Origin of the sequence: Aeromonas veronii (genome assembly GCF_040215105.1) — a bacterium.
Taxonomy (GTDB): domain Bacteria; phylum Pseudomonadota; class Gammaproteobacteria; order Enterobacterales; family Aeromonadaceae; genus Aeromonas; species Aeromonas veronii_G.
This window is the reverse complement of the sequence record NZ_CP157875.1, coordinates 3745001-3856779: the sequence shown is the minus strand read 5'-3', so window position 1 is coordinate 3856779 and position 111779 is coordinate 3745001. Positions and strand designations below refer to the sequence as shown.

Here is a 111779-nt window from a genome sequence, read left to right as displayed (position 1 = left end):
TACCCGGGGGAATGGCGGTGTCATAGGAGTCATAGCTGCCCACCAGATAACCCAGTCGCTTGGCGGCGGCGATGGCCTGATCCTGCTGCAGGGCGGCGGTCCATTGGGGGGTACCCAGCCAGAGCTTGCGCAGCCCCGCCTGTTGCAGCGCCTCTATGACCGGCAGGGAGAGCCCCTGGCCCCAGCGTGCCTGGGGCACCAGCTGATCGCCAAACTGGCTCTTGGCCCACTGCTGACGCAAGGTCAGCACCTTGCCTTGCAGCAGAGGGCCTTGCTGGGCGGGGAGCGGCAACTGGCGGGCGATCAGCCGGTTGAGCCCTTCCATGATCTGGGTCTGTTGCCAGATCTGGGGGGCAGGCGTAGCCAGTGCGGCTTGCTCCTCACTGCCAAAGGCCTTGAGCCACTCCGGCTTGCTCAGGATCTTGGCCTGCAGGCCGGCCCAGTCTTTCACATCCTGCCTGTCCAGCAGGGCATCCCCCCACAGATAGAGATGGCTGGCACCGATGAGGCGCCGCCCGGCCGGGATGTGGCCGAACTTGTCGGCGAGGGATTGCCAGGCTCCCTCGGCCTGCAGCCATTCCCTATAGCGCCTCGCCCCCGCCAGCCAGTCGTCCCCGACGCTCAGGCGCACCACCAGGGGAGCCCGGTTGAAGTGGTTGAACTCGTGGTTGGCGGTGAGTTGCAACCTGCCCCCCTTGCGGCTGAAGGCGAGGTGATTGTCATAGGGGCTCTGCAGGATCCAGCTGTAGGTCTGCTTGCCCGCATCCTGGCTCCACATCGGCAGCTTGAGGTCATAATGGGTGTCGATCTCGCTCAGCTCGTCGCCGATATAGCCGAGCCAGTCGCTGTCACGCACCGAAAAGCGGCTGCCCTCACCAAAGGCCATGGATAGGTGGGTCTGGTTCTTCGGCAGGCTGTACCAAGCGAGCTGGCGGGGACCGTCACTGGTGAGGGTGAGCAGCAGATCCTGGCCGTCCAGTTCCACCTCGACCTGGGTCTCCTGGGCGGGCCAGCGCCAGCGTATGCCTTGCTCGTCCTGCTGCAGATGGCTGACCTGGCGAGCCACCTGTCCCGCGCTGACCGGCACGTCGCCCACCGAGATGGCGAGGGTGTCCGGATCGATGCGATAGCTCAGATGTTCCCCTTGCAGCAGTAGGGGAGCCGCACTCAGGGGGACGGCCAGCAAGAGGCCGAGCAGGCCGGTGCCGACGAAGGAAAGAGGGGGCATGGGGTCTCCTTGGAACACGATCGGCGTCAGGGTATATCCAGAAGAAAGGGAAGGAAAGTATCAATAAAGAAGTGGGATTATTTGAGTCTTCCTTTTGTGAGCCAATGCCTATCTCTCTGTTTTGGCTGTGCATTCATCCGGGGAAGCATGCTCACTGGCATGAGCCCGCCGGACTGGTCTCATATATGTTTCTCTGGATATATTGAGTATTGATGGCGATCCAATATCATGGCGCTCGCTTGCCACAGTGCCCCCGTCAGGGCGTGGCGACATTCAGATGATGTGCTAACAAAAAAGCCCCAGAGGCTTGTCGAGGGATGGAATGAGAGCCGTATTGCTGTGTTTGCTGGGGCTGTGGCCCGCATTGAGTTTTGCCAGCCTGTCTGCGGACATGGTGGTGGTCAAGAAGTCGAGCTATAGCCTGACCCTGATGAAGGATGGCAAAGAGGTCAAACGCTACTGGATCGCCCTGGGCCCGGCGCCCATCGGTCACAAGCAGAAGGAAGGGGATCAGCGTACGCCGGAAGGGCGCTACATCCTCGACTACAAGAAGACCAACTCCGGCTTCTACAAGGCCATCCACATCAACTACCCGAATCTGGACGACATCAAGGCGGCCAACGAGAAAGGGGTCAATCCGGGTGGCATGATCATGATCCATGGTCAGCGCAACGACATCGGCAACCGCCGCCTGCAGCCGTCCAACTGGACCAACGGCTGCATCGCCATGCTGAACCACGATCTGGACGAGGTGTGGGGCGCCATCGAGCCCGGCACCCCCATCGTCATCCAGCCCTGATCCCCATGGATCCTGCCCGTCTCGTCGCCGTATCGGCGAGGCGGGCTGTCTCCTGCTCTGCCCATTCACCCGCCTCGACGGTGGCATGGTATCTCCCCCCGCGCTGTGATAGGTTTTTCGGTTCTCGTTGACAGGACAAGGATGACCTCATGATCTCGCAAGCTCGCCCCCAGCCGTCCGGGGCCGAGAGCACGGGTGCGCTCTGGTGGCGCGCCTCCCTCGATATTCTCCCGTTGTCCGTTTCGGTCATTCCCTGGGGTATTCTGTGTGGCGCCCTGGCGCTGCAGGTGGGGCTGAGCCCCATCCAGGCCCAGCTGATGTCCCTGCTGGTCTACGCCGGGGCGGCCCAGCTTTCGGCCACCACGCTGTTTGGCGCCGGCACGCCGCTCTTGCCCATCGTGGGTTCCACCTTCGTCATCACCTCCCAGCACCTGCTGTATGGCTTCACCTTCCGCCGTGATGTGCTCTCGCTCCCCTTGCGTTGGCGTGCCAGCCTGGCCTTCTTTCTGACCGACGAGATGTTCGCGGTGGCGCTCAAGGACAGGGAGCGCAGCGGTGCCTTCAACCACGCCTATGCGCTGATCGCGGGCTTCGTGTTCTATCTGTTCTGGAATGTGGCGACCCTGCTCGGCATCGCCGCCGGTCAATACATCGAAGGGCTGGATCACATGGGGCTGGACTTTGCCATCGCGGCGACCTTCATCGCCATGACGATCCCGGCCATGAAGAACCTGCCCATGGTGGCGGCGACTCTGGTGAGCGGCGTGACGGCCCTCGTCACCAAGCCGCTGCTGGCGGAGATCCACATCATCGTCTCGGCCCTGGCCGGCATGGTGATGGGCTATGTGTTGCACCGGATGAGGAGGTAGTCATGGCCTGGCTGATGATAGGGCTGCTGACCCTGATCACCTTCTTCAACCGCTTCGCCTTCTTCTCCCGGCTGACCCGCTATCAGCCCGGTGCGGAGATGGGGGCTTTTCTGAGCTTCTCGGCCCAGTCGGTGCTGACCGCCATCTGGCTGCCCATCGTCTTCAGCTATGAGCCGGGCAAGGGGCTGGACTGGGATCCCGATTACCTCGCCGCCACCCTGCTGGTGACGGTGCTGACCCTGCTGCGGCTGCCGACCCTGGTAGTGGTGGTGGTCGGCATGGGGGGCTTCTTCCTGCTGCGCTGGCAAGGGGGCTTGCTGACCCTGCTGCCCTGGCTGGGTTGAGCCGTGATCCCGCACAGCGGATGTCGTTTATGGATATCCGCTCTGTTGTGAATGTCACTTCAAATAAGGCCCTGCAAGTGTGAGGATTTAGCCTCCACCGTCAAGGAGCCTTCCATGTCCCTCACCGCCACCTGTCAGCGCATCGTTTGCGATCCCTTGCTCTCTCCGTCCCAGAAGCGCCAGGCCCTGGCCCTGGCCGCCGAGAACGCCCTGCCTTACCCCGCACTGCCCACTACCGTCACGGCCGCCATGACCGAGGGGGCGCTGTGCGACATGTTCGAAGGCCATGCCCCTCACAAGCCACGCTACGTGCTGCCGGATTATCAGCGTTTCCTGAGCCGGGGCTCGGCCTGGCTGGAGCTGTCGCCCCCCCGGGATTTTGACGAGGCTCTCGATGCCCTGCGCATCCTCTACCACCATGTGCCTTCGGTCACCGGCATGCCGGTCTGGCTGGGACGGCTGGATCAGCTGCTGCTGCCGTTTGTCGGGGAACTGGACGACGAGGCCCTCTATGGCAAGTTGCGGCGCTTCTGGATCTATCTGGACAGGGTGCTGCCGGATGCCTTCATGCACGTCAATATCGGCCCGGATGACAACCGTCTCTGCCGCCTGATCCTGCGCATCGACGGCGAGCTCAAGCAGGTGGCACCGAACCTCAGTCTGTTCCGGGATCCCGATGCGACCCCGGACAGCCTGCTGATGCAGGCGGTAGAAAATATCGCCCTGTGCGGAAAACCCCATATCGTCAACTATCCCATGCACAAGTCAGTGTTCGATGAGCGCGGTTTTGGCATCGTCAGCTGTTACAACGCACTGCCGCTCGGGGGCGGCGCCAATACTCTGGTGCGTCTCTCCCTCAAGGCGTTGGCGGAGCGCAGCCCCGATATCGAAACGTTCATGCACCGCTGGCTGCCCCACTACTGCGAACAGGCTTCCCTGCTCATCGAGGCGCGTACCCGCTTCCTCCATGACGCGTCCGGCTTCTTCGACAGCTTCCTGGTGCAGGAGGGGCTGATCGACGAGGATCGCTTCGTGCCCATGTTCGGGATCTATGGCATGGCGGAGGCGGTGAACCTGCTGCTGGAAAAAGAGGGGTTGCCGGGGCGCTACGGCCACGACGAGGGGGCGAATCAGCTCGGCTACCGCATCTCGGCCCAGCTGTCGCTGCTTGTGACCGAGCGCCCCCAGCCCCGTGCCTGGAACGGGCGGGCCCTGCTCCATGCCCAGGGGGGGCTGAGCGTGGACCGGGGGGTGACCCCTGGGGTGCGGATCCCCTACGGCGAGGAGCCGGATCCCGCCAGTCACGTGCTGGCACTGGCCCCCCATCACGACTATTACGGCTCGGGGATCAGCGAGATCCTGACCCTGGATCCCACCATACGCCAGAACCCGCAGGCCCTGCTGCAGCTCTGCAAGGGGGCCTTCGCCCTCGGCATGCGCGAGTTCAGCGCCAACGTGGCCGACAGCGATCTGGTGCGGGTGACCGGTTACATGATCCGCCAGAGCGATGTGGCCCGCTTCGCGGACGAGGGCTCCCGCTTGCAGACCACCTGCCTCGGCGCCGAGGCGAGCGAGCTGACCGGCATCCGCAGACGGGCTCCCCGGGTGGTGGGGTTGGAGGCGAGCCTGGGTGGGGTCTGACCGGAGCCGCTTGCTGGCGAGAACCGCCATCGTCAGCAGGATTTTACCCTTCTCCTGCGTGGATGGGCCGGGTAATCGTCTGGTCATCTTCCTGCAGGGGTGCAACTTTCGCTGCCCCGGCTGTCACAATCCGCACACCATAGGGCGATGCGATCACTGCGGCGACTGTGTCCCCGCCTGCCCGAGCGGCGCTCTGCGGCTGGATGAGGGAAAGGTGAGCTGGCAGGCCGACCTCTGCAGCCAGTGTGACCGCTGCACCGATCTCTGCCCGCGCCAGGCTAGCCCCAAGACCCGCGTCATGTCGGTGGCCGAGGTGCTGACACAGCTGCGCCGTTATGCCTCGTTGCTGACCGGCGTCACCGTCTCCGGCGGTGAAGCCAGCACCCAGCTGCCGTTCGTGGTGGCTCTCTTCACCCTGATCAAGGCCGATCCCGAGCTGGCCCGGCTGGATTGTCTGCTGGACAGCAACGGCTCGCTGGCACCCGCGGGCTGGCAGCGGCTGTTGCCGGTGCTGGACGGCGCCATGCTGGATCTCAAGGGGTGGCGGGACGGGGTACACCGCGCCCTGACCGGGTACGACCGCGAGCGGGTGCTCGCCTCCCTGCAACTGCTGGCACGGTGCGGCAAGCTGGCCGAGCTGCGGCTGCTCCATGTGCCGGGCCGAAGCGACTTTCTCGACGGGGCGGGGGGGGTGGACGCGGGTCTGTGCGCCTTCTTGCAGAGTCTGGGACCAGTCTCCATCCGCCTCAACGGCTTTCGCCACCACGGCGTGCGCGGGGAGGCGCTCGACTGGCAGGAGGCCTCGAGAGAGGAGCTGGAGAGGCTGGCCAAAGCGCTGATTGACAAGGGCTTTGTAGCGGTTTCCCTACCCGCGCTCATATGACATCTGAGTGTTAGGGAGAGGTAAGGCAGGTTGAGACCCGATATGACGCAACTGTGAACTTCGTCTATAGGGCCCGGGCCCGGTGATCGCTAGAATGGGTCAATCGTCCACCATCAACAGACAGCCATGAGCGAAGCCAACGCCTTATACCGGGTGCAGTTTATTTGTCACAACGAGCGTTACGAGGTCTATGTCAGGGAGGTCAATCAGGGGCAGTTGTTCGGCTTCATCGAGATCGCGAATTTTGTCTGGGACAACCACACCGCGCTCATCGTGGATCCCAGCCATGAGAAGCTCAAGAGCGAGTTTGCCGACGTCAATCGCACCCTGATCCCCATGCACCACGTGCTGCGGGTGGATCAGGTGCGCAAGCAGGGGGCAGCCCGCATCACGGATCTTGGCAACAACGTCGCCTCCTTCCCGAGCCCCATCTACACCAAGAAGCCCTGAGCCAGCCGGCCGAGTGTCATGACTGGCCGAGCCCTCGCCCCAGTTGCAGGATCCGCTGGCGGAACCAGCGCAGGGCGGGATCCTCCCCGGTCGGGCCGTACCACACCAGGCTGTGGGTCAGAGCGCCAAAGTCAAACGGCACCGGACGGCTCACCAGACCCGGCAAGTCGGCCTGCCTCGCCCAGCCCTCCAGGGTGGTGAGGATGAGATCGCTCTGGCGCAACAGGGCCGCCGCACTGCCAAAGTCCGGCAGAGTGGCGCCAATCTGGCGCCGCACCTGCAACTGGGCCAGGCTCTGCTCGAAGAAGGGGCTGGCGAGCTCGGTGTCGCGGATGGCGATGTGACGCCAGCTCAGGTAAGCATCCAGATCCCACTCCCGGGAGAGCGCCGGGTGATCCGATCGCAGCAGACAGGTGAGCCTGTCTTCCCGCAGGGGCTCCCACACCAGCCCGGCCTGGCTCGGCAGAGGCTGGCTCTGATCATGGGGCAGGATCACGAAATCGAGTTTGCCTGCCGCCAGCGCCGTCAACGCCTGCTCCTCCTTGTTCCAGATGACCGGCACCAGCCCCGGCACCTCCTTCATCAGTCGACCCAGGATGGGCCCCATGGGCCAGGTCATGCCGCTCTCGCGCAGGGCGATGTGCAGCTGACCCTGCCAGTTGACAGGGTTGAAGCCCTCCTGGCTGGTGAGACCATTAAGCTCCCTGAGCAAGCGGTGCAGGCTGGGGCCGATCCGCTCGGCAAACGGGGTGAGCAGCAGCTGGTTGCCCTGGCGGTAGAGCAGTTGATCCCCCAGCAGCTCCCGCAACTGGTTGAGGGTCTTGCTGACGGAGGAGGGGGTCGTGCAGAGGCGCTCGGCAGTGCGGGTGACGCTCTGGCTGTCCAGCAGCAGGTGCAGGGTCACCAGATGACGGCCTCCCAAACGGGAGAGGGCGATCAGATCCATCGTGGCTCCAGAGGGGAAATGAGAATGAGCAGGTGGCGGCCCCCCAGTCGAGACAGTGCGATCAGATCCATGGCGGCTCCGGGGAAGGGGATGGAAACAAAAAGCCCCGCCGAGGCGGGGCTGGGGGCTTAGCCCTTGAGCACGGCGGCCATGGCGTCGGCCACGTAGTCCACGTTGCGGCTGTTGAGGCCGGCCACGCACATGCGGCCCGAGCGCACCAGGTAGACGGCGAACTCTTCCCGCAGGCGATCCACCTGCTCCGGCGTGAAGCCGGTGTAGCTGAACATGCCGCGCTGGTTGATGAAGTAGCTGAAATCGCGGCCCGGCACCTTGGCGCTCAGCACTTCGAACAGCTTCTGGCGCATGGCCTTGATGCGGGTACGCATCTCGGTCACTTCGCCAACCCAGAGGGCGTGCAGGCTGGCGTCGTTCATCACGGCCGCGGTGATTTGGCCACCGTGGGTGGGGGGGCTGGAGTAGTTGCGACGCACGGTCGCCTTCATCTGGCCCAGTACCCGACCCGCTTCTTCGGCATCCTTGCAGATGACGGACAGGCCGCCGCAGCGCTCGCCGTAGAAGGAGAGGTTCTTGGAGAAGGAGTTGCTGACGAAGAAGCTGACCCCGGCATCCACCATGGCGCGGATGGCGTAGGCGTCTTCTTCCAGGCCGTCACCGAAGCCCTGATAGGCGATGTCCATGAAGGGAATGAGGTTCTTCTCCACCACCAGGGTGATGAGTTGATCCCACTGGGCACGGGAGAGATCCACCCCGGTCGGGTTGTGGCAGCAGGGGTGCAGCAACACGATGCTCCTGGCCGGCAGCTGGCTCAGGTAGGCCAGCATGGCGTCGAACAGGACGCCGCCTGTGGTGGCATCGTAGTAGGGGTAGTCGTGCACCTTGATGCCAGCTCCCTCGAACATGGCCTTGTGGTTGTCCCAGGTCGGATTGCTGACCCAGACCTCGGAGGTCGGGAAGTAGCGCTTGAGCAGATCGGCGCCGATCTTCAGGGCGCCGGAGCCGCCTATGGTCTGGATGGTGGCGATGCGACCGGCCTTGACCGCGGCATGCTCGGCCCCGAACAGCAGGTGCTGGACGGCGGTGCGGTAGTTGGCGGCCCCTTCCATGGGCTGATAGGGACGCGGCGCCGGGGTGGCGGCACGTTGGGCCTCGGCCTGCTGGACCGACGCCAGCAGCGGAATGCGGCCCTGCTCGTCGTAATAGAGGCCGATCCCCAGGTTCACCTTCTGCTCGCGGGTATCTTTGTGGAAGGTCTCGACTAGCGTCAGTATGGGGTCGCCAGCATAGGCATCGACGTGTTCAAACATGGGGGGTCCTTGCGAATTGGAATCCAGAGTGTGGGATCAACGATCGGCGGTCATCATGGCGTAAAGTCGGAGATGGCTCAAGTCTGAACCCCCACTCTTGCCCCCTTTGCATGGAAGGCGGACCGAACCCGGTGTTCGTTTGCAAGCCTGGCTCACCGACCATGGATTATTTCAGGTAGGAACGCAGTACCTGCACCACCTGGTCCAGATCCTCCAGCCGCTCGGCCGGGGTCGCCTCGGCGGCGCCCAGGTGTTCGCGCATGTGCCCCTCCAGCACCTCCAGCATCAGGCCGTTGACGGCGCCACGGATGGCCGCGATCTGCTGCAGGATGGCGGCGCAGTCGCTTTCCTGCTCCAGCGCGCTCTCCAGCGCCCCTGTCTGTCCCTTGATGCGTCTGACCCGCGCCAGCAGTTTCTTCTTGTTATGTACCGTGTGTGACATGGGATCCTCTCGCACATTAAAACTATACTGGGGTATAGTATATTGCATTCCACCTTGCAGGAGAAATTCATGTCATCCGCCGCCCCCATGCATTGCTGCCAACCCGTGGTCTATCAGGGTAATCCGTTGGCCGAACAGAAGACCCGCTGGGCCGTGCTGCTCACCGTCGTCATGATGGTGGCGGAGATAGGCGGCGGCTGGATCTTCAACTCCATGGCCCTGCTGGCCGATGGCTGGCACATGAGCTCCCACGCCCTGGCGCTTGGCCTCTCCGTGCTGGCCTATCGCGCCGCCCGCCACTATGCCCGCGATCACAGATTCAGCTTTGGTACCTGGAAGATCGAGGTGCTGGGCGGTTTCACCAGTGCACTGCTGCTGGTGGGGGTAGCCGGGCTGATGTTGTTCGAGTCGGTGGCTCGTCTGCTGGATCCCAGCCCCATTCACTATCAGCAGGCCATCGGTATCGCCCTGCTGGGCCTGCTGGTGAACCTCGCCTGTGCCTGGTTGCTCAAGGACGATCACGGCCACCACCATGGCCACGACCACAGCCATCATCACGGCCACGATCATCATCATGGGGATCACCACGGCCATCAGGACTTGAACCTGCGCGCCGCTTATATCCACGTGCTGGCGGATGCCCTGACCTCGGTGCTGGCCATACTGGCGCTGGTGGGGGGCATGCTGTGGGGGGCCGACTGGCTGGATCCCCTGATGGGGATAGTGGGGGCCGTGCTGGTGGCGGTGTGGGCCAAGGGGCTGCTGCGTGATACCGGGCTGGTGTTGCTGGATGCGGAGATGGATGCCCCCGTGGTGGCGGAGATCCGGGAGGTGATTGCCGAGCTGCCCGGCGCCGAGATCCGTGACCTGCACGTATGGCGGGTCGGGCAGGGGGAGTATGCGGGGGTGCTATCCCTGGCGATGGCTGAGCCTGTGCCGGCGAGCGAGATCCGCGAGCGCCTCGCCATTCATGAGGAGCTGGTGCATCTCACCATCGAAGTTACCCCGCACTAGAACCGATCAGTGGGACTGGTGCTCCCCTTCCTGGGGGGCCTTATGCCAGACGGTGCCGAGCAGCAGCTTGAGCAACAGCGCCGGCGGGTTGTCCAGCAGGCGGCCTGACTCCAGCAGCAGCTGACCATCGGCGTGGTACCCCAGGCTGGCGTGTATTTCACCTTCCTCATCCAGGATCTGCAGAACCCCGTTGAGGGTTCCCCGCTCGCCAGGCTGGCAATGCAACTTCAGCTCCCGGGGTTCCCCCAGCAGGGTGAAGGCGCGCGTCAGGGGAGGGGTATCCTCGTAATCCGGCCAATTGAAGAAGTGATACTGCTCGGCGAGGCTGCCCGCCTGCTGACAAAACTGGTCGAACAACTGGCTGATGGCCAGATAATCCGCATCCAGCCGCTTCGCCTGTTCTTCTATGCGTGCCATCGTTTTTCCTTCCTGTTTCAAGTGTCAATGAAGGGTAATCTACCTACACCTGGGTAGATGGTCAGGCAATAGGATTAATTCATGCCGTCGGTCTGTGAGATCGATCCAACTTTCGTTATGAAAACGTTATCTTCTTGAAAGGGTAGTGGTTTTTTGCCCATCAGCTCACATTTGCCGCAATGCCCGCTGATTAATATGGCACCGCTCGGCCACAACCGGGTACTCGAATATCGAGACTAACTACAGCGGGAATTATAAAAAAATGGATATGAAAAAGACCAAAGTGGCGCTGGTAACAGCCTCACTGCTCGCGCTTTTGTCTGGCTGTAATGACAACGGCTCCTCGTCCCCTACTCCTCCCACACCTCAGGATGAGCCCGTCGCTCGTCTTCCCAATGTGCAACCACCGGCCGAGCTGCTGGTGGCGGGCCCCAACGAAGCGGTGATCGCCCTGGTGGATACCCAGACCAGCGCGGCGCGCGGCATCGACGGCCCCTTCGCCAGTCATAGTTTGCACCTGTGGAACAACGATGCCTGTAACGCCACCGCCGAAGGCGGCTTGAACGCGAGCTGGGACGATGCCAGCAAGACGGCGTCGGCCGCGGACAGTTTCGGCCCCGCCTGGGTGGTGCCCCTATCCAAGATGGAAGGCTGCATCAACTTCATCGCCCGTAACGGTGAGCTGGCGAACCTGACCGGTGCCGACATGAAGGTGGAGTTCAGCGATCACCCGGATCGCACCGTGGCCATTGTCGCGGGCAAGAACGAGATCTTCGGCAGCCGTGCCGAGGCCTTCACCGCCGCCTTCGGCGTGGCCGGGGCCAGTGCCCACCTGATCGATGGCAACACCCTGATCTGGCAAGGGGGCAAGGACAAACCCCATGTTCGTCTCTACTACACCGAGTCCGGTACCATCACCGCCAACAGCGAAGGGGTGTTCGACTTCCCCTACCTCAAGCTGACCCCCACCAGCCTGACTGCCGAGCAGCAGGCCAAGTACCCGCACCTCAAGGATGCCGCCGCCTTTGCTCTGCCGTCGGCTGCGGATCTCAAGCCCCTGCTCAAGGGGGAGCTGGTGGCCATCGGCACCGACACGAGCGGTGTGCTACAGGGGGCGACCCTGGTGCAGAGCGCCGGCGCCCTCGACGCCGTCTACGCCGAAGCCGCCGCCAAGCTCAGCTATGGCGCCATGGTCGAGGGGGGTAACGTCACCTTCCGGCTGTGGGCGCCGACCGCCAAGTCGGTCAAGCTGGCGCTGTTTGATGAGCACCACCAGCCCCTCGGCGAGCGGGCCATGACCCTGGATGAGGCGAGCGGCAGCTGGAGCCAGCAGGGGGGCAGCGATCTTGTCGGCAAGTATTACCGCTACGCCATCGAGGTTTATCACCCCCTCAACCGCAAGCTGGAATCCTATCAGGTGACCGACCCCTACTCCCTGAGCCTCGCCATGAACTCCGAGTTCAGCCAGGTGGTGGATCTCGACGATCCGGCCCTCAAGCCCGAGGGCTGGGATAGCCTGAAAGCCCCCCACAGCCAGGCCAATCCGGCCGACATCGTCATCTACGAGGCCCACGTCCGGGATCTGACCGGCAATGATGAATCCACCCCGGCCGAGCACAGGGGCAAGTTCCTCGGGCTGACCGATGGCGACAGCGTGCCGGTCAAGCACCTGAAATCCCTGGCCAAGAGCGGCGTCAGCCACCTGCACCTGCTGCCGGTGTTCGACATCGCCACCATCGACGAGGATCCGGCCAAGGTCGCCAACATCAGCGACGACTTCAGCAAGCTGTGCGAGGTCAATCCCGAGGTCAAGAACTCCAAGTTCGCCAGCCACTGTGGTGGCGGCCAGACCATAGCGTCCGTGCTGGAGGATCTGCAGACCACGGATAGCAAGGAAAACCCGGTGGTGCAGGAGCTGTATGGCTATCTGCGCGGGGTGGACTCCTTCAACTGGGGTTATGACCCCTACCACTACACCACCCCGGAAGGCTCCTATGCCACCGATGCGGAGGGGACAGTGCGGATCAAGGAGTTCCGCGAGATGGTGCAGGCCATCAAGCAGAACATCGGCATGAACGTGGTGATGGACGTGGTCTACAACCACACCAACGAGGCGGGGCTGAGTTCGAAGTCCGTGCTCGACAAGATAGTGCCCTGGTATTACCAGCGTCTGAACCCGGAGACCGGCTCGGTGGAAAACTCCACCTGCTGCTCCAACACGGCGCCGGAACACGCCATGTTTGCCAAGCTCATCGACGACTCCCTGGTGACCTGGGCACGGGACTACAAGATAGATGCCTTCCGCTTCGATCTGATGGGGCATCACCCGAGAGATCAAATCGTACAGGCCCTGGCAGAGGTGAAGAAGGTCAACCCGGAGATGTACTTCTACGGGGAGGGCTGGAACTTCGGCGAGGTGGAGAACGACAAGCGCTTCGTGCAGGCGACCCAGAAGCATCTCGGCGGCACCGGCATCGGTTCCTTCTCCGATCGGCTGCGGGATGCGGTGCGTGGCGGCAGCCCCTTTGATGGCGGCGAGGGGATCCGCAAGACCCAGGGCTTCGGCAATGGGGCCTTCATCGATCCCAACGAGGTGGACGGTGTCGATCTCGCCACCGCCCTGCACCAGTCCGATCTGGTGCGCCTCGGCATGGCGGGGAACCTCAAGGAGTTCGTTCTGACCGACAAGGACGGCATTCCGAAGAAGGGTTCTGACATCGACTACAACGGCCAGGCGGCGGGCTATGCCCAGGATCCGACCGAAATCCAGAACTATGTCTCCAAGCATGACAACCAGACCCTGTTCGACAATCTGGTCTACAAGGCGCCGGCCGGTGCCGATCTGGTGCGGATGCAGGGGGTATCGCTCGCGACCGCCATGCTGGGGCAGGGGATCCCCTTCACCCACGCTGGTAGCGAGTTGCTGCGCTCCAAGTCCATGGAGCGGGACAGCTACGATTCCGGTGACTGGTACAACCGGGTCGATTACACCCTTGGGGACAACAACTTCGACAAGGGTCTGCCACGCAAGGACAAGGATGAGGCCAACTATGGCCTGATCGAGCAGGTACTCGGCCAGCACAGCAAGCCGACGCCGGATCAGATTGCCGAGATGCAGGGCTTCTATCAGGAGCTGGCGGAACTGCGCCAATCTTCCCGTCTGCTGCGTCTTGGCAGCGGTGCCGAGGTGATCAAGCGGGTCGATTTTCGCAACACCGGTCCTGACCAGCTCCCGGGTCTTATCGTGATGAGCGTGGATGACGGCACCGGCGCCGGTGCGGATCTGGATCCGACCATCGACGGCCTGGTGGTGATGATCAACGCCAGCAACGCCTCCCAGAGCATCGGCGACTTCCGTGACGGCAACGATCAGCCCATCGATCTTTCCGGCATGGTGTTGAGCAGCGCCCATCGCGGCACTGACAGCATCGCCAGTGGAGCCTCGGTCAGTGGTGGTGAGCTGACCCTGGGTGCCTGGTCTGCCGCCGTCTTCGTCAAGCCGCAGAGCGGTGCCCAGGGCACAGGCCTGCCGGTGGGCAAGAAGACGGATCTGAGTACCATCCCCCCGTTTGGTGACACCGGAGTCTTCGTACGCGGCTTCCTGAACCAGTGGGATCCGGTCAACCAGATGAACTTCAGTGGCAACTTTACTTATGAGTTCACCACCGAAGTGACGGCCGATCAGCTGGGGTCGACTCAGGTGAAGATCGCCGGTAGCGACTGGGGCGGGCCAATCAACTACGGCAAATGCAGTGATTCCGATCAGCTGGCGGCAGGCCAGGTCAGCGTGCTCTGCGCCAATGGCGGAGATCTGCCGTTCAACGTCGACAAGGCCGGAACCTACAAGTTCGTGTTTACCGCCATGAACAAGGAAAAGCCCAGCCTGAGCGTCAGCTACACCGAGCCGGTGCAAGCCTGCAAGGTGCTGGACACGGTGTCAGGCAATCCGCTCGGCTTCCCGCTCTATGTGCGCGGCAGCCTGAGCAACTGGAATGCCCAGGCCGCCTACCAGCTGAACTATAAGGGGATGGATGGCAACCTGGCCATCTATCAGGCGGCGTTCAACTATGCAGGCAGTTTCGAGTTCAAGTTTGCCAACGACGATGGCAACTGGAGCAAGCAGTTCTACGTGCAGGATGCGGGCGGCAAGCTGCTCCCGCTGAGCGCTGAACAATCCTATCCGCTGCAACACGGGGATGGTGGCATGGGTAACAACAGTGTCACGCTGGACAGCGGTCTGTGGAGCTTCCTCATCAAGGTCGATCCCAGCAAGGCATCCGGTGAAGTAGGCACCGTCATTATTCAGGAGTGCAGCCCCAGGTAAGCCAACCCATCGAGCCCATGGCTGACTCGGCAGTCATGGGTTGAATTCCACCTCGCCAAGGGTGGGATAAGCCGAGAGCGTAAGCACAAGGCGCGGACTGCCATCATCAGCCGCGCCTTGATTTTTTTGACTACGTCTCACCGCCCGCAACAAAAAGCCGCAACCCAAGGTTGCGGCTTTTTGTTGCGGCTGACCTAGCCAGTGAGGGATCACTGGTTAGATCTAGCCGTCATGATCAGCGCTTGCGCAGCAGGCGCAGGGCGTTGGCGGTGACCAGAGCAGTGGCACCGGTATCGGCCAGCACGGCTATCCACAGACCGGTGATGCCCAGCAGACTGGTGACCAGGAAGATGGCCTTGAGGCCCAGCGCCAGCGCAATGTTTTGGTGGATATTGGCGAGCGCGGCCCGTGACAGCCGGATCATGGCGGCAAGGCCACCGAGCTGGTTGTGGGTCAGGGCCGCATCCGCGGTTTCCAGCGCCACGTCGGTGCCGCCCCCCATGGCGATGCCGATGCTGGCTCGCTTCATGGCGGGGGCATCGTTGACGCCATCCCCTATCATGGCGATCTTCTGCGATTGGGTCAGCTTGCCAATTTCCTCCACCTTGCCTTCCGGCAGCAGGCCAGCACGCCAGCCCATGCCGAGCTCGGTGGCGATGGCCTCGGCGGCTCTGGGATTGTCCCCGGTCAGCATGATGCTCTGCAGCCCCAGGCTGTGCAGTTCTTGCAGTGCCGCAGCGGCGTCTGGCCGGATCTGGTCGCGCAGGGCCAGCAGAGCGACTGGTGCGGCCCCCTCCTGGCAGAGCAGAACGACTGTCTTGCCCTGTTGTTCGAGCGTGGCAATTCTGGCGCCCGTCTCCTCGGTCAGTGCTGCAACCCGGCTTGGGGCCAGCAGTTGCCAGAGCAGGCCATCGATGCGCCCCTCCACCCCCATGCCGGGCAGGGCACGAAGGTCTGTGGCGGTAGACAGGGTTAGCCCCTGTTCGTTCGCGGCGGCCACCACGGCCCGTGCCAGCGGGTGGTGGGAGCCCTGCTCGATGGCGGCGGCCAGCGCCAGCCACTCGGACTCGGGTTTGCCATCCAGACTGATCAGCTCTGTGAGTTGTGGCTTGCCCAGGGTCAGGGTGCCAGTCTTGTCAAAGGCGACGGTATCGACGTGGGCGAGCCGCTCCAGCGCCGCGCCTCCCTTGATGAGGGCGCCCTGCCGGGTGGCGGCCGCCAGGGCGGAAGTGACCGCCGCCGGGGTGGAGATCACCAAGGCGCAGGGGCAGCCGATGAGCAAGAGCGCCAACCCGCGGTAGATCCACTCATCCCAGCTCTGGCCGAAGAAGAGGGGTGGCACCAGCACCACCAGCAGGGCGACCAGCATCATGGCCGGGGTATACCAGCGGCTGAAGCGATCGATGAAGCGCTCGATGGGCGCGCGCTGGCTCTCGGCTTCTTCAATCAGGTGCAGAATGCGGTCGATGGCGTTGTTGCCGGGTTCGGAGACGACTTCCAAGCGCAGTACCCTGTCCGCCGCCAGGCTGCCGGCGGGCACCTTGTCCCCTTGTTTGCGTTCCACCGGAATGGACTCGCCGGTCAGGGCGCTCTCGTCGAAGGCGCCGAGGGCGTCGAGCAGGCGGGCATCGGCAGGCAGCCGGGCACCGGGGGCTATCTCGATGAGGTCGCCGGGGCGCAATTCGTCGGCCGCCACCTCTTCACGCAGCTCGCCTTCGGGGGTCTTGCGGATGCGCAGCGCCTTGTCCGGTACCAGCGCCATCAGGGCGGTGACCCCGGCCCGGGCCCGACCGGCGGCATAGGCCTCCAGGTGTTCCCCCAGCATGAACAGCAGCAAGACCATGGCCGCCTCGGCGGTCTCACCGAGGAAGAGAGCGCCGACGGCGGCGACCGTCATCAGGGTCTCGATGGCGAAGGGCGAGCCGCTCCTGGTCAGGGCCCAAGACTTGCGGGTCACAGGCCAGAGCCCCCACAGGGTGGCCAGGACAAACAGCGGCTTGCCGACGCTATCCGGCAGCAGGGCGGCGACCAGCATCAGGGTCGCCAGCGAGAGGGGCTGCCAGTACTTGCCGAGCAGCGTCATCAGCGGGCTGGCAGAGGGTTGATCGGCCGTCTTGCCCTGGACTGTCCCCTTGAGCTGAAAGCCGGCTTGCCGCACGGCGGCGGTCACGGGATCGGGGGAGAGGCCGGGGGCGAGATCCACCACCAGCTTTTCGGTGGCGAACAGCACGCGGGCCTGCTGCACACCGGCCACCCGGCCGACGGCGGTCTCTATCTTGCGGGCGCAGCTCGGGCAATCCATTCCCAGTACCTGCCAGCTATGGCGGCTGGCATCTTGTGCCGGTTCGCCAAGGGGGGCGGGCTCTTCATCCTCTTCGGTGTGAGCCGTGTGATCATGGGCATGGGCCGATATCCCGGGTGAGGGGGGCGTGCAACAGTCCTGGTCGGCACAGCCACCTCTGGGGGGCTCTTCATCCCCGGGAGGGTCGCCGACGCCATGATCCTGATGCTCATGGGGCTGGCTGGCACTGCAGGTCGTCACAGGCGCCGCGTTGTCGCAGCAGTGGCTGTCGTGGTGGTGCTCTGTGGTGCTGGCCCTGATGGCCTTGATCGGGGCGGCAACCGGGTGAGTGCCGCAGCAGGATTTGCTCATATCGCGTTCCTCGTGGAAGGGGTCCCGCCGATGCGGGATCCTGGATGACTGAGGGGAGTGTAAACCTTGGTGTTTAGTCCAAGGTCAAGCCCCTGTCATCGCCGTTCATCGGGACGGTTCGGTGCGCATCCTGCGTGTGGATCCGAAGCCATGATATCCCTTATCTTGTCGGGTGTTTGTCTCTGCCCGCTGGGCCTATACTGGGAGCCCGGATCCTCAATCAATCATCAAGGACATAACATGAGCAATACCGTCACCCTGCAAGGCAACCCTGTCTCCGTCTCCGGTCACTTCCCCGTTGCCGGCGAGCAGGCCAAGCCCTTCTCCCTGGTTGCCAAGGATCTGTCCGATGTGACCCTGGAAAACTTCGCCGGTCAGCGCAAGATCCTGAACATCTTCCCGAGCGTGGACACCCCGACCTGCGCCACGTCAGTGCGCAAGTTCAACGAGCAGGCCAGCTCCCTGAACAACGCCGTGGTGCTGTGCATCTCCGCCGATCTGCCGTTCGCCCAGGCCCGTTTCTGTGGCGCCGAAGGTCTGGACAAGGTAGTAAACCTCTCCACCCTGCGCGGTGTCTCCTTCCTGCAGGACTACGGTGTGGCCTTCTCCTCCGGTCCGCTGGTAGGCCTGGCTGCCCGTGCCATCGTGGTGCTGGATGCCGACAACAAGGTTCTGCACAGCGAGCTGGTGGCCGAAGTGGCCGATGAGCCGAACTACGCCGCAGCCCTGGCCGCACTGGCCTGATCGGATGCGAAGAGCCTGTCACGACAGGTTTGAAAGAGAACGGCCCGCTTTGAGTGGGCCGTTTTGTTATCAGCTCTGCTGAAGGGCTGGATCGGTCTGGGCGAGCGCCCGGTGCAGGTGTTGGCCGAGCTGCTGATCCGGATCCTGCGGCAGGGTGAGGACGCCGAGCTGTTGCGCCTGCTCGACCGTTATCTGCCTGGAGAGCAGGGCATTGAGCCCGGCCTCGCTGATCATGACCACCCTATCCTGCGCTGTGGGGGCTGGACTGTGCAGTTGCAGCAGCAAGACCTCCTTGCCCCTCATCTTCGACCAGAGCCCCGAATCCACCAGCAGGATGAAAAAGCCCCCTGGCTGATCGGCCCGCTGCAGGTTGTCTTTGAGCTGCAGCAGCCACTGCTGGGCTCGCACGAAGCCTTCCCCTCCCGCCATCGCAGGAATGGGGGAGATCCGGTTGGAGGAGATGGCATTGGCGGTCGCGATGGCCACATCCAGTGAGCCAGGCCAGGCCATGGCGAAGGGGTCACCAACCAGCATGTCGTAGCCGCAGGCCTCGGTCTGGGAAGAGAAGGGGGCGGCCAGGCCAAGGGTCAACAGGGCGGCAACGAGAGTGCGGGGATAAGCTGTGTCCATCTAGCTGTACTCCTGAATGAGGGGGCCGATGGCCACCCGGACAGATTGATAAAAAGAACACCACAGGGAGCCGGCATTGTCCATGGTTGTTGCACTGGCGTGGGATCGCTGGCTAGACTTCGCCTCCCACTTCTTCATCCATGTAACGTCATGACCTTCTGCGAACTCGAACTGCATCCCGCCTTGCTGGCTAGCCTGCCTGCCACCCTGCAAAGACCGACGCCCATACAGCAACGGGCGATTCCGGCGGTATTGGCGGGAGAGGACCTGCTGGCACTGGCCCGTACCGGCAGTGGCAAGACCCTGGCGTTCGGACTCCCCCTGTTGCAGCGACTGGATGCCACCTCGTCCCGGGTGCAAGGGGTGGTGCTGGTGCCGACCCGGGAACTGGCGACCCAGGTGAGCGAGGCGCTGAAGACGGGGGCCGATGCCCTGGGGCTGCGAATCGTGACCCTGTGCGGCGGGGTGGCGCAGGAGCAGCAGATGAGTGAGCTGGCATTGGGGCCCCAGCTGCTGGTGGCGACACCGGGCCGATTGCGGGATCTGCTGAGCCAGCAGGTTCTGGTGCTGGATGCACTGCACATGCTGGTGCTGGATGAGGGAGATCGCCTGCTGGAGATGGGATTCTGGCCCGATATCCAGGTGATACTCAGCGCCATGCCCGATGCCCGCCAGACCCTGCTCTTCTCCGCCACTCTGCCGGCCGAGCTGGAGAGTCTGGTGAGCGGCTTGCTGCGGGCCCCCCGACGTATAGAAACGGATCCGCTCAACGGCGTGGCGGAGGATATCGAGGAGCGGCTCTATCTGGTGAACAAGAGCAGCAAAGTGCCCGCCCTTGTCGCTCTCTTGAAAGAGCATGCCTGGCCCCAGGTACTGGTGTTCATCAGTGCTCGCGACTCCGCAGACGGGGTGGCCCGCAAGCTCATCAAGGCGGGTGTCGCGGTGGCGGCGCTGCACGGGGATAAGGAACAAGGGGTCCGTGAGCAGGTGCTCGCCGATTTCAAGGCCGGCAGGGTGCGGGTGCTGGTGGCTACGGATCTGATGGCCCGCGGCATCCATGTGGAGGCCTTGCCCGTGGTGATCAACCTGGACTTGCCCGTCAGTGCCCCCGTCTATGTGCATCGTGTCGGCCGCACTGCACGGGCGGGGCACGCCGGGCTGGCTATCTCTCTGGTATGCCATGGCGAGACCGAACCGCTGGCCGCCATCCGCACCCTGACCGGGCGGGAGCTGGCGCTGCTGGCATTGCCCGGTTTCCCGGTGACGGATCAGCCCGGTAGCGGCGAGGGCAAGCGCCCACCCCGGGACAAGCAGGCCAACAGACGCACTCAGGTAAAGCGCAGCGTCAAGCAATTCAAGGGCAAGGCGTAATCTGTCGCAGCCAGGGGGCCCCCCTTGCCGTTTGCCCAACTGGTCAGTATCAAATAGCGCTCGCTTCGCTATGCTCCATGGGTTTCACCATGGAGGGATGACGAATGAGCAGTCTGGTAATGGGGCCCTTGCTGGGGCTCGAATCAGAGACCCAATACAGCATCTGTTTTCTGGCGCAGGCCAGCTGCAAGCGCGCGGCCGTGAGGATCAACGGCGAGGTGCTGGCCGCCAGCAAGCAGGCGGACACCCCGAAAGGGGGCTTCTGGCGATTCGTCTGGCAGGCGAGTCCCAAGAAGGCAGGCACTGTCATCGACTACGAGATATTGCTGGATGACCAGCCAGCACGAGGTCTCGGTGGATACGATAAATGGCAGTTTTATATGCCAGGAAAGAAGGAGAGTGTGCTGATAGGTTACGCCTCCTGCAACGGTTTTTCCGATTTCAAACTGCTCACCTCCACCCCGGCACCCTACGCCATGTGGGACAAGCTCGCCGCCGAACACAAGACACATCCCTTCTCCCTGCTGCTGATGGGGGGAGATCAGGTCTATGCGGACTCCCTCTGGACGAGCGTGCCGACCCTGAAAGCCTGGAACGAGCTGGACAGGGCGGAGAAGGTCAAACGCAAGGCGACCCAGACCATGGTGGATCAGCTGGATCGCTTCTATTGCGAGCTCTACTGCAAGCAGTGGGGGCGTCTCGAGGTGGCCTTCATGCTCTCCCGGGTGCCGAGCGCCATGATGTGGGACGATCACGACATCTTCGATGGCTGGGGCAGCTACCCGGAGGATCTGCAGCGCTGCGAGGTCTATCAGGCCATCTATGCTGCCGCCGCCAAATATTTCCGCTTGTTCCAACTGCGCACCGGCGCCAATGCGGCGTTGCTGGACAAGAGTCTGGGCCATCACTCCTGGCGGCTCGGCTTCCGAGGCTACCAGATCCTGGCGCTGGACAACCGGGCCACCCGCACCCTGACCCAGGTGATGAGCCGGGCCCAGTGGGATCAGATCAACGAGGCGCTGGCGGGCTGCACCAGCGGGGATCTGCTGGTGATGACGGGGGTGCCCGTGGTCTATCGGGATTTCTCCTTCAGTGAAGCGGCGCTGGACGCCACTCCCTGGGAGGAGGAGCTGACCGATGATCTCAAGGATCACTGGCGCGCCAAGGCCCATGAAGGGGAGCGGGCCCGCCTCATCATGCGGTTGCTGGACAATGCCCGGCTGCGGCGCAAGAACGCCAGGGCGGACAAAAATACCAGCCTGGAGCCCAAGACCCTGATCCTGTCCGGGGACGTGCACGTGGGGTGCCTCGGGGTCGTTCAGGACAAGCGGGAGGGGGTGCTGAACCTGCATCAGCTGGTCTCCTCCGGCATCGTCCACCCGTGCCCCACCCAGTTCCAGTGGATGGGGATCCTGGCCATGACCAACGACAACCCCGAGTACCTGGACGAGAGCCGGCTGATCCGCACCGAACTCCTCAAGCCGTTCGGGGCGCCCGTCTACCTGCGCACCCGCAACTTCGCCACCCTGCAGATGGGCACGGATGGCAAGCTGTGGGCCAACTGGCGCTGTGAAAATGGACTGGATGCCAGCTATCCCCTGGCCTGATAGCGTCGAGTGACAAGCAAAGGGCCCGAATGCGGGCCCTTTTTCTATGTGTAGGGGTCGAAGCCTCTGATATCAGGGGCGGGTCTGCTCCTGGGCGAAGAAGTCCCGTCGCCACTGACCGAGTACCGCCTCCCTGTGCTGCTGCCAGTGCGCTGAATCCATGCTTCCCTGGCTTGCCGCCAACTGCTGCTCCAATTCGGCCAGCTGCTGCTGATAGCGGCCGCGCTGATCCAGCTGCTGCTGGTGCGCCCTGGCAAAGTCGAGACTGGCCTCGACCCGCTCGGCGGGCAGGAAGTGACGGCTAACAGTCTCCAGCTCCTCATCCCCCCACAGTTGGCGCGCCTGCAGCAATCGGGCGTCCGGGTTGAACAGCTCGGAAGCCAAATCTGGGTACTGCGCCGCCCAGTCGTCCTGCAGTCGGGTCAGGGCGGCCAGGCGCTCGCTCAGGGTCATCTGCTCGCTCTCGCTGGCCAACTGCTCCAGCGCCTGGGCATAGCGGCCCTGCAATAAGGTCAGGCTCTCTCCCTCCTCCAGCCACTGCGCCTCCACGCTTTTCAGATTCTCCAGCCGCGCGTCCAGCGGCTGGTCGCTCTCCTGGATGTCACGGGCGAGCTGGTCCTCGGCCTCCTCTGGCAGGGCCCGCCAGCTGGGGGCTGGTGCCTGGGCGAGCGTCTGGTTGCTGGTGACCACAGACGATGGCGCATCTGTCGAGATGGGCCTGGAGGGCGCTGACAGCACCGGCTGCGGGCGGAGACTGCTCTGACTGGCCTCGGTACCCGCTGAGGCCGTCGGCGCCTCCTGCCAGACGAGATTGAGCACCACCATAGGTACTGTGGCCAGGGCCAGAACCCAGTAGCGCCGTTTCATCGGACAATTTCCCCCTTGACCGGGAAGTGATCCGAAAGGTTGCTGGCGGGCCAGAGGCTGCCGTCGCTGGTGCGCGGGATCCAGACGCTGTTGAGGTTATGACTCACGGCGCCGTACTCCCGGCTCACCACCAGATAGTCCAGGTACTCGACGTTGGCGCCACCGGAGAGGGGGCCACCGGCGTAAGGATTGAGTCTGGGGTCGAAAGTCGCCTCGGTATAGCCGCCGTAGGCGGGTTCATGGGCATTGAGATTGGCCAGCATATTGGCGTAGTCATCGGCGAACTTGCGCTTGTTGACGTTGAAGTCGCCGCCGTAGATGACGGTATCCGTGGCCGGGATCGCGAGGCTGGTGGCCAGGGCGCGAATTTGCCCGAACTGGATCTGGCGCAGCCTGCGCGCCTCGTCGGTGTCGAAGCTGGCGGTGTGGGTGGCGAACAGGTGCCAGGCCTTGCCCCCCTTGATCACCTCGGCGTACATCACCCCCTTGTCGGCGAAGCAGTCGGTACCGGTGCACTGGGGATAGACCAGCTGGGCTTCGCGCACTATGGGGTAGCGGCTGACGATCACCACGCCGCCGTCGTGGATGTTGACCCCCGGCTTGTCGAGCACCCTGGTCTGATAGGGGTATTCCCTGGCGAGCGCCTGCAGGAAGCCTTCGCGGCGGCCGTCAAATACCTCCTGCAGCAGCAGGGCGTCGTAACCCTTGAGATGGTCGGGTAGCAGGGCCAGCCGCTCGCCGATGCTGGAGGCGATGACCGGCAGGGCCCAGACGTTGTAGCTGGCGACCTTCAGCGCGTTTTCCGCCGGCTCGGGTTGTTCCACCTGCTTGGGCGGGGTCAGCATATAGTGCAGATCGTCGTAGCGGCCGGTGAACTTGGCGGCGAAGGCCAGCTCCTGCGGCCCCGCGAGGCGATGGATGGCGCGATCGCTCTGCCAGCCGGAGGCGCCGGTGGGAGTTTCGCCGCCGTGTTGCAGCGTGGTGTTCCACCAGGTGCCCTCCATTCGCTGGTTGAGGCGATAGGTGTCACCGCTGGCGGTGGTGACGCGGGTCTCGAACAAGTAGTCCTTGCCCGCTTTCACTCCCTCGTAGCGATTGAAGCTGAGCACCATGGCGCTCTCCCAGGGGCCGAGCTCGGTTCGATGCTGCGTCCACTGGCTGCCTTGCTGCAACTGGCCGCTGCCGCTCTGGCGGATCTCCAGTTGCAGGGGCTCGGGGCCGTTGTTGGTGAGGTAGACATCGGTATCGGCCAAGGCCTGCAATGGCAGGGAAGCGGCGAAGATCAGGGCGGTGTATCGGGGGAGCAGGTGCATTATCTAAGTCCTTTTTGGTCGCGGCACGGTGGAACGTGACTGTTATGGCGGGCACAGGGGTCATTTTATTTACATTTTTGTTACAAATAAATGAAAGGCCCCATATGGGGAGCGTCAGCCAAAAAGGATTGATCTCGGGAGAGAGGGGGCGCGGCGGGTGCGCGCCCCGGGCAGGGCTAGTCGTGGAACTGGTTGATCAGGCGAGAGAGGTTTTGCAGCCGCTCTACCAGGAGGGTGATGCCGTCCAGCGCCTGTCGGCCGTTGTCGGCGGTGAGGTTGGCGAGCTGGTGGATCTGCTGGATCCCCTGATCCAGGGTGCTGGTGACGTCCGCCTGCTGACTGACGGCCTGGGCTATCTCGTCACTGGTGTGGGTGACCTGGGTCAGCATCCGGTTGATCTGGTTGAGCACCTCGGCGGTATCCCCCATCTGTTGCTGGCACAGGGCCGAGGTCCTGGCCCCCTGGCTCATGCCGTCTGACAACTGCTGTGTGCTCTGCTGCAGCGCCCCTATCATGTCGCTGATCTCGCCGGTGGAGCTGCGGGTCTTCTGGGCCAGGGCCCGGATCTCGTCGGCCACCACCGCAAAGCCGCGCCCCTGTTCGCCGGCACGGGCCGCCTCGATGGCGGCGTTGAGGGAGAGCAGGTTGGTCTGATCCGCGATTTGGCCTATCACTTCCAGGATCCCGCTGATCTTCTGACTGTCCTGGGTCAGGCGGGCCAGCACGCTCTGGCTGGTATCCAGCTCCTGATGCAGCCGGTTGACTGAGGAAGTGGTGGTGGTGATGGCTTGCTGGCCACTGACGGAGACCTGCTGCACCTCGCTCACCAGGGCATTGGCCTGATGGGCGTTGCCGGCCACATCGCGGATCGACTGGCTCATCTGGGTAATGGCGGCGGCCAGCTGCTCGCTCTGGGCCCGCTGTTGTTGCAAATGGGTGTCTATGGTCTGGATATGACCCCTGTCATCCTCGGCGGCCTGCAGGATCTGCTGGTTGGTGTCGACGCTGCGCCCCACCACGGCCCGAAGCTCCGCCTTCTTCATGCGCAGCAGCAGCTCGAGGGCTCCCAGGCTGTCTCGTCGCCGGCTGTAGAGCACCTGGCAGAGCGGGGTGCCGAGCTCTTGCCCTGCGCTGGCGAGAAGTCGCTGCAGCCGCTGTTGCCAATGCCAGCCGTGGATCATCTGGCCGAGCAGGCAGAGCAGGGCTATCACCCCCCAGGCGGGCTGGTTCGTGGTGAGCGCGAGGCCGAGCGCCAGCAGGGCAATGCCCGACAGGCAGAGGGTGAGGGGGCCGGGTTCCAGCCTGAGGCGGCTCGACCAGGGCAGGGGCTTGCCCGTCCGGACGCGGGCGTAGAGGCGCTCCGCCCAGTCGATATCCTGCTCATTGGGGCGAGTGCGCACCGACTGGTATTCGATGATCTGACGCTGGTCGTCGAGTATGGGGGTGACATAGGCGTTGACCCAGTAGAACTGGCCGCTCTTGGCGCGGTTCTTGACCAGTCCCATCCAGCTCTTGCCCTGCTGCAGTCTGCGCCACATGTCGGCGAAGGCGGCCTTGGGCATGTCGGGGTGGCGCACCAGGTTGTGGGGCACCCCTTCCATCTCGCTGGCGCTGTAGCCCGCCACATCGCAAAAATGCTGGTTGGTATAGGTGATGTGACTGGCGGGGTCTGTCGTGGAGATCAGGGATATCTGATCGGGAAAGCGGATCTCGCCCTTCCGTTGGGTTGTGGTCATGTGCGCGTCCTGATTTGAGCCAAGTAACTGATAAAATTGTTTTTATTCTTGTTTCTTATACAGGCTTCATTGTAGGGACGGCCCAAGGGGTCATCTTGGCTTAGGTCAATAATTCAACACTATGACGCATAAAAAAGAGCAGTTGAAAGGTGCATTCAAGGGCCTATCGACCGGCTCTGAAATCGTGGATCTCCCCGCTTCTCGGTTTGAAGCTGGGATCCCGCGTCTTGTCCGCCTCGACCCAGGCCATGGCCTGGCAGAAGCTCCCCTGCTTGGCGTATTCAGTGCGAACCTGATCGATGGCCCGTTCGGCGTTGCGCCGCACCATCTTGCTGGCCTTGCGATCGCTGAACGCCTGCTGCTGGCTCAACATCCAGTCGGTGAAGGCCTGTTGGCATTCGGTTTCGGTGGCGGCTTGGACGGGCAGGGTCGAGAACAGCAGGATCAGGAGCAAAGGGCGCATATACAGAGAGATTCAACGGCTAGGGGCGGCAGAAAGGCAGCATTCTATGTCGATAAAGGCCATAGGAACAGGGTATGCGTGAGGCCAGCCAGGCTGGCCCCGCGCATTCAGCATGGTCTAGTGCTTGATCAGATAGAGCTGGCGACTGTAGGCCACGTCTTCCGGGTTGTTGATGGGATAACCCTTGAGCCAGGGCTTGATGAGACGGGCGTTGGTGTACTGGTAGATGGGGGCAATCGGCGCCTCATCCTGCAGTATGGTTTCGGCCTCATCGAACAGGCGAGCCCGCTCATTGGCATTCTGGCTTTTGGCCGCCTGCGCCAGCAGGGCATCGTAGCGGGCGTTGGCGAAGCGGGCCATGTTGCCGCTGTGCTGGCTGCCCCAGAGGCCGAGGAAGGCGGAAGGATCGTTGTAATCCGCGACCCAGGAGGAGCGGATCACCTCGAACTGGCCGCTCTGGCGACTGTCGAGATAGGTTTTCCACTCCTGATTGGTGAGCTCGACGCGGGCACCGAGTTTCTGCTTCCACAGGTTGGCAATGGCCAGCGCCATCTTCTTGTGGATCTCGGCGGTGTTGTAGAGCAGGGTCAGCTTGAGGGGGTTGTCCGGGCCATAACCCGCCTCCTTGAGCAGGGTTCTCGCCCGCTCATCCAGCGCCTGCTGGCTGCTGGTAGAGAGCAGGTTCGGCTTGGGTTCAAAATCGGCGGTCACGTCCGGGGTGAAGTGATAGGCGGGCTTTTCCCCCGTGCCCAGCACCTTGTCGGCGATGAGGCCGCGGTCGATGGTGTAGGAGAGCGCCTTGCGCACCCGCACATCGTCCAGCGGCGCGCGCCGGGTGTTGAAGGCGTAGTAGTAGGTGCCGAGCTGCTCCGGGGTATAGACCTCCCCGGGGATCTGCTTCATCAGCTTCTGGTACTGCTCCTTGGGGAAGGACTCCGTGATGTGCAGATCCCCTGCCAGGTAGCGGCTGGTAGCGGCGCTCTCCTGATTGATGGGGACGAAGGTGACCCGGGTCAGCACAGTGTGTGCCCTGTCCCAGTAGTAGGGGTTGGGGGTCAGTTCCAGCCGCTCGTTCACCACCCGGTGGCTCAGCACGAAGGCGCCGTTGCCCACCAGCTTGCCGGGCTGGGTCCACTGGTTGCCGTATTGCTCCATGCTGGCCTGATGCAGGGGGGAGAGGCTGGGGTGGGTCAGCAGGCTCAGGAAATAGGGCACCGGCTGGGAGAGGCTCACCTGCAGGGTGTGATCGTCCAGGGCCCTGACCCCGAGCTCGCTCGGCGCGGCCTTGCCCGCGACTATCTCGTCCACCTTCTCAAAGTGGGCGAGCTGGGCGAACCAGGCGAAGGTGGCCGCCTCCTTGGGATCCACCAGCTTGCGCCAGCCGTAGACGAAGTCGGCGGCGCGCACGGGATCGCCGTTTGACCAGCGGGCATCCGGCCGCAGGTGGAACGTAAACTTTTGATTGCCTTCGTTATCCCAGCGCAATGCCACCCCGGGTTGTACCTTGCCATCCGGCCCCTGGGTCAACAATCCCTCGTAGAGATCCCGCAGCACCTGCAGCTCAGGCAGGCCGACCAGTTTGAGGGGGCTCAGGCTGGTGGGCTCGTCTTTCAGGTGACGGACGACCGCCTGTTCGGCGGCAAGTTGGGTTCCGGGTGGCACATCAGCAGCCTGCACGCAGGCGCAACCCAGCAGGGCCAGCAGGGGGCTCCATCCTTTCATGACGAATCCTTCAAATAGTGTGAAGCGGGGAGAAACTCGGCGAGAAAAATTCGCCGGCAGATGGGGAATCATGATATCCCCTTTGCTGGTCAGACCGCCAGCGTGAGTCCCGGGATTGCCGGACCGTGCTACCTTGTTTAGCCCGAGCCTTTCGCCCGACAGAGGAGTGTGCGATGAGAATATGGATGTTGTTGGCCTGTGCCCTGAGTCAGAGTGCCTGGGCGCTGGCCCCCTGCGAGCGCACCAGCGCGGTGGGGAGCTGGTGTGAGCTGAGCATTGCCCAGTTGCACCCGACCCAGGGCGGAGTGGGGCAGCTGCAGGTCGATGCGACGGCGCGGGAGCTGGCGGACAAGAGCCCGGAACAGCTCGACAAGTTGATGAAAAAGAAAGAGATCCCCGTGGTCATCGCCCCCGATGGCGGCTACTGGCTGGTGGACAGGCACCACCTGACCAAGGCGCTGTGGCAGCAGGGGGTGAAGCAGGCCAGGGTCAAGGTGATCGCCAGGCTCAAGGACAAGAGCAGCTTCTGGAGCCAGATGCAGAACAACCACTGGGCCTGGCTGAAGGATGAAAAGGGCCAGCCCCTGACCCCCCAGCAGTTGCCCGAGCACATCGGCGATCTGCCGGATTATCCCTATCGCACCCTCGCGGGTCAGCTGCAGGATGCGGGCTACTTCAGCAAGAAGGGGCGGGTCTACTTCGTCGAGTTTGCCTGGGCCAGCTGGCTCGGCCAGCAGATGGACTGGTTGCCGGTCAACGACGCCAATCTGGCGGATCGTCTCTCCCAGGCCAAGCGACTCGCCTGCAGCAGCAAGGCGAGGGAGTTGCCCGGCTATCCCGGCAAACAGTGTCGCGTCAATCAATCCAAAAGTGCGGGCTGAACCTGGTGTGGGCCCCGCAGATAGCGGAATAGGGTGGATCCTGCACAAACGCTCTGGTTGATATTTATTCTCAATTAGCCATGATACAGCTTCCACTCATGTCGGCAGAGGAGAGGAAGATGATGATGAATGACAACTGGCAACGCTACATGCTGGAGGCGGAAAACGCCCTGGACATGGGGGCGCTCGGCACGGCGATCTGTCTCTACCAGCAGGCGCTGGGAGAGGTGTATGAACTGGATGAGGACTCTCTCAGCGCCGATGCGCTGGATGAACTCGCCAGCATGCGGGTCGCCACCTGCCATCGCCTCGCCGACTTCTGGCGCGCCATGGAGGAGCCGGCCTACGAGCTGCGCTACCTCAAGCTCGCCTCGGAACTGGTCACCGCCCTGGTGCCCCAGTGTCCGAACCGGGAGTGCGAATCCCTCATCAGCGAGCTGGGTTGCTGCCGCGCCGCCCTGCTCTCCTTCCTGAAGCGCCACCCCAACCCCGAGATAGCCAAACTGATCCAGGTGCAGGACAGGGTACAGGGCTGCGAGCTGATCGGCCGCTTCCGCCTTAACTGACCGTCAGTCCCGTCGCCCCAGCTTGCGGGCGATGCGGCTCTGGGCCTCTTCTCCCTGCAGGGCCTGGGAGAAGGCGCGCGCCTCCATGTCGATGACGAAATGCACCGCTTGCCTGAGCTCCTGCTTGAGCAGGGCCTTGCTCTTTTGCAGCGCCTTCGGCGGCTTGGCCGCGAGCCTCAATCCGGTTTCCCGCGCAAGGCCGAGCAACTCATCGGCCGCCACCACCCGGTTGGCGAGTCCGAGCCGCAGCGCCTCACCCGCATCCATGACCTCTGCCAGCAGCAACAGCTCTGCCGCCTTCAGGTGGCCGACGGCACGGGGCAGCAGCAGACTTGAGGCAAACTCCGGTACCAGCCCCAGCTCGACGAAGGGCAGTTGCAAGCGCGCGTTGTCGGCCAGATAGACCAGATCGCAGTGCAGCAGCAGAGTGGTGCCGATACCGACGGCCGGGCCCGCGGCGGCAGCGATGACCGGCTTGGGAAAATCGGCGAAGGCGTGGAGGAACTGCAGGATGGGATCGTCTGCTTCCAGCGTGGTTTTACCCATGAAGTCGGCGAGATCGTTGCCGGCGGTGAAACAGGTCGCCTGACCCTGCAGCAGCACCACATGCACAGACTCATCCTGGCTTGCCTGTTGCAGCGCGGCGGTGAGGGCCTGGTACATCCCGGTGTCGAGGGCATTGCGTTTGTCGGGTCGGTTGAGGGTCAGGGTGAGCAAGCCATCCTGCTGCTCGACCAGAATTGTGGGGGCCATGTCTGAATCCTTGTCATCTGAGGCTGTCAAAAGCGTGCCACGGGGGTAAGCTTTGCGTCGTTTGACAACATCATAAAAGGATTCAAACCATGTTTAAACGTGCGTTTTACTCCATGCTGACCCTGCTGTTGGCGAGCCCGGCCCTGGCCAAGGTCGAGGCCATCGATGGTTATGTGCGTCTGCTGCCCCCGGGATCCCCCAATACGGCTGCGTTCATGGTGCTCAAGAATGACGGCGACAAGCCGGTGACCCTGACCACCGTCAGCTCCCCCGGCGCGGCGAGGGCCGAGCTGCACACCCATCTGCACGAGAACGGGGTGATGAGGATGCGCCGGGTGGATGGCATCCAGATCCCCGCGAGGGGAGAGGTGGCGCTCAAACCCGGCAGCTTCCACGTCATGTTGTTCGAGGTGCGAGAACTCGCCCGGGACACCCCCTTCCCGCTGACCCTGAGCTTGGACGATGGTCAGACCCTCAGCCTGAGCCTGCCGGTGAAGCCGGTCGAGCCGATGAAAGGCATGCAGCACTGACATTAATGGACGCTGGTTCAGCTTTTTGCTCTAGGTATTCCTTGCGCGCTGGGTAAAATGATGGCCTTTCCAGTCCATAAGGGAGTTATACGATGAAGAAGACCTTGATTGCCGGCAGCCTGCTTGCCCTGTTCAGCCACGCCGCCATGGCCGCCGATGACTGGCGTTTCGCAGCCGGTGCCGATGTGTGGAACGCACAAGGCAGCGGTCAGATCGATGGCGTCGGGGCCGATGGCAGCTATGACGATGACTACAACTGGAACGGCTACCTGCAGCTGGAGCACGGGATCTGGTTCTTGCCCAATGCCAAGTTCGAGATGTCCGACCTCAGCAGCAGCGGTGGTGCCTTCGACAACGAGCTGCAGGCCTATGATCTGACCCTCTACTATCGCCTGATGAACAACGATCTGTTCCAGCTCGATCTGGGTCTGACCGGTCGTCGCTACGACGGTGACTTCAATACCCAGCACTACTCCTATGACAAGGATGTGCTGATGGCCTACACCGGCGGCGAGATCCGCATTCCGGGGACCGGCTTTGCGGCCTTCGGCGATCTGCGTGTGCAGGATGCGGACAACTATGACTACCGTCTGGGCGGCTCCTACAAGTTCGCCTCCGTGCCGCTCAAGCTGCGCGCCGGCTGGCGTGAAGTGGACATGGACTTCGACCGTGTCGACCAGAAAGTCGATGGCTGGTTCATCGGCGGCGAATTCACGTTCTAATCCGAATATCCAGGTCTGATCCGGGAGGAATGATGGGCCACATCATAGTGACTGGCGCGGGCTCCGGCCTTGGACGCGCACTGACAATCGGACTGGTAGCGCGCGGCCACCGGGTTGCCATGATGGGGCGCCGTTATCACAAGCTGCAGGAGCAGGAACAGCTGCTCGGCAAGGCCGTGGTCGGCATCGCCGCCGATCTCGCTCACCACGAGGAGGTGGAGATGGCCTTCTCCGCCGCCGTGGCCTGGGGGGGATTGCCGGAGCTGGTGATCCACTGCGCCGGGGTGGGGGAGTTCGGCCCGGTCGGGGTCTACACCGCAGAGCAGGTGCGCCGGGTGGTGGAGAGCAATCTCGTCTCCACTATCTTGGTGGCCCAGCAGACGGTGCGCCTCATCGGCGAGAAGGGGGGCGTGCTGGCCAATGTGCTCTCCTCCGCGGCCCAGAGCGGCAAGGCCAACGAGAGCCTCTACTGCGCCTCCAAGTGGGGCATGCGGGGCTTTCTGGAATCCCTGCGGGCCGAGCTCAAGGGCTCACCCCTGCGACTGGTGAACCTCTACCCGAGCGGGATCAGGAGCGAGTTCTGGGACAACTCGGAACACGTGGATCCGAGCCGTTTCATGACGCCGGAGGATGCTGCCGCCTACATGCTGGATGCCCTCGAGGCGCGCAGCAGCTGCCATGTGACGGATCTCTTCATCGGACGAAACGACTGAGCATAAGAGTGCTGGCGGTATCAACCACTGCCAAAATGACAAAAAGCGCGCCAACAGGCGCGCTTTTTCATTCGCAGGCAGTGTTAGCTCCCTCTGGCCGTCTGTGCGCCGGGTCTCGGTGGACATCAAAGGCGGGTAAATCGGATGTCGGCATGGATGATGGGGGCGGCATGTCGGCACAGATCATGTCCGGGTCGCATATTCCCGCAGGAAGGATGCCATCGCCTGTTTTGGCTTCTTGCCCAGGGTCAGCAGCAATGCAAAATCCGGGTCGATAATGCCATGTCGACATTCCAGCTCTTCCAACAAGGCAAGCCAGAGGTGGGCCGTTACCTCGGCATCCGCCAGGGCGCGGTGAAATATCCCGTCATTGGGCAGGCGCTTGTATTGCACCAGGGTACCCAGCTTGTGATCCGGGGCATCGGGAAACAGCCGCCTCGACAGCAGCAGGGAGCAGGCAAACTGCCCGCGATATCGCGCCGGCAGCCGCTCGACTTCCGCATCCAGGAAGCGCTTGTCGAAGGAGGCGTTGTGGGCGACCAGATTGTCATCACCGATAAAGTCGACGAAATCCGCCATCACCTCGTGGCAGGGGGGAGCCTGTTTCAGCATGGCGTTGCTGATCCCGGTGTATTGCTCGATGAAGCTGCTGACGTTGAAGCCCGGGTTCATCAGCGCCGAGAAACGCTCGCTGATATGGCCATCCTTGATCCTGACGGCGCCGATCTCGATGGCTCTGTCCCCCTGTCCGGGTGAGAGGCCGGTGGTCTCGAAGTCGAGCACGACAACGGTATTGGCTGAGGCGATGGGCATAGCTTCTCGGGCACGCTGGGTAAAGAGCGCCAGTCTAGGAAATCAGCCGCGCCCTGTACAGCGCGATATCCCTTCGCAGCAGCGCGGCATTGCGGTGGGTCATGAAGGATAAATGCCACATGTAAAAAGCCCCAAGTGCCGTGGCACTCGGGGCTTTCTTATGAATGGTGGAAGGCTGAGTCGGTGCTATCAGCGACCCAGCTTGCCCTTGAGCTGGGCGATGATGTCGCCAATGGCCACTTCCTGTTTCTCGCCGGTGCGGCGGCACTTGTACTCCACCACGCCGTTGTCCAGACCGCGATCGCCGATGACGATGGCGTGGGGAACCCCCAGCAGCTCCATGTCGGCGAACATTACGCCCGGGCGCTCCTTGCGGTCATCGAACAGCACGTCAACACCGGCGGCTTTGAGCTCGGCGTAGAACTGTTCGGCCTGCTCGGCGACGCGCTCGGACTTGTGCATGTTCATCGGCACGATGGCCACTTCGAACGGGGCGATGGCTTCCGGCCAGATGATGCCGTACTGGTCATTGTTCTGCTCGATGGCGGCGGCCACCAGGCGGGAGACCCCGATGCCGTAGCAACCCATTTCCATGGTGACGGACTTGCCGCCCTCGTTCAGCACGCTGGCCTTCATGGCTTCGGAGTACTTGGTACCGAGCTGGAAGATGTGACCCACTTCGATGCCGCGCTTGAGCAGCAGCTTGCCCTGGCCGCAGGGGCTGGGGTCGCCTTCCACCACGTTGCGCAGGTCGGCGACTTCGTAAGAGGCGATGTCGCGATCCCAGTTGGCGCCGGTCAGGTGGAAGCCGGTGTCGTTGGCACCGCAGACGAAGTCCGCCAGGTGGGCGGCGCTGCGATCGGCGATGATGCGACCGGCGAAGCCGACCGGGCCGATGGAGCCGGCATCACAACCGGCGGCAGCCTTGATTTGCTCATCATTGGCAAAGGTCAGCGGGTTGGCGACACCCGGCAGCTTCTCGGCCTTGATCTCGTTCAGTTCGTGATCGCCGCGCAGCACCAGGGCGATGACCGCCTGCTTGCCGTGCTCGTCCGCTTCACCCAGTACCAGCAGGGTCTTGGCGATGGTGGCCGGAGCCACATTCAGGAAGGCGGCAACATCAATGATGGTGTGCACGCCCGGGGTGGCGACCTTGGTCAGGGCTGCGGTGGCAGCGGCACGCTCACCGGCCGGGGCCAGGGCTTCGGCCATCTCGATGTTGGCGGCGTAGTCTGAGGTATCGGAGAAGGCGATCAGGTCTTCACCGCTCTCGGCCAGCACCTGGAATTCGTGGGAGCCGGTGCCACCGATGGAGCCGGTATCGGCCTGTACCGGACGGAAGTTCAGACCCATGCGGGTGAAAGCGGCGCAGTAGGCAGCGTGCATCTTCTCGTAGGTGTCGATCAGGGATTCCTTGCTGATGTGGAAGGAGTAGGCATCCTTCATCAGGAATTCCCGGCCGCGCATCACGCCGAAACGGGGACGCACTTCGTCGCGGAACTTGGTCTGGATCTGGTAGAGGTTGAGCGGCAGCTGCTTGTAGCTGTTCACCTCGTAGCGGATCAGGGCGGTGATCACCTCTTCGTGGGTCGGGCCCAGCACGAAGGGACGGTTGTGACGGTCGGTCAGGCGGCACAGCTCGGGGCCGTAGTCATCCCAGCGGCCGGACTCCTGCCACAGCTCGGCGGGTTGGACCACCGGCATGGAGACCTCGATGGCACCCGCTCTGTTCATCTCCTCGCGAACGATGTTCTCGATCTTCTTCAGGACCCGCAGGCCGGATGGCAGCCAGGCGTACATGCCGGAGGCCAGTTTGCGGATCATGCCGGCGCGCAGCATCAGCTGATGGCTGACGACTTCCGCATCGGAGGGAGTTTCCTTGAGAGTGGAGAGCAGATATTGGCTGGTACGCATCGCGGTAGACCTTAGCTAGTTCGGGCCCGGAGCCCTGGAAAATTTCAAGTGCGGAATTTTAACAGGCCGAGGCGCGCGGCCCAAGGGCTAAATTCAGTGCGCCGAGGAATGGGGAAGGGGCATGTCGGGCACGGAGGGAGGCCGGTTGGCAGGCGCTTTGCCCAGCGATGGGATCGGTGCTTCACCACAGGCCTATGCTGGATACTTATCCAGTTATTCTTTATGCTATGGCCCAATTCATACAGTGTCTGCGTGGCGAGGAAGAGAACATGATCGGTCGCTTGAGAGGCGTCATCATCGAGAAGCAGCCCCCCGAGGTGTTGCTGGAAGTTGGCGGTGTGGGCTATGAGGTGCACATGCCCATGAGCTGCTTCTATGATCTGCCGGATCTTGGCAAGGAAGCGGTCATTCACACCCACTTCGTGGTGCGGGAAGACGCCCAGCTGCTCTATGGCTTCAACCACAAGCAGGAGCGGGCGCTGTTTCGCGAGCTGATCAAGACCAACGGGGTCGGCCCCAAGCTGGCGCTAGCCATTCTTTCCGGCATGACCGCCACCCAGTTCGTGATGAGCGTCGAGCGTGAAGAGGTAAGCTCCCTGGTCAAGTTGCCGGGGGTGGGCAAGAAGACCGCCGAGCGTCTGGTGGTGGAGATGAAGGATCGCCTCAAGGGCTGGGTCAGCCACGATCTCTTCTCTCCCGCCGCCATCAGCCTGCCCGAGAAAGAGAGTGTTCTGCGGGCGCCGGATGCCAGCGAAGAGGCCGCCAGCGCCCTGGTGGCTCTCGGCTACAAGCCCCAGCAGGCGAGCCAGATCGTTGCCAAGGTGGCGGCCGATGGCATGTCGGTCGAGGCGATCATCCGTGAATCCCTGCGCAGTCTGGTGTAGGGATGGCAATGTCTAAGGCAGAGCCTGTGGCCATGGCGGTACAGCCAGGTGAGGTAGCACATGATTGAAGCGGATCGTCTGATATCGGCGGGGGAATCCCGCGAGGATGCGGTCATCGACCGGGCCATCCGTCCCAAGAAGCTGGCGGATTATACCGGTCAGGATCACGTCTGCGGCCAGATGGAGATCTTCATCGAGGCAGCCCGCCAGCGGGGAGAAGCCCTGGATCACCTGCTGATCTTCGGCCCCCCCGGCCTTGGCAAGACCACCCTCGCGAACATCGTGGCCAACGAGATGGAGGTCAACATCAAGACCACCTCGGGCCCGGTGCTGGAGAAGGCTGGCGATCTGGCGGCCCTGCTCACCAACCTCGAGCCCCACGACGTGCTCTTCATCGACGAGATCCACCGTCTCAGCCCCGTGGTGGAGGAAGTGCTCTATCCGGCCATGGAGGATTATCAGCTCGATATCATGATCGGGGAGGGGCCTGCCGCCCGTTCCATCAAGCTGGATCTCCCCCCCTTCACCCTGATCGGCGCCACCACCCGGGCCGGTTCCCTGACCAGCCCGCTGCGGGATCGTTTCGGCATCGTGCAGCGTCTCGAGTTCTACAACGTCAAGGATCTCACCGACATCGTCGCCCGCAGCGCCCGCTGCCTCGGACTGGAGATGTCGGACGACGGGGCGCTGGAGGTGGCGAGACGCTCCCGCGGCACCCCGCGTATTGCTAACCGTTTGTTAAGACGGGTGCGGGATTTCGCCCAGGTGAAATCCGATGGCCGGATTGATGGACCCATTGCGGCCCGCGCCATGGACATGCTGGACGTGGATAACGAAGGTTTCGACTTCATGGACCGCAAGCTATTGTTGGCCGTCATCGACAAGTTTATGGGAGGGCCGGTGGGCCTCGACAACCTGGCGGCCGCCATCGGGGAAGAGAAGGACACCATCGAGGATGTGCTGGAACCCTATCTCATTCAGCAGGGGTATCTGCAGCGGACCCCAAGGGGGAGGCTGGCGACGGCAAGAGCGTATGCTCACTTCGGCCTGCAGCGGCCGCCGGAAGCATAGAAATATCTGATTGAACGAAAAACCGCCTCCAGGGGCGGTTTTTTACTATTCTGACAAAATTCCCGAGGCCAAAAAAAAAGCCCACGGCAGATGCGGTGGGCAAAGACAATTCAGGATGGATGTTCACAGACAGTGAGAGCGTCTGCAGACCGGTCAGGAAAACACTGAGGAGCCGTCGCGAGGCCTCAGAGTCGGTTCATTTGATAGAGCTGAACGAACGAAAGCTTGTAGTAACGAATGGTCTTGGCAACAAACTTTTTCATCATTAATCCCAACAAACAGGTTCGAAATGTTCATCGAATACGTACCGGGAACCCAGTATGACCGGCCTGTATCCAGAGGTATGCCCTCACTGCGAGGCGCATTGTAGGAGCACTCGACAAGCCGGACAAACAAGAAAATTTGCCACATTAGGATTAGATTAACTAATCAAATGTGCGAGCGGTAAAATAAGCATAAACATGTGTTTTTACTGGTTTTAAATTGCAATCGAGATCACCTATTCAGTATGGAGAATACAAGCTTCACCATAGTGGTTTTATTATTTATTTAACAGAATTGAAACTATTTCCTGATGTATTAAAATTGATTTAAATCAAAGATTTACGAACTTCATCTTTTTGTGATGCAGCTCCCATAATTAAGGGTTTCGCACCGATAAGTTGCCTTGAAAAGGCATGTATAGGTGATGGTTTTACATTGATTTCAATCAAATAAAGGTGATATAAAACAGCGGTCATTATAGGCGGGAATAGAATCGCTGTTATTGTTTACCAGATGTTAAACATTAGCTTTTTTTGTTCTTGTATATTGCCTTGTTGTTAATGTGGTTGCAGTCGAATCCGGTCATCGTTCTTGGTATGGCCGATCATTCGGGGCCTTCCAATGGAAGCTTTGTCCTTAAAACTTAAAATAGCCGTGCCAATAATCGGTGAGGAAACATCATGATTGCTGAGCATGTGGTAGACCTATCGCGGTTCCAATTTGCTGCGACGGCCCTTTATCACTTCCTGTTTGTACCCTTGACGCTGGGGATGGCCTTCATCCTGGCGATCATGGAGTCTGTCTATGTGATGACCAACAACACTGTCTACCGGGACATGACCAAGTTCTGGGGCAAGTTGTTCGGGATCAACTTCGCCCTCGGGGTGACCACAGGGCTGACCATGGAGTTCCAATTCGGAACCAACTGGGCCTACTACTCTCACTATGTCGGCGATATCTTCGGGGCTCCCCTGGCCATCGAAGGGCTGATGGCCTTCTTCCTGGAGTCCACCTTCGTCGGTATGTTCTTCTTCGGTTGGGATCGCCTCAGCAAGCGCCAGCACCTGGCCGCGACCTGGCTGATGGCCCTCGGGACCAACCTCTCCGCCCTCTGGATCCTGGTCGCCAACGGCTGGATGCAGAACCCGGTCGGTGCCGAGTTCAACTTCGAATCCATGCGCATGGAGATGGTGAGCTTCGCCGAGCTGGTGTTCAACCCGGTTGCCCAGGTCAAGTTCGTCCACACGGTAGCGGCGGGCTATACCACGGGCGCCATGTTCGTGCTGGGTATCTCCTCCTATTACCTGCTCAAGAATCGTGATGTGGCTTTCGCCCGTCGCTCCTTCGCCATCGCGGCCGCGTTCGGCATGGCCTCCATCGTTTCCGTGCTGATCCTGGGTGATGAGTCCGGCTACGAGACCGGTGAAGTGCAGAAGGTCAAACTGGCGGCCATCGAAGCCGAGTGGAACACCGAGCCGGCGCCAGCCTCCTTTACCCTGTTCGGCATTCCGAACCAGGAAGAGATGCGTACCGACTACGCCATCAAGATCCCCTATGCCCTTGGCATCATCGCGACCCGTTCCCTGGACGGTCAGGTAACCGGCCTCAAGGATCTGAAGAGCGAGCACGAACTGCGCGTGCGTAACGGCATGGTCGCCTATGACCTGCTGACCAAGCTGCAATCCGGTGACAAGTCCGACGATACCCGCGCCCGTTTCGACGAGGTGAAGCAGGATCTGGGCTACGGCCTGCTGCTCAAGCGTTACACCGCCAACGTGACCGACGCGACCGACGAACAGATCAAATCCGCCGTGGATGACTCCATCCCGCAGGTGGCCCCGCTGTTCTTCGCCTTCCGCATCATGGTGGCCTGCGGCATCGTCATGCTGCTGCTGATCGGCGTCGCCTTCTATGACAGCACCCGCCACAAGATCGGCGAGCGCAAGTGGCTGCTCAAGGCGCTGCTGTACGGTATCCCGCTGCCCTGGATCGCCATCGAGTGTGGCTGGTTCGTCGCGGAATATGGTCGCCAGCCCTGGACCATCGCCGAGATGCTGCCAACCTCCGTCTCCGCCTCCAATCTCCCGGCATCGGAGATCTGGTTCTCCCTCATCGGGATCTGCCTGTTCTACACCGTGCTGCTCGTCATCGAGATGTACCTGATGTTCAAGTACGCACGTCTGGGCCCGAGCAGTCTGAAAACGGGCAAGTACCACTTCGAACAGAGCAAGGCTTAAGGAGAGGATCCCATGTTTGATTACGAAGTATTGCGTCTGGTCTGGTGGGTTCTGGTCGGCGTGCTGCTGATTGGTTTCGCCGTCACCGACGGTTTCGATATGGGGGTCGGTGCCCTGCTGCCCTTCGTTGGCAAGAAGGATGTTGAGCGTCGGGTGATGCTCAACACCATGGGCCCGCATTGGGAAGGCAACCAGGTATGGCTGGTGACCGCCGGTGGTGCCCTGTTTGCGGCCTGGCCCATGGTCTATGCGGCAGCCTTCTCCGGCTTCTACATCGCCATGATCCTGACCCTGATGGCCCTCTTCCTGCGCCCGGTCGGCTTCAAGTACCGCTCCCTGCGGGAAGATGCCAAGTGGCGCAACAACTGGGACTGGGGACTGTTCGTCGGTAGCGCCGTGCCGCCTGTCATCTTCGGGGTCGCCTTCGGCAACCTGCTGCAGGGTGTACCGTTCAGCTTCAACCAGTTCCTGATGTTGACCTATCACGGCAACTTCTTCGGCCTGCTCAACCCGTTCGGCCTGCTGGCCGGTCTGGTGAGCCTGTGTATGATCATTACCCAGGGTGCCACCTGGCTGATGATGAAGACCGAAGGGGAAGTGCTGGCCCGTTCCAGTACCGCCGCCATGATCTTCTCCCTGCTGACCCTGGTGCTGTTCGCGCTGGCCGGTGTCTGGGTGAGCGGGATGGACGGTTATGTGGTCGTTGGCACCATGGCGACCGATGCCGTCACCAACCCGCTTCACAAGGAAGTGGTGGTGCAGGCCGGTGCCTGGATGAACAACTACAACCTCTATCCCTGGATGATCGCGGCGCCCGTGCTGGGTCTGGCGATGAGCCTGCTGACCGCGGGCGCGGCCAAGCTGGGTAAAGGTTGGCTGGCGTTCCTGTGCTCTTCCCTGGCTATCGCAGGCATCATTCTGACGGCGGGCTTCTCCATGTTCCCGTTCCTGATGCCGTCCAGCCTTGAGCCTTCCCAGAGTCTGACCATGTGGGATGCCACCGCTTCCTTCAACACCCTCAAGGTGATGACGGTCGTGGCAGTCATCTTCGTCCCGACTGTGCTGGCGTATACCCTCTGGACCTACATCAAGATGTTTGGCCGGGTGAGCAACAAGCACATCGAAGACAACCAACAATCGCTCTACTAAGAAGGTGCCCTGATATGTGGTATTTCACCTGGATCCTGGGTCTGTTGCTGGCCTGTGCCTTTGGCGTCATCAACGCGCTCTGGCTGGAGCACACCGAGAACATGGATCGCAAGATCGATGAAAACAAGTGATCGCCTCGCCCGGTTGGCGGCTCCCCTGGAGCGCCAACCCTGGCAAGGGGTGATGTTGGTGGCGGCGACCCTGCTCGCCGTCGCCATCTTGCAGGCTCCCAACCTGATTGCGGCCAACACCAGCGAGCACGGGCTCCTGCTCGCCCCCTGGCTGATGTGGGCGGCCAGTTGTGGCGTGATGCATGGCCTAGGGTTCCATCCCCGCAGCCTTATCGGCCGGGTACTGTTCTGCCCCTGGCTCGCACTGCCCACGCTGTTATATGGGCTCTGGTTGACCCAAAGCTATTTCCTGTCCTGATAAAGGAGGGAGGCAGATATTCATCTGCCTCCCTTCTGCTTTTACCGCGCCTGTCGGCGACGCTCTGTAGCTTCACACTATCTTGCGGTTCATCTGGGCACGACAATCCCTTGGTCGTTGGCAAGACAAGCAGACCTTCCCCGGCACTTCAAACTGGTTATCTCGTATTCGAAGGCGACTTCATTCCGTTGTGTTTTCCAATGCCAGTGACTTCTCTTGGCATGGATCTAGCCTGAAATATTTCCTGCCATAAAAAATAGTGGAGGATGGGATTTCCCTGTCTCCCCCTGCTTCTTTCCTATTCAGCCCTGCGCTATGATAGCCCCCCATCTGACTGTCGAATGGATCACAGATTTTTATGGGGGAAGTCTCTGAGTTTCCGGTGCGTGTCTACTACGAGGACACGGACGCTGGAGGCATCGTCTACAACGCCAATTATCTCAAGTTCATGGAGCGGGCACGTACCGAATTCCTGCGTGCCGGCGGCATCGAGCAGGACGTCCTGCTGCAGGCCGGGCTTGCCTTCGTGGTGAGTCGGACCGAGATCGATTTTCGCGCCGCAGCCCGCTTCAATGAACTACTGACCGTATTGACGCAAGTGACTGAAGTGAAACGCGCATCCATGCGTTTTTCACAACGGATCCTGGCGGCTGATGGACGACTGATCACCCAGGCCATGGTACAGATAGCCTGTGTCAGTCATCCGCAAATGAAACCTGTCGCAATACCTGAAAATATCAAGGGAGTGCTGTTAAGTGCACGCTGAAATTTCGTTTATTGGCCTGTTCTGGCAAGCCAGTCTGTTGGTCAAACTGGTCATGATGACCCTGATGGGCATGTCGGTCGTCTCCTGGGCGCTGATCATCCAGCGTTCCAAGGCCATCAAGGCGGCCAATCAGGCCTCCGAGCAGTTTGAGGACAGATTCTGGTCCGGGGTCGATCTCAACCGTCTCTATCAGGAGTCCTCCTCCCGCCGCGATGACATCGAAGGCATGGAAGACATCTTCTACTCCGGCTTCAAGGAGTATGCCCGTCTGCTCAAGGCCGGTGCCCGTGGCCAGGATGCGGTGATGGACGGTACCTATCGTGCCATGCGCGTCTCTTTGTCCCGCGCGGTGGACGATCTGGAGTCCAACTTGCCGGTTCTGGCGACCATCGGCTCCATCAGCCCCTACATCGGTCTGTTCGGTACCGTCTGGGGGATCATGAACGCCTTTATCGCCCTGGGTCAGGTTCAGCAGGCCACCCTGCAGATGGTGGCACCGGGCATCGCGGAGGCATTGATCGCCACCGCCATGGGTCTGTTTGCGGCCATCCCGGCGGTCATCTTCTACAACCGCTTCACCAACAAGGTGGAACGACTGGAAAACGCCTACGCCAACTTCATGGACGAGTTCACGACTATCCTGAACCGCCAAATTGCACAGCAGGGTGAGAAGTAAATGCAAACCTATCAGCGGATCCGACGCAAGAAGGTCGCCGAGATCAACGTGGTGCCCTACATCGACGTCATGCTGGTGTTGCTCATCATCTTCATGGCGGTGACGCCGGTGATCACCCAGGGGGTCAAGGTCGACTTGCCCCAGGCGGAATCCGAGCAGTTGCCCGAGGATGCCAAGCCCCCCTTCATCGTCAGCGTGAACACCGAAGGGGAGTACGTCATCAAGGCGGGTGAAGCGGACGACGAGCCGGTGCCGAGCGGCACGCCCGAGGCGATGCAGCAATACATCACCGAGAAGGCCATGGGGTATCTCGCCATCAACCAGAACGCCCCCGTGGTGGTGGCCGGTGACAAGTCCGTGCGCTACGAAGAGGTGATCCTGTTGATGGTCGCCCTCAAGAAAGCCGGTGTGCCTCAGGTTGGCCTGATGACGGATCCGGTGAACTGACGGAGATGGATGTGAAGCGTGGTATTTCCGGTTATCTCGTCGCGTCGCTGCTGCTGCATCTGATCATCGGCATCATACTGCTGGTCGGTATCGACTTCAGCAAGCCCAAGCGTCCCGAGTCAAAGGGACAGATCGTCAACGCGGTGATGCTGGACAGCGACTTCCTGGAACAACAGGCACAGCAGATCCAGCAGCAGAAGCAGGCACAGCCCAAAGCGGTCCAGCAGCAAAAGGAAAAGGACAAGGAAGACGCCGATCAGGCCAAACGCGAGTTGGCGCAGGAGCAAGAGCGTCTGCGCATCGCCGAGACCAAGCGCAAGGAAGCCGAAGAGGCGACCCGCAAGGCCGAGACCGAGAAGCAGAAGAAGGTCGCCGAGCAGAAGCAGGCGGAAGAGAAGGCTCAAAAGGCCGAGGAAGCCCGCAAGCAGGCAGCCGACAAGGCCAAGGCGGAAGCCAAGCGTCAGGAAGAAGAGCTGGCCAAGGCGCTGGCGTTGAAGAAAAAGAAAGAAGAACTGGAGAAGAAGCAGGCCGACGAGAAAGCCAAGGCTGATGCGGCCAAGAAGGCGGAGGCCGACAAGAAGGCCAAGGCCGAGGCTGAGAAGAAAGCCAAGGCAGAAGCCGAGAAGAAAGCCAAGGCGGAGGCCGACAAGAAAGCCGCAGATGAAGCTGCCAAGAAGGCAAAAGCTGACGCAGAGAAGAAGGCGAAGGCAGAAGCCGACAAGAAGGCCAAGATAGAGGCTGAGCGCAAGCGCAAGGCGGCGGAAGAAGCCAAGTTGCAAAAAGAGATGGAAGCCATGATGGAGCAGCAACTGGCCGCTGAGGCCAATGCCCGCAGTCAGGCTGCATCTGCTGCCGCCAAGGGGGAAGTGGACAAGTACGCCGCGCTCATCAAGGCCACGGTGGAGCGCTACATGATCCTGGACCCCACCATGCGGGGCAAAACCTGTACTATCGGTGTCAAATTGGCCAGTACCGGTTTCGTCATCTCGGTGGACAATGGTCAGGGTGACCCTGCAGTTTGCCGCTCCGGCAAGGCGGCGGTACTGAAGGCGAATCAACTGCCGGTGCCGAAGGATCCTGCGGCGTTCGAGATGTTGAAGGAGTTTAACCTCAAGTTAGAACCAAGCATCTAAGCGTGATACAACTGAGTAACAGATTGTGATTGGCAGCTTCTGCTGATAAAGGATTTTCACCTCTCATTTTTTTGGAACAGAGTATTTAAGCCATGATAAGAAAAGTGTTTTTTGCTTTGGTTGGCTGCCTTCTGCTGGGCCAGAGCGCTCAGGCGGCCCTGGACATCGTCATCACCGGCGGCATCGACAGCGCACGTCCCATCGCCATTGCTCCCTTCAAGTGGGAAGGTAATGGTCAACTGCCCCAGGACATCGCCGAGGTGGTGTCCAACGACCTGATGCGCAGCGGCAAGTTCAAGCCCCTGGCCCGTGGCCAGATGCCGCAGACCCCGAGCACCAGCGGCGAGATCAACTTCGCACCCTGGGCCTCCCAAGGGGTGGAAGCCGTGGTGGTGGGTACCGTCTCTGCGGTAGGGGATGGCTCCTACAAGATCAACTTCGAGCTGGTCGACGTGCTGAAGGGCCAGCTGGCCAAGACCCAGGGCGGGGAGGCCAACGGCTATATCCTGGATAGCCGCATGGCGACCATCCCGGGTGCCCAGATGCGTCAGTTCGCCCACCGCATCTCCGACATCGTCTATGAGCGCCTGACCGGTGAACGTGGCGCCTTCCTGACCCGTCTGGCCTATGTGTCGGTGGAGCAGGGCACCCAGTTCCCGTACCAGTTGCGGATCTCCGATTACGACGGCTACAACGAGAAGACTCTGCTGCGCTCCCGCGAGCCGCTGATGTCTCCGGCCTGGTCACCGGATGGCAGCAAGCTGGCCTATGTCAGCTTCGAGAACCAGAAGTCCGAGATCTATGTGCAGGATATCTACAGCCAGCAGCGCAGCCTGATCACCAGTTTCCGCGGCATCAACGGGGCTCCTGAGTGGTCACCGGATGGTCGTCGATTGGCTATTGTTTTGTCCAAAGATGGTCAGCCGGATATCTATGTTGTTGATGTTGCTAGCAAGCAACTCACTCGAGTCACAAATAACCGTACCATCGACACCGAACCCTCCTGGATGCCGGATGGTCAAACTTTGCTGTTCACCTCTGAACGTGGTGGCAAACCCCAGATTTATAGCGTAAATTTGGCGACTGGTGTCACTCGCCGGATGACCTGGGAAGGAGATTCCAACCAAGGTGCATCCATCACTCCGGACGGCAAGTCCATGGTGATGGTGACCCGGGTTCAGGGACAATATCGCATCGCTCGCCAGGATATGGAAAATGGAGCCATGTTGGTGTTGACCCAGAGTGCTCTGGATGAGTCGCCAAGTGTGGCTCCCAATGGCAGCATGATCATTTATGCCACCATCTATCAAGGTCGCAAGAGTCTGGCTTTGGTGTCGACCGACGGTCGCTTCAAGGCAGTGCTCCCGACCAATAGCGGTGAAATTCGTGCACCAGCTTGGTCGCCCTTCTTGAATTGATAAAAAAATCGATTGTTTTTTGTTTTGTTATAAAGGTTTAAGGAAATAGCATGCAACTCAATAAACTGCTCAAGGGTCTGGCCATCGCACTGCCACTGTTCACCCTGGCTGCCTGTAGTTCTTCCTCTGACTCCGACGCCGCTGGTGCCGAGTCTGGCATGACCGACGGCATGGGCGGTGTACAAACCGGTGGCGCCAACGGCATGTTGTCCCCGGAAGAACAGATGCGTCAAAAGTTTGAAGCGCTGCAGCGCGACAACGTGATCTACTTCCCGTATGACGGTTACGACATTCAGGGTCAGTACGCCGACCTGCTGGATGCCCACGCCAGCTACCTGCGTGAGCGTCCGAGCGTCAAGGTTCTGATCGAAGGCCACGCCGATGAGCGCGGCACGCCGGAATACAACATCGCCCTGGGCGAGCGTCGTGCCAAGGCTGTTGCCAAGTACATGCAAACCCTGGGTGTTCAGGCCGAGCAGCTCTCCATCGTCAGCTATGGCGAAGAGAAGCCGCTGGATCTGTCTCACACCGAAGAAGCCTTTGCCAAAAACCGCCGCGCGGTCCTGGTTTACTAAGGTTTGAAGTGAACAAAATTCGTGTATAAGCTAACGGCCATCTTGATGGCCGTTTTATTTACATCGAATGTGCCGATTTGATCCGAATGAAATTTATGTATCAGCAAGCGACTGCCGTGATGGCCGCTCTGCTTGCACCCAACGCTAAGGTTTGATCCGAATGAAATCTGTGTACAAGCTAACGCCGATCGTGCTGACCATGCTGGTCGCATTGAACGCCCAGGCGGCCGCGCCGGTGAGCGATCTCAGCGGTGACAGTGGCAGCAGTGTCGCGCTCAGCGGCAACAATGGTGCCATCGTGCCAACAGGCAGTCTGGAAGACAGGGTTGCCTTGCTGGAGCGCACCCTCAACGCCCGCCTGCGTCTGCAGGCCGATCTGCAGCAACAGGTGGATTCCCTGCAAGGGGAGGTCTCCGAGCTGCGTGGTCAGCTGGAACAGCAAACCTACCAGATGGAGCAGTCCCAGGAGCGCCAGCGTCAGCTCTATCAGGAGCTCGACAAGGTAGCAAACAGCCAGCCAGCCGCCACGCCAGCGACACCGGCAGCCGCTGCCACACCCGCCGCTGCGGCCAACTACTCGACCAATCAGAGCGAGAACCAGGCCTATGACGCCGCGGTGAACATGGTGCTCAAGGAGAAGAACTACGACAAGGCCATTCCCGCCTTCGAGGGCTTCATCAAGCAGTTCCCGAACTCCAGCTATGTGCCCAATGCCCATTACTGGCTTGGCCAGCTGATGTTCAACAAGGGGGACAGAACCGGTGCCGCCGCCCAGTTCACCACGGTCGCGACCAAGTACAGCAAGTCACCCAAGCGGGCCGATGCCTTGCTCAAGCTCGGCATGCTGGCGCAGCTCGATGGCAAGAAGGCGGAAGCCAAAAACTTCTATGAGCAGGTGATAAAGGGGTATCCGAACACCTCGCCGGCCCAGCTTGCCAAGCAGAGTCTGAGCAAGCTGTAACATTGCCGTAGGTCACTGTTTTCGTAACACTCTTGTAAACAGTGCCCGGCTTTGTATGCACAGTGAGCAAACAGATTTAATTTGAGAATTTTCTATTGCGCAAGGATGATAAATCCGTAATATAGGCCGCCGTCAGAGCCGGTGCAGCAGTGCACTCGAATCTGGTCGTGGTGAGGGTCGTTAGCTCAGTCGGTAGAGCAGTTGACTTTTAATCAATTGGTCGCTGGTTCGAATCCAGCACGACCCACCATTTCTTCACTTCAAGGTGAAGACCGTATTCCCAGGTCGTTTAGCTCAGCTGGGAGAGCACCTCCCTTACAAGGAGGGGGTCACTGGTTCGAGCCCAGTAACGACCACCATGTTTTGCACTGCCCGCCACATGCGGTTGGTGACAGGTTCAAGATGGGTCGTTAGCTCAGTCGGTAGAGCAGTTGACTCTTAATCAATTGGTCGTAGGTTCGATCCCTACACGACCCACCATCTTGACCACCGAGTTCCCAGGTCGTTTAGCTCAGCTGGGAGAGCACCTCCCTTACAAGGAGGGGGTCACTGGTTCGAGCCCAGTAACGACCACCATGCTTTAAAAATGATTACGATGGGTCGTTAGCTCAGTCGGTAGAGCAGTTGACTTTTAATCAATTGGTCGCTGGTTCGAATCCAGCACGACCCACCATCATTTCACTGTTTCCCAGGTCGTTTAGCTCAGCTGGGAGAGCACCTCCCTTACAAGGAGGGGGTCACTGGTTCGAGCCCAGTAACGACCACCATGCTTTAAAAATGATTACGATGGGTCGTTAGCTCAGTCGGTAGAGCAGTTGACTTTTAATCAATTGGTCGCTGGTTCGAATCCAGCACGACCCACCATCATTTCACTGTTTCCCAGGTCGTTTAGCTCAGCTGGGAGAGCACCTCCCTTACAAGGAGGGGGTCACTGGTTCGAGCCCAGTAACGACCACCATGCTTTAAAAATGATTACGATGGGTCGTTAGCTCAGTCGGTAGAGCAGTTGACTTTTAATCAATTGGTCGCTGGTTCGAATCCAGCACGACCCACCATCATTTCACTGTTTCCCAGGTCGTTTAGCTCAGCTGGGAGAGCACCTCCCTTACAAGGAGGGGGTCACTGGTTCGAGCCCAGTAACGACCACCATGCTTTAAAAATGATTACGATGGGTCGTTAGCTCAGTCGGTAGAGCAGTTGACTTTTAATCAATTGGTCGCTGGTTCGAATCCAGCACGACCCACCATCATTTCACTGTTTCCCAGGTCGTTTAGCTCAGCTGGGAGAGCACCTCCCTTACAAGGAGGGGGTCACTGGTTCGAGCCCAGTAACGACCACCATGCTTTAAAAATGATTACGATGGGTCGTTAGCTCAGTCGGTAGAGCAGTTGACTTTTAATCAATTGGTCGCTGGTTCGAATCCAGCACGACCCACCATCATTTCACTGAATTCCCAGGTCGTTTAGCTCAGCTGGGAGAGCACCTCCCTTACAAGGAGGGGGTCACTGGTTCGAGCCCAGTAACGACCACCACTTTCTTGTCAAAGAAAGCCAGAAGCCCGCTGCATAGCGGGCTTTTTCGTTTCTGCGCTCCGGCGGGCTGGCAGGGAGCATAATTTCCAGTGGCGAAGCAGACTTAGCCCGAGCCCCGGATTTGCTGATGGGTTTGTGGCCGGCTTCTGGGTATAATTTTCGCCTTTCCAAGCGTTGATGGAACAGTCGCAATGAGCAATGCACTGAGCAGTGTCCCTCCTGCCGTCGAGATGGACTACCCCTTCCCGGTCAAGCCGGCTCCCCTGACTGCCGAACAGAAGGCGGCCCTGATCACCGAGATCAAGGCGCTGCTCGAGACGCGGCAGGCGGTGCTGGTCGCCCACTATTACACGGATCCCGAGATCCAGGCGCTGGCGGAAGCCACCGGCGGCTTCGTCGGTGACTCCCTGGAGATGGCCCGCTTCGGCCGGGATCACGCCGCCCAGACCCTGATCGTGGCGGGGGTGCGCTTCATGGGGGAAACCTCCAAGATCCTGAGCCCCCACAAGCGGGTGCTGATGCCGACTCTGGAGGCCGAATGCTCCCTCGATCTGGGTTGCCCCATCGAGCAGTTCTCCGCCTTCTGCGATGCTCACCCAGACCATATCGTGGTGGTCTACGCCAATACCTCGGCGGCGGTGAAGGCCCGTGCCGACTGGGTGGTGACCTCCAGCATCGCGCTGGAGATCGTGGAGCACCTGGACAGCCAGGGTCACAAGATCATCTGGGGCCCGGATCGCCACCTCGGCGCCTACATCGAGAAGAAGACCGGCGCCGAGATGCTGCGCTGGCAGGGTCACTGCATCGTCCACGACGAGTTCAAGGCGCGGGCTCTGCGGGATCTGAAGGCTCAGAACCCGGATGCCGCCGTGCTGGTCCACCCGGAGTCCCCCGCCTCCGTCATCGAGTTGGCCGATGCGGTGGGTTCCACCAGCCAGCTCATCAAGGCAGCCAAAGAGCTGCCACAGCGCAAACTCATCGTGGCGACCGATCGTGGCATCTTCTACAAGATGCAGCAGGCCTGCCCGGACAAGGAGATGGTCGAAGCGCCCACGGGTGGGGATGGGGCCACCTGCCGCAGTTGTGCCCATTGCCCCTGGATGGCGATGAACGGCCTGGTGGCGATCAAGGAGGCGTTGACCGACGGCGCCGAGCGCCACGAGATCCTGGTGGATGAGGCGCTGCGGGTGAAGGCGTTGATCCCGCTGGATCGCATGCTGAACTTTGCCGCCGAACTCAAGTTGAAGACGCAAGGCAACGCCTGATCCGTCGCTGGAAATACAAAAAAGGGGCACCCAGTGGGTGCCCCTTCTGCATGAGACAAGCCGTGGATCAGAGGATCACGGTAGAGACGCTGTGCTCTTCGTCCGGCGCTATGGTCATGCCGGCATCGGCGGTGATGGCCGCCTCAATGCAGAGCATGGTGCGATAGCCATCGTCGCTCATGTCTGCCATGGCGCTGGCGCCTTCCAGCCAGGGGGTCCAGACCACGACGCTGTCGTGATTGCCACTGATCACCTGGGTCGTGCGTGCACCATCCTTGAGCCGCACCACGGACTCGGGCTGGCGGTAGATGCGATCCATGGCCCCTGAGAGGGTCAGAATGCCTTGTTGCCGCTCATCCTGGCCGCTCAGCTTGTCGAGGTAGGGCTCACCCAGCCCGCTGACGCTGACGGCCTCTGGCGCGCTTATCTGCAGATAGGTGTGCAGGGCCGCGTTGTAGACGATGGGGCTGCTGCCCGTGTTGCGGGTGGTCAGCACCAGGGAGAGCTCCTTACCCACCAGCACGTCCAGCTCCAGTTCGAAGGCGTGGGGCCAGAGGGCGCGCGTCGCCTCGTTGTCACGCAACGAGAGATGGACGAGCGTGCCATCCTCGTGATCGGAGACGCCATCCAGGGTCCACAGGGTGGTGCGGGCGAAGCCGTGGGCCGGCTTGCCCTGACCCACCCGGGCGGGGGAGGGGCCAAACCAGGGCCAGCACAGGGGGATGCCGCCACGAATGGGTTTGCTGCCATCGAGCACGGCCTTGTCGCTCAGCCAGAGGGAGGCGGGCTCGCCATGGCGCTGGTAACTCAGCACATGGGCACCAAACAGGCTGATTTCGGCCTGGGCGCTGTCATTGTTGATGGTGAGCACGGGCAGACCCGTGGCGTTGTTGGCGAGCTTGCAGTGGGCTGTCAGGGGACGAATGGATTGCATGTGGGCTCCTGCCATGATGAAAACTGAAAACAACAAAAAGGCGGCCAATGGCCGCCTTTTTCATGCTACTTGATTGCGCATCCCAAATTACTTGGAGATGTGAGCGATCAGATCCAGAACCTTGCTGGAGTAGCCCATTTCGTTGTCGTACCAGGATACAACTTTAACGAACTTGTCGTTCAGCTGGATACCAGCCTTGGCGTCGAATACAGAAGTCTGACGCTCACCCAGGAAGTCGGTGGAAACCACTTCGTCTTCGGTGTAACCCAGAACACCCTTCATGGCGCCTTGGGAGGCAGCCTTCATGGCTTCACAGATTTCAGCGTAGGTAGCGGCTTTCTTCAGGTTGACGGTCAGGTCAACAACAGACACGTCCGGAGTCGGAACGCGGAAGGCCATACCGGTCAGCAGACCCTTCAGCTCGGGGATAACCACGCCAACGGCCTTGGCAGCACCGGTAGAGGACGGGATGATGTTCTGAGCCGCACCGCGGCCACCGCGCCAGTCTTTGGCAGACGGACCATCAACGGTCTTCTGGGTAGCAGTGGTAGCGTGAACGGTGGTCATCAGGCCGGATTCGATACCGAAGGTATCGTTCAGAACCTTGGCGATGGGGGCCAGGCAGTTGGTGGTGCAGGAAGCGTTGGAAACGATGTCCTGGCCAGCGTAGGTGGCGTCGTTAACGCCCATGACGAACATCGGGGTCGCGTCTTTGGACGGACCGGTCAGTACGACTTTCTTGGCGCCGGCAGCGATGTGCTTGCGAGCGGTCTCGTCGGTCAGGAACAGACCGGTAGCTTCGGCAACAACATCAACACCGATGTCGCCCCATTTCAGGTTTGCCGGGTCACGTTCAGCGGTAACACGTACGGTTTTGCCGTTGACAACCAGGTTGCCGTCTTTGACTTCAACGGTGCCATTGAAACGACCGTGAGTGGAGTCGTACTTCAGCATGTAAGCCATGTAGTCAACGTCGATCAGGTCGTTGATACCAACAACTTCGATGTCGTTGCGCTCAGCGGCCAGACGGAATACGAAACGGCCGATGCGGCCAAAACCGTTAATACCTACTTTGATAGTCATAATTGGTTACCTAACTGTTCAGTAGTCAAAGAAAATTCCGTTTGTAAATTTACTAGAACTCCCCCGTGAGTCAACCAACAATCTGCGCGAAATTGCGCTATATCATGAAAAACTGTGAAATTTATTTTCGGTTTATGTAACTGGCTACCAACTTTTGTTGAATCCGTCATCAGCCGATTGCCGCCACAGCGATCAACAATAGTGCCTGTCCGGTCACACATCCAGCCGGGGAGATATGTAAAAATGTGCGCGGTTTAGCATGGCCCATAGAGCCACTGTTCAAGTACCACCCATAAAAATTAATCATATAGATAGAATCCACAGCGGGAATTCTCAAACTATGACCACCCTGATTGAACAGCTGGCTGCCGCCAAAGGTATTGCCAGTGAGTATGTTGATGCCTGGGGCAATCCGGCCCAGGTATCGGAAGAGAGCAAGGCCGCCATGCTGGGCGCCATGGGTTATCGCGTCGATGACGAGGATGCCCTGACCGAGCAGCTGGAAGAGGAGCACCGCCAGCACTGGCTGCGGGCTCTGGATCCCGTGATGGTGGTGCGCAGCGGCGAACCCATCAGCCTGGAAGTGCGCCTGCCCCTGGAGTTCGTGAACGACGCCCTCAGCTGGCAACTGGTGCAGGAACATGGCGCCATTTTGTCCGGTCAGATCACCCCCATTGACGGGGAGCTGGTCGGGGTCGCCGAATTCGAGGAGATGGAGTGCCAGGCCTATCGCGTGGCACTGGCTGCGCAACCCGAGCTCGGCTATCACCAGCTGGTGCTGCTGGAGGAGGGCAACGACGAGCCGCTCGCCACCATGCGCCTCATCGTTGCCCCCAAGTCCTGCTACAAGCAGGCGCCCATCGCCAATGGCCAGAAGGTGTGGGGGCCGAGCGTGCAGCTCTATTGCCTGCGCAGCCGCCACAACTGGGGCATTGGCGATTTCAGCGATCTCGGCCAGCTGGTCGAGAAAGCCGCCGCCTGGGGCGCTCACTTCGTCGGTCTGAACCCCATTCACGCCCTCTACCCGGCCAACCCGGAGAGCGCCAGTCCTTACAGTCCCTCCTCCCGCCGCTGGCTCAACGTGGCCTACATCAACGTGGAGACGGTGCCGGAGTTTCTGGCCAACGAGCGGCTCAAGGCCGAGGTTGCCTCTCCTGCGTTCCAGCAGTTGCTGGCCTCCCTGCGGGCCAAGGATAACGTCGATTACACCGGTGTCATCCAGACCAAGATCGGCATGCTGCGCCAGGTGTTCGATCAGGGGAAACTGACCGCCGAGCGCCAGGCCCGCTTCGATGCCTTCGTGGCGGCCGGTGGCGACAGCCTGCAACAGCAGGCGGTGTTCGATGCCCTGCAGGCCCACTTCTACGACCAGGGTGACAATGCCTGGGGGTGGCCGGTCTGGCCGGATGCCTTCCGCGACTATCACAATCCCGAGGTGGCGAGCTGGACCGCCGAGCATCAGGCCGATGTCAGCTTCTACCTCTATCTGCAGTTCCTGGCAGACGAACAGCTTGCGCAAGCAGACGCCCGTGCCAAGGCGGCCGGCATGGTGATGGGGATCTACCGGGATCTGGCGGTGGGTGTCTCCGAAGGCTCCACCGAGATCTGGGCGAACCGGGATCTCTACTGCCCGAAAGCCTCGGTCGGTGCGCCGCCCGACATCCTGGGCCCGCTCGGTCAGAACTGGGGCCTGCCCCCCATGAACCCGAACCAGCTGTTCGAGGCGGCCTATCAGCCCATGGTGGATCTGTTCCGCGCCAACATGCGCTCCTGCGGCGCGTTGCGTATCGATCACGTGATGGCCTTGCTGCGCCTGTGGTGGGTGCCGCCCGGAGAATCCGCCGCCAAGGGCGCCTACATCTATTACCCGGTCAACGACCTGCTGGGGATCCTGGCGCTCGAATCCCACCGCAATCAGTGCTTGCTGATCGGCGAGGATCTCGGCACCGTGCCGGAAGGCATCGATGTGACCCTCAAGGAGAACGGCGTCCACTCCTACAAGGTGTTCTTCTTCGAGCGCTCCAAGGCGGATGGCGGCTTCATCTCCCCGGCTCACTACACCGAGCAGGCGATGTCGGCCCTGACCACCCACGACATGCCGACCCTCAAGGGCTTCTGGCATTGCGACGATCTGGCGCTGGGTCGCGAGCTGGGTCTGTACCCGGATGAAGCAGTACTCAAGACCCTGTATGCTGATCGCCACCAGGCCAAGCAGCGGATCCTCGACAGCCTGCATGCCCACGGGGTCATCTCGGGCAACATCAGTCACGACGTGAACTGGGTCGGCATGAACACCGAACTCAACCACGGCCTGCAGTTGCACATGTCCCGCGGCAGTTGCGCCCTGTTCAGCACCCAGCTGGAAGACTGGCTGGAGATGGACAAGCCGGTGAACGTGCCGGGTACCAGCTATGAGTACCCCAACTGGCGTCGCAAGCTCTCCCGGGATCTGGAAGATATCTTTGCCGACGAGGCGCTCAAGGCACTGGCAAGCAAGATGAGCCTGGCTCGTCATGAGGCCGGTCGTTGAGCCAGCGTCGCCAACTGACTCATATTTATCCGCTCCGGCTTCGGCCGGCGCGGATGTTCAGCCATGAAAGGAAATGCCGATGCCCGTTGAACGTTTGGTTGCCGCCCGCTGTGCCGATCCCTTCTCGTCCCTAGGCCTGCTGGCCAATCCGGGTGGGCCAGGCCTCAAGCTGACAGCCTGGCTGCCCGATGCCCTGGAGGTCCGCGTCAGGGATCTCAAGTCAGGCAAAATCGTTGCCACCCTGACCCCCACCGATGAATCGGGCCTTTTTGAAACTGTTTTCACTCGCCGCAAGTATCCCTTCCCCTATCAGCTGACAGCCAGCTACCCCGATGCCAGTACCGAATTCATCGATCCCTATCAGTTCCAGGCCGCCGCCTGGGAAGGACTGGCGGAGCTGACCCACCAGCCGGAAAACCTCTACCACACCCTCGGCGCTCAACTGCGCACCGTCGAACACCTCGGCCAGCGGGTGGAGGGGGTGCGCTTCGCCGTCTATGCCCCGAGCGCCAGCGCGGTGAGCCTCATCGGTGACTTCAACTTCTGGGATGGCCGCCGCCACCCCATGCAGCGCAGCCAGTGCGGTCACTGGGTGCTGTTCGTGCCCGGTCTCAAGGCCGGAGAGCGCTACAAGTTCGAGCTGAAGGATCCGGCGGGCAACCGTCTGCCCCACAAGAGCGACCCGGTGGGTTTCTACTGCGAGCAGTACCCGTCGTTCGCCTCCGTCATCCATGACCACGACCAGTATCAGTGGCAGGATGCCGCCTGGCGCGAGAGCCAGCGCAATGACAAGCGGGAGCAGCCCATCTCCATCTACGAGCTGCACGCAGGCTCCTGGAAGCGCCACCCGAACGGTGACAGCCTGAGCTGGCGCGAGCTGGCGGTGGATCTGGTCGATTATGTCAAGGAGATGGCCTACACCCACATCGAGCTGATGCCGGTCTCCGAGCACCCCTTCAGCGGATCCTGGGGCTACCAGCCGGTGGGCATGTTCTCCCCCACCAGCCGCTTCGGCGGTGTCGACGACTTCAAGTACTTCGTGGACTGCTGCCACCAGGCGGGGATAGGGGTCATCCTGGACTGGGTGCCCGCCCACTTCCCGTCCGATGCCCACGGCCTGGCCCGTTTCGACGGCACCCCGCTCTATGAGTACGAGGATCCACGCCGGGGCTGGCACCCGGACTGGAACTCCTACATCTATGACTTCGGTCGCAACAACGTGCGCCAGTTCCTGGTGGCGAGCGCCCTGTTCTGGCTGGACAAGTTCCATGTGGACGGGCTGCGGGTGGATGCGGTCGCCTCCATGCTCTATCTGGACTATTCCCGCAACGCCGGCGAGTGGGTGCCAAACGTCGACGGGGGCAACCACAACTACGAGGCCATCAGCCTCTTGAAGTGGACCAACGAGGAGGTGTACGGCAAGTACCCTCACGCCATGACCATCGCCGAGGAGTCCACCGCCTTCGCCGGGGTCTCCAGACCCACCTTCCTGGGGGGGCTGGGCTTTGGCTTCAAGTGGAATATGGGCTGGATGCACGACACCTTGAGCTACATGCAGAAGGAGCCCATCCACCGCCGCTACCACCACAACGAGATGACCTTCTCCATGGTGTATCACTATGACGAGAACTTCATCCTGGCCCTGTCCCACGACGAAGTGGTGCACGGCAAGCACTCCCTGCTCTACAAGATGCCGGGGGACGAGTGGCAGCAGGCCGCCAACCTGCGGGCCTACATGGGCTTCATGTACGGCCACCCCGGCAAGAAGCTCAACTTCATGGGCACCGAGATCGCCCAGAGCAACGAGTGGAATCACGACGCCCAGCTGCCCTGGCACCTGCTGCAATACCCCAAGCACGGTGGCCAGCAGCGCTTGATCCGCGACCTCAACCAGCTCTATCGTCATGATGCCGCCCTGTTCGAGGCGGATTATGAGCGCAGCGGCTTCCGCTGGCTGGATCATCAGGACGCGGACAACAGCATCTTCGCCTGGTTGAGGGCGAACAAACAGGGTGAAAATCCCGTCATGGTGGCCAGCAACTTCACGCCCGTGCCGCGTATCGGTTACCGGCTAGGAGTTCCGGCGTCCGGTGGTTATCGGGTGGTGCTCAACACCGACAGCGAGCATTACTGGGGCAGCAACTATGATGTGGGCCTGGCCTTCGTCGCCGAGCCGACCCCCTGGCAGGGGATGACGCACAGCATAGTGCTGGACCTGCCGCCGCTCGCGACCTTGTTCATCAAACAGGAGTCTTGATGTTTGTAATGGAAACCGGGGTGGATTACCCGCTGGGCGCCCGTCTGGACGAGACGGGTTGCCACTTCTGTGTCTGGGCGCCTCAGTCGGACAAGGTGGAACTCTGTCTGTTCGACGAGCAGGAGCAGGAGCTGGTCCGGCTGACCCTGCCCGGCCAGCGCGGCCAGTATCGCTTCGGCCATGTGCGCGGGGTGAAAGCCGGCCAGCGCTATGGCTATCGGGTCCATGGCACCCCGGACGAGGGCATGCTGTTCGATCCGGACAAGCTCCTGATCGACCCCTATGCCCGGGCCCTCAGTCGATCGACCCACTGGGACGATGGCCTCTACGAGGGGGACAGCGCGGCCATGGTGGCCAAATCGGTGGTGGTGGATGACGCTTTCGACTGGCAGGGGGTCGGCAAGCCGGCCTTGCCGCCGGAGCGGGTCGTGCTCTACGAGACGCACGTCAAGGGGCTCACCCGCCAGCATCCGGGCATCCCGGAAGGGCTGCGCGGCACCTACCTCGGGGTCAGCCATCCGCTGATGATCGAACACATGCAGTCGCTCGGCATCACGGCGGTGCAGCTGATGCCGGTGGCGGCCTACATGTCCGAGCCGAGGCTTGCCCAGATCGGGCTCACCAATTACTGGGGCTACAACCCCATCGCCTTCTTCGCTCCCGAACCGCGCTACGGCTCGGGAGAGGCGGTGACCGAGTTCAAGACCATGGTGCGCGAGCTGCACCGGGCCGGGATCGAGGTGATCCTGGATGTGGTCTACAACCACACCGCCGAGTCGGGCTTTGACGGCCCCATGCTGTCGCTGAAGGGGTTCGACAACGCGGGCTACTATGCCTTCGAGAGCGGGGCCCATGGCCCGGACTACAGCCGTCACGCCAATGTCACCGGCTGTGGCAACAGCGTCAATCTGGATCACCCCAACAGCCTGCGGCTGGTGCTGGATGCCCTGCGCTACTGGGTAACCGAGATGCAGGTTGATGGTTTCCGCTTCGATCTGGCCGTGACCCTGGCCCGGGAAGCGGGGGAGTTCGACCCCATGAGCGCCTTCTTCAAGGCCATGATGGCGGATCCCGTGCTGGCGCGGGTCAGGCTCATCGCCGAGCCCTGGGACATCGGTCCCTTCGGCTATCGTCTCGGTCAGTTCCCGAGCCGGTGGCTGGAGGTCAACGACCGCTATCGCGATACCGTGCGCGCCTTCTGGCGCGGGGACGGGGGCAAGATGGGGGATCTGGCCACCCGGCTGGTGGGGTCGCGGGATCTCTTCCCCAAGAACTGGCGCGCCCCCCACTCCAGTGTCAACTACCTTTGCTACCACGACGGCTTCACCCTGGAGGATCTGGTCTCCTACAACCAGCGTCACAACCAGGCCAATGGTGAAGACAACCGGGATGGTCATGGCAACAACCTCTCCTACAACCACGGGGTGGAGGGGCCGACGCTGGATCCGCGGGTCAACAACCTGCGTCAGCAGCAGAAGCGCAACCTGATAGCGACCCTGCTACTCTCCCAGGGGACGCCGCACTTCCTGGCCGGGGACGAGATGGGCCGCAGCCAGCTCGGCAACAACAACGCCTACTGTCAGGACAACAGGATCAGCTGGGTCAACTGGCAGTGGCGGCCGGAGGATGAGCGGCTGCTCGCCTTCACCCGCCAGATGATGGCCCTGCGCGCAGAATCCAACGTCTTCTCCAACCTGCAACTGGTCGATGACAGCTGGAATGGCAAGGCGACCAGTTGCCACAAGGTCAACTGGTATCATCCAGACGGCCACCAGCTGACCGAGCAGGAGTGGCATGCGCCCATGGGACAGGCGTTTGCCATGGACATCGGCATGCTCGACTGCGGTGGGGAGCGCTGGTACGTATTGTTCAACGCCAGCGACTACGACATCCAGTTCCACCTGCCGACGGCGGGAGAGGGGATGGAGTGGGTCCAGCTCATCGATACCGCCACCAACGATGGCATGCCCTTCCTGCCCGATGACGTCAAGCGCCAGGTGGCGGTGGGTCATGCCCGCTCCCTCAAGCTGCTGGAGCGGGTCGCTCTGTCGGCGGTGGCGCTGGCGGCAGACGGGGTCACGACGACGACGGATGTTGCCGCCGTGTTGCCAACGGGATCACAGTTCCCGCTGGCGGGCTAGAGTCAGGGCCCCCGAGTGGGTATGCTGGGCATCGGTTTGAGAGGCAAGGAGTCAGTATGAGCGGCAACAATCCCGAGCAATGGCGCACCAGGTTGAGCCCTGAGCAGTTCCACGTCTGCTGGGAGAAGGGCACAGAGCGCCCCTACAGTGGCGCCCTGCTCCACAATCGCAAGAGTGGGGACTACCAGTGTGTCTGCTGCAAGAGCGTGCTGTTTCACTCAGATGCCAAGTTTGACTCGGGCTGCGGCTGGCCCTCGTTCGATCGGGCCATCGAGGGGCGGGTGAACTACACGGAAGACCGCAGTCACGGCATGACCCGGGTGGAGATCACCTGCAGCCAGTGCGGCTCCCACCTGGGGCACGTCTTCCCGGACGGGCCGACCGAGACCGGCCAGCGCTACTGTGTCAACAGCCTGAGTCTGGATTTCGATCCCGACGCGTGAAGCCTTGCGTGCAACGAGATGACAAGCGGCGTCCCTTCACAGGGGCGCCGTTTTTTTATGGGCGTCAGGCCGTGGGCGTCAGTGCAGCAGCAGGCTGGCCGTCACCAGCAGGGCGGCCAGAGGCAGGATGGGCAGCGTCAGGACTCGCAGCAGATAGAAGCCCAGAGCGGCCAGCGCCAGATCGGTGGGGGCCTGCACGGCGCTCTGCCACACCGGCTGATAGAGGGCCGCCAGCAGCAACCCGACCACGGCGGCGTTGATGCCCCCCACGGCGCCTGCGAGGGCGGGGTGGGCGAGCCAGCGCTGCCAGCAGGGGCCGACGGCCCACAGCAGCAGAAAGCCCGGCAAAAATAGCGCGAGCGTTGCCAGCAGGGCTCCCGCCAGGGGGGCGGCCGGCAGCAGCAGGGCGCCGAGATAACTCGCCAGGGTGAACAGCGGGCCGGGTACCAGTTGGGCCAGGCCATAACCTGTCATGAGCTGCGGTTGGCTCAGGGTCTGCCCTAGCCCCTCGCTCAACAGAGGCAGCACCACGTGACCGCCGCCAAACACCAGGCTGCCTGCCCGATAGAAGTCCGCAAACAGCTGGCTGGCGGGCCCCTGAGCCAGCAGGGGCAGGCCGATCAGCAAGAGGACGAACAACAGCAGGGTCGGCCAATGAGGCTGGTGAGCCCGGATGCCTGGGGCCAGAGAGGCGGGCGGTTCCGTGTCGTCACCCCGGCCAAGGCGGGCACAGAGCAGGGCGGCCCCGCCCAGCAACAGGATCTGGGTCAGGAGTCCGGGTTGCCACCAGAGTGCGGCGGCGCTCACCACCATGATCCCCTGGTGCAACCGGCTCTGGCAGAACTGGCGGCTCATGGTGAACACCGCATCGGCCACCACGATGAGCGCCAGCAGCTTGAGGCCGTGCAGGACGGCATCCAGCCAGAGGTTTTCCCCCAGTTGCGCGAGGCCGATGGCGGCGGCAAACAGCAGCAGGAAGGAGGGAAGGGTGAAGCCAATGAAGGCGGCCAGGGCGCCATAGAGCCCCGCATGCTGGCGCCCGATGGCGAAACCGAGCTGGCTGGAGGCCGGCCCCGGCAGCAACTGGCACAGGGCCAGCTGGCGGGCAAATTCGGCCTGGTTGAGCCACCCCAGGCGCTGGACGAAGGTGCGCTGGAAATAGCCGATATGGGCGGCCGGGCCACCAAAACTGATGCACCCCAGCCACAGAAATTGCAGGAAAACCGCCGTTACCCTCGTCACCCTCACCTCACACTCCGAATTCGCCCCTGGAGCATATGACAGTTTTGTGATGATTTGATGACGGGTGGCCAGCCCCGGCGACGCGGGCCTGGATTGGCTGGCCTGAGCGGGAAAAACCGTCATCTCCGGCCAGCGGGCAAAGCATGATCACAGAGTTATCGCGCTATCGCGTGATCAGGCTGGCTGGTCGGCCTGAGGCAGATAGCAACGACCTGCCAGCCAGCAGGCGATGGACTGACGGCTGGCATCGAAGTGGGGCTCGGGCAGGGCGCGGGGATCGCACCAGACCCAGCCTTCGCATTTTTCGGGCTCCAGCAGTTGGGGCTCCCCTTCCACCTCTGCCAGCAGGGTGACGGAGACATAGTGCAGCCCGCTCTCGCGCCAGGTCTCCAGATTGTTGGTGACGGCGATGACGCGGGGAGTCGTGATGACGAAGCCCGTCTCCTCGGCCACCTCGCGGATGGCGGCGGATTCGAAACTCTCCCCCAACTCCAGATGACCGCCGGCGATGGACCAGTAGGGGGCGTGACTGCCCTTGCGTTTGCCAAGCAGTACCTGGCCTGCCGCATTGGTCAGGATGACGCCGACACCGACGCGGGGATAGGGAGTGGACATGGGCGCTCCTTGCTGGGATTGAGACATCGGGCACGCTGCCCATCCGTCGGTGTGCGGGGAGAGACGACACCTCACCCGCTGGGCGGACAGCATAAAAAAACGGGCCCACCTTAGGACGGATGGGCCCGTTTCGCAAGCACCCAGGACGGCAGTGCCGACGCTTCTATCTCAAAATCGGATGGATGTGGATACAATGCATCTGTTTAAGCGATAGCTGTCATCCCGGTTTGGCCCGGTTTGGCGATGGGCTACGTCCTCCGTCCGCCATCTGGCGCCGATCCCGGAGCTTCCCGGTTCAGCGGCCAGCACCGATCATCAGCCCAGCTTGACCAGCATCTTGCCGGTGTTGCGGCCCTCGAACAATCCGATGAAGGCTTGCGGCATGCTGGCCAGCCCCTCATAGACGGTCTCCTCGCTCTGCAGGGCTCCGGCTTCGAAGGCGGGAATGGCCTCGGCCAGGAAGTCGCCGTAGTGCTGCCAGTGATCGGACACCAGCAGCCCCTGCAGCAGGATGCGCTTGCGGATGATTTGAGAGAGGTTGCGCGGGCCGCTGGCGCCCCCCTGGCTGTTGTACTGCTCGATGAGGCCGCACAATACGATACGTCCGTGCAGCGCCATGTGGTTGAGGGCCGCTTCCAGCAGGGCGCCGCCGACATTCTCGAAGTAGACCTGAATGCCGTCCGGCGCGAGGCGGGCCAGCTCGGCATCGAGATCCGGCGTCTCCTTGTAGTTGATCACCGCATCGGCCCCCAGGGTCTTGAGATAGGCCACCTTGTCGGCGGAACCGGTGGAGCCGATGACCCGGGCCCCGGCTCGCTTGGCGAGCTGGACCACCATGGTGCCGACCGCGCCGGAGGCGGCCGAGACCAGCACAGTCTCACCCGCCTGCAACTGGGCGACCTTGTGCAGCCCCGCCCAGGCGGTCATGCCCGGCATGCCGAGAGCGCCGAGGAAGCGCTGGGGGGGCAGGTCGGTGGCGGGCAGCCGGGTCAGCTGCGCCGGTTTGGCGATGAAGGCATCGCGCCAGCCTTGCATGCTGCTGACCCTGTCCCCCACCGCGAAGTCCGGGTGACGGGAGGCCTGCACCGTGCCGATGGCACCGCCCTCCAGGGGGGCGTTGAGGGCGAAGGGGGGCACATAGCTCTTGACCTCGCTCATGCGGCCGCGCATGTAGGGATCCACCGATAGCCACTGGTTGGCGACCAGCACTTCTCCCTCCTGCAAGGGGGGCAGGGGAACGGCCTGCAGGCTGAAGTCATCCTGGGTCGGCAGGCCGCTTGGGCGGCGCAGCAGCTGGATCTGGTGGCTGAGCTGATTCATGGTGTCTCTCCAAAGGGGTGGGGGTGGCATGGCTCGTTTAGCCTGCGCCTGCCCGGACCTGGCGTCCAGTCATTGAGTGGGCCCGGGGTGATTTATCTTGCGTGCAAGTTAAAAGCAGCCTAAACCTGAATACACGGCCTGGCAACTGCTTTGTGTGCAAATTATTCAGCCCTCCCTCTTCCTGGGGTATACTGGCCCCCAATGTCTGCGAGGTGTCCCATGAGTGAACTGAAAAAACAGGTCTGTTTCGCCCTCTACAGCGCCTCCAATGCGGTGATGCGCGCCTATCGACCACTGCTGGACAAGCTGGATCTCACCTACACCCAATATCTGGTGATGCTGTCGCTCTGGGCGCGGGACGAGGTCAGCCTCAAGGAGATAGGTCAGGAGACCGGGCTGGATGCCGGCACCCTGACCCCCATCGTCAAGCGGCTGGAGAGCAAGGGCTGGCTGACTCGGACCATCTCCAGCGAAGACGAGCGGCAGAAGTGCATCCGGCTCACCGAGGCAGGGCGCCAGTTGCAACAAGGGGTCAAGGAGTGCTGCCTGGTGGACAACTTGCGCAGCCAGCTGGATCTGGACGATGCTGAGCTGTCCCAGTTGAAGCAGCTTTGCGATCGCCTGGCCGCCCAGCTGGGGCGCTGAGTCAGACCACCTTGTTGGGGAGCCATCCGATGAAAGCCATGTTACCCCTGTTTGCCTTGCTGCTCGGTGCCTGCACCGGCGGCACCCCCCCCGCGTCTGAGCTGCAGATCGATGATGCTGACGCCTGGCAGGCCATCTGCAAGGACGGGGTGCGGGTGCGGGCCATCAGTGATGAGAAGATCTGCGACGCCCATCGCGGCGTGGCCATGTGGACGAATAAGCCAAGGTCTGTGCGGATGGCAGAGGAAGCCACCAAATAGTGTGATCAAGACGCCATAAAATGACACAACCGGCCCCTTGGCCGGTTTTTTTTCGCGATCCCGTCTGCACTTTGCCATCTTGTTCATGGTGCACTCATTTTTCTCTTCCCATACTGGCTCCACAGTGCCAAAGGAGGAGAGAAGAGATGCAATCATCCATCGTCGGGCTCTCCATTCTGTGGGGGCTGGCCAGTTTTGGGGTTCAGGGGGATTTCATCGAGAGCCGTGATTCCGTTGCGCCGTCCTGGCAGGCCGAGTCCAGAGTGGAGATGGAAGGGTATTTGATAGAGTCATTGGGTGAGGATCGCTGGCTGTTCGACAACGGCAGCGAGAGCCTGCTGGTCTCCTTGCCGCAAGGGCAGTGGGTGCCGGAGGGGGAGCGTCTGCGACTGAGCGGCGAGCCCCAGCATGAGCAGGCCGGCTGGCTGCTGCAGGTGCAGGCGGTGAGTCCGGTGAGCGTCTGAATGCCAGTCCGTCAATGACACCTTGAATGACGAAGAGGAGGCCTTGGCCTCCTCTCTTGTTTTTCTCCCCGCAGAGACGTTCACCCCAGGTGATTGAGGGGCAGCGCCGTCTTGTGCTTGATCCGGCGCAGCACGAAGCTGGATCGCACCCCGGTCACGCCGGGGATATGGGTCAGCTTGTCCAGCAGGAAGTGCTGGTAGTGCTCCATGTCCCGCACCACGACCTTGAGCTGATAGTCGGCATCATTGCCGGTGATGAGGTCACACTCCAGCACCTCGGGCAGATCCTGAATGGCCTTGTCGAAGCTCTCGAACCGCTCCGGCGTGTGCCTGTCCATGGAGATGTGGATGTAGGCGGTGAGGGTCAGCCCCAGCTGGCGGGCGTTGAGCAGGGTGACATGGGTATCGATGAGACCGGCATCCTCCAGCGCCTTGACCCGGCGGGAGCAGGGGGAGGGAGAGAGGCCAACCAGTTCGGCCAGCTCCAGATTGCTGATGCGACCATTTTCCTGCATCAGCTCCAGAATATGCCTGTCTATACGATCAAGTTTCAGCATTCTCCGTACCTCGTTGCAATTACTAATTCACTTTTTCTAGATTAAGGGTGAACTATTGCAAAAACAACCGAAAAAGCCTGCTACTTCACAACCACTCACCGCCACAGCAGGGATATGATAATTCCATCTTCCGGTGGCAAAGCAGATACCCGACCAGGTCTCTGCGGTGAAGGACCTTACCGGGTCATCAACCCCATCAGCCGTCCAACCTTATCGGGAACAGGCGGGCTGGACCGAGAGCATCCCCTCCCCGAAGGCAACAAAGCAGGCATCCCGGCGCCTGCTTTGTTGTTTTTGGGCGTCGGCCTCAGGGCCGGATGCGATAGAGGCAGCGCGCATCCCCCTCCAGCAGGTATTGCTCCCGCTCCACCTCGGCCGGGGCCAGCAACTGGCGAAACATCGCAAGCTCGCTTCGGCAAAATCCCCGGCAGGCCCGCGCCGCGGCGCAGATGGGGCAGTGATTCTCCCACCACAACCAGCTGCCATCCTCCTCCTGGCGCATGTCCGCCATGTAACCTTCCCGGCTGCGCAGGGTCTTGAGGCTCGCCAGCTTGTCCGCCAGCGCGGGCTGGGTCAGCGCCGCCTGATAGCGACCCATCATCTGCTGCTCCCGCCGGACGATGAGTTGATCCATCCCTTCCTCACCAAAGAGCTGCCGCACGTCGTCGATGAGCTGCAGGGTCAGCTCGCTGTGGGTATCGGGGAAGCGCTGCCAGGCCTGATCGGTCAGCTGCCACAGCCGCACCGGCCGACCCCGGCCACGGGCCTCGTCGCGAAAGTCCACCAGTCCCTCGGCCTCCAGGGAGAGCAGATGCTGGCGGGCTCCCATGGAGGTCATCTGCAACTGCTCGCCGAGGGCGGCGGCACTCTGCGGGCCCTGGCTCTTCAGCAGGTAGAGGATCTTGTCGGTGCTGGCGTTCATGGAGGGTCCTCGTCAGGGGCGGGCCGGTGCCAGAAGCGGGGAGCGGCGCGGTCGGGCACTGGCTTGATGGGGCCATTATGGGGAGGGGGCTCATTTAAATCAATTATTCGCTTTACTTAATGGATCAACTCACCCCAGTATAAATAAATAAATAACTTTATTTAATGAGGCGGACATGGAAGGAATCAAGACGCAGGCCACCCTCTGGGTACTGGTGATGACGGTGACCCTGGCGGTGGCGGGCTTCAGTCTACCCTCCCCGGTGCTGGCGCCCCTGATGCTGGATCCGGCCCAGGGCATGCTGGATCCGGAGGCGTCGGACTGGAGTCGCAAGGTGTGGCTCGGCGTCATCATGGGGCTCTACCCCCTGTTCCAGCTGCTGGGCGCCCCCTGGCTCGGCAAGCTGTCAGACCGTTATGGCCGCAAGCCGGTGCTGACCCTCTGCCTCATCGGGGTGCTGGCGGGCTATGCCCTGATGGCGCTTGGCATCGCCTGGCGCTCCCTGCCGCTGCTCCTGCTGAGCCGGGTGCTCGAAGGCTTCTTCAACGGCGACATCGCCATCGTCCAGGCCATGGCGGCGGATCTGAGCACCCCCAAGACCAAGGCGCGCAACTTCGCCAGGATCAACATCGGCATGAACCTCGGCTGGGTGCTGGGTCCCATGATCGGGGGCTATGCCGCGGTGATCTCCGGGGATTACAGCCTGGCGGCCTGGCTGGCGGTAGCCATGACGGCGGTCAACCTGCTGCTGATCCTCTGGCTCATCCCCAACCGGCCACCAGTAGCGACCACGGAGACGCTGGTGCCGCTCTCGACCCGCCAGCTGCTGTTGCAACCCCGGCTGCTGCCCTACTTCGTACTGACCCTGTTGAGCTATGGTGCGGTGCAGCTCTACTTCACCTACTTCAACGTCTGGTTGGTGGAGCGGCTGGCCTGGGATCCGGTGCAACTGGCCCAGGCGGCCGTGCTGGTGAGCGTACCCATGATGCTGGGCTCCTGGCTCGGGGAGTTGCTGGCCCGTCACTGGCGCGGCAGCACGCTGGGGATCGTCGGTCATCTGGTGATGGCGGCGGGTATGTTGATGTTCGTGTTGCCGAGCCAGTGGTGGGGGCTGGCGCTCACCTTCATCCCGGCCGGCATCGGCATGAGTCTGGGGGAGCTGGCGACCTCGGTCGCCGTCTCCAACCGCAGCCATGCCAGCCAGCAGGGGCAGGCGATGGGGCTCTATCGCGGGCTGGCGGTGGGCAGCGAGATCCTGGCGGTGGTGGTGGGCAGCGTCGTGCTGCTGGCGGGGACCCAGTGGCCCTTCTATCTGGCGACCCTGTGCGGGGTGATCTGTGCTCTCGGTTTCTACGGGTTGCGCCGGGCGGCTGACCGGGGAGCGCAGGTAGACACGGCGGTCGAGTCTGGTTGATCCCGGGCCCGGGTGGATCACAAATTGGCGCAGACGGGGCAGGGGAGGCTTGCATCGGGGCGCCGACTCTGGGACGGTATGGCTCTTTGACCCCTTACCCCTGTCGCCCGGCCACTCTGCTCTCACCTTGCGCCTCGCGATACTCAGACTCTGGAGGTGATATGAGCGAGTTTAAAGCGATTGCGTTGGACATGGACGGTACTTTGTTGACCCGGGATCATCAGGTCTCGCCCGCGACCCGGGCCGCCCTGAGCGAGGCCCGTGCGAGGGGCATCAAGGTGCTGCTGGTGACGGGGCGCCACTTCATGACGGCGCGCCCCTTCCACCACGAGCTGGCCCTCGACACCCCCATCATCTGCAGCAACGGCGCCTACCTCTATGATCCGGTGCAAGACCGCATCCTGGCGGGGGATCCTCTGGCGGTCGGGCCGCTGCGGGCCCTGCTGGCCGAGGTCGAGAGTCAGCAGATGGAGGCGCAGTTTCACCTGAGCGATGGCATCGGCTACATCGGCTGCGAGGATTATGTGGCCAGGATCCAGCGCAGATCCGACAACCTACCCGATCACCTCAAGATCTCCCTGCTGCCGGCGGACGATCTCGAACCCTGGCTGCAGGCCCCCATCTGGAAGCTGGAGTTGTTCAACCAGGATCCGGGCCGCCTGCACCGCTTCGTGGGGGAAGTGGTGCAGGGCATGCCCTTTACCCAGGACTGGGCGGCCCCCTACGCGGTGGAGCTGGTGCAACCCGGTTGCAGCAAGGGCAACCGGTTGGCCCAGTGGGCGGCGAGCGAGGGCATCGCCATGGAAAACGTGGTGGCCTTTGGGGACAACAACAACGACATCAGCATGTTCGAGCAGGTGGGGCTGGCGGTGGCCATGGGCAATGCGGCGCCCCAGATCCAGGCCCACGCCCACAAGGTCACTGCGGATCACAACGAAGACGGCATCGCCCTGGCGCTGCAGCGCTGGGTTCTGGCCTGAGCGGGATTTTGCCCTGAACAGGGGGTGAGTCCCGCCGGATGGCGGGGCTCCGAGGGGATCAACTGCCGAAGGAGAACTGGATCACCCGATCCGGGAAGCGGATACGGTTGTACTCCCGTCGCACTCCCTCGTAGTGGCGGATGGCCCGCTCGCGCTGGGCACGATAGTAGTCCCGCTGCTTGGCGTCGTTCTCGGCGCGGATCTGCTGATCCAGCTGGTAGATATTTCGCTCGGTGCGCTCCAGCTCCTGCTGCAGATCGCCGAGGCGCTCGGCCAGCAGGAACTCCTTGCGACCCCGTTCGAACTGGGTGAGGAAGGTCGTATCGTTGGGGCAGACGCCCAGGTACTCGTTCCCCTCCTTGCCCTTGCTGTAGGCAAGTTCGGGGATGCAGTAGAGCTCCAGCCCCTTGGTGTAGCCCCGCAGCCATTCCGCCTCGTCCACCTTGAGGCCATACTCCCCGCAGGTCTTGCTGTAGCCGGCGCTGGCCGCCCGGGTCTTGCCCTCGGTGCCATCCTGATAGCCCTGGTTGTACCAGCTCATGGCACGGCACTCCTCTTCTGAGAACGAACTGCAACCGGCGAGCAGCAGGGTCAGGATTGGCAACAACATCCTTGGGGACATGGCAGGGCTCCGAATGTAAAAGTGCAGGCATTCTAGAGAGGAAGCCTGAGCGGGACAAGGGGCCGTCATCATCCCGGGCAAGCCTGGATGTCATGATATTTTTGTCAGTATTTTCAGTCTGTTATCAACCCATGTCGGGCAACCTTTCCTTGCCGGGGGAGGCAGGGTAAACTGCGCCTACTTTTAACTGGCGCGTAACAAAAATAATGAAAGTCCTGACCGTTGATTACCGTTCCCCCGATGCGGCCGAGCGTTTCACCGAATCCCTGCGTACCACCGGCTTCGGGGTGCTGACCAACCACCCCATCCCCAAGGAGCTGGTGCAGTCCATCTATGACAACTGGTATCGCTTCTTCATGAGCGAGCAGAAGCACGACTTCCTGTTCAACCGCGAGACCCAGGACGGCTACTTCCCGCCCTCCGTCTCCGAGGTGGCCAAGGGCAACAGCCAGAAGGACATCAAAGAGTACTTCCACCTCTATCCCTGGGGCCAGATGCCGGCAGAGTTGAAGGATCAGGCGATGGAGTACTACGCCCTCGCCAACAACCTGGCCGCCGAGCTGCTGGGCTGGGTGGAGCAGTACACCCCGGCGGATATCGCCGCCCACTACAGCGCCCCCCTCTCCTCCATGATCGAAGAGAGCCACAAGACCCTGCTGCGGGTGCTGCACTATCCGCCGTTCGACGGCACCGAGGCGCCGGGGGCCATCCGCGCCGCCGCCCACGAGGACATCAACCTGCTCACCATACTGCCCGCGTCCAACGAGCCGGGCCTGCAGGTGAAGGGCTCCGATGGGGAGTGGATGGACGTGCCCTGCGACTTTGGCACCCTGATCATCAACATCGGTGACATGCTGCAGGAGGCCTCCCACGGCTACTACCCCTCCACCACCCATCGGGTGATCAACCCGACCGGTGGCAGCGTCAGCAAATCCCGCATCTCCTTGCCGCTGTTCCTGCACCCGCGCCCGGACGTGGTGCTCTCCGAACGCCACACCGCCCACAGTTACCTGATGGAGCGGCTGCGGGAGCTGGGGGTCATCTAGTCCCGCGCCGTTCCCAGAGAATGCAAAACCGGAGCAAACAGGCTCCGGTTTTTGTTTTATGGCACGAATGGATGCTAAACCGAAGATTATTAGTCATTGCTGCTAATAAGTCGGTTTTAAGCCAGAGATACGACGAGTGATTGCGAGGGGGGCGGCGTAATCTGTGCGCCATGAGGGGTCCAACTGGCGGGCCCTTAGATTGGAGTTCTTATGAAGCAGTCCCAATGGTCATCCCGGCTCGGTTATATTCTGGCCGCCGCGGGTTCCGCGGTCGGTCTCGGCGCCATCTGGAAGTTCCCCTATGTCACCGCCGCCAACGGCGGTGGCGCCTTCCTGCTGGTGTTTCTCGTGTTCAGTTTCACCCTGGGGGTGGCGGTGCTGATGGGGGAGACCCTGCTCGGCAGCCTGACCCGGCGCGGCGCCGTGGGGGCTTTCGGTACGCTTCTGGGCAAGCGCTGGCGCTGGGTCGGCGCCATGGGGCTCTTGTGCAGCCTGCTCATCTACTGCTTCTACAGCGTGGTGGGGGGCTGGACCCTGGGTTACACCGGCATGGCCCTGGCGGGGGATCTGCAACAGGGTGATGGCGCTGCCCTCACCGCCCGTTTCAACGACTACGTCGGCGATCCCCTCTGGCCCGTGCTGACCCACCTGCTGTTCGCGGGCCTCACCTGGTGGTTCGTGCAGGGGGGCGTGCAAAAAGGGGTGGAGCGCACCCTGCGCTGGATGATGCCGGCCCTCTTCATCATGATGCTGCTGTTGGTGTCCTTCGGCCTGAGCCTGCCCAACGCCATGGCAGGGGTGCGCCACTTCCTGATGCCGGACTTCAGCAAGCTCGGCATGTCCGGGGTGCTGGACGCCCTGGGACTGGCCTTCTTCTCCCTCTCCATCGGCCTTGGTATCCATACGACCTATGGCGCCTACCTGCCGAGCAGCGAGGGGGTGGGACGCTCCAGCCTCTGGGTGGTGCTCTTGGCGAGCCTCATCGCCGTGCTGGCGGGGTTGATGATCTTCCCGGTGCTGGCGGCGACCGGCATCGATCCCGCCTCGGGTCCCGGCCTCACCTTCATGACCATGCCGGCGGTGTTCCAGCAGCTGCCGTTCGGCCAGGGGCTGGCGGTGATCTTCTTCGCCCTGCTGGTGGTGGCGGCGCTCTCCTCGTCCATCTCCTTGCTGGAGCACCTGCAGTGCTTCCTGGTGGAGAGCTTCGGCTGGTCGCGCCGCGCGTCCTGCAACCTCATCACTGGGGTGGTGATGGCGGGGGGGATCCCGGTCAGCCTGTCGTTCGGCCCCTGGGCGAGCATCACCCTGTTTGGCAAGAACATCTTCGAGCTGCTGGACTTCGTCACCTCCAACCTGCTGATGCCCCTGTTCGGGCTGGCCCTCACCCTGCTGCTCGGCTGGAAGCTGGGCCGTCGTGCCTTGCCCGAGGGGCTGGCTCCCCACTGGCGTCGGCTGGTGATGGGTTGCTGGCGCTGGGTCGCCCCCCTGCTCATCGGCGGCATTCTGGTACGCGGCTTGATCTGAAGACGCAGGCCGGGGAGCAGGAGATCGTGCTCCTCGGCCAGCCGTCATTCCCCGGTGACCACTCGGTGCCGGGGTCTCTTTATCGACAGAATTGACTGTATATAAAGCACCATGAAGCTTTGATTTTGTGACTTTTTATTCTGATATTTTTTGTTTTGATTGTCTGATTGGCTGTATTGTGAGCTCGGATGGAGGATTAACTGTCAACATCTCTTGCCATGGTTTAGGCTGTGGCTCCGTTTCGTCGTGCAGGCCCTGTCCTTGATGTCACCCTCCAATCTTCCCTTTGGTCGATTTTTCCACTCTTCGGAGAGGTGACCTTGCACGCGCAGTTTGTCTGAATGTTCATTGCAAAGGTCGCCAGAGGCGGCCTTTTTGTTGTCCCGCATCGTGCGGCTACCCATGGAGTATCGAATGTTGTCTTGCCAGGAGGTTGTATGAGCCAGGTTCAATGGTCTTCCCGTCTTGGGCACGTGCTGGCGGCGGCCGGCACCGCCATCGGCCTTGGTGCCATCTGGAAGTTTCCCTATGTGACCGCCACCAACGGCGGTGGTGCCTTCCTGCTGGTGTTCCTGCTGTTCAGCTTCACCCTGGGGGTGGCGGTACTGGTGGGGGAGACCCTGCTCGGCAGCCGCAGCCAGCGCGGGGTACTCGGCGCCTTCAACAAGCTGATGGGGCCTAAATGGCGCTGGATGGGTTACATGGGGATACTGTGCGGCTTCTTCATCTACAGCTTCTACAGCGTGGTGGGGGGCTGGACCGTGGGCTATGCGGCGCTGGCGGTGGCGGGCAAGCTGAACCTGAGCGAGGGGTCTGCGCTGACCGCCCTGTTCAACGGTTACGTGAGTCACCCCTGGTGGCCGGCGCTGACCCATCTGGTGTTCGCCGGGCTCACCTGGTGGTTCGTGCAGGGGGGCATCCAGAAAGGGGTGGAACGGGCCCTGCGCTGGATGATGCCGGCGCTCTTCATCATGATGCTGCTGCTGGTGGCGGTGGGCCTCTCCATGCCGGGCTCCCTGGCCGGGGTGCGCCAGCTGTTGCTGCCGGACTTCTCCATGCTCACCGGCCAGAGCGTGCTGGATGCCCTGGGACTCGCCTTCTTCTCCCTTTCCATCGGCCTGGGGGTGCATACCACCTATGGTGCCTATCTGCCCAATAGCGACGGCGTGCTGCGTTCCGGCGTCTGGGTGGTGACCCTGGCGAGCCTCATCTCGGTGCTGGCGGGGCTGATGATCTTCCCGGCGCTGGCTTCCACCGGCATAGACCCTACCGCGGGCCCCGGCCTCACCTTCATGACCATGCCCGCCGTGTTCAACCACCTGCCGTTTGGCCAGGGGCTGGCGGTGGTCTTCTTCCTGCTGCTGCTGGTGGCGGCGCTCTCCTCCTCCATCTCCATGCTGGAGCACCTGGTGCGCTTCACCACCGAGGAGTGGGGCTGGTCACGGCGCGGCGCCTGCCGGGTGCTGACCCTGCTTATCATGGCATCCGGTATTCCGGTCAGCCTGTCGTTCGGCCCCTGGAGCGAGCTGACCCTGTTTGGCAAGACCATCTTCGATCTGCTGGACTACCTCACCTCCAACCTGATGATGCCGCTGTTCGGCCTGGTGCTGACCCTGCTGCTGGGCTGGCGCCTCGGGGACAGCATCTTGCCCACCGATCTCTCACCCGTGCTGCGGGCCTGCCTGCTCTGGTGCTGGCGACTGGTGGCGCCGCTGCTCATCACCGGCATCCTGGTACGAGGGATCCTCTAGCAAGCGGGGAGTGATAAAACGAGAGGGGTTGGCCATGGGCCAACCCCTCTTTGCATCGGGCGCGGTTTATTGCAGCCCCGGCCCCTTGGCGGAGAAGGGGCAATCGGCCTGCTGGATGAGGCGTTGGCCCTGATGGCCTTCCCGCTGCCAGTGCAGATCGAGCTGACCGAGGCGGCCGAGGTGGCGCAGTTCGAACTCGTAGCGCAGGCAGGGATTGTCTGTGGGTAGCGCCTTCATGCTCGCCGGCAGCTGGTAGCGGTAGCGCAGCAGGGGACCATCTTGCAGCGCGATCTCTGCAGGCACCAGCCCCTCTGCCGTGGCCGCGGGGGCCTTGAGGTAGTCCCGCAGGGCGGCAGGGGCGTCGATGGCCTTCTGGTAGTGGAGCCCGTTCATGGCCGCCAGCTCCTCTTCCAGCCGCTCCAGTTCCCCTTCCAGGCCGGTGACGGCCCGGCTCAGCTGTTGATGGGCCGGGGAGGCGCAGCCTCCCAGCAGCAGGGCGGTGAGCAGCAAGGTGGTGCGGGAGGGGGACATGGGTGCTCCTTGGGCTGAAACGGCCACTGACTATAGCAGGGGATTGGTCGGCGGCGTGCCCCGCAGCAGACCGGCCAGCCGCTCAAGACCCTCGGCGACGCGGGCCTCGGTGGCCGGTTGGCTGAGGCTCAGGCGTACCCCTTGCGGCGCGGCAAACTGGCCCGCGGCGAAGTGCTCTCCGCTGGCAACCCCGACGTCAAGGGCGTTGGCGGCCTCCACGAACTCCTGGCTGCGCCAGGGCTCGGGCAGGGGCAGCCAGGCGTGCATGGAGCCTGGATGCCAACGGGCGCCCGGCAACAGGTGGCGAAGCAGCTCGCCCCGGCGCGCCAGGATCCGTCTCTGCTGCTCGATCAGCGGCATGATCTGGTGCTGGCTCACCAGCTTGCAGGCGAGCTCGATGAGCAGCGGGCTCACCATCCAGCTCGACAACCGCATGGCCTGGGCGAAGGCGTTGCGAAGGGGAGGGGGCGTCAGTACGAAGCCGACCCGCAGGCCGCCGCAGGCGATCTTGGCCAGGCTGCCGAGGTAGATGACCCGCTCCGGCGCCAGATTGACCAATGGCGGAAGGCTGGTCTCCGGCAGCAGGCCGTTGACGTCATCTTCGATGATCAGCAGATCGTGGCGGCGGGCGATGGCGACGATGGCCTCGCGCCTGGCCAGGCTCATCACCGCCGTGGTGGGGTTTTGCAGGGTAGGGGTGAGATAGAGCAACTTGGCTCGGCGCTGGCGGCAGGCCGCGTCGAGGGCGGCCGGGATCAGCCCCTCCTCGTCGAGCGGCAGGCCCACCACCTGGTTCTTCAACTGGCGGGCATTGCCCAGCATGCCCGGGTAGCTGAGCCCCTCGCACAAGATGGTCTCCCCCACGCAGCCTGTGGCCATGAGGGAGAGCATGATGCCGTGCTGGGCGCCGTGGCTGAACAGCAGGTGATCCTCCCGGCACTGGACTCCCAGGGCCGTGAGCCAGTCGACGAACAGCTGGCGCTGCTCCTGGCGACCCGCCTCCTTGTCATAGCCGAGCAGGGCGTTGAGATCCCCGTTCGCCAACTCCAGCAGCATGGGCTTGATGATGGCGGCTCTGTCCAGCGGGATCGGCAGATTCTGCCACAGCTCGATGCGCTGATTGTCTTCGTTGCGGATCACCCACTCGTTGACCGGATCCACCAGCCCCCTGACCCAGGTGCCGTGGCCGACCCGGGCCGCCAGCAGGCCACGGCGCTCGGCTTCCGAGTAGGCACGGGTGATGGTGCCGACCGTGACCCCGAGCTGGTCAGCCAGGGCCCTGTGGGTCGGCAGTCGGGTCTCGGGGGCCAGGGTGCCGTCGTGAATGGCCTGCTCTATGGCCTTGACCAGTTTCAGATAGAGGGGGCCCTCGAAGCTGTCGAGGTGGGGTGTCCAGATTGTCATGGTGACAATAAATCCATTGATCGGCGAATTGTCTCAATATAGCGTGATTGTTACCCACCGCACAACGCTATATGACACATTGTATCGATACAATGTGGTTCAAGGAGAGAAGACAATGACCATTGAATGGTATGCCACCCTGTTTGGCTTTGCCCTGTTGACCTGTGGTACGCCGGGGCCCAACAACCTGATGCTGACTGCGGCCGGAGCCAACTTCGGCGTGCGCCGCACCCTGCCCCATCTGATCGGGGTCGTGATCGGCCAGCCGGTGCTGCAACTGGTGCTGGCCCTTGGCTTCTACCCGCTGTTCGAGCGCTGGCCCCTGCTCAAGATGAGCCTGCAGGTGCTGGGCAGCCTCTATCTGCTCTGGCTCGCCTGGCGCATCGCCGTCGCCGGTGCTCCCGGTGATCCCGCCAGGCGCTCCCGGCCGCTGACCCTGCTGGAAGGGCTCGGCTTTCAGTTCCTCAATCCCAAGGCCTGGATGATGGGGATCTCCGCTATAAGCCTGTTCAGCCTGCCGGGCAGTGATTACTGGCCGAGCCTGTGGGGCATCATGTCGGTCTTCCCCATGGCGGGACTGCCGGTTTGCTTCGCCTGGGTGCTGTTTGGCCATCAACTCAGCCGCTGGATCAATTCTGACAAGGGCTGGCGCCGCCTCAACGGCAGCCTGGGTGCCCTGACGGCGCTCTGTGTGGTGATGCTCTGGTATTAATGATTGTTTGGTTTTTTATGCGAAGAAAATGCATCGGTGAGCTTGTGGTCGGGGGGCGGCCTCTGCATATTAAGAGGCTTGCCGTAACACATCGAGGTTGAGATGGATCTGAACTGGTTGCTTCCCCTGGCGGGCTTTGCCCTGATCACCTGTGGTACCCCGGGGCCGAACAACATGCTGCTCACCAGCGCCGGTGCCGCCCAGGGTTTTCGCCGCTCCCTGCCCCTGTTGGTGGGAGTGGTCGGCGGCATCAACCTGATGATCCTGGCCATGGCGCTGGGGCTCGGTGTGGTGTTCGAGAAGCTGCCGCTATTGCACGATGGGTTGAAGGTCGTCGGTTCGGCCTATCTGCTCTGGCTGGCCTGGAAGGTGGCTACCGCCAACGGGCCGGCGGAAGGCAACCGGCCGCTCATCCCGGCCCATCAGGGGGCCATGCTGCAACTGCTCAACCCCAAGGCCTGGATGATGGCGCTCTCCGCCATCAGCGGCTTCACCCTGGCGGGAGAGGCCTACTGGCCGTCCGCCAGCTGGGTGCTCGCCATCTTCTTCGTGACCGGCCTCTATACCGGTGCCTTCTGGGTATTGTTTGGCGCCCAGGTACGCCGCCTCATCCGCACCGCCCAAGGCTGGCGTTGTTTCAACCTTGGCATGGGGATCGCCACGGCGGCCTGCGTGCTGATGATCTGGATTTAGGTCCTCGGACCAACCCCTCTGTCTTGTTGGCCCTTCGGGGCCTTTTTTATCGACGGGTGGTGCATGGTCATCATTCCCTCGCAGGAGCAAGGATGAAATGTATCGGTCTGTTGGGTGGCATGAGCTGGGAGTCCACCGTCAGTTACTATCAGGCGCTCAATCGGGGTGTGCGGGCGCGCCTCGGGGGCTTGCACTCCGCCAGGGTGCTGCTCAACAGCGTCGACTTTGCCGAGATAGAGCGGTTGCAGCACGCCGGTGACTGGCCGGCCACCGCCCGCCTGCTGAGTGCCGCCGCCCGGGACTTGCAGGCGGGAGGCGCGGATTGTCTGCTGATCGGCACCAATACCATGCACAAGGTGGCTCCCGAGATAGCCGCCGCCATCGGGATCCCGCTGCTGCATATCGCCGATGCCACCGCCAAACGGCTGGTGGCGGACGGGGTGACGCGAGTGGGCCTGCTCGGTACCCGCTTCACCATGGAGCAGGATTTCTACAAGGGGCGGCTGACCGAGTCGTTCGGGTTGGAAGTGTTGGTCCCGCCCGAGGCCGAGCAAGAGCGGGTACATCGCATCATCTATGACGAGCTTTGCCTGGGTCGGGTGCTTGACGCATCGCGGGCCGAGTACCTGGCGATCATCGCCGGATTGGCGCAGGCGGGGGCCCAGGCGGTGATCCTGGGCTGCACCGAGATTGCCTTGCTGGTGGGAGATGCCAAGGCCGCTGTGCCCCTCTACGACACCACCGCCATTCACGCCGAGGCGGCGGTGGAGTGGGCGCTGGCCTGAGAACCTGCCCGCGATCTTGCTGCGAGGCCGTGATCAAGGCTCATGCGCTGCTCGGAATCCTCATGTATCTCTATACACTCAGGTTCCTGCGCTGCTCTTTACCTTGCTGACGACCTCTCGCGACAGCTCGTAGACCGGTTCTGAGGCGTTGCCGTGTGGGGATATCGCAGCGAGAAGAGCATAAAAAAGAGGCGCCGATGCGCCTCTTTCTGTTGTCGGGACAAGTCTTTGCTTATACCTGGCCCTGCTTGTACATGACTGTACTCAGACGTGGCTGTACATCGCCTCGATCTCGCTCTGGTACTTGGCTTCGATGATCTTGCGGCGCAGCTTCATGGTGGGGGTGATCTCCCCCAGCTCCATGGAGAAGGCGCTCGGCAGCAGGGTGAATTTCTTCACCTGTTCGAACTTGGCCAGCTCCTGCTGCAGCTCGTGAATGCGTGATTCGAAGAACTCCACCACCCGGGAGTGGCGCAGCAGCTCGGTCTTGCACTGGTACTGCAGGTTGATGGAGCGGGCGTACTCTTCCAGCGACTCGAAGCAGGGCACGATCAGCGCCGACACGAAGTGGCGGGCGTCGGCGACGATGGCGATCTGCTCGATGAAGCGATCCTTGCCCAGCGTTCCTTCCACCAGCTGGGGCGCCACGTACTTGCCGTTGGAGGTCTTCATCAGTTCTTTCAGGCGCTCGGTGAAGTAGATGTTGCCGTTGGCATCCAGCTCGCCCGCATCGCCGGTGCGCAGGAAGCCATCTTCGGTCATCACCTCGGCCGTGGCCTCCGGCTTGTTGTAGTAGCCGCGCATCACGGTGGGGGAGCGTACCAGCAGCTCGTTGTTCTCACCGAGTTTCACCTCGATGCCGCGCAGGGCGGTACCGATGGAGCCGAGCTGGAACTGGCTATCCTCGTAGCAGCAGACGGTGGCCGTGGTCTCGGTCATGCCGTAGCCATATTTCAGGTTGAGCCCCATGGCCTGGAAGAAGAGGTTCACGTCGTCGGCGAGACGGGCACCGGCCACCGGCAGGAAGCGGGTACGGCCGCCAAAGCGGGCCCGCAGCTTGCGAAACACCAGCCGCTCCGCCAGGGCAAGCTGGAGATAGAGCAGGGGGGAGGCGGACTTGCCCGCCTGGCGGGTGGCAACCATCTGCTTGCCGACCCGGGTGGCCCAGCCAAACAGGGTGCGGCGCAGGCGCGGCGCCTGGGCGACCTTGGCCTGGATCATGGCGTAGGCCTTCTCGTAGAGGCGCGGCACGGCGCACATCACGGTCGGTTGTACCTCGCCGATGACATCCATCACCTTCTGGGGGTCGCGTATGTAGACGTTCTCGGCGCCGCAATAGAGCACGTAGTAGGTCCAGGCACGCTCGAATACGTGGCTGAGCGGCAGCATGCACAGGGAGACGTCCTGCTCGCCGAGATCCAGCCGGCTGTCGTGCATCTCGAAACAGGCGGCGATGTTGGCAAAATCGAGCATGACCCCCTTGGGTTCGCCCGTAGTGCCCGAGGTGTAGATGAGGGTCAGCAGGTCATCCATGCGGTACTGCTGCTCGCGTAGCCGCAGCTCCTGCTCGCTGGGCTGATGGTTGCCCGATGAGAGGAAGGTCTGGAAGTGGCTGGCCTGCTCGCAGCCGCGCAGATCGACGCTGCCGTCCAGGGAGACGATCTGGCTGATCTCACCCGCGTTCAGCAGGTGGAGGGCCTGATCGAACTGGGGCTGCTCGCCGACGAACAGCACCTTGATACCGGCATCTTTGACGATGTAGCGCAGCTGATCCAGGGTGCTGGTGGGGTAGATGGGCACGCTGACGCCGCGGGCGGCCAGGATGCCGAGATCGGCCTGGGTCCACTCCGGCATGTTGCGGGCATAGATGCCGACCATCTCGGTGGGCTGGTGGCCGGCGCGGATCAGGGCCTGGGCACAATAGTCCATGGCCTGACCCAGAGTACGCCAGCCGATGGCACGCCATTGTCCATCCTGCTGGACGCGCAGGGCGGCCTTGTTGCCAAGGCGGGCAATGCGTTCACGCATCAGTCGAACCAGATGAAACTGCGACATCGTCAATCATCCTCACATAACAGTTGTACGCCCGCAGGGGGCTTTCAAAACCGGGCTGGAGTTTAAACTCTACTATTACAGCTTACAAGTGTTCGCCGTTTGTCCTAGATCACAAAGTCGTCAAGTCGATAGGACTCAGGCATGATGGGATCTGGGTCCGGATACGGTCAGGGAGGGGAGCTATGAGTATCAATATCAAGAGCCTCATCACGGGCACCTTGCTGGTTCTGGCGGGGGCGGGCGGCCTCTGGTATGCCCTGGGCGGGCCGACGGGGGAGGACAATCCCTGGCTGAGCGGCGCCGAGGGGTATGAGCAGGGTCAGGCGCGGGCGCTGCAAACCGGTTATCCCCTGCTCTATGTGATAGAGAGCGCCAAGTGCCGACGCTGCACCCGGCTGGATGCCCGCCTGTGGCAGGATCCCGGGATGCAATCCACCCTGGCCGAGCTGGTGAAGGTGCGCCTCAATCCGGATGCGGGGGATGGCAGCGCCCACATACTGCGCCGCTTCCCCAAGGTGGCGACGCCCCCCGGTGTCTACCTCCAGCGCCCCGGCGAGTCCCTGCGACCCGTCAACATAGACGTGAAGGAGCAGCTGATCTGGATGCCCGGCGTCACCTATGCGCGGGGCTTCTTCATGCCGCTCTCCGCCGAAGGTTTCGACGCCGTGGTACGGGTGACCTTGAGCCTCGAGGACAGTGCCATCGACAATGCCTCCCTGCCCTGAGGGACGCCGGACGGGGGAGGATGAGTGGCCGATGGGGAAGGGGGCCGAGGGTGTCCGGGCCTTAGCCGAAGTCGAACAGACGGGACATCAGCACGGCATCTTCCCGGTCAGGGCCGGTGCCGTAGTAGTCGGCGCGCCGGCAATACTCGGCAAAGCCCTCGCTCTCGTAGAGGCCGATGGCGGTGGTGTTGCCGGCCCTCACCTCCAGAAACCAGGCTTCCGCCTGCTGGGACTTGCTGCGGGCGAGGTACTCCCGAAGCAGTGCCCGTCCCAGCCCCTTGCCCTGAAAGTCAGGGTGCACGCAGATGTTCATCAACGAACTGTCTCCCGCCACCAGATCCGAGATGTAGAAACCCGCCGGGCGATCATTTACCAGCATCAGACCGTTGAGGTAGCGGGGCCCGAAGCAGGAGAGCAGGTTGGCCTGGCTCCATGGCTCCTTGTGGGCGGCCTGCTCGATGGGGTAGATGAGCGCAAAGTCGCTCTCCAGCAGGGGGCGAAAGCGGGGGCTGAGGTCAGACATGATGACTCCGGGCAGAACCCGGGCTTGCGCGGGAACGCAGGCCGGGGTGAAGAGGAAAAGGGTTGGGGCGCTGCGGGCCGGTCAGCCAGGCAGATGCTGGCGGCACTGTTGCCAGAGGGCGCGCTTGTGGGCCGCATCGGGTTTTATCGGGCAGACCAGGGCATCGGGCCAGCGGGCGTCCGGCGCCGTCAGCCAAAGCAGGGGCGGGGTGAGCCCGTCCGGCAGCGCAGCGATGAGCGAGACGTCCTTCACATCGAGGCCGAGCAGTTGGCAGAGATCTCCCAAGAGGGCCGGGACGGGCAGGGTGTCGGCCAGCAGCCAGAGCTTGCCGCTCGGGGCGGGGACGGCCACCGTGTCGAGAACGATGTCGTCCGGCTGATGGGGCGTATCCTCCGGGCCCTTCGTCTCACCCAGCAGGGCCGGGGCTCTGAGTTGCCAGCTCTGTATGCCCATCCGGGTCAGGATACGCTGACGCAGCGGGTCCAGCAGGGGATCTTGCATGGGGAAGGCTCGCTCTTGATCTGCATTGGGGTAATTTCTGATGCGCAGAGTACACTCTCGCGGCCCCTGCTGCACCCATTTGCAACTAGATGTGCGCCGCCAGGATCGCTATGTTAATCAGGTATCCCGGCCAGATGCGGCGGGGATGCACAACCAGACAGACCAACAGCGTGGGGCGGGGCCAGAGGCCGGCCGACGTCACCACGGATGATGAGCCAGCTTCGGAAGCCCTGCCTATGTCCTCTCTCGCCCAGAATACAGTTCGTACCGCCCCCATCCATGAGCGCCTGCCCAGGTTGCTGGCCGCCCTCGGGGAAGGGCTGTACGAGCGGCAGGATGCCTTGCGGCTCGGGTTGCTGGCGGCGCTGTCCGGTGAGAGCGTCTTCCTGCTGGGCCCCCCCGGCATCGCCAAGAGCCTGATCGCCCGGCGCCTCAAGCTGGCCTTTCACGATGCCCGCCATTTCGAATACCTGATGACCCGCTTCAGCACCCCTGAGGAGGTGTTCGGCCCCCTCTCCATCCAGGCGCTGAAGGAAGATGGCAAGTACCTGCGCCTGACCCAGGGCTACCTGCCGGAGGCCGAGGTGGTGTTCCTCGACGAGATCTGGAAGGCGGGCCCGGCCATCCTCAACACCCTGCTCACCGCCATCAACGAACGGCAGTTTCGCAACGGCGACAGCCAGCACCCTATTCCCATGCGCCTGCTGGTGACCGCTTCCAACGAATTGCCCGCGCCGGACAGCGGTCTGGAGGCGCTCTATGACCGCATGCTGGTGCGGATCTGGATGGACAGGGTGCAGGAGAAGTCCAACTTCCAGGCCATGCTGGCGAGCGATGGCCACTCGGGGCAGAACCTGCCCCCCTCGGTGCAGATCCACGGCGAGGAGTACCAGGCCTGGCAAGGGCAGATCGAGCAGGTGCGCCTGCCGGATGCCTGCTTCGAGCTCATCTATCAGCTGCGCCAGCAGCTCGACAGCCAGCTCGGCCACGGCTGCTATGTGTCGGATCGGCGCTGGAAGAAGGCCGTCAGGCTCATCAAGGCGAGCGCCTTCTTCAACGGCCGCGACGAGGTGGCCCCGCTGGATCTGCTGCTGTTCAAGGATTGCCTCTGGCACGACGAGGCTTCCCGCACCGCCCTGCTGGAGATGATCGGCGAGTTTTCCCGTCTCTACGGCTATCAGCAGCTCGCCATGACCCGCCAGCTGCTGACCCTGCGCGAGCAGTTCAAACAGCTGAGGGGGGCCGTGGCCCAGCGCCTCGGCTGCAAGGCGGTCAAGCGCAAGCAGTGGTTCGGTCGCCGCGCCCGCGGCACCCAGCTGCCCCTGCTCAACGCCAAGCCGTTCGGCAAGCAGGTGCATTTCCACCTGCTCACCCCGGCACCGCTCGATGGCGGGGATCCGGAACGGCTGACCGAGACCCTCACCTTCGATCGCACCCTGCTCTCCCACTGGCATCCCACCGGTGAGGCCCTGGTAGGTTGGCAGCTCGGCAACCCCAAGGAGGGTCACTACGAGCTGGTGCTCGATGATTCGCTGCGACTCCATGTGCTGGATATCCAGCGCCAACCCGTGGCCCTGGTGCTGGTGGAGCGCACCCCCATCCCGGCGCTGGTGGTCGAGCCCTGGCAGGGGGAGCTCGATGAGCTGGTCAATCAGGTGGGCCGGGTGCAGCAGAGCCTCAAGGGGCAGCGGGCCCTGTTCGATCGCCACCAGCAGCATCTGTTTATCGGGCCCCACTGGTTGCAGCAGGTGGAAGACAGCTTCTTCGTGCTGAACCGGGATCTGGATGTGCTGCGCGGCGAGCTGCTGCAGTGGCGCGAGCGCCTGCCCGGGCTGGATAGCTGATGGCTGGTCGTGCTGAAAAGACAACATTTGACGAACAAAACATGATGTCAATTATCATGTGGCAGCATGATGTTTGCCCATCATCCCGGGTGGAGAGCGCCTTATGCTAGAGATCGGCATGATGGATCTCGGGCTCCTCATCGGGGAGGGGGAGCTGGCGGGGGAGATGGCGCTCCTGCTGGCCTCTGCCCCCAAGATCTCCGAGTTTCTCAAGCGCTCCCCCCTGCAGGGCAAGCTGCTCAAGAAACGCATCCAGCACTGGAGCGAGCAGCTCGGCGAGGAGATGCGCCACAAGCAGGTGCCGGTCGCGCTGGAGCGCGAGTACCTCCTCTATCAGGCTCATCGCCAACTCCCGCTGCCCGAGCTGGTGGGCAGGCTGCCCGCCCTGCTGGAGGCGCTGGATCAACACAGCCCCTTCGCTGGCGATGCCCGCAGCCTGGCTCGCCAGATAGTGGCGCAGCCAACCGAGGGGCTGCGCCAGCTGTTCGTGGAAAAATGGCGCTCTAGCCTGGTGGGCAGCCTGTTGCAGCTGCAGCAGCAGATCGCCGAGGCGGAACGGGAGAAACAGCGTCAGGAGATAGAGGATCAGCTGCTGGCGAACCGCACCCTGGCCGATGCACTGGATCCGCACCAGATCTCGGCAGGGGGGCTCTGGGATCTGGCCCAGGGCAGCTGGCACAAGCGCAGCCTGGTGTTGGTCAAGCAGTATGCCCGCATGTTGCAGCGCGAGCCCCTGCTGACCGAGATCGCCGCCCTGCTCGGGCGCAGCGAGCGGGACAGGCGCACCGACGCCCAGGCCTTGCCGCCGGTACCCGTGCACGAACTCGAAGAGGTGCAGACCGACGATGTGCCGGACGATCTGGTGGGGGTGCATCCGGCCAGCGACCTGATGCGCTTGCTGCCGAGCGAGGCGGTGATGCTGGCGCTGCCGGAGCTGGAGCTGGAATTCTATCGCCGCTACCTGGAGCGGCGGCTGCTGAGTTATCAGTCGCGGGGCACCTTGCCGCGCCAGCGGCTGATGCTGCGAACCCCGCAGCAGGGTGGACAGGAGGTGCAACCACGAGGCCCCTTCATCGTCTGCGTGGATACCTCGGGCTCCATGGGGGGCTACCCCGAGGAGTGCGCCAAGGCGCTGTTCCTGGCGCTGCTCAAGCTGGCCATGGACGAAAAGCGGGGCTGCTATCTCATGTTATTTTCTACCGAGGTGGCGACCCTGGAGATCACCGCCGATACCGGGCTGGACAAGGCGGAGCGCTTCCTCTCCATGAGTTTTCACGGCGGCACCGATCTGGTGCCCTGTCTCGAGCAGGCCTTGGCCCAGCTGGATCAGCCGGATTTTGCCAAGGCGGATGTGCTGGTGATTTCCGACTTCATCGCCCAGAACCTGCCTCACACTCTGCTGGACAAGATGAACGTGAGACGCAGGCAGGAGACCCGCTTCCACGCCGTCGCCATGTCCCGCCACGCCAAGCAGGCGATCCTGCGGGTGTTCGACAACAGCTGGCTGCTCGACTGCGGCCTGCGCGGCCGTCTGCTCAGGCGCTGGCAGCGCAACTGAGGCTCATACCGGTTTGCGCCCGTCAGCGAGACAAGGGGTGGTGGTGCAGCCCCCGTTCGTTGACCTGCTCCTGATCCAGCAGGGGCTGGCCGCTCGGCTGGGCGATGTGAAAGCCGTGCTTGCCCCCACGCTTGACCTGATACATGGCCTGATCCGCCCGGGCCAGGGCGCTGCTGAAATCATCCTGTGGCCGGATGGCCGCTATCCCCATGCTGAGCCCCACGCTCGCCTCCCCGTTGGACAGCTCGAACGGGGTGGCGATGGCGTTGACGCACTGGCGGGCCAGGTGGCTGGTGCGGGGATCCTCGCTCGGCCAGGGCAGCAGCAGCACGAACTCGTCCCCACCTATCCGGCCAAGGGTCACCGTCTCATCGCAGCACTGTTTCAGGCGCTGGCTGAGGGCGATCAGCAGCTCGTCACCGGCGCGGTGTCCCAGGTTGTCGTTCACCTGTTTGAAGTCGTCGAGATCGATGAAGCAGATGGTCTGATGGCTCTGGGGGAAGTGGCGCTGCAGGGCGGTGCGATTGAGCAGACCGGTGAGGGGATCCCGATGGGCGAGGCGGGCGAGCTGGTGCTCGTACTCCTTCTCGTGGGTAATGTCGATGTGGGTGCCCATCACCCGGATGGGGTTGCCAGCGTCATCCCGCTCCACCACCCGGCCCCTGTCCAGCACCCAGGTGACCTTGCCATCCTTGGCCAGCATCCGATGCATCACCTGATAGAAGGGGCTCTTGCCCGCCAGGTGATCGAAGAAGGCTTGCAGCACCCGCTCCCGGTCTTCCGGGTGCAGGTGGTCGCGCCAGACGTCGAAGTGGGCGGAGAGCTCCTTGGGCTGGTAGCCCAGCATGGATCCCCAGCGCCGGTTGAAGATGACGAGCTTGCCGCTCGGCACATGGTTCTGCCAGATGCACAGACCGGTGCCGTCCATGGCGGCATCCAGCTTCTCCCTGGCATCGTCGGCAATCCGCTTCAGGCGCTCGTTTTCCAGCAACAACTTGTCATAGGCCGCCTGCAGCTCCTCGTGGCTCATCATCCTTTCATCCCTCATCTGAACCCGCCTATAGTCGATGCAGAATTTTCTTCTGTAAAGAATGAGATAATGCCATTTTCTGGAATATGCGCTGGGCATCTCGCCCGCACCCGTGCTGGGCGTGGGCGGTGAGGATGGATATGATTGGGGCAATGGGCGCATTGTCCGCGCCATCGAATGGGGAGACTGCGACGGCATGAAGATCCTGGTGAGCAGGAGTCTGTGGTTAGGGTTGGGGCTGGTCCCGCTTTCGCTCTGGGCGGCGCTTCCCCCTCTTGGTGCATCCGAATTGTCCCAGACCTTGCAACAGCTGGAAGACGACAGGCCACCCCAGCAGGTGTTTCGCACCCAGGTGGCCGCCCTTGCCGAGCAGCGGGACGGATATCCGGCGGAGGCCCAGGGGCGGATCGCCCGTCTGCAGTGCTGGGCCCAGCCCGCCGAGCGGGACGAGGATTTTCGGCGGGCGGTGCGCTTTGCCGACGAGGCGCTGAAATGGGCACGGGCCCGCAAGGACAGGGTCAGCGAGAGCGGCCTGCTCGCCTGCCGGGGCTATCATCAGCAACTGCTCGGCAACATGGAGGCTGCCGGCCAGGACTATGACGAGGCGCTGACCCTGGCGCGCCGGCTCGGGGACGAGCGGCAGCGGGCCGACATCCTCAGCCTGCGGGGGGAGATGTACTCCTATCAGGGGGAGCTGGCTGAAGGGTTGATGGAGCTGATGGATGCCCATCGGCGCTACGAGGCGCTCGGGCTGGAGGGCAAGGGGCGGGAGGTGCTCGCCAAGATCGCCAATGCTTACCGCCGGATGGGGCTCTACGAACGGGCCCAGAACTATTTCCAGGAGCTGGAGCACGACTATCGGGTGGAGGGGGACGAGGAGCATCTGGTGGATATCCATACCCAGCAGGGGCTGCTCTATGTGGAGACCGGGGACTATGAGCGGGCCCTGCCCCTGATGGCCGAGGCCGAGCTCTACTATCTCGGCCAACAACAGGAGGGAATGCTGGCCTGGACCCGGATCGAGATGGCTACCGTCCTGCTCAATCAGGGCAAGACGGAGCAGGCCATGACCAAGCTGGAACAGGCATCGGCCCTGTTGCATCAGCAAGGCAAGGGGGCGGACAGCGTGACCCGGGGCCACTGGTATATCGTCATGGCCCAGGCCCTGGATGTCATGGGCAAGCCGACCGAGGCGCTGCGCTATCTGGATCAGGCCGAGCCCATCTTCACCAAGGAGCAGAATCTGCGCTTTCTGGCCTGGGTGCACGAGGTACGGGCCAAGGTGCTGGAGCGCCAGGGGCGGATCAAGGAGGCCCTGGTCAGCCTCAAGCAATATGTGCAGATCAAGCAGGATCTCGAGAAGATGCTGCGGGAGCAGCGCTCCTTGCAGATGCGCTTCGAGTTCGATCTGGCCCGCAAGGAGCTGGAGAACCAGACCCTCAGATCCCGGCAGCAGTTGCAGGCCGAGAAGCTCAAGCAACTGCAGGAGCGACGTCACTGGCAATACCTGGTGGTGGCGCTGCTGGTGCTGGTGATGGGGATCCTGGTCATTCATCAGCGCAGCCGCACCCGCAAGATGCACCGCCTCGCCATGACCGACGAGCTGACGGGCATCCACAACCGGCGCCAGATCCAGGCCAAGGGGCGCAAGTGGTTCAACCAGGCGCGGGAGGGGGGGTCCCCGCTTAGCGTCTTGCTGCTGGACATCGATCACTTCAAGAAGGTCAACGACCGGCTCGGCCATCACGTGGGGGATTTGGTGCTCACCGCCGTGGCCCAGTGCATCGAGGAGCAGTTGCGCAGCCTGGACCGGGTGGGGCGCAACGGCGGCGAGGAGTTCCTGGTGCTGCTGCCCGACACCCGGCTTGACGAGGCGGCCGAGGTGGCGGAGCGGATCCGGTTGCAGGTCTCCCGGCTGCGTATCGAGGGGGTGCCGGCGGATCATCCCATTCACGTCAGCATCGGCTGCGCGGAGTACAACCCGGAGGATGACAACCTCGGCGAGCTGGTGCGCCGCGCCGACGAGGCCATGTATCAGGCCAAGCTGGGGGGACGCAACCGGGTGGTGAAGGCGGCCTGAGCCCGGCCTGCGTCATTGCGTTCCCGGTGACGCCGGGCTGGGTATTTTTCACTCGCGCGGGTATAATGCCGCGCAATTTTGCTTTGACTCAGGTGAGAAGACCCATGTAACGCAACGCCCCGCTTTTTCTCCACCGGTTGGCCATATGCCAGCTCGCGTGGCGCCGTTGTGTCTCTCCGGGCCTTGAGTCGAAGGCGTATCCCGGAATTATTCCCACGGTGGCCAAGGCCGCCGCTCAATAGAAGAACGCTGAATTATGTCTGCTGAATTTCTGAGTGAAGTCTCCAAGAGACGCACTTTTGCGATCATCTCGCACCCGGATGCGGGTAAAACCACCATCACCGAGAAAGTCCTGCTGTTCGGACAGGCCATTCAACGGGCCGGGACCGTCAAGGGTCGTGGATCGGGCCAGCACGCCAAGTCCGACTGGATGGAGATGGAGAAGCAGCGCGGCATCTCCATCACCACCTCGGTGATGCAGTTCCCCTACGCCGATTGCCTGGTCAACCTGCTGGATACCCCGGGTCACGAGGACTTCTCCGAAGACACCTACCGCACCCTGACGGCGGTGGACTGCTGCCTGATGGTCATCGATGCCGCCAAGGGTGTCGAAGACCGGACCCGCAAGCTGATGGAAGTCACCCGTCTGCGGGACACACCCATCCTCACCTTCATGAACAAGATGGACCGCGAAGTGCGCGATCCCATGGAGGTCATGGACGAGGTGGAGCGGGAGCTCAAGATCATGTGCGCCCCCATCACCTGGCCCATCAGCTGCGGCAAGTCCTTCAAGGGGGTCTACCACCTCTATAAGGACGAGACCTATCTGTACCAGAGCGGTCAGGGCCACACCATCCAGGAGAAGCGGGTGGTGAAGGGGCTGAACAACCCCGAGCTGGATGCCGCCATCGGCGAAGATCTGGCGGCGCAGCTGCGCGGCGAGCTGGAGCTGGTGCAAGGCGCCTCCCCGGAGTTCGACCACGAGGCCTTCATCGCCGGCGAGATGACCCCGGTCTTCTTCGGTACCGCCCTTGGCAACTTCGGTGTCGACCACATGCTTGATGGCCTCACCGACTGGGCACCGGCGCCCATGCCGCGCAAGGCCGAGAGCCGTGAAGTCGAGGCCACCGAGGAGAAGTTCTCCGGCTTCGTGTTCAAGATCCAGGCGAACATGGACCCGAAACACCGTGACCGCATCGCCTTCATGCGCGTGGTGTCAGGCACCTACTCCAAGGGCATGAAGATGCGCCACGTGCGCATCGGCAAGGATGTGAACATCTCCGACGCCGTTACCTTCATGGCCGGTGATCGTGAGCAGGCGATCGAGGCCGTGGCGGGCGACATCATCGGCCTGCACAACCACGGCACCATCCAGATCGGCGACACCTTCACCCAGGGTGAGGATCTCAAGTTCACCGGCATCCCGAACTTCGCCCCCGAGCTGTTCCGCCGCATCCGCCTGCGCGATCCCCTCAAGCAGAAGCAGCTGCTCAAGGGGCTGGTACAGCTCTCCGAAGAGGGGGCCGTGCAGGTGTTCCGCCCGCTCATCAGCAACGACCTCATCGTCGGTGCGGTCGGTGTGCTGCAGTTCGACGTGGTGGTCTCGCGCCTCAAGAGCGAGTACAACGTCGAGGCCCTGTACGAGGCGGTCAACGTCTCCACCGCCCGCTGGGTGGAAGGGACAGACGTCAAGAAGTTCGAGGAGTTCAAGCGCAAGAACGAGGTCAACCTGGCCCTCGATGGTGGTGACAACCTCACCTACATCGCGCCGACCATGGTCAACCTGCGCCTGGCCCAGGAGCGTCACCCCGACGTCCTGTTCCGCCAGACCCGCGAGCACTGATAGCCGTTCGCAAGCCTCGAAGGCTGACGATAGACAAGACCCCGCTTCGGCGGGGTCTTTTGCTATGGGCGCTTTTTGGGGGGAAGACGCGCCCCGTTCCGCGCCCCGTTCGGGGTTGATTGATGAATAAAAACAAAGGATAAGTGATTTAAATTTCAATCATGGAGAGAGATATGTCCGTCACCCTGCCCGTCGAGGCACAGTTCGCTGCCTACAATGCCCACGATCTCGAGGCCTTTCTGGCCTGCTTTGCCGAGGATTTCAAAGGCTACCGCATGCCGACGGAAAGCCCAACCACCGTCGGCAAGGGGGCGCTCAGCGCCTTCTACGCCGAGCATCGCTTCAACAACCCGGCCCTCAAAGCCGAGCTGTTGTCGCGTACCGTCATGGGCAACAAGGTGTTCGATCACGAGAAGATCCACGGCCTCTCCCCCGACCCTATCGAGAGCGTGGCGGTGTTCGAGGTGGAAAACGGCCTTATCCAGACCGCCTGGTTCTATTTCCCCGCCTGAGGATGGCTGGCTTGGCGGGCCTCCTGGCGACAAAGCTGATATAAGGGGAATTCATGGGCGGTTCGCTTGCCCATCACTATGACAACAAGGAGTTTTTTTCATGCTTGGACGCATCACCAACCTCTTCCCGCTCTGGGCCCTGTTATTTTCCCTGCTGGCCTATTGGCAGCCGGGACTGTTCGTCGGTCTCAAGGGGGAGATAGTCACCCTGCTGACCATCATCATGCTGGCCATGGGGCTGACCCTCAGCCCCCAGAATTTCCTCGACGTGGCGCGCAACAAGAAGGCCATCGGCCTCGGTCTGGTGCTGCAGTTCAGCGTGATGCCGCTGGCGGCCCTGCTGGTCAGCCTGCTGCTGGGTTTTGATGGGGAACTGACCGTGGGCATGGTGCTGGTGGGCAGCGTCGCCGGGGGAACCTCCTCGAACGTCATGTGCTATCTCGCCAAGGGGGATGTGGCCCTCTCCATCACCATGACCGCCCTCTCCACCCTGCTGGGGGTGGTGATCACTCCCCTGCTGGTACAACTGCTGGCGGGCAAGAGCGTCGATGTACCCGTGCTGGACATGTTGCTGAGCCTGGTCAAGATAGTGCTGATCCCCGTGGTGTTCGGGGTGCTTGCCAATGTCTTCCTCTCCTCCCTGACCGCGCGGATCGAACCCGTGCTGCCCCTGGTCTCCATGGTGGCCATCGTCATGATCATCGCCATCGTGGTGGCGCTCAATGCGGGCCAGTTCGCCACCATAGGGCCGATCGTGGCGCTGGCGGTGATCCTGCACAACGGCATCGGCATCACCGCGGGCTACTGGATCAGCCGCTGGCTCGGGTTCGAGGAGCGGATCTGCCGCACCGTCGCCTTCGAGGTGGGCTTGCAGAATTCGGGACTGGCCACGGCGCTGGCGATGAAGTTTTTCACTCCTGCATCGGCCATGGCTGGCACATTGTTCTCTGTCTGGCACAACTTGTCCGGTTCCCTGCTGGCCGGATTCTGGGCTAAGCGCCCCCTCGCGGCGGACAAGGGATTGAAAGAGACGACGGCCTGATCTGGGCCCGAAATTGTGAAGCGGGAGGGCTGAAACCCCTGCGCGCCTTTGCTGCAAAATGACAAGACCCCGCCACGGCGGGGTCTTTTTGTGGTGGGCTCCCCCTTTCTAGACTTGAGGGAAACCGGGCCTGGGATGCGGGTGCCTGACATCGGGCTAGAAGGCGCGCAGCAGCCTGGCCGGATTGCCGGCATAGGTGCCGGGGATAGTGATGTCGCGAGTCACCACGGAACCTGCCCCGATGACGGCGCCCTTGCAGATCCGCACCGGCAATATGGTGGCGTTCGAGCCGATGGAGACCTCGTTCTCGATGTGGGTGCGGCCCCAGTTCGCAGAGTCCGGATCCGGGGCACCGCCCTGAAACAGGTCATTGGCAAACATGACCCCGTGGCCGATAAAGCAGCGCTCACCTATGGTCACCTGCTCACAGATGAAGCTGTGAGACTGGATCCGGGTCCCGCGCCCTATGCTGACGTTGGCCTGGATCTCCACGAAGGGGCCGATGAACACCTCGTCGGCCAAGGTGCAGCCGTAGAGGTTGACGGGTTCCACTATGGTCACCCGCTCGCCGAAGCGCACATCCTGCACGCCCACGCATCCCCGCGTCGGTTCATTCATGCAATGCCCCTGATTTCAACGTCAACACCATGCAGATCTCGCAGGCGTCGTGACCCGTGTTGCCAAGCGGCCCCGGCAGGTGATCGAAGCCGAGAGATTCATAGAGCGCGGTGGCTTCGCGCAGCACGGCGGTGGTCTCCAGATAGCAGCGCCGGTAGCCCAGGGCATTGGCCTCGGCGAGTGCCTGCAGCACCAGCCGCCGTCCCAGCCCCAGCCCGCGCAGGGCGGGCAGGAAGTACATCTTCTGCAGCTCGCACACATCCTCCATGCCCGCCAGGGGGGCGATGCCGCCGCCGCCGAGAATGGTACCGTCCGGCCCCTCGATGACCCAGTAACGGCTGCGCTCCCCCTGATAGGTCTCATGGAGAAAATCGAGATTGGGATCCGCGACGCCGTAACCCTTGTCGGCGGTGAGACCGTATTCGGCGGAGACGGCGCGCACCACGGCGGCGATATGGGGATTATCGGCCTCTGTGATGGGACGAATGCGATAACCCTGCTGGCGGCGGGCCCGGGAGAGGGCGCTGCGATAGAGGCGCAGTCCTTCCCAGAGTTGCTCACGCTCCACCGGGCTGAGCTGGGCCAGGGCCTCGGCGGTGGCGCTGTCCATCTCCTGATGCAGGGCCAGCAACTGGGACTGGCCGGCGATGGTGAGGCGCGCCTCCTTGCTGCGTCCGTCAGAGGGGTGGGGGTGCCAGCCGATGAGGTCGCGATCGGCCAGGCGGGCAAGGGGGCGGCTGGCGTTGGATTTGTCGATGCGCAGCCGCTCCGCCAGTTGCTGGTTGGTGGCGGGGCCGTTTTCCAGCTCGATCAACAGGTGAGCCTCCAGCGGGGAGAGGGCCAGGGCGCCGCACTGTTGGGAGAGCATGCCGAGTTCGCGGACGAGATCGCGGGAGAGGGCGCGCAGGGGTCGGGGATCCATCGGTGATTGTCCTTGTTTGGTTGTCATCAGCAACCAATATAGCAATGTAGTTGTCTCTAGCAACTTGTTTTTTGGCGAAATGATGGACTATGGGGACGGGCAGGAGAGCGCGGGCATAAAAAAAGGGCCCGGGAGTGGGGCCCAAACATTGGAAACCTGCACCAGGGCGCAGATCCCATCCTTGGTCAGGAAGATGGCCTGACACTTGCGCGTCGGCAGAGTGCAGGCCAGTGAGTTTGTCGGCGCTTCACAGCCGCTCCGTTAGCCCGGGGATCCGCCCGGCCGTGGTGTCGGCCGCCTGGGTCAGATCAGCTCGGCCAGCATGGTGTCGGCGTAGGGCAACAGGGGTTCGGCCTTCTTCACTCTCTCCAGATAGTCCGGGTTGGCGATGAGGGGGCGACCGATGGCGACGAGATCGAAGCGGTCTGCCTTGATGGCGTCGGCCGCGCTTTCGGCGCTGTAGTTGCCGACTCCGACCAGGTGGCCGTCGTAGTGGGCGCGCAGGTAGTCGGAGGCGCGGCCATCCAGGTAGTCGAAGGTGAGGCTGTCATCGAAGATGCCGAGGTGCACATAGGCCAGGGTGCGGCCATTGAGCTCGGCCAGCAGGTGATCGAACACGGCGCGGTCGCGAGCATCGCCATCCAGGTGCACATAGGCACCGGGGGAGAGGCGAATGCCCACCCGCTCGCCGCCGATACGGGCCGAGATGGCATCGACCACCTCCAGGGCGAAGCGGCTCATGTTCTCCGGGGTGGCGCCGTAGGCATCGGTGCGCAGGTTGCTGGCGTGGTGCAGGAACTGATCGATGAGGTAGCCGTTGGCACCGTGGATCTCCACCCCGTCGAAGCCCGCCTCGATGGCGTTGGCGGCGGCCTGGGCGTAATCCTCGATGAGTTGCAGTATCTCGGCCACCGTCAGGGCGCGGGGCACCTGATAAACCAGCTCGCGCATGCGCGGCACAGTGCCGTCATGGGCGATGGCGGAGGGGGCCAGCACCTCGCCCTGATGGAAGAAGGGGTGGGAGAGGCGACCCACGTGCCACAGCTGGGCGAAGATCTTGCCACCCCTGGCATGTACGGCATCGGTGACCTGTTTCCAGCCAGCGATCTGCTCGGGGCTGTAGATCCCCGGCGTGTTGGGATAACCCTGGCCGTCCGGGCGAATGATGGTCGCCTCGGAGATGATGAGGCCGATGTCGGCACGGCGCGCATAGTAGGCGGCCATCTGTGCGGTGGGAACCAGACCCGGTCCCGCCATGCAGCGGGTCAGGGGGGCCATCATGAAGCGGTTGGCCAGGGTCAAGGTGCCGTTGAGGCGATAGGGTTGAAACAGGGTATCCATGGTCAGCATCCTGGGAAGTATCATTCTTGAACGTGCATTCAAGACGCTTTTTGGTTTGCGTGCAAGTATTTTTTGAGCGAGCATTTAACGGCCATTGGTCTTGCATGCCCCCTCGGGGTAAACTTGCCGCCTTTTTTTGCCCCGACCAGGGGCCCTCTCAATGGAGAACCCATGCGCATTGCCGAGTTCGACCGGGACCATGTCCTGCGAAGTGCCATGGCGGCGTTTCGTGCCAAAGGGTATGCCAAGACCACCATGCAGGAGCTGGTGGCGGCCACCGGTCTGCATCCGGGCAGCCTCTACGCCGCCTTTGGCAACAAACGCGGCCTGCTGCTGGCGACGGTCGATCACTATGTGCAGGAGAAAGGCGTCGAGCGCCGCCACCGCCTGGAGAGCGCCGGCCCCCTTGCCGGCCTGCACGCCTATCTCAACCAGCTGGTGGATGACGCCCTGCAGGGCTCCTGCCTAGTGACCCGCACCCTGATGGAGCTGGCGGAGCAGGATGAGGAGATCTACCTGCGCTGCAAGGTCATCTATGGGGAGCTGGAGCAGGATCTCGCGGCGCAGTTGCTGCGGGCCCGCGAGCAGGGGGAGCTTGCGGCCGGCTGCGACATTCCCACCCTGACCGCCTTCTTGCAGGTCAATATCCAGGGGATCATCACCTTCGCCCAGTGCCGTCCCGACCGGGCGCTGCTGGATGGCGTCATCAACCAGCTGATGGCGTCCCTGGCCTCTCGCTAAGCGCTGCTAATCTGTCGTCACCGGCCTCTTCGACGGATTTTTCCCCCATCCCTTGCTCTCGCTGCCAGCCTCTTCCATCTTGATGGGACTGTGTCAGGGAGCAAGCAAACATGGCCAAACCATCCAAGTCCCGGGCGATGCTGCAACACTTCACCGCCCCCCGTCTCTCCATCGCGGAACGCTTCGCCGCCGGCAAGGCCCTGCGCGAGCAGATCCCCCGTGAATCCCATGCCCTGCTGCCCGAACCTGCCCCCGGGCGGGATCCCATCGCCGTGCTCAAGGCCCAGGCCCTGACCCGCCTGGCGCAGCTGGTGCCGGTGCGCCATGCCCGCATGCAGGAGTCCCCCTTCGCCTTCCTGCGCGGGGCGGCGGCCATCATGGCAGGGGATCTGGCGGCGACCCCCAGGACAGGGCTGATGGTACAGGCCTGCGGTGACATGCACGTGGCCAACATCGGCCTCTATGCCAGCGCCGAGCGCAATCTGGTGCTCGCCATCAACGACTTCGACGAGACCCACCTCGGCCCCTGGGAGTGGGATCTCAAACGCCTCGCCGCCAGCGCCCTGGTGGCGGCCCAGTACCTGGGGGCCGATCCGGCGCGTCAGCGGGAGGCCGCCAGCAGAGTGGTGGCCGGTTATCGCACCAAGCTGCGGGAGTACGGCAAGATGGGGTTTATGGAGGTCTGGTACGACAGGCTGGATCAGGCCTCGGTGCTGGACGCCTTCTCCGCCGATGCCCACAAGCGGGTGGAGGCCTCTTTCGCCAAGGCGCGGGGTCGCGACCATTTGCAGGTGCTCGACAAGATGACGGATCTGGTGGATGAGCAGCACCGGATCCGCGAGATCCACCCCTTCGTCATCCGCGAGACCCACACCGAGGACGGGGAGCCGGTCTACGAGGTGCTCGGAGAGCTGCTGGAGGCCTATCTCGCCTCCCTGCCGGCGGACAGACGCATCCTGCTCAAGCGTTACCGGATCCTGGACGTGGTGCGCAAGGTGGTGGGGGTGGGCAGCGTGGGCACCCGCTGCTGGGTGATCCTGCTGAGCGGGGCCGATGACGACGACCCTCTGTTTTTGCAGGTCAAGGAGGCGCAACCCTCGGTGCTGGCACCCTATTTCGACTCGGAGGCGGAGAGCGGCAGTCAGGGGCAGCGGGTGGTGCGGGGCCAACGCCTCATCCAGGGCTCCCCCGACATCTTCCTCGGCTGGTGCGAGCTGCGGGGGCGCCACTTCTACGTGCGCCAGCTGCGGGACATGAAGGGGGGCATCGACATCACCCCGGGCGTGGTCAAGCCGCGCCACTTCGTCGAATATTGTCAGCTCTGCGGCTGGGCGCTGGCCCTGGCCCACGCCAAGTCGGGAGATGCAGCGCGCATCGCCGGTTACCTCGGCAAATCGACCGTGATGGACGAGGCCATCGCCGATTTCGCCGTGGCCTATGGGGAGCGTACCCGGGAGGATCACGCCCGCCTGCTGGCCGCCATCGCCAGCGGCGACCTGCCGGTGGCGAGTGAGGCGCGTTGAGTGCAATTTGCGCCCTTCTTTCCTTGCGGAAGAGGGGCTGGGGCTGCTCTCTTTGCTAACCCGGTTCTTGATTGACCAGCTCTCGCATCAACTCCTTTAGCCAGATAAGAGCCGGTTGCTGGGCGTGGTGATAGGGAGTGTGCCAGACGCAGCCTGTTGCCCTAACCCGGCTCCTGATTGACCAGCTCCCGCATAAGCTCTTTTAGCCAGATAAGGGCCGGTTGCTGGGCGTGGACCGGATGCCAGACGCAGTTGAGGTGATAATCCGGCACGTCCGTCGGCAGTGGCAGGCTCTTGAGGGGCCAGTGGTCGGCCAGCAGTTCCGCCACCTTGCGGGGCAGCACCAGCAGGTGATCGCTCTGGCTGACGATGGCGGCGGCAGACATATAGCTCTGGCTGTTGACCGAGATGGTGCGCGCCAGCCCCAGGCTTTGCAGAAACTTGTCGAGGCTCGCCTCCGAGGTGCCAAGGGGCGAGTGGAACACATGGGGCATGTCGACCAACTGTGTGAGCGTGATGCACTCCTCCGGCAGCTCGCGGGTGGCGCGCACCAGCCCGGCCAGGGGCTCGGTGAGCCAGGTCTCCTTGCCCAGATATCCCGGCACCTGCATGTACTCGTCAAACCCCAGCACCAGATCGATTTCGCCGCTGGCGAGCTCCGCCTCCGGCAGGTTGTCGCGCAGGATGCGGATCTCGATGGTGACCCCGGGCGCCAGGGTTTTGAGGCGCGAGATGAGCGGCGGGATCAGCACGCACTCCACGTAATCCGTGGTGCAGAGCACGAAGCGGCGTTTGGAGTGGCGGGGCTCGAACTCCTCCTCGTCGCTGAGCTGCTGCTCCAGCAGCCGCAATACCTGCTGCACCCCCAGGTGCAGGCGCTGGGCGCGGGGGGTGGGCAGCATCCCCTGGGGCGTGCGCACCAGCAGCGGATCGCCGAAGAAGGTGCGCAGCCGGCCGAGGGAGTGGCTCATGGCGGGCTGGCTGATAAACAGCGCCTCCGAGGCGCGGGTGACGCTGCCCTCTGTCATCAGGGCGTCAAAGGCGAGCAGCAGATTGAGGTCGAGCTGGTGCAGTTTCATGGGGGGATTATTCACGCCATTTATGGGATGATTAATCCTATTCATTTGATTGATGTGGATGCAACTTCTTACACTGCGACCACTCAGATTTTCTGCGGGTGCGCCAGGCGGTTGCGTAGCCGACGACAAGCCGGTGGGCCAGGAAGCGGTGAGTGCGCTCGTCAGCGCATGAACCGCCTCCCCATCAGCCCGTTTCCCCATTCCCCGTGATGCGCGTGTCGCCATCAGGGCCTGCAAGGATATTGCGATGAGCATCAACACCTTCAACACCACCCCGGCCAGCGATGGCTTCACCATGCCCGCCGAGTGGGCGCACCAGCAGGCCGTCTGGATGATCTGGCCGTTCCGCCCGGACAACTGGCGTGAGGCGGGTCGCTTCGCCCAGAGCACCTTTGCCAAGGTGGCGGACGCCATCGGTGGCGCCACCCCGGTCTTTATGGGGGTGCCGGCCCAGTTTATGGCGCAGGCGCGTGCCATCATGCCCGCCCACGTCACCCTGGTGGAGATGAGCAGCGATGACTGCTGGGCTCGCGACTCAGGCCCGACCGTGGTCACCAACGCCGCCGGCGAGTGCCGCGGGGTGGATTGGGGCTTCAACGCCTGGGGCGGCTTCAAGGGCGGTCTCTACCACCCCTGGAACCAGGACGAAGAGGTGGCCGCCAAGATGCTGACCCAGCACGGCATGAGCCGCTACGACGCGCCGCTCATCCTGGAAGGGGGCTCCATCCACGTGGATGGCGAGGGTACCTGCATGACCACCGCCGAGTGCCTGCTGAACGAAAACCGCAACCCGCACCTGAGCAAAGCGCAGATCGAAGGGTTGCTGCGCGACTATCTGGGCGTGAAGAGCTTCATCTGGCTGGACGAAGGCGTCTACCTGGATGAGACCGACGGCCACATCGACAACATGTGCTGCTTCGTGCGCCCGGGTGAAGTGGCCCTGCACTGGACCGACGACGAGACCGACCCCCAGTACGCCCGCTCCCTGGCCGCCTTGAAGGTGCTGGAAGCCGTGGTGGACGCCAAGGGTCGCAAGCTGAAAGTGTGGAAACTGCCCCAGCCGGGCCCGCTGTTCTCTACCGCCGAGGAGTCCGACGGGGTGGAGCAGGGCAGCGGCGTGCCGCGCGAGGCGGAAGGTCGTCTGGCTGGCTCCTACGTCAACTTCCTCATCACCAACGATCGCATCGTCTACCCGCTGCTGGATGCCGCCACCGATGGCGAAGCCCAGCGCATCCTGGAAGAGATCTTCCCGGCGCACAAGGTCATCGGCATACCGGCTCGCGAGATCCTGCTCGGCGGCGGCAATATCCACTGCATCACCCAGCAAATTCCTTCCGGTCAGTAAGCTGACCGAAGAGTGTAGAAATTCAAAACCCCACGCCGTGGGGTTTTATCTCTTGATGACATGATGGTCGCAGGCGCTGATGTGGCGATCATCATGACAAACAGTCACCCTTTTGCAGGAGATCCCCATGATCGCCAAAATGGTAGATGTCACCGAGGTTTCCATTGCCGAGCTGCGCGGTGCGCTCGAAGCAGGCCGCACCACCGCGGTTGAACTGGTCGAGGCTTATCTCGCCCGCATTGCCGCCTATAACGGCCCCGAGACCGACACCAAGCTGAACGCCCTGGTGGTAAGCAATCCCGATGCACTGAAAGAGGCGCAAGCCTCCGATGCGCGCCGCGCCCGTGGCGAGACCCTGGGGCCGCTCGACGGCATCCCCTACACCGCCAAGGACAGCTACCTGGTCAAGGGGCTGACCGCCGCCTCCGGCAGCCCTGCGTTCAAGGATCTGGTCGCCCAGCGCGATGCCTTCACCGTGGAGCGGCTGCGCGCCGCCGGCGCCATCTGCCTCGGCAAGACCAACATGCCCCCCATGGCCAATGGCGGCATGCAGCGCGGCGTCTATGGCCGCGCCGAGAGCCCCTACAACCCTGACTACCTGACCGCGCCCTTTGCCTCCGGTTCCTCCAACGGCGCCGGTACCGCCACCGCCGCCAGCTTCTCCGCCTTCGGTCTGGCGGAAGAGACCTGGTCGAGCGGCCGTGGCCCGGCCTCCAACAACGGTCTCTGTGCCTATACCCCGTCCCGCGGTGTCATCTCGGTGCGCGGCAACTGGCCGCTGACCCCGACCATGGATGTGGTGGTGCCCTACGCCCGCACCATGGCCGATCTCTTGGAAGTGCTCGACGTGGTAGTGGCCGATGATGTTGACACTCGCGGGGATCTGTGGCGCCTGCAGCCCTGGGTCAAGATCCCCAAGGCCTCCGAGGTGCGCCCGGCCTCCTATCTCGAACTCGCCGCCAAGCCCGATGCCCTCAAGGGCAAGCGCCTCGGCGTGCCTCGCATGTTTATCAACAAGGATGAACTGGCTGGCACCAGCGAGCATCCCGGCATCGGCGGCCCGACCGGCCAGCGCATCCATACCCGCGCGTCGGTAATTGCCTTGTGGGAACAGGCCCGTCAGGCCCTGGAAGCCGCTGGCGCCGAGGTGATCGAGGTGGACTTCCCGCTGGTTTCCAACTGCGAAGGGGACAGACCCGGTGCGCCGACCGTGTTCAATCGCGGTATCGTCTCGCCAGAGTTCCTCAATGACGAGCTGTGGGAGCTCTCCGGCTGGGCGTTCGATGACTTCCTGCGCGCCAACGGCGATCCCAAGCTCAACAAATTGGCCGATGTAGATGGGCCCCAGATCTTCCCCCACGATCCGGGCACCTTGCCGAACCGCGAGGGCGATCTCGCCGCCGGCATGGACGAGTACGTCAAGATGGCCAAGCGCGGTCTCAAGCGCTTCGACGAAATCGCCTCGGTGCCGGACGGCCTGCGCGGCCTGGAGCAGACCCGCAAGCGGGATCTGGAAGAGTGGATGGACGAGCTCGGACTCGATGCCGTGCTGTTCCCGACCGTTGCCGACGTCGGCCCGGCGGATGCGGATGTGAATCCGGCCTCCGCCGATATCGCCTGGAGCAACGGCATCTGGGTCGCCAACGGCAACCTCGCCATTCGCCATCTCGGCGTGCCGACCGTCACCGTCCCCATGGGGGTAATGGCCGATATCGGCATGCCGGTGGGCCTGACCTTCGCCGGCCGCGCCTATGACGACAACAAGCTGCTGCGGGTCGCCTCGGCCTTCGAGTCCACCGGCAACAAGCGCAGGGTGCCGCCGCGCACCCCGCCGTTGGGTTGATTGTCGGCTTGTACTAAATAGCTTTGGTTAGTCTGGTAACTTAATAAAACCACCTGTCGTACGGGTGGTTTTATTTTTTTTTCTGAAACTTTAAATGTAAATAATATTATTTAATTTATAGGTTGTTTGGTGCTGTGTATTTGTCATTCTCACCATATCTGGCAAGTATTAAATTTGCTTATGTTAATTCAACAAAAAAAGGACGACCTACTCGCCCTTTCCCATGGATTTTACTTGAGAGACCTAACCTCACCAAAATAAGCATTAAAAAGGTGCAATGACAGCTATGGCCAGCGGGTCTGGCTGCTGAATCGAAGATACTTGGCCATAAGTTTTTCAATTCACTGGAGAGTAGTTTTTTACCCTTGAAGGTTGAATATACCTCATAAATATCAGAGTAGCGTATTGACATGGTTGAGTTCCCACGGCGATATGAGATCTTATCTTCCCCAATTTTAGTGACTGTCGATGTACCTCCACCTGGGTTGCTGAACACGGTTCCAACAGGAATAGCTGTTTGTATTAAGTTGGCTAACTGACTTGATGTTGTTGGCATTGTGTTGAACATTCTCATATCCTGTGTAGTTAATGTGAGGATGGCATTGTTAATTCGACTTGAATCTAAAAATTAAAAAATGCATATGCAATGAATGTAAAGCTAACAATATATGTTGGTGTTATATCATAGGGCCACAGGTTCGGATAGCGAAGCGAATTCAGACGGTCATGAAAGGGCTGATGAATATCAGTAGTATTAACGGTTTTGCACTTGGCTAAAACAATCTCGATTCAGAAGGAAAGCCCATGATCATAGCTCGCACTAGTGGCGTCCTACCGACACCAGCAATGGGTGGATGTCCAATATTGTCTGGAGCAGGCTCGGCACACCTTGTCTGTTTTCTTGACGCTTTGTTACCCGGGGCGCCGAGACTTGAGTGAAATTCTCATCACCTTATGATCCGGTTCACTTTTAATATCAACCTCAGACCAACCCAACGATTGATAAAGTGTCGGGACATTTGTATACGCATAGAGATAGTTTTGTGACGACCCTAACAACTGTGATGCACCGGCATTTATTAGTTGGCTGGCAATACCTTTACCCCGGTATTCGGCACTGACAAAAACGGCATTGATCCAGATGGCATCACCGTTATGATGGGGTTCCTTGAAGCTAGAGTAAGCTAGACCACCCATCACCACATCATTCATTACCGCAACGAGAGCGGGCGGTAAGTTCGCATCTTTTGTGTAAGCATCACAAAGCCGAAAGTCTGGCCATTCGGATTGAAATAACTGTTCTAGTCGCGATAAATAGGGCGACTTTTCTCCACAAGGAATCGGTTCAATGTTATGTGGGTTTGTCATATCTCTCCAAAGGGCCGTAGGGTCAAATAGTGAATCCTATTCGGACGATCGCGATAAGGGATTATTGCTAGGAGCCCGTTGGTATCCAAGGTTTCCTGTTTGTCTTGCCATCACATCGTTCGCGGTAAACGAACGATTACTCTACGCTAATCATTCCCTTATGGCAGATGTTTCATTCACTGTATTTTGGTATTTACCTCCCCCTCGTCCCCAACCCTTCTCCCACGTGGGGGGAAGGGGTAAAAATGCTTCGCTGATCTGGTCTGGCAATCAAGCTTGGAAATGGCGCCCTCGATCTCGGGAGAGGAACCGGGTGAGACACTGCTTTCCACCTACAGCCTTCCAATTTTTCCCTTAATTGCTCCGCGACTTCACCCAGACTTCACACAAGCGCATTTTTCCCTCACAAATCCCTCGTATCTTCTGCTCACTGCTTAGAGGGCCCGCGATGCCACAAGGGCCTAGGGTCGGATATTGGGAAGGAGCAACAATATGAAGAGTTGGATCAAGGTGGGATTGGCGGGCTGTCTGGTACTGGTGGCGGGCCTCTGGGGCGGTAGCGTGCGGGCGGCGGAGATGCCCCTTGGCACAGATGGCATCGCCCTGCCGGGGCAGATAGTCACCCGGGCTGCACTCCCGATGGACACCTATGTTCAGACTCTGGAGAATCTGCTCTCGGTTGCTGCCGGGCGCAGCACCCCAGGGCGTGAATAGCGGCGGTTCTAATCCAGAGTCATGGCGGTGACTGCGTGGCATAAGGGCATCATGTCACGCAGGGTTGGGTTGAGGATCACCCCAGTCCGGGTTGGTCACTGCGTTTGATACTGCGCATCACCCCAGTCCGGGCTTATTACTGCGCCTGATATTGGGCATCCAGCCAGGCGAGGGCCGCTTGGTGGTCGTTGAATGCCTGAATATGGCCCGGTTGGCTGGGGGACATGCAGGAGAGGGCGATGTGATGGAAGACCTTGGCCGAATAGAGGGAGGCGATGGCGACCAGATTTTTCTGGCCAAGCCACTCATAGGTATCCTGCAAATGGTGCAGCGCGGACTGTATCACCCCCTGATGCTGGCGATGGTCCACCAGGGCGCAGAAACGCTGCCCGTCGAGACTGCTCACCACGCGCTTTATCTCCGTCACCCACGCCAGCATCCCCTCTTCATTGAAAGGGCCGATCAGCTCGCAGATGACCAGGTTTCCCTGCACATCGAAGATGAATTCACCGTGTTTTTTATCAAAGGACATACAACATTCTTATCCATGATCATGGGGCTGCGAGATGATAGGGAGTCATGCCCCTTGCATCAATATCCGGATGAGGGGCTTGGTCATGGGCTGTCATGTCGTGTTGACACACGATGACGAAGGGGACTTGTTCGTGGTGCCGGCGGGCCCACGCACAAAGAGGTGCGTTCAGGAGGGGGCCGGGCATGGTGGTTTCCCGCCTCTGCCTGATTGTCAGTGAAGACCTTGGCTCCCCCAGACAGCTGGTAAGGGGAATGAGAGTGCTGCACAGGTGGGGGGAACCCAGGCCCAGCCCCAGCGTCTGGCCGCGTCTGGCCGCGTCTTGGCGCCGTGACGGGTCGGCTGCCGGGCCCTGATTGATAGCCTGGGGCATCAATGCTGTTCAATCCGGGCCTCCCTTTTATAAGATGGGCCTCTCCCTTGCCTCGCAGCGACCCGGCCTTTCACCTATGCAAGTTACGCAAGACGCACAACCCGACTCCCTCACTCGCCTCAAGCAGGCCTTCGTCACCGGCATGTGGGCGTCCCTTGCCAGCATCATCATCGGCTTCGCCTTCAAGGTGTGGCTGGCGCAGTGGGTGGCGAAGGGGGATCTGGCGCTGTTCAACAGCGTGGTGGATTTGATCTCCCTGTCGCTCATCCTGATGACCGGCTTTCGCTCCTCCATGGTGGTGAGCTACTCCCAGACCCGAAACGATCGGGACATCATCAACATTTTCCGCTACTTCCTGATTGGCATGGTGCTGCTCACCTGGGGCGTCGTGATCCCCTATATCAAGCACGGGCTCCATATCCGGGCCGAGTATCTGCAACTGGTGGGGATCATCTTCGGGCTGGGGCTCAAGATCTACTTCACCAATCTGGTGGCCATGTACCGGATGTACGAGATCTCGAACCGGGTCACCTGGCTGGAGCCGCTCGCCAACGCCCTGATGTTCGGGATCTGCTATTTCGGTCTCGGGCTGGATGCGCTCGGCTCACTGTTCTACGGGCTGACCTTCTCGTCGCTCGGCATCGCGGGCTACATGTATCTGCACCGGCGCCGGGCCATCGCCACCCGACCGCTGGCGAAAGTCGCGCTCGGCCCCGAGATGCGCAGCTATGTGAAGAAGAGCTTCACCGCGTCCCTCGAGGCGGGGGCCAGTATCCTGATGATCTACATCACTGTGCTGCTCACCATACGCCACTTCAGCCTCGACGAGCTGGGGGATTTTCAGGTAGTGGTGCGTCCCATCTTCACCTATATGACCCTGTTGTTCGTCTTCCCCATCTACCGCTTCGTGCTGCCGGAATTGGCGGTCAATCTGCGCAGTGGAGATCACCGCCAGATCCGGCTGATCCGTAGCTGGATATTCCGTCTGAGTGCTATGGTCAGCATAATATTCTTTACAGTTATGCTGTTGGCGGGCAAGTCGCTGGTATTGCTGCTGTTCCCCGCCGACTATGTGGGGGCCGTGCCCGTACTGTTCCACTTCTCCATCTTCTTTATCTTTATGATGCTCAACGGCTATCAGCTCGCCTATATCAAGGCCCACGGCCACTTCACCCAGAGCCTGATCATTCGCCTGGTGGGCATAGTGGCCCTGGTGGCGGCCTACTACCTGGTGGCCGAGTTCACCGCCAACGTGGTGGCCATCATAGTGGCGCTGGGCCTGGGCTATCTGGCGATGTTTATCCTCTCCACCCTGGCGGAGCGGCGGATCCTCAATGCCCTGCCGCCCGAGCCACTCCCCCAGCCCTCGTGATATCGGGATAAGAGCAATAAAAAACGCCCAATCGGGCGTTTTTTATTGGGGATGGATGCTGAAGCTGAGGCTTTGCTCTTCCCCGGTTCTGATCCCCTTGTTGATGACAAGAGGGCTCAGAGCCTAGCGCTTGCCCTTGCCACCCTTGTTGCCAGAGAGCGCCTGCTTTCTGGCCTTCTGTTTCTGGGCTCCCTTGCTGCTGCGGCGCGGTGCGGGATCGAAGCGGGTCAGATCGGGCTCGAAGCCCGGGAACCACTGCTGGGGCAGCCGGGTATCGAGCACGGCTTCCACTTTTTCGAGCTGAGGCACGTCGTCCGGGCTCAGCAAGGTGATGGCGAGCCCCTTGTTGCCGGCGCGGCCGGTGCGCCCGATGCGGTGCACGTAATCCTCCGGCTGATAGGGGAACTCCAGGTTGATCACATAGTTGAGATCGCTGATATCCAGCCCGCGGGCCGCCACGTCGGTGGCGACCAGCGCCTGCAGGGTGCCGGCGCGAAACTCCAGCAGCACGTTTTCACGGGCGCTTTGGGAGAGATCCCCGTGCAGGGCCAGCGCATTGATGCCCCCCTTGCCGAGCCGCTGGGCGAGTTGATCCGCCCCCTGGCGAGTGCGGCTGAAGATAAGCGCAGGGGCATAGCCTTTTTCCTTCAGCAGATGCTCGACCAGCGCCTGCTTGCGATCCCCATCCACCGCATAGACCCGCTGCTCCACCTCGGCCGCCGTGGTGTTGCGCGGGGCGACTTCAATCAGTGCCGGGTCGCGCAGCAAGACCTTGCTCAAGGCGTACAGGTTGTCGTCGCAGGTGGCGGAGAAGAGCAGGGTCTGGCGCTCGGCGGGTATCTGTTTGAGCAGGGCGGTGATCTCGTCCATAAAGCCCATGTCGAGCATCCTGTCCGCCTCGTCGAACACCAGATGAGTGAGGCTGGCGAGGCTGAGTGCCCCCTGGCGCAGATGGTCGAGCAGCCGTCCCGGGGTGGCGATCAGAAGGTCCACCCCACTTTTTAGCGCCTCCACCTGGGCGGCGATGCTGACCCCGCCGTACACCAGGGCGCAGGTGAGCCCGGTCTCCTTGCCATAGCGCAGCACGCTCTCGTGCACCTGCACCGCCAGCTCCCGGGTCGGCACCAGCACCAGGGCGCGGATGGGACGGAAGGCGGCGGGTTCGGCCTGCTGCGCCATCAACAGTTGCAAGATGGGCAGCACGAAGGCGGCGGTCTTGCCGGTGCCGGTCTGGGCCCCCGCCAGCAGATCCCGTCCCGCCAGCACCAGGGGAATGGCGGCGGATTGAATGGGGGTCGGTTGGTCATAACCGAGTTCGCGCAGGGTCTGCTGCAAGCGGGGGGAGAGGGTCAGGTCGGCAAAGGAGGCTGGCATAGAGAGTCCGGTACAGGGCGAGGCCATGACGGTTGAATGTCAGGGCACAAGGGGCGCAAGAGAATGGCGCCATGGTAGCAGATGCTCCCCGCCAGGCAGAAGGCCAGCCTGGCGAGCGCGGTCAGGATTGGGGGGCGGCGTCTTCCCGCACCAGCCTGATCTGCTGCCCATGGTAGTAGGCGATATTGTGCTTGCCGTGCTGCTTGACGTGATAGAGCAGCTCGTCCGCCAGGGCGACGGCGTCCGTCACCTGCAGATAATCGCGAATGCGGATGACGCCGGCGGAGAAGGTGATGGGGGCCGGGACCTCGGCTATCCGGATGGGATGGGTCAGCAAGCGGGCGGCAGCCTGCTGCATGGCCGTTTCGTCACCCAGCCCCTTGAACAGGATCACAAACTCCTCCCCTCCCCAGCGGATAGAGATATCCCCCTTGCGGGTATTGGTGCGCAACCCGAGAGCGAAGGCGGTCAGGGCGAGATCCCCCACGTTGTGGCCATGGCGGTCATTGATGGCCTTGAAGTTGTCGATGTCCAGCAGCATCAGGTAGTCGTGATCCTGCAACAGGGTCTCGTTCAGGATGTCCCGTCGCGGCAACCGGGTGAGGTGATCCGTGTGGGTCAGGGCCCGCAGACGAGCATAGACCTGGCGCCAGGTGAGCATGATGAGCAGCAGGGCGATCAGGTAGACCTTGAATGCCGGGCTGTAGAACACCAGCTGATGCAAGGCGTCCCCATAGGAGTAGGACCACTTCAGATAGAGGGTGGAGCTCGCCTTGGTCTGCATCAGGGGGGTGTTGAGGCAGATATGGAAAGGGCGGCACGGCTCGACCTCATCGAAGGAGACGACGGTCCGTGTCGGGTTGTGGGTTTCGTAGGGCAGCAGCACTTCCCGGAAGGCGGTGTCGACGGCGATGTCGATCCCCGTCAGGCCATAACGATAGGTATTTTCGGCCTGGTCATAGAAGACGAAGGGAAAGTACATGGTGATGGTCTTCAACTGGGTGAAAGTATCGGTGTAGATATCCGACACCTGGGCTTCATCCTTGCTGCAGGGGGCGTGGCTCAGGGCAAATGCGGCGCAGCCGAAGTAGTGATGCCATGGCTCGATCTGATCCATCAAGGTGTTGGACTCAAACAGTTGATCAGGCAGCTGGGTATTGTCCGACATCAGGCCGAGCATGCGGTGATTGTCGAAGATGGCGTAAATATTGATGACGTCCGGGTAGGAGAGCACATATTGATAGGCCGCCAGCAGATCTCTGGTGGCGGGCATGAGCGGGATCTGTGCCAGCCGGGCCCGGGTCTTGAAGTCATAGGCGTAGACGTAAGCGAGGGCATCCCGGTTTTCGCTGAAAATGGGGCTCTTGATGGCATTGCTGTCGACGAACTGGATCAGCTGTGCGGGATCCAGGACGCGAGTGCGCTGATAGAACACCTCAAACACATTCGACTGCTTGTGGGCGATGAGCAGCATATCGTGCCGCACGTTGAGGTAGGCATAGTTGCCGACCACCACCAGCCCCGCCAGCGCCAGGCAGAAAAACCAGAACCTGTACCACCACTTGCGGGGGATGGGGGGGTGTTGAGATGACATGAGGATCCCTGAGCTGCCGTATGCCGTGTGCTGCCAAATGTGGCTCAAGGTAAGCCAAGTGCAGAGTTCAAGTGTGTGATTCTGAAGTCAATGCCAATGAACATCAACAAGACAGTCACTATGTATATCAACAGTTGCGCTCCTGTCCACCCTCATTGTCTGACAGACAATTGGCGAAAAATGAAAGCGCGCATAGTGAGGGATAAAAACTGATACGAACTGAATATTGGTTGAATAAAGACCGGTTCATCGGCAGGGAAGCGCCTCAGACCTCGTCGGCCAGCAGCACCTGCCCGGCATCCAGATGGTGCATCCATTCCCGCAGGATCAAGAGGGTTGCGGCAAAGTGGCGCGTCCTGGGCAGGTTGGCCGACGCCATCGGATCTCCCTCCACCATGGCGGCAAACTGGCCAAACAACTGCTCTATGCGTTCCCGGCTGAGGTGTCGCCCACCCAGTTGACTGGCCAGGGGGTAGGGGCTTTGCAGGGTCAGAGAGTCGTGGGGAGGGATCCGCGTCGCCAGCGGCATCAGTTCATCCTCTACCACCATGATGGCTTGTTCCAGTTCGAGCGGTGTCGGTGGTTCGCGTCGAAACGGGCCCGGGGTCAGGGCATCGAGACCGAAGGCCAGCGAGTACGACTCGTGGGTGCCATCCTGGTCAATCCATTCCAGCCGGCTGCGCGTCTCTCCCAGGATCAGGGTCAGTCCACTGGCTTGTCGTTGTGTCATCATCACTCCTTGCCGCACGTGATTAGATAACTCCATCCATACACCCGTTCTGGGGGGCAGGCGAGGGATTTCCCCCCATTCGGGCATGAGCGCTTGCAATGGGGATTTTTATTGGCATTCTAGATGGCTAAACGGCCAATCGACGTTGTCATCTATCCCAAGGAGTTTCGATATGGATATTCGCACTGTGCCCCGGGTGCTCGCGCTCACCCTCTCGCTGCTGGCTGGCAGCGCCCTTGCCAGTGAGGCCCTGGTGTTCCAGACCGACTTTGGTCTCAAGGATGGGGCAGTGTCGGCCATGAAGGGGGTCGCCTTCGGGGTGGATAGAAGCCTGCCGCTCCATGATCTGACCCACGAGATCCCGGCCTACAACATCTGGGAGGCCGCCTATCGCCTCTACCAGACGATCAACTACTGGCCCAAGGGCACTGTCTTCGTGAGCGTGGTGGATCCCGGTGTCGGCACGGCGCGCCACTCCGTGGTGCTCAAGACCAAGAGCGGTCACTACATCGTCTCGCCGGACAACGGCACTCTGACCCTGGTGGCTGAGCACTTCGGTATCGAGGCGGTGCGCCAGATCGACGAGAAACGCAATCGTCTCAAGGGATCCGAGAAGTCCTACACCTTCCACGGCCGCGACGTGTACGCCTACACCGGTGCCCGTCTCGCCTCCGGCACCATCAGCTTCGAGCAGGTGGGCCCCCTGCTGCCCGCCGAGGTGGTGACCATTCCCTATCAGGCCGCACTGGTCGAGCGCGACGGCACCGTCAAGGGCACCATCCCCATCCTGGATGTGCAGTATGGCAACGTCTGGAGCAACATCGACGAGGCTCTGCTGACCAAGGCGGGGATCAACAAGGGGGACAAGGCCTGCCTCAAGATCAGCGAGGGGGAAGTGGTCAGGTTCGAGGGCAAGGCGCCCTATGTCAGCAGCTTTGGTGATGTGCCTGAGGGGCAGCCGCTCATCTACCTCAACAGCCTGTTGCAGGTGTCGGTGGCGCTCAACATGGACAGCTTCGCCGCCAAACATCAGGTGCAATCCGGCGCCAACTGGCATATCAATCTGAAGAAGTGCGGTTAAAGCCGGGAATGGTCAGAAACACCACGCAATAAAAACGGGCGCACAGGCGCCCGTTTTTTCGTTCTTATATAAGGAGGAGATCAGAACTCGTTGGAGAGCGCCTTGTAACCCTTGACCAGATCGATGTTGGTGTGGGCCACGTCCTCGGAGAACTCGGTGGCATCGACCGTGACACGGGGGATCTCGGCCAGATCGCTCTGCTGGTTGATGCGGGTGGTGGAGGGCACATAGAAACCGGCGGGCAGATCGCAACCGTCGACCACCGAGTTGTGGCGCACCACGCAGCCTTCGCCGATGTGGCAGTTGAACAGCACGCTGTTGAAACCGATAAAGACCCGGTTACCGACCTCGCAGGGGCCGTGGACTATGCTGCGGTGGGCGATGGAGCTGAACTCGCCGATGGTCACGGCGGCGCCGGATTTGGAGTGGATCACCACGCCATCCTGGATGTTGGAGTTGGCGCCGATGACGATGGGCTCCATGTCTCCGGTCTCGTCCACCTCATCGGCACGGATCACGGCGTAGGGGCCGACAAACACGTTCTCCTTGATGATCACCTTGCCGCAGATGATGGCGGTCTTGTCGATATAGGCGGATTCGTGGATGACGGGCAGGTGACCTGAGGGATTCTTGCGGATCATGTTACGTCCTGTGGTAGCTGAATTCGGGGATAAGGTGGCGGGACGCGAAGGCTCGCCGGAGAGTCAGCTTACGCCTCTGATCCGGCAGGGGAAACCCTTTACTGGTCTGACCCAGGCTTGGTAGGGATATTTTGGATGGTTGTTCTTTGACTCCCTGATATGGGAGCATGAGGTTCGGCAGGGAGTTTGCTGCCGTCAGATTTCACCATGAAGAGAGAGTGCGAGATGAGAAAGACGATGGCATTGCTGGCCGCCGCCCTGCTGTGCGCCCCGAGCGTGCAGGCCAAGGGGGAGGCGGGTGAGTTCGACTATTACGCGCTGGCTCTCTCCTGGTCACCCCAGCACTGCGCCGTCAAACCGACGGACAGGGAGCAGTGCAGCCGTCAGCTCGGATTCGTGCTGCACGGGCTCTGGCCCCAGTATCAGCGCGGCTACCCGAGCGATTGCAGTCGTAAGCGGCTGGATCCCCAGATGGAGCGCGAGTTTGCCGGGCTCTACCCCAGCCGTTTCCTCTATCGCCATGAATGGCAGAAGCACGGCACCTGCTCCGGCCTCGATCAGGCGCAGTTCCACCAACTGGCCAGCACCCTGCGTGAGAAGGTGGCAGTGCCTGCGGCCTATCAGTCGCCTGCCCAGCCCCTTCGCAAGAGCCGTGAACAACTCAAGCAGGATCTGGTCGATGCCAATGCCTGGCTGTCCAAGGAGAATATCACCCTGGCCTGCGCCGATGGGGGCCGCTTCCTGCGGGAGATCTACGTCTGCATCGACAAGGACGGGGAGAGCGCCGTGCCCTGCTCCGACGAGATGCACAAACGGGAGGCTCGCTCCTGTGGTCAGCCAGATTTTTTGCTAAGAAATGTGCGTTGAATAGCGATTATGATCACCCTCTTGGCCATGGGGCAGAGAGATCAAGAGTGTCATGACACAGGGAGGCGATGAATGACCGAGGTAAAACAGTTCCCGGCGGACGAGCGGGCCTTGCTGCTCGGGGTGAAAGGGGTGGGGCCCACCGTCATCGGCCGACTCGAACAGCTGGGCTACCACAGTCTGGCGGAACTGGCCCACGCCGATATGCCTCATATCGTCCAGCTGGTGGCCAGCATGCTGGGATCGACCTGCTGGCAGAACAGCCCCCAGGCCCGGGGTGCCATCGAAGGCGCCATCTCCTTGGCCCGGACGCAGCAGGGAGAAGCAAGGGGTGAGCGAGAGGAGCAATCATGAGTCTGCTTGCCCGGCTGGGAGCACGTTACCCCATCATCCAGGCCCCCATGGCGGGAGTACAGGACGGCAAGCTGGCGCTGGCGGTCAGCGCTGCCGGCGGGCTCGGCTCCTTGCCGGCAGCCATGCTCAGCCCGCCCGCATTGCAACAAGCCTTGCGTGAGCTTTCAGAGAGTGGACTCGGGCCCTTCAACATCAACTTCTTCTGCCACCATCAGCAGGATCTTGCTCCCGCCGAAGAGCGCCGCTGGCGGCAGGCGTTGGCGCCCTACTATGCCGAGCTGGGACTCGCGGCCGATGCCAGTCTGAGCGCCCCGAGCCGCGCCCCCTTCAATGCGGAACATGCCGCCATCCTGGCCGAGTTCAAACCCACCGTGGTGAGCTTTCACTTCGGCTTGCCTGACCCGGCCTTGCTCAAGAGCGTGAAAAGCTGGGGAGCTATTGTACTGGCCAGTGCCACCACGGTGGCAGAGGCGCGCTGGCTGGCAGAGCATGGTGCCGATGCCATCATCGCCCAGGGGCTGGAGGCGGGAGGCCATCGCGGCCATTTCCTGTCGGACGATCTCAGCCTGCAGCAAGGCACCTTCACCCTGTTGCCGCAGATAGTGCAGGCGGTGAAGCTGCCGGTGATCGCCGCCGGGGGCATCGTCGATGGCAAGGGGATCCGCGCCGCCCTGGCGCTGGGGGCGAGCGCCGTACAGATGGGCACCGCATTCCTCTGTTGCCCAGAGGCGACCACCTCGGCCCTGCACCGGGCGGCCATCCAGTCGGAGCTGCGCCATCACACTGCCCTGACCAACCTGTTCAGCGGCCGCCCCGCCAGAGGCATCGTCAACCGCCTGATGCGGGAGTTGGGGCCCATCAGCGAGCTGCCTCCCGCCTTCCCCCACGCGAGTGCGGCGCTGGCCCCGATGCGCAGCGCCGCCGAGAAGAGTGGGAGTGTGGACTTCTCCCCGCTCTGGGCCGGGCAGAATGTGGCGGGTTGTCATGAAGGGCCCGCCGCCGAGCTGATGGCGACCTGGGTGGCCGAGGCCGGCCTGATGCCATCGATACCCTGATGCCTTCTATATATAGAAACGCCATGAGGAACAGATGCAGGGATGCCATCCAAGGTGGATGACTCCAGCGGGCCGACGCTGGGGCCTTTAATGGTATCATTTCACTAGTATCTGTGGATAAGTTTGTATAGAAGTTGTGTGTTAGCATGAATAACTAACTAATTGCCATTTTTTGCAATTTTATTGCGATTATCTCTTGCCAATGTGAGCGATGTCTCTATAATGCGCCTCCATCGA

102 protein-coding genes and 14 tRNA genes (1 of these 116 cut by a window edge) are annotated in these 111779 nt (G+C 62.1%); 76 read left to right on the top strand and 40 right to left on the bottom strand.

Annotation, left to right across the window (positions count from 1 at the left end; all coding sequences use genetic code 11):
- Window positions 1-1228: the 5' portion of a glycoside hydrolase gene (locus tag ABNP46_RS17750; protein ID WP_349919578.1), read on the bottom strand. It extends 950 nt beyond the left edge of the window; 1228 of the gene's 2178 nt are visible here — the first part of the coding sequence; it begins with the start codon at window positions 1226-1228; its stop codon lies beyond the left edge, outside the window.
- Between the two features lie 322 nt (window positions 1229-1550).
- Here ABNP46_RS17750 and ABNP46_RS17745 point away from each other — a divergent pair, with 322 nt between their 5' ends.
- From ABNP46_RS17745 to ABNP46_RS17720, 6 genes are all read left to right on the top strand, one after another.
- Complete coding sequence (locus ABNP46_RS17745) at window positions 1551-2027, top strand: L,D-transpeptidase family protein (RefSeq protein WP_349919577.1); 477 nt, start codon at window positions 1551-1553, stop codon at window positions 2025-2027.
- Window positions 2028-2176: 149 nt separating this feature from the next.
- Window positions 2177-2896 carry an AzlC family ABC transporter permease gene (locus tag ABNP46_RS17740; protein ID WP_349919576.1) on the top strand — a complete coding sequence of 240 codons (720 nt, stop codon included), beginning with the start codon at window positions 2177-2179 and terminating at the stop codon, window positions 2894-2896.
- Window positions 2897-2898: 2 nt separating this feature from the next.
- Window positions 2899-3240: an AzlD domain-containing protein gene (locus ABNP46_RS17735; protein ID WP_349919575.1), complete on the top strand. Its 342-nt coding sequence runs from the start codon at window positions 2899-2901 to the stop codon at window positions 3238-3240.
- 114 nt (window positions 3241-3354) lie between these two features.
- Window positions 3355-4881, top strand: a complete 1527-nt coding sequence (locus tag ABNP46_RS17730) for a YjjI family glycine radical enzyme (protein ID WP_349919574.1) — start codon at window positions 3355-3357, stop codon at window positions 4879-4881.
- 10 nt (window positions 4882-4891) lie between these two features.
- Entirely contained in the window at window positions 4892-5764 is an 873-nt protein-coding gene (locus ABNP46_RS17725; protein WP_349919573.1) for a YjjW family glycine radical enzyme activase, read from the top strand.
- Between the two features lie 126 nt (window positions 5765-5890).
- The gene (locus ABNP46_RS17720; RefSeq protein WP_349919572.1) at window positions 5891-6214 is read left to right on the top strand and encodes a DUF1820 family protein; all 324 of its coding nucleotides are present in this window, start codon (window positions 5891-5893) and stop codon (window positions 6212-6214) included.
- A gap of 16 nt (window positions 6215-6230) precedes the next feature.
- Here ABNP46_RS17720 and ABNP46_RS17715 read toward each other — a convergent pair whose 3' ends face one another.
- From ABNP46_RS17715 to ABNP46_RS17705, 3 genes are all read right to left on the bottom strand, one after another.
- Window positions 6231-7160 carry a LysR family transcriptional regulator gene (locus ABNP46_RS17715; RefSeq protein WP_349919570.1) on the bottom strand — a complete coding sequence of 310 codons (930 nt, stop codon included), beginning with the start codon at window positions 7158-7160 and terminating at the stop codon, window positions 6231-6233.
- 128 nt (window positions 7161-7288) lie between these two features.
- On the bottom strand, window positions 7289-8485 hold the full coding sequence (locus tag ABNP46_RS17710; RefSeq protein WP_349919569.1) for an amino acid aminotransferase: 1197 nt from the start codon (window positions 8483-8485) through the stop codon (window positions 7289-7291).
- Window positions 8486-8651: 166 nt separating this feature from the next.
- Window positions 8652-8927, bottom strand: coding sequence for a metal/formaldehyde-sensitive transcriptional repressor (locus tag ABNP46_RS17705; RefSeq protein ID WP_349919568.1), 276 nt, complete (start codon window positions 8925-8927; stop codon window positions 8652-8654).
- A gap of 69 nt (window positions 8928-8996) precedes the next feature.
- On the opposite strand from ABNP46_RS17705, the gene dmeF reads away from it, so the two are divergent.
- The gene (gene dmeF, locus ABNP46_RS17700) at window positions 8997-9941 is read left to right on the top strand and encodes a CDF family Co(II)/Ni(II) efflux transporter DmeF (RefSeq protein ID WP_349919567.1); all 945 of its coding nucleotides are present in this window, start codon (window positions 8997-8999) and stop codon (window positions 9939-9941) included.
- Between the two features lie 6 nt (window positions 9942-9947).
- Here the strand turns inward: dmeF and ABNP46_RS17695 are convergent, their stop codons facing one another.
- Window positions 9948-10358 carry a hypothetical protein gene (locus ABNP46_RS17695; RefSeq protein WP_349919566.1) on the bottom strand — a complete coding sequence of 137 codons (411 nt, stop codon included), beginning with the start codon at window positions 10356-10358 and terminating at the stop codon, window positions 9948-9950.
- 262 nt (window positions 10359-10620) lie between these two features.
- On the opposite strand from ABNP46_RS17695, the gene pulA reads away from it, so the two are divergent.
- Window positions 10621-14682: a pullulanase-type alpha-1,6-glucosidase gene (gene pulA, locus ABNP46_RS17690; protein ID WP_349919564.1), complete on the top strand. Its 4062-nt coding sequence runs from the start codon at window positions 10621-10623 to the stop codon at window positions 14680-14682.
- A 235-nt stretch (window positions 14683-14917) separates the two neighbouring features.
- On the opposite strand, the gene ABNP46_RS17685 is transcribed toward pulA, so the two are convergent.
- Window positions 14918-17335: a zinc/cadmium/mercury/lead-transporting ATPase gene (locus ABNP46_RS17685; RefSeq protein WP_349919563.1), complete on the bottom strand. Its 2418-nt coding sequence runs from the start codon at window positions 17333-17335 to the stop codon at window positions 14918-14920.
- 240 nt (window positions 17336-17575) lie between these two features.
- On the opposite strand from ABNP46_RS17685, the gene tpx reads away from it, so the two are divergent.
- Complete coding sequence (gene tpx / locus ABNP46_RS17680; RefSeq protein WP_349919562.1) at window positions 17576-18079, top strand: thiol peroxidase; 504 nt, start codon at window positions 17576-17578, stop codon at window positions 18077-18079.
- 69 nt (window positions 18080-18148) lie between these two features.
- Here the strand turns inward: tpx and ABNP46_RS17675 are convergent, their stop codons facing one another.
- The gene (locus ABNP46_RS17675) at window positions 18149-18709 is read right to left on the bottom strand and encodes a hypothetical protein (protein ID WP_349919561.1); all 561 of its coding nucleotides are present in this window, start codon (window positions 18707-18709) and stop codon (window positions 18149-18151) included.
- A 150-nt stretch (window positions 18710-18859) separates the two neighbouring features.
- Here ABNP46_RS17675 and ABNP46_RS17670 point away from each other — a divergent pair, with 150 nt between their 5' ends.
- The gene (locus tag ABNP46_RS17670; protein WP_349919559.1) at window positions 18860-20080 is read left to right on the top strand and encodes a DEAD/DEAH box helicase; all 1221 of its coding nucleotides are present in this window, start codon (window positions 18860-18862) and stop codon (window positions 20078-20080) included.
- A gap of 104 nt (window positions 20081-20184) precedes the next feature.
- The gene (locus tag ABNP46_RS17665; protein WP_349919558.1) at window positions 20185-21687 is read left to right on the top strand and encodes an alkaline phosphatase D family protein; all 1503 of its coding nucleotides are present in this window, start codon (window positions 20185-20187) and stop codon (window positions 21685-21687) included.
- 72 nt (window positions 21688-21759) lie between these two features.
- Here the strand turns inward: ABNP46_RS17665 and ABNP46_RS17660 are convergent, their stop codons facing one another.
- The 5 genes from ABNP46_RS17660 to ABNP46_RS17640 form a co-directional block, all read right to left on the bottom strand.
- Entirely contained in the window at window positions 21760-22554 is a 795-nt protein-coding gene (locus tag ABNP46_RS17660) for a hypothetical protein (RefSeq protein ID WP_349919556.1), read from the bottom strand.
- Window positions 22551-23867, bottom strand: a complete 1317-nt coding sequence (locus tag ABNP46_RS17655) for a sphingomyelin phosphodiesterase (RefSeq protein ID WP_349919554.1) — start codon at window positions 23865-23867, stop codon at window positions 22551-22553. Before ABNP46_RS17655 ends, ABNP46_RS17660 begins: the two co-directional genes overlap by 4 nt.
- Window positions 23868-24043: 176 nt before the next feature.
- A complete protein-coding gene (locus ABNP46_RS17650) occupies window positions 24044-25603 on the bottom strand; it encodes a methyl-accepting chemotaxis protein (RefSeq protein WP_349919553.1) in 1560 nt (519 codons plus the stop codon).
- A gap of 163 nt (window positions 25604-25766) precedes the next feature.
- Window positions 25767-26066, bottom strand: a complete 300-nt coding sequence (locus ABNP46_RS17645; protein WP_349919551.1) for a hypothetical protein — start codon at window positions 26064-26066, stop codon at window positions 25767-25769.
- Between the two features lie 117 nt (window positions 26067-26183).
- The gene (locus ABNP46_RS17640; RefSeq protein WP_349919549.1) at window positions 26184-27788 is read right to left on the bottom strand and encodes a peptide ABC transporter substrate-binding protein; all 1605 of its coding nucleotides are present in this window, start codon (window positions 27786-27788) and stop codon (window positions 26184-26186) included.
- Window positions 27789-27961: 173 nt separating this feature from the next.
- On the opposite strand from ABNP46_RS17640, the gene ABNP46_RS17635 reads away from it, so the two are divergent.
- Both ABNP46_RS17635 and ABNP46_RS17630 read left to right on the top strand, forming a co-directional pair.
- A complete protein-coding gene (locus ABNP46_RS17635; RefSeq protein ID WP_349919547.1) occupies window positions 27962-28669 on the top strand; it encodes a ParB-like protein in 708 nt (235 codons plus the stop codon).
- 122 nt (window positions 28670-28791) lie between these two features.
- Complete coding sequence (locus ABNP46_RS17630; RefSeq protein WP_349922550.1) at window positions 28792-29235, top strand: DUF2753 family protein; 444 nt, start codon at window positions 28792-28794, stop codon at window positions 29233-29235.
- 3 nt (window positions 29236-29238) lie between these two features.
- Here the strand turns inward: ABNP46_RS17630 and ABNP46_RS17625 are convergent, their stop codons facing one another.
- Window positions 29239-29988 (bottom strand): enoyl-CoA hydratase-related protein, encoded by a 750-nt coding sequence (locus tag ABNP46_RS17625; protein WP_349919546.1) that lies wholly within the window; start codon window positions 29986-29988, stop codon window positions 29239-29241.
- Between the two features lie 89 nt (window positions 29989-30077).
- Between ABNP46_RS17625 and ABNP46_RS17620 the strand changes: the two genes are divergently transcribed.
- The 3 genes from ABNP46_RS17620 (at window position 30078) to ABNP46_RS17610 (ending at window position 31953) form a co-directional block, all read left to right on the top strand.
- Entirely contained in the window at window positions 30078-30518 is a 441-nt protein-coding gene (locus ABNP46_RS17620; protein ID WP_349919544.1) for a copper chaperone PCu(A)C, read from the top strand.
- 92 nt (window positions 30519-30610) lie between these two features.
- A complete protein-coding gene (locus ABNP46_RS17615) occupies window positions 30611-31240 on the top strand; it encodes a TIGR04219 family outer membrane beta-barrel protein (RefSeq protein ID WP_349919542.1) in 630 nt (209 codons plus the stop codon).
- A gap of 32 nt (window positions 31241-31272) precedes the next feature.
- Entirely contained in the window at window positions 31273-31953 is a 681-nt protein-coding gene (locus ABNP46_RS17610; RefSeq protein ID WP_349919541.1) for an SDR family oxidoreductase, read from the top strand.
- Window positions 31954-32136: 183 nt separating this feature from the next.
- Here ABNP46_RS17610 and ABNP46_RS17605 read toward each other — a convergent pair whose 3' ends face one another.
- Together ABNP46_RS17605 and ABNP46_RS17600 are read right to left on the bottom strand one after the other, a co-directional pair.
- Window positions 32137-32766 carry a 3'-5' exonuclease gene (locus ABNP46_RS17605; protein ID WP_349919540.1) on the bottom strand — a complete coding sequence of 210 codons (630 nt, stop codon included), beginning with the start codon at window positions 32764-32766 and terminating at the stop codon, window positions 32137-32139.
- A gap of 189 nt (window positions 32767-32955) precedes the next feature.
- Window positions 32956-34680, bottom strand: coding sequence for a proline--tRNA ligase (locus ABNP46_RS17600; RefSeq protein WP_349919539.1), 1725 nt, complete (start codon window positions 34678-34680; stop codon window positions 32956-32958).
- A 269-nt stretch (window positions 34681-34949) separates the two neighbouring features.
- Here ABNP46_RS17600 and ruvA point away from each other — a divergent pair, with 269 nt between their 5' ends.
- From ruvA to nadA, 28 genes are all read left to right on the top strand, one after another.
- Window positions 34950-35564: a Holliday junction branch migration protein RuvA gene (gene ruvA / locus ABNP46_RS17595; RefSeq protein WP_349919538.1), complete on the top strand. Its 615-nt coding sequence runs from the start codon at window positions 34950-34952 to the stop codon at window positions 35562-35564.
- Between the two features lie 60 nt (window positions 35565-35624).
- Window positions 35625-36635 carry a Holliday junction branch migration DNA helicase RuvB gene (gene ruvB, locus ABNP46_RS17590; protein WP_349919537.1) on the top strand — a complete coding sequence of 337 codons (1011 nt, stop codon included), beginning with the start codon at window positions 35625-35627 and terminating at the stop codon, window positions 36633-36635.
- A 944-nt stretch (window positions 36636-37579) separates the two neighbouring features.
- Complete coding sequence (gene cydA, locus ABNP46_RS17585) at window positions 37580-39136, top strand: cytochrome ubiquinol oxidase subunit I (RefSeq protein ID WP_349919535.1); 1557 nt, start codon at window positions 37580-37582, stop codon at window positions 39134-39136.
- A 12-nt stretch (window positions 39137-39148) separates the two neighbouring features.
- Window positions 39149-40285 (top strand): cytochrome d ubiquinol oxidase subunit II, encoded by a 1137-nt coding sequence (gene cydB / locus ABNP46_RS17580; protein WP_349919533.1) that lies wholly within the window; start codon window positions 39149-39151, stop codon window positions 40283-40285.
- A 14-nt stretch (window positions 40286-40299) separates the two neighbouring features.
- The gene (cydX, locus tag ABNP46_RS17575; protein ID WP_100859361.1) at window positions 40300-40416 is read left to right on the top strand and encodes a cytochrome bd-I oxidase subunit CydX; all 117 of its coding nucleotides are present in this window, start codon (window positions 40300-40302) and stop codon (window positions 40414-40416) included.
- On the top strand, window positions 40403-40714 hold the full coding sequence (locus ABNP46_RS17570; RefSeq protein WP_349919532.1) for a cyd operon YbgE family protein: 312 nt from the start codon (window positions 40403-40405) through the stop codon (window positions 40712-40714). The genes cydX and ABNP46_RS17570 overlap by 14 nt, the downstream gene beginning before the upstream one ends.
- Window positions 40715-41072: 358 nt before the next feature.
- Entirely contained in the window at window positions 41073-41480 is a 408-nt protein-coding gene (ybgC, locus tag ABNP46_RS17565; protein WP_349919530.1) for a tol-pal system-associated acyl-CoA thioesterase, read from the top strand.
- Window positions 41470-42156 carry a protein TolQ gene (tolQ, locus tag ABNP46_RS17560; protein ID WP_349919529.1) on the top strand — a complete coding sequence of 229 codons (687 nt, stop codon included), beginning with the start codon at window positions 41470-41472 and terminating at the stop codon, window positions 42154-42156. Before ybgC ends, tolQ begins: the two co-directional genes overlap by 11 nt.
- Window positions 42157-42603, top strand: a complete 447-nt coding sequence (gene tolR, locus ABNP46_RS17555) for a protein TolR (RefSeq protein ID WP_005331545.1) — start codon at window positions 42157-42159, stop codon at window positions 42601-42603. It begins immediately after the preceding gene.
- A 5-nt stretch (window positions 42604-42608) separates the two neighbouring features.
- The gene (gene tolA, locus ABNP46_RS17550) at window positions 42609-43736 is read left to right on the top strand and encodes a cell envelope integrity protein TolA (protein ID WP_349919527.1); all 1128 of its coding nucleotides are present in this window, start codon (window positions 42609-42611) and stop codon (window positions 43734-43736) included.
- A 92-nt stretch (window positions 43737-43828) separates the two neighbouring features.
- Complete coding sequence (gene tolB, locus ABNP46_RS17545) at window positions 43829-45154, top strand: Tol-Pal system beta propeller repeat protein TolB (protein WP_349919526.1); 1326 nt, start codon at window positions 43829-43831, stop codon at window positions 45152-45154.
- Window positions 45155-45204: 50 nt separating this feature from the next.
- Entirely contained in the window at window positions 45205-45729 is a 525-nt protein-coding gene (pal, locus tag ABNP46_RS17540; RefSeq protein WP_100859355.1) for a peptidoglycan-associated lipoprotein Pal, read from the top strand.
- Window positions 45730-45889: 160 nt separating this feature from the next.
- Window positions 45890-46690 carry a tol-pal system protein YbgF gene (ybgF, locus tag ABNP46_RS17535; RefSeq protein ID WP_349919525.1) on the top strand — a complete coding sequence of 267 codons (801 nt, stop codon included), beginning with the start codon at window positions 45890-45892 and terminating at the stop codon, window positions 46688-46690.
- A gap of 174 nt (window positions 46691-46864) precedes the next feature.
- Window positions 46865-46940: transfer RNA gene (locus ABNP46_RS17530), tRNA-Lys, on the top strand.
- 33 nt (window positions 46941-46973) lie between these two features.
- Window positions 46974-47049 (top strand) — tRNA-Val (locus ABNP46_RS17525).
- A 45-nt stretch (window positions 47050-47094) separates the two neighbouring features.
- Window positions 47095-47170 (top strand) — tRNA-Lys (locus ABNP46_RS17520).
- 20 nt (window positions 47171-47190) lie between these two features.
- A tRNA-Val gene (locus tag ABNP46_RS17515) sits at window positions 47191-47266 on the top strand.
- A gap of 21 nt (window positions 47267-47287) precedes the next feature.
- Window positions 47288-47363 (top strand) — tRNA-Lys (locus tag ABNP46_RS17510).
- Between the two features lie 18 nt (window positions 47364-47381).
- A tRNA-Val gene (locus ABNP46_RS17505) sits at window positions 47382-47457 on the top strand.
- Window positions 47458-47478: 21 nt separating this feature from the next.
- Window positions 47479-47554, top strand: a tRNA-Lys gene (locus tag ABNP46_RS17500).
- 18 nt (window positions 47555-47572) lie between these two features.
- Window positions 47573-47648, top strand: a tRNA-Val gene (locus tag ABNP46_RS17495).
- Between the two features lie 21 nt (window positions 47649-47669).
- Window positions 47670-47745 (top strand) — tRNA-Lys (locus ABNP46_RS17490).
- A gap of 18 nt (window positions 47746-47763) precedes the next feature.
- Window positions 47764-47839: transfer RNA gene (locus tag ABNP46_RS17485), tRNA-Val, on the top strand.
- 21 nt (window positions 47840-47860) lie between these two features.
- Window positions 47861-47936: transfer RNA gene (locus ABNP46_RS17480), tRNA-Lys, on the top strand.
- 18 nt (window positions 47937-47954) lie between these two features.
- Window positions 47955-48030, top strand: a tRNA-Val gene (locus ABNP46_RS17475).
- Window positions 48031-48051: 21 nt separating this feature from the next.
- Window positions 48052-48127, top strand: a tRNA-Lys gene (locus tag ABNP46_RS17470).
- Between the two features lie 19 nt (window positions 48128-48146).
- Window positions 48147-48222 (top strand) — tRNA-Val (locus tag ABNP46_RS17465).
- Window positions 48223-48413: 191 nt separating this feature from the next.
- Window positions 48414-49487, top strand: a complete 1074-nt coding sequence (gene nadA / locus ABNP46_RS17460; protein ID WP_349919524.1) for a quinolinate synthase NadA — start codon at window positions 48414-48416, stop codon at window positions 49485-49487.
- 67 nt (window positions 49488-49554) lie between these two features.
- Here nadA and ABNP46_RS17455 read toward each other — a convergent pair whose 3' ends face one another.
- Together ABNP46_RS17455 and gap are read right to left on the bottom strand one after the other, a co-directional pair.
- Window positions 49555-50421: a D-hexose-6-phosphate mutarotase gene (locus tag ABNP46_RS17455; protein ID WP_349919522.1), complete on the bottom strand. Its 867-nt coding sequence runs from the start codon at window positions 50419-50421 to the stop codon at window positions 49555-49557.
- Between the two features lie 87 nt (window positions 50422-50508).
- Window positions 50509-51504 (bottom strand): type I glyceraldehyde-3-phosphate dehydrogenase, encoded by a 996-nt coding sequence (gene gap / locus ABNP46_RS17450; protein WP_100859352.1) that lies wholly within the window; start codon window positions 51502-51504, stop codon window positions 50509-50511.
- Window positions 51505-51844: 340 nt separating this feature from the next.
- On the opposite strand from gap, the gene malQ reads away from it, so the two are divergent.
- From malQ to msrB, 4 genes are all read left to right on the top strand, one after another.
- Window positions 51845-54034 carry a 4-alpha-glucanotransferase gene (gene malQ, locus ABNP46_RS17445; RefSeq protein WP_349919520.1) on the top strand — a complete coding sequence of 730 codons (2190 nt, stop codon included), beginning with the start codon at window positions 51845-51847 and terminating at the stop codon, window positions 54032-54034.
- Window positions 54035-54113: 79 nt separating this feature from the next.
- Window positions 54114-56291: a 1,4-alpha-glucan branching protein GlgB gene (glgB, locus tag ABNP46_RS17440; RefSeq protein ID WP_349919518.1), complete on the top strand. Its 2178-nt coding sequence runs from the start codon at window positions 54114-54116 to the stop codon at window positions 56289-56291.
- Complete coding sequence (glgX, locus tag ABNP46_RS17435; RefSeq protein ID WP_349919516.1) at window positions 56291-58432, top strand: glycogen debranching protein GlgX; 2142 nt, start codon at window positions 56291-56293, stop codon at window positions 58430-58432. The genes glgB and glgX overlap by 1 nt, the downstream gene beginning before the upstream one ends.
- Before the next feature lie 56 nt (window positions 58433-58488).
- The gene (msrB, locus tag ABNP46_RS17430) at window positions 58489-58875 is read left to right on the top strand and encodes a peptide-methionine (R)-S-oxide reductase MsrB (protein ID WP_349919514.1); all 387 of its coding nucleotides are present in this window, start codon (window positions 58489-58491) and stop codon (window positions 58873-58875) included.
- 78 nt (window positions 58876-58953) lie between these two features.
- Here the strand turns inward: msrB and chrA are convergent, their stop codons facing one another.
- From chrA to ABNP46_RS17415, 3 genes are all read right to left on the bottom strand, one after another.
- Complete coding sequence (gene chrA / locus ABNP46_RS17425) at window positions 58954-60117, bottom strand: chromate efflux transporter (RefSeq protein WP_349919513.1); 1164 nt, start codon at window positions 60115-60117, stop codon at window positions 58954-58956.
- 174 nt (window positions 60118-60291) lie between these two features.
- The gene (locus tag ABNP46_RS17420; protein ID WP_349919512.1) at window positions 60292-60732 is read right to left on the bottom strand and encodes a nucleotide triphosphate diphosphatase NUDT15; all 441 of its coding nucleotides are present in this window, start codon (window positions 60730-60732) and stop codon (window positions 60292-60294) included.
- Window positions 60733-61047: 315 nt separating this feature from the next.
- A complete protein-coding gene (locus ABNP46_RS17415; protein ID WP_349919511.1) occupies window positions 61048-62052 on the bottom strand; it encodes an NADP-dependent oxidoreductase in 1005 nt (334 codons plus the stop codon).
- Between the two features lie 219 nt (window positions 62053-62271).
- Here ABNP46_RS17415 and ABNP46_RS17410 point away from each other — a divergent pair, with 219 nt between their 5' ends.
- The 3 genes from ABNP46_RS17410 to ABNP46_RS17400 all read left to right on the top strand — a co-directional run bounded on the left by ABNP46_RS17410 (window position 62272) and on the right by ABNP46_RS17400 (window position 63421).
- Window positions 62272-62697, top strand: a complete 426-nt coding sequence (locus tag ABNP46_RS17410; protein ID WP_349919509.1) for a MarR family winged helix-turn-helix transcriptional regulator — start codon at window positions 62272-62274, stop codon at window positions 62695-62697.
- A 29-nt stretch (window positions 62698-62726) separates the two neighbouring features.
- Complete coding sequence (locus ABNP46_RS17405; protein ID WP_349919508.1) at window positions 62727-62957, top strand: hypothetical protein; 231 nt, start codon at window positions 62727-62729, stop codon at window positions 62955-62957.
- 146 nt (window positions 62958-63103) lie between these two features.
- Window positions 63104-63421, top strand: coding sequence for a hypothetical protein (locus tag ABNP46_RS17400; RefSeq protein WP_349919506.1), 318 nt, complete (start codon window positions 63104-63106; stop codon window positions 63419-63421).
- Window positions 63422-63501: 80 nt separating this feature from the next.
- On the opposite strand, the gene ABNP46_RS17395 is transcribed toward ABNP46_RS17400, so the two are convergent.
- On the bottom strand, window positions 63502-63978 hold the full coding sequence (locus tag ABNP46_RS17395) for an Lrp/AsnC family transcriptional regulator (RefSeq protein ID WP_349919504.1): 477 nt from the start codon (window positions 63976-63978) through the stop codon (window positions 63502-63504).
- Window positions 63979-64285: 307 nt separating this feature from the next.
- Complete coding sequence (locus tag ABNP46_RS17390) at window positions 64286-64900, bottom strand: helix-turn-helix transcriptional regulator (protein ID WP_349919502.1); 615 nt, start codon at window positions 64898-64900, stop codon at window positions 64286-64288.
- Window positions 64901-65075: 175 nt separating this feature from the next.
- Here ABNP46_RS17390 and ABNP46_RS17385 point away from each other — a divergent pair, with 175 nt between their 5' ends.
- Together ABNP46_RS17385 and ABNP46_RS17380 are read left to right on the top strand one after the other, a co-directional pair.
- Complete coding sequence (locus ABNP46_RS17385) at window positions 65076-66314, top strand: MFS transporter (RefSeq protein WP_349919501.1); 1239 nt, start codon at window positions 65076-65078, stop codon at window positions 66312-66314.
- Window positions 66315-66475: 161 nt separating this feature from the next.
- Entirely contained in the window at window positions 66476-67294 is an 819-nt protein-coding gene (locus ABNP46_RS17380) for a Cof-type HAD-IIB family hydrolase (protein ID WP_349919500.1), read from the top strand.
- Between the two features lie 58 nt (window positions 67295-67352).
- Here ABNP46_RS17380 and ABNP46_RS17375 read toward each other — a convergent pair whose 3' ends face one another.
- Window positions 67353-67916: a DUF2799 domain-containing protein gene (locus ABNP46_RS17375; protein WP_349919498.1), complete on the bottom strand. Its 564-nt coding sequence runs from the start codon at window positions 67914-67916 to the stop codon at window positions 67353-67355.
- A gap of 206 nt (window positions 67917-68122) precedes the next feature.
- Here ABNP46_RS17375 and ABNP46_RS17370 point away from each other — a divergent pair, with 206 nt between their 5' ends.
- The 3 genes from ABNP46_RS17370 to ABNP46_RS17360 all read left to right on the top strand — a co-directional run bounded on the left by ABNP46_RS17370 (window position 68123) and on the right by ABNP46_RS17360 (window position 72237).
- On the top strand, window positions 68123-68962 hold the full coding sequence (locus tag ABNP46_RS17370) for an isopenicillin N synthase family dioxygenase (RefSeq protein WP_349919497.1): 840 nt from the start codon (window positions 68123-68125) through the stop codon (window positions 68960-68962).
- Window positions 68963-69172: 210 nt separating this feature from the next.
- Window positions 69173-70486 carry a sodium-dependent transporter gene (locus tag ABNP46_RS17365; RefSeq protein ID WP_349919496.1) on the top strand — a complete coding sequence of 438 codons (1314 nt, stop codon included), beginning with the start codon at window positions 69173-69175 and terminating at the stop codon, window positions 70484-70486.
- Window positions 70487-70923: 437 nt separating this feature from the next.
- Window positions 70924-72237 (top strand): sodium-dependent transporter, encoded by a 1314-nt coding sequence (locus ABNP46_RS17360; protein ID WP_349919494.1) that lies wholly within the window; start codon window positions 70924-70926, stop codon window positions 72235-72237.
- Between the two features lie 66 nt (window positions 72238-72303).
- On the opposite strand, the gene ABNP46_RS17355 is transcribed toward ABNP46_RS17360, so the two are convergent.
- Window positions 72304-72768 (bottom strand): hypothetical protein, encoded by a 465-nt coding sequence (locus tag ABNP46_RS17355; protein WP_349919492.1) that lies wholly within the window; start codon window positions 72766-72768, stop codon window positions 72304-72306.
- 30 nt (window positions 72769-72798) lie between these two features.
- Window positions 72799-74172, bottom strand: a complete 1374-nt coding sequence (locus tag ABNP46_RS17350; RefSeq protein ID WP_349919490.1) for a PLP-dependent aminotransferase family protein — start codon at window positions 74170-74172, stop codon at window positions 72799-72801.
- 115 nt (window positions 74173-74287) lie between these two features.
- Here ABNP46_RS17350 and ABNP46_RS17345 point away from each other — a divergent pair, with 115 nt between their 5' ends.
- The 3 genes from ABNP46_RS17345 to ABNP46_RS17335 all read left to right on the top strand — a co-directional run bounded on the left by ABNP46_RS17345 (window position 74288) and on the right by ABNP46_RS17335 (window position 76362).
- On the top strand, window positions 74288-74884 hold the full coding sequence (locus ABNP46_RS17345; RefSeq protein ID WP_349919489.1) for a LysE family translocator: 597 nt from the start codon (window positions 74288-74290) through the stop codon (window positions 74882-74884).
- A gap of 102 nt (window positions 74885-74986) precedes the next feature.
- Window positions 74987-75577 (top strand): LysE family translocator, encoded by a 591-nt coding sequence (locus tag ABNP46_RS17340; RefSeq protein ID WP_349919488.1) that lies wholly within the window; start codon window positions 74987-74989, stop codon window positions 75575-75577.
- Between the two features lie 92 nt (window positions 75578-75669).
- Complete coding sequence (locus ABNP46_RS17335; protein ID WP_349919487.1) at window positions 75670-76362, top strand: aspartate/glutamate racemase family protein; 693 nt, start codon at window positions 75670-75672, stop codon at window positions 76360-76362.
- A gap of 264 nt (window positions 76363-76626) precedes the next feature.
- Here the strand turns inward: ABNP46_RS17335 and ABNP46_RS17330 are convergent, their stop codons facing one another.
- Entirely contained in the window at window positions 76627-78417 is a 1791-nt protein-coding gene (locus ABNP46_RS17330) for an AMP-dependent synthetase/ligase (protein WP_349919486.1), read from the bottom strand.
- A 182-nt stretch (window positions 78418-78599) separates the two neighbouring features.
- Here ABNP46_RS17330 and ABNP46_RS17325 point away from each other — a divergent pair, with 182 nt between their 5' ends.
- The gene (locus tag ABNP46_RS17325) at window positions 78600-79142 is read left to right on the top strand and encodes a thioredoxin family protein (protein WP_349919484.1); all 543 of its coding nucleotides are present in this window, start codon (window positions 78600-78602) and stop codon (window positions 79140-79142) included.
- Window positions 79143-79203: 61 nt separating this feature from the next.
- Here ABNP46_RS17325 and rimI read toward each other — a convergent pair whose 3' ends face one another.
- Both rimI and ABNP46_RS17315 read right to left on the bottom strand, forming a co-directional pair.
- Window positions 79204-79665, bottom strand: a complete 462-nt coding sequence (rimI, locus tag ABNP46_RS17320; protein ID WP_349919482.1) for a ribosomal protein S18-alanine N-acetyltransferase — start codon at window positions 79663-79665, stop codon at window positions 79204-79206.
- 81 nt (window positions 79666-79746) lie between these two features.
- On the bottom strand, window positions 79747-80166 hold the full coding sequence (locus ABNP46_RS17315; protein ID WP_349919481.1) for a DNA polymerase III subunit psi: 420 nt from the start codon (window positions 80164-80166) through the stop codon (window positions 79747-79749).
- Window positions 80167-80402: 236 nt separating this feature from the next.
- Here ABNP46_RS17315 and ABNP46_RS17310 point away from each other — a divergent pair, with 236 nt between their 5' ends.
- Both ABNP46_RS17310 and viaA read left to right on the top strand, forming a co-directional pair.
- On the top strand, window positions 80403-82010 hold the full coding sequence (locus ABNP46_RS17310; protein ID WP_349919480.1) for an ATPase RavA domain-containing protein: 1608 nt from the start codon (window positions 80403-80405) through the stop codon (window positions 82008-82010).
- 103 nt (window positions 82011-82113) lie between these two features.
- A complete protein-coding gene (gene viaA, locus ABNP46_RS17305) occupies window positions 82114-83568 on the top strand; it encodes an ATPase RavA stimulator ViaA (RefSeq protein WP_349919478.1) in 1455 nt (484 codons plus the stop codon).
- Between the two features lie 22 nt (window positions 83569-83590).
- Here the strand turns inward: viaA and ABNP46_RS17300 are convergent, their stop codons facing one another.
- A complete protein-coding gene (locus ABNP46_RS17300; RefSeq protein WP_349922549.1) occupies window positions 83591-84598 on the bottom strand; it encodes a sensor domain-containing diguanylate cyclase in 1008 nt (335 codons plus the stop codon).
- Between the two features lie 196 nt (window positions 84599-84794).
- Between ABNP46_RS17300 and ABNP46_RS17295 the strand changes: the two genes are divergently transcribed.
- The 4 genes from ABNP46_RS17295 to ABNP46_RS17280 all read left to right on the top strand — a co-directional run bounded on the left by ABNP46_RS17295 (window position 84795) and on the right by ABNP46_RS17280 (window position 90075).
- Window positions 84795-86678, top strand: a complete 1884-nt coding sequence (locus tag ABNP46_RS17295; protein ID WP_349919477.1) for a diguanylate cyclase — start codon at window positions 84795-84797, stop codon at window positions 86676-86678.
- Window positions 86679-86931: 253 nt separating this feature from the next.
- On the top strand, window positions 86932-88521 hold the full coding sequence (prfC, locus tag ABNP46_RS17290; RefSeq protein ID WP_349922547.1) for a peptide chain release factor 3: 1590 nt from the start codon (window positions 86932-86934) through the stop codon (window positions 88519-88521).
- Between the two features lie 173 nt (window positions 88522-88694).
- Window positions 88695-89033: a nuclear transport factor 2 family protein gene (locus ABNP46_RS17285; RefSeq protein WP_349919475.1), complete on the top strand. Its 339-nt coding sequence runs from the start codon at window positions 88695-88697 to the stop codon at window positions 89031-89033.
- Between the two features lie 100 nt (window positions 89034-89133).
- Window positions 89134-90075 (top strand): bile acid:sodium symporter family protein, encoded by a 942-nt coding sequence (locus tag ABNP46_RS17280; protein ID WP_349919473.1) that lies wholly within the window; start codon window positions 89134-89136, stop codon window positions 90073-90075.
- 156 nt (window positions 90076-90231) lie between these two features.
- On the opposite strand, the gene ABNP46_RS17275 is transcribed toward ABNP46_RS17280, so the two are convergent.
- The 3 genes from ABNP46_RS17275 to ABNP46_RS17265 all read right to left on the bottom strand — a co-directional run bounded on the left by ABNP46_RS17275 (window position 90232) and on the right by ABNP46_RS17265 (window position 92956).
- A complete protein-coding gene (locus ABNP46_RS17275) occupies window positions 90232-90693 on the bottom strand; it encodes an acyltransferase (protein ID WP_349919472.1) in 462 nt (153 codons plus the stop codon).
- Window positions 90686-91615, bottom strand: a complete 930-nt coding sequence (locus ABNP46_RS17270) for a bifunctional helix-turn-helix transcriptional regulator/GNAT family N-acetyltransferase (protein ID WP_349919471.1) — start codon at window positions 91613-91615, stop codon at window positions 90686-90688. Before ABNP46_RS17270 ends, ABNP46_RS17275 begins: the two co-directional genes overlap by 8 nt.
- 303 nt (window positions 91616-91918) lie before the next feature.
- Window positions 91919-92956, bottom strand: coding sequence for an alkene reductase (locus tag ABNP46_RS17265; RefSeq protein ID WP_349919469.1), 1038 nt, complete (start codon window positions 92954-92956; stop codon window positions 91919-91921).
- Between the two features lie 171 nt (window positions 92957-93127).
- Here ABNP46_RS17265 and ABNP46_RS17260 point away from each other — a divergent pair, with 171 nt between their 5' ends.
- Together ABNP46_RS17260 and ABNP46_RS17255 are read left to right on the top strand one after the other, a co-directional pair.
- Window positions 93128-93697 (top strand): TetR/AcrR family transcriptional regulator, encoded by a 570-nt coding sequence (locus tag ABNP46_RS17260; RefSeq protein ID WP_349919468.1) that lies wholly within the window; start codon window positions 93128-93130, stop codon window positions 93695-93697.
- Window positions 93698-93807: 110 nt separating this feature from the next.
- Entirely contained in the window at window positions 93808-95220 is a 1413-nt protein-coding gene (locus ABNP46_RS17255; protein ID WP_349919466.1) for a DUF2252 domain-containing protein, read from the top strand.
- Window positions 95221-95381: 161 nt separating this feature from the next.
- On the opposite strand, the gene ABNP46_RS17250 is transcribed toward ABNP46_RS17255, so the two are convergent.
- On the bottom strand, window positions 95382-96299 hold the full coding sequence (locus ABNP46_RS17250) for a LysR family transcriptional regulator (protein WP_349919465.1): 918 nt from the start codon (window positions 96297-96299) through the stop codon (window positions 95382-95384).
- 247 nt (window positions 96300-96546) lie between these two features.
- On the opposite strand from ABNP46_RS17250, the gene aguA reads away from it, so the two are divergent.
- Together aguA and ABNP46_RS17240 are read left to right on the top strand one after the other, a co-directional pair.
- Entirely contained in the window at window positions 96547-97644 is a 1098-nt protein-coding gene (aguA, locus tag ABNP46_RS17245; RefSeq protein WP_349919463.1) for an agmatine deiminase, read from the top strand.
- A gap of 139 nt (window positions 97645-97783) precedes the next feature.
- On the top strand, window positions 97784-99487 hold the full coding sequence (locus ABNP46_RS17240; protein WP_349922545.1) for an amidase: 1704 nt from the start codon (window positions 97784-97786) through the stop codon (window positions 99485-99487).
- A gap of 178 nt (window positions 99488-99665) precedes the next feature.
- Here the strand turns inward: ABNP46_RS17240 and ABNP46_RS17235 are convergent, their stop codons facing one another.
- The gene (locus ABNP46_RS17235; RefSeq protein WP_349919462.1) at window positions 99666-100055 is read right to left on the bottom strand and encodes a hypothetical protein; all 390 of its coding nucleotides are present in this window, start codon (window positions 100053-100055) and stop codon (window positions 99666-99668) included.
- Window positions 100056-100399: 344 nt separating this feature from the next.
- Window positions 100400-100855: a GNAT family N-acetyltransferase gene (locus ABNP46_RS17230; RefSeq protein WP_349919460.1), complete on the bottom strand. Its 456-nt coding sequence runs from the start codon at window positions 100853-100855 to the stop codon at window positions 100400-100402.
- 492 nt (window positions 100856-101347) lie between these two features.
- Between ABNP46_RS17230 and ABNP46_RS17225 the strand changes: the two genes are divergently transcribed.
- Window positions 101348-101569, top strand: coding sequence for a hypothetical protein (locus ABNP46_RS17225; RefSeq protein WP_349919459.1), 222 nt, complete (start codon window positions 101348-101350; stop codon window positions 101567-101569).
- Between the two features lie 136 nt (window positions 101570-101705).
- On the opposite strand, the gene ABNP46_RS17220 is transcribed toward ABNP46_RS17225, so the two are convergent.
- Window positions 101706-102101 (bottom strand): hypothetical protein, encoded by a 396-nt coding sequence (locus ABNP46_RS17220; protein ID WP_349919457.1) that lies wholly within the window; start codon window positions 102099-102101, stop codon window positions 101706-101708.
- Between the two features lie 449 nt (window positions 102102-102550).
- Here ABNP46_RS17220 and ABNP46_RS17215 point away from each other — a divergent pair, with 449 nt between their 5' ends.
- Entirely contained in the window at window positions 102551-103846 is a 1296-nt protein-coding gene (locus tag ABNP46_RS17215; RefSeq protein WP_349919456.1) for a lipopolysaccharide biosynthesis protein, read from the top strand.
- A 123-nt stretch (window positions 103847-103969) separates the two neighbouring features.
- Here ABNP46_RS17215 and ABNP46_RS17210 read toward each other — a convergent pair whose 3' ends face one another.
- The 3 genes from ABNP46_RS17210 to ABNP46_RS17200 form a co-directional block, all read right to left on the bottom strand.
- A complete protein-coding gene (locus ABNP46_RS17210; protein WP_349919454.1) occupies window positions 103970-105220 on the bottom strand; it encodes a DEAD/DEAH box helicase in 1251 nt (416 codons plus the stop codon).
- A gap of 121 nt (window positions 105221-105341) precedes the next feature.
- Entirely contained in the window at window positions 105342-106814 is a 1473-nt protein-coding gene (locus ABNP46_RS17205; RefSeq protein WP_349919453.1) for a GGDEF domain-containing protein, read from the bottom strand.
- Between the two features lie 265 nt (window positions 106815-107079).
- Window positions 107080-107544: a hypothetical protein gene (locus ABNP46_RS17200; protein ID WP_349919451.1), complete on the bottom strand. Its 465-nt coding sequence runs from the start codon at window positions 107542-107544 to the stop codon at window positions 107080-107082.
- A 172-nt stretch (window positions 107545-107716) separates the two neighbouring features.
- Between ABNP46_RS17200 and ABNP46_RS17195 the strand changes: the two genes are divergently transcribed.
- Complete coding sequence (locus ABNP46_RS17195) at window positions 107717-108625, top strand: SAM hydrolase/SAM-dependent halogenase family protein (protein ID WP_349919450.1); 909 nt, start codon at window positions 107717-107719, stop codon at window positions 108623-108625.
- A gap of 80 nt (window positions 108626-108705) precedes the next feature.
- Here the strand turns inward: ABNP46_RS17195 and ABNP46_RS17190 are convergent, their stop codons facing one another.
- Entirely contained in the window at window positions 108706-109266 is a 561-nt protein-coding gene (locus ABNP46_RS17190) for a carbonate dehydratase (protein ID WP_042641619.1), read from the bottom strand.
- Between the two features lie 225 nt (window positions 109267-109491).
- On the opposite strand from ABNP46_RS17190, the gene ABNP46_RS17185 reads away from it, so the two are divergent.
- From ABNP46_RS17185 to ABNP46_RS17175, 3 genes are all read left to right on the top strand, one after another.
- Window positions 109492-110133, top strand: a complete 642-nt coding sequence (locus tag ABNP46_RS17185; RefSeq protein ID WP_349919449.1) for a ribonuclease T2 family protein — start codon at window positions 109492-109494, stop codon at window positions 110131-110133.
- Window positions 110134-110205: 72 nt separating this feature from the next.
- Entirely contained in the window at window positions 110206-110487 is a 282-nt protein-coding gene (locus tag ABNP46_RS17180; RefSeq protein WP_349919447.1) for a helix-hairpin-helix domain-containing protein, read from the top strand.
- Entirely contained in the window at window positions 110484-111542 is a 1059-nt protein-coding gene (locus ABNP46_RS17175) for an NAD(P)H-dependent flavin oxidoreductase (RefSeq protein WP_349919445.1), read from the top strand. Before ABNP46_RS17180 ends, ABNP46_RS17175 begins: the two co-directional genes overlap by 4 nt.
- Window positions 111543-111779: the final 237 nt, after the last annotated feature.

Bases quoted from the DNA above. Each gene is read 5' to 3' on its own strand.
- ABNP46_RS17310 (WP_349919480.1), top strand. From the start codon at position 80,403: ATGTCCTCTCTCGCCCAGAATACAGTTCGTACCGCCCCCATCCATGAG.
- ABNP46_RS17370 (WP_349919497.1), top strand. From the start codon at position 68,123: ATGAAAGTCCTGACCGTTGATTACCGTTCCCCCGATGCGGCCGAGCGT.
- ABNP46_RS17280 (WP_349919473.1), top strand. From the start codon at position 89,134: ATGCTTGGACGCATCACCAACCTCTTCCCGCTCTGGGCCCTGTTATTT.
- ABNP46_RS17180 (WP_349919447.1), top strand. From the start codon at position 110,206: ATGACCGAGGTAAAACAGTTCCCGGCGGACGAGCGGGCCTTGCTGCTC.
- ABNP46_RS17625 (WP_349919546.1), bottom strand. From the start codon at position 29,988: ATGGCCCCCACAATTCTGGTCGAGCAGCAGGATGGCTTGCTCACCCTG.
- ABNP46_RS17225 (WP_349919459.1), top strand. From the start codon at position 101,348: ATGAAGAGTTGGATCAAGGTGGGATTGGCGGGCTGTCTGGTACTGGTG.
- viaA (WP_349919478.1), top strand. From the start codon at position 82,114: ATGCTAGAGATCGGCATGATGGATCTCGGGCTCCTCATCGGGGAGGGG.
- ABNP46_RS17685 (WP_349919563.1), bottom strand. From the start codon at position 17,335: ATGAGCAAATCCTGCTGCGGCACTCACCCGGTTGCCGCCCCGATCAAG.
- ABNP46_RS17275 (WP_349919472.1), bottom strand. From the start codon at position 90,693: ATGAATGAACCGACGCGGGGATGCGTGGGCGTGCAGGATGTGCGCTTC.
- ABNP46_RS17235 (WP_349919462.1), bottom strand. From the start codon at position 100,055: ATGTTCAACACAATGCCAACAACATCAAGTCAGTTAGCCAACTTAATA.
- ybgC (WP_349919530.1), top strand. From the start codon at position 41,073: ATGGGGGAAGTCTCTGAGTTTCCGGTGCGTGTCTACTACGAGGACACG.
- ABNP46_RS17570 (WP_349919532.1), top strand. From the start codon at position 40,403: ATGAAAACAAGTGATCGCCTCGCCCGGTTGGCGGCTCCCCTGGAGCGC.
- ABNP46_RS17240 (WP_349922545.1), top strand. From the start codon at position 97,784: ATGGTAGATGTCACCGAGGTTTCCATTGCCGAGCTGCGCGGTGCGCTC.
- ABNP46_RS17325 (WP_349919484.1), top strand. From the start codon at position 78,600: ATGAGTATCAATATCAAGAGCCTCATCACGGGCACCTTGCTGGTTCTG.
- ABNP46_RS17455 (WP_349919522.1), bottom strand. From the start codon at position 50,421: ATGCAATCCATTCGTCCCCTGACAGCCCACTGCAAGCTCGCCAACAAC.
- ABNP46_RS17215 (WP_349919456.1), top strand. From the start codon at position 102,551: ATGCAAGTTACGCAAGACGCACAACCCGACTCCCTCACTCGCCTCAAG.
- ABNP46_RS17645 (WP_349919551.1), bottom strand. From the start codon at position 26,066: ATGCGCCCTTTGCTCCTGATCCTGCTGTTCTCGACCCTGCCCGTCCAA.
- ABNP46_RS17285 (WP_349919475.1), top strand. From the start codon at position 88,695: ATGTCCGTCACCCTGCCCGTCGAGGCACAGTTCGCTGCCTACAATGCC.
- ABNP46_RS17295 (WP_349919477.1), top strand. From the start codon at position 84,795: ATGAAGATCCTGGTGAGCAGGAGTCTGTGGTTAGGGTTGGGGCTGGTC.
- ABNP46_RS17380 (WP_349919500.1), top strand. From the start codon at position 66,476: ATGAGCGAGTTTAAAGCGATTGCGTTGGACATGGACGGTACTTTGTTG.
- ABNP46_RS17400 (WP_349919506.1), top strand. From the start codon at position 63,104: ATGCAATCATCCATCGTCGGGCTCTCCATTCTGTGGGGGCTGGCCAGT.
- ABNP46_RS17420 (WP_349919512.1), bottom strand. From the start codon at position 60,732: ATGTCCACTCCCTATCCCCGCGTCGGTGTCGGCGTCATCCTGACCAAT.
- tolB (WP_349919526.1), top strand. From the start codon at position 43,829: ATGATAAGAAAAGTGTTTTTTGCTTTGGTTGGCTGCCTTCTGCTGGGC.
- rimI (WP_349919482.1), bottom strand. From the start codon at position 79,665: ATGTCTGACCTCAGCCCCCGCTTTCGCCCCCTGCTGGAGAGCGACTTT.
- ABNP46_RS17635 (WP_349919547.1), top strand. From the start codon at position 27,962: ATGAGAATATGGATGTTGTTGGCCTGTGCCCTGAGTCAGAGTGCCTGG.
- ABNP46_RS17655 (WP_349919554.1), bottom strand. From the start codon at position 23,867: ATGCACCTGCTCCCCCGATACACCGCCCTGATCTTCGCCGCTTCCCTG.
- cydA (WP_349919535.1), top strand. From the start codon at position 37,580: ATGATTGCTGAGCATGTGGTAGACCTATCGCGGTTCCAATTTGCTGCG.
- ABNP46_RS17315 (WP_349919481.1), bottom strand. From the start codon at position 80,166: ATGCAAGATCCCCTGCTGGACCCGCTGCGTCAGCGTATCCTGACCCGG.
- ABNP46_RS17345 (WP_349919489.1), top strand. From the start codon at position 74,288: ATGACCATTGAATGGTATGCCACCCTGTTTGGCTTTGCCCTGTTGACC.
- ABNP46_RS17740 (WP_349919576.1), top strand. From the start codon at position 2,177: ATGATCTCGCAAGCTCGCCCCCAGCCGTCCGGGGCCGAGAGCACGGGT.
- ABNP46_RS17335 (WP_349919487.1), top strand. From the start codon at position 75,670: ATGAAATGTATCGGTCTGTTGGGTGGCATGAGCTGGGAGTCCACCGTC.
- tpx (WP_349919562.1), top strand. From the start codon at position 17,576: ATGAGCAATACCGTCACCCTGCAAGGCAACCCTGTCTCCGTCTCCGGT.
- pulA (WP_349919564.1), top strand. From the start codon at position 10,621: ATGGATATGAAAAAGACCAAAGTGGCGCTGGTAACAGCCTCACTGCTC.
- ABNP46_RS17330 (WP_349919486.1), bottom strand. From the start codon at position 78,417: ATGTCGCAGTTTCATCTGGTTCGACTGATGCGTGAACGCATTGCCCGC.
- ruvA (WP_349919538.1), top strand. From the start codon at position 34,950: ATGATCGGTCGCTTGAGAGGCGTCATCATCGAGAAGCAGCCCCCCGAG.
- ABNP46_RS17745 (WP_349919577.1), top strand. From the start codon at position 1,551: ATGAGAGCCGTATTGCTGTGTTTGCTGGGGCTGTGGCCCGCATTGAGT.
- ABNP46_RS17365 (WP_349919496.1), top strand. From the start codon at position 69,173: ATGAAGCAGTCCCAATGGTCATCCCGGCTCGGTTATATTCTGGCCGCC.
- ABNP46_RS17640 (WP_349919549.1), bottom strand. From the start codon at position 27,788: ATGAAAGGATGGAGCCCCCTGCTGGCCCTGCTGGGTTGCGCCTGCGTG.
- ABNP46_RS17630 (WP_349922550.1), top strand. From the start codon at position 28,792: ATGATGAATGACAACTGGCAACGCTACATGCTGGAGGCGGAAAACGCC.
- ABNP46_RS17710 (WP_349919569.1), bottom strand. From the start codon at position 8,485: ATGTTTGAACACGTCGATGCCTATGCTGGCGACCCCATACTGACGCTA.
- ABNP46_RS17360 (WP_349919494.1), top strand. From the start codon at position 70,924: ATGAGCCAGGTTCAATGGTCTTCCCGTCTTGGGCACGTGCTGGCGGCG.
- ABNP46_RS17715 (WP_349919570.1), bottom strand. From the start codon at position 7,160: ATGGATCTGATCGCCCTCTCCCGTTTGGGAGGCCGTCATCTGGTGACC.
- ABNP46_RS17670 (WP_349919559.1), top strand. From the start codon at position 18,860: ATGACCTTCTGCGAACTCGAACTGCATCCCGCCTTGCTGGCTAGCCTG.
- glgB (WP_349919518.1), top strand. From the start codon at position 54,114: ATGCCCGTTGAACGTTTGGTTGCCGCCCGCTGTGCCGATCCCTTCTCG.
- ABNP46_RS17650 (WP_349919553.1), bottom strand. From the start codon at position 25,603: ATGACCACAACCCAACGGAAGGGCGAGATCCGCTTTCCCGATCAGATA.
- msrB (WP_349919514.1), top strand. From the start codon at position 58,489: ATGAGCGGCAACAATCCCGAGCAATGGCGCACCAGGTTGAGCCCTGAG.
- ABNP46_RS17255 (WP_349919466.1), top strand. From the start codon at position 93,808: ATGGCCAAACCATCCAAGTCCCGGGCGATGCTGCAACACTTCACCGCC.
- ABNP46_RS17230 (WP_349919460.1), bottom strand. From the start codon at position 100,855: ATGACAAACCCACATAACATTGAACCGATTCCTTGTGGAGAAAAGTCG.
- dmeF (WP_349919567.1), top strand. From the start codon at position 8,997: ATGTCATCCGCCGCCCCCATGCATTGCTGCCAACCCGTGGTCTATCAG.
- pal (WP_100859355.1), top strand. From the start codon at position 45,205: ATGCAACTCAATAAACTGCTCAAGGGTCTGGCCATCGCACTGCCACTG.
- ABNP46_RS17720 (WP_349919572.1), top strand. From the start codon at position 5,891: ATGAGCGAAGCCAACGCCTTATACCGGGTGCAGTTTATTTGTCACAAC.
- ABNP46_RS17185 (WP_349919449.1), top strand. From the start codon at position 109,492: ATGAGAAAGACGATGGCATTGCTGGCCGCCGCCCTGCTGTGCGCCCCG.
- ABNP46_RS17730 (WP_349919574.1), top strand. From the start codon at position 3,355: ATGTCCCTCACCGCCACCTGTCAGCGCATCGTTTGCGATCCCTTGCTC.
- ABNP46_RS17600 (WP_349919539.1), bottom strand. From the start codon at position 34,680: ATGCGTACCAGCCAATATCTGCTCTCCACTCTCAAGGAAACTCCCTCC.
- ABNP46_RS17735 (WP_349919575.1), top strand. From the start codon at position 2,899: ATGGCCTGGCTGATGATAGGGCTGCTGACCCTGATCACCTTCTTCAAC.
- ABNP46_RS17385 (WP_349919501.1), top strand. From the start codon at position 65,076: ATGGAAGGAATCAAGACGCAGGCCACCCTCTGGGTACTGGTGATGACG.
- ABNP46_RS17190 (WP_042641619.1), bottom strand. From the start codon at position 109,266: ATGATCCGCAAGAATCCCTCAGGTCACCTGCCCGTCATCCACGAATCC.
- malQ (WP_349919520.1), top strand. From the start codon at position 51,845: ATGACCACCCTGATTGAACAGCTGGCTGCCGCCAAAGGTATTGCCAGT.
- ABNP46_RS17300 (WP_349922549.1), bottom strand. From the start codon at position 84,598: ATGAGCCACGAGGAGCTGCAGGCGGCCTATGACAAGTTGTTGCTGGAA.
- ABNP46_RS17665 (WP_349919558.1), top strand. From the start codon at position 20,185: ATGAGCAGTCTGGTAATGGGGCCCTTGCTGGGGCTCGAATCAGAGACC.
- glgX (WP_349919516.1), top strand. From the start codon at position 56,291: ATGTTTGTAATGGAAACCGGGGTGGATTACCCGCTGGGCGCCCGTCTG.
- ABNP46_RS17615 (WP_349919542.1), top strand. From the start codon at position 30,611: ATGAAGAAGACCTTGATTGCCGGCAGCCTGCTTGCCCTGTTCAGCCAC.
- ABNP46_RS17610 (WP_349919541.1), top strand. From the start codon at position 31,273: ATGGGCCACATCATAGTGACTGGCGCGGGCTCCGGCCTTGGACGCGCA.
- ABNP46_RS17175 (WP_349919445.1), top strand. From the start codon at position 110,484: ATGAGTCTGCTTGCCCGGCTGGGAGCACGTTACCCCATCATCCAGGCC.
- ABNP46_RS17355 (WP_349919492.1), bottom strand. From the start codon at position 72,768: ATGTCCCCCTCCCGCACCACCTTGCTGCTCACCGCCCTGCTGCTGGGA.
- ABNP46_RS17340 (WP_349919488.1), top strand. From the start codon at position 74,987: ATGGATCTGAACTGGTTGCTTCCCCTGGCGGGCTTTGCCCTGATCACC.
- ABNP46_RS17375 (WP_349919498.1), bottom strand. From the start codon at position 67,916: ATGTCCCCAAGGATGTTGTTGCCAATCCTGACCCTGCTGCTCGCCGGT.
- cydX (WP_100859361.1), top strand. From the start codon at position 40,300: ATGTGGTATTTCACCTGGATCCTGGGTCTGTTGCTGGCCTGTGCCTTT.
- ABNP46_RS17205 (WP_349919453.1), bottom strand. From the start codon at position 106,814: ATGTCATCTCAACACCCCCCCATCCCCCGCAAGTGGTGGTACAGGTTC.
- ruvB (WP_349919537.1), top strand. From the start codon at position 35,625: ATGATTGAAGCGGATCGTCTGATATCGGCGGGGGAATCCCGCGAGGAT.
- ABNP46_RS17415 (WP_349919511.1), bottom strand. From the start codon at position 62,052: ATGAATCAGCTCAGCCACCAGATCCAGCTGCTGCGCCGCCCAAGCGGC.
- ybgF (WP_349919525.1), top strand. From the start codon at position 45,890: ATGAAATCTGTGTACAAGCTAACGCCGATCGTGCTGACCATGCTGGTC.
- ABNP46_RS17695 (WP_349919566.1), bottom strand. From the start codon at position 10,358: ATGGCACGCATAGAAGAACAGGCGAAGCGGCTGGATGCGGATTATCTG.
- ABNP46_RS17350 (WP_349919490.1), bottom strand. From the start codon at position 74,172: ATGACAATCTGGACACCCCACCTCGACAGCTTCGAGGGCCCCCTCTAT.
- gap (WP_100859352.1), bottom strand. From the start codon at position 51,504: ATGACTATCAAAGTAGGTATTAACGGTTTTGGCCGCATCGGCCGTTTC.
- ABNP46_RS17395 (WP_349919504.1), bottom strand. From the start codon at position 63,978: ATGCTGAAACTTGATCGTATAGACAGGCATATTCTGGAGCTGATGCAG.
- ABNP46_RS17605 (WP_349919540.1), bottom strand. From the start codon at position 32,766: ATGCCCATCGCCTCAGCCAATACCGTTGTCGTGCTCGACTTCGAGACC.
- ABNP46_RS17270 (WP_349919471.1), bottom strand. From the start codon at position 91,615: ATGGATCCCCGACCCCTGCGCGCCCTCTCCCGCGATCTCGTCCGCGAA.
- aguA (WP_349919463.1), top strand. From the start codon at position 96,547: ATGAGCATCAACACCTTCAACACCACCCCGGCCAGCGATGGCTTCACC.
- nadA (WP_349919524.1), top strand. From the start codon at position 48,414: ATGAGCAATGCACTGAGCAGTGTCCCTCCTGCCGTCGAGATGGACTAC.
- ABNP46_RS17390 (WP_349919502.1), bottom strand. From the start codon at position 64,900: ATGAACGCCAGCACCGACAAGATCCTCTACCTGCTGAAGAGCCAGGGC.
- tolR (WP_005331545.1), top strand. From the start codon at position 42,157: ATGCAAACCTATCAGCGGATCCGACGCAAGAAGGTCGCCGAGATCAAC.
- ABNP46_RS17405 (WP_349919508.1), top strand. From the start codon at position 62,727: ATGAAAGCCATGTTACCCCTGTTTGCCTTGCTGCTCGGTGCCTGCACC.
- ABNP46_RS17195 (WP_349919450.1), top strand. From the start codon at position 107,717: ATGGATATTCGCACTGTGCCCCGGGTGCTCGCGCTCACCCTCTCGCTG.
- ABNP46_RS17200 (WP_349919451.1), bottom strand. From the start codon at position 107,544: ATGACACAACGACAAGCCAGTGGACTGACCCTGATCCTGGGAGAGACG.
- ABNP46_RS17675 (WP_349919561.1), bottom strand. From the start codon at position 18,709: ATGGACACAGCTTATCCCCGCACTCTCGTTGCCGCCCTGTTGACCCTT.
- ABNP46_RS17210 (WP_349919454.1), bottom strand. From the start codon at position 105,220: ATGCCAGCCTCCTTTGCCGACCTGACCCTCTCCCCCCGCTTGCAGCAG.
- tolA (WP_349919527.1), top strand. From the start codon at position 42,609: ATGGATGTGAAGCGTGGTATTTCCGGTTATCTCGTCGCGTCGCTGCTG.
- ABNP46_RS17265 (WP_349919469.1), bottom strand. From the start codon at position 92,956: ATGGATACCCTGTTTCAACCCTATCGCCTCAACGGCACCTTGACCCTG.
- ABNP46_RS17250 (WP_349919465.1), bottom strand. From the start codon at position 96,299: ATGAAACTGCACCAGCTCGACCTCAATCTGCTGCTCGCCTTTGACGCC.
- ABNP46_RS17260 (WP_349919468.1), top strand. From the start codon at position 93,128: ATGCGCATTGCCGAGTTCGACCGGGACCATGTCCTGCGAAGTGCCATG.
- ABNP46_RS17620 (WP_349919544.1), top strand. From the start codon at position 30,078: ATGTTTAAACGTGCGTTTTACTCCATGCTGACCCTGCTGTTGGCGAGC.
- cydB (WP_349919533.1), top strand. From the start codon at position 39,149: ATGTTTGATTACGAAGTATTGCGTCTGGTCTGGTGGGTTCTGGTCGGC.
- ABNP46_RS17220 (WP_349919457.1), bottom strand. From the start codon at position 102,101: ATGTCCTTTGATAAAAAACACGGTGAATTCATCTTCGATGTGCAGGGA.
- ABNP46_RS17705 (WP_349919568.1), bottom strand. From the start codon at position 8,927: ATGTCACACACGGTACATAACAAGAAGAAACTGCTGGCGCGGGTCAGA.
- ABNP46_RS17410 (WP_349919509.1), top strand. From the start codon at position 62,272: ATGAGTGAACTGAAAAAACAGGTCTGTTTCGCCCTCTACAGCGCCTCC.
- ABNP46_RS17660 (WP_349919556.1), bottom strand. From the start codon at position 22,554: ATGAAACGGCGCTACTGGGTTCTGGCCCTGGCCACAGTACCTATGGTG.